This is a genomic window from Streptomyces sp. CB03238, assembly GCF_002099185.1.
GTDB lineage: Bacteria > Actinomycetota > Actinomycetes > Streptomycetales > Streptomycetaceae > Streptomyces.
Genome location: NZ_NBCN01000006.1, coordinates 172,447 through 283,770 on the forward strand (window position 1 = coordinate 172,447; position 111,324 = coordinate 283,770).

Genomic DNA, 111,324 nt, shown 5'->3' on the forward strand with positions numbered 1-111,324 from the left:
CCGCCGGGGTGGGCCGCTCGGCCGGGTCCAGGGCCAGGCAGGGCAGGACGAGCGGCTCCAGCTCGCGCGGCAGCCCCGAGACGTCCAGCTCGCCCATGGCGGCCCGGACGAGCTGCTCCACGGCGGAGCCCGCCCCGCCGTCCCGGTACGGGGCGCGGCCCACCGCGAGGTGGAAGAGCGTGGCGCCCATCGAGAAGACGTCCGACGCCGGCGTGGTCGGCTCGCCTCGCGCCTGCTCGGGCGCCGCGTAGACGATCGTCCCGAGGGCCGTCTGCGTACGGGTCAGGTCACCGGCCTGCGAGATGCCGAAGTCGATGACCCGGGGGCCGTCCACCGGCAGCAGGACGTTGGACGGCTTGACGTCCCGGTGCACCAGGCCGGCCTCGTGAATGCTGACCAGGGCCTCGGCGATACCGGCGGCCACCCAGTACAGCGCGCCGCCCCTGAGCGGGCCGCAGCCGTCCACCAGGTCCCGCAGCGAGGGCGCCGGGACGTACTCGGTCGCCATCCACGGCACCGGCCCCGTCGCGTCGGCGTCGACCACGCTCGCGGTGTACACGCCGCGCACCCGCTGGGCGAGCGCCACCTCGCGGGCGAAGCGGCGCCGGTCCGCCGTGCCCGTCGGGCCGCCCGTGCCATCGGCGAGCAGCGTCTTGACCGCCACGGTCCGGCCGCCCGGCGAACGGGCCAGGTAGATACGGCCCATGCCGCCGCTGGCCAGCTCGGCCAGCACCGTGAACGGTCCCAGCCGGTGCCCCGGCCGCAGCGCGCCCCGAGCGTCCGTCACCCCGTCGCCATGCATGCCCGCCCGCCCCCAGGTCCGCCCGGCCCCGACACTGCGCGCACTGTACCGGTGACGCGCCATGCCGCTCCAGGAAACCGCTCCAGGAAACCGCCCCAGGAAACGGCGGACCGGCCGGCTAGCGCGCCCGCTCCACCCGGCGCTCGTCCCACACCGGCTCCGGCGTCTCCCGTACGACCCCGTCGGAGCCGAACACCAGGTACCGGTCGAAGGAGCGCGCGAACCAGCGGTCGTGCGTGACGGCCAGCACCGTCCCCTCGTACGCCTCCAGCCCCACCTGGAGGGCCTCCGCCGACTCCAGGTCCAGGTTGTCCGTCGGCTCGTCCAGGAGCAGCGCGGTGGTCCCGGCCAGCTCCAGCAGCAGGATCTGGAACCGCGCCTGCTGCCCGCCCGACAGCCGGTCGAAGACCTGGTCGCCCTGCCGCTCCAGCTCGTACCGCCGCAGCACGGACATCGCGCCGCCCCGGTCCTTGGCGTGCTCGGTCCACAGGATGTCGACCAGCGTGCGGCCCACCAGCTCCGGGTGGGCGTGGGTCTGGGCGAAGTGCCCGGGCACCACCCGCGCGCCGAGCTTCCACGTACCCGTGTGGGAGACGTCCTCCCCGGCCAGCAGCCGCAGGAAGTGGGACTTCCCGGACCCGTTCGACCCCAGCACGGCCACCCGATCCCCGTAGAAGACCTCCAGGGAGAAGGGCTTCATCAGGCCGGTCAGCTCCAGGTCCGCGCACGTCACGGCCCGCACCCCCGTACGCCCGCCCCGCAGCCGCATCCGGATGTCCTGCTCGCGCGGCGGCTCCGGCGGCGGACCGGCCTCCTCGAACTTCCGCAGCCGCGTCTGAGCGGCCGCGTACCGCGACGCCATCTCATGGCTGACCGACGCCGCCTGCCGCAGGTTCACCACCAGCCGCTTCAGCTGGGCGTGCTTCTCCTCCCAGCGCCGCTTCAGCTCCTCGAACCGCGCGAACCGCTCCCGCCGCGCCTCGTGGAACGTCCCGAAGCCCCCGCCGTGCACCCACACGTCCGACCCGGCCGGCCCCGGCTCCACCGCCACGATCTTCTCGGCGGCCCGCGCCAGCAGCTCCCGGTCGTGCGACACGAACAGCACGGTCTTACGGGTCTCGGCCAGCCGCTGCTCCAGCCACCGCTTGCCGGGGACGTCCAGATAGTTGTCCGGCTCGTCCAGGAGCAGCACCTCCTCGGGGCCGCGCAGCAGCGCCTCCAGGACCAGCCGCTTCTGCTCGCCCCCGCTCAGCGTGCGTACGTCACGGAACTGCGCCTTGTCGTACGGCACCCCCAGCGCCGCCGTCGTGCACATGTCCCAGACCGTCTCGGCCTCGTACCCGCGCGCCTCCGCCCAGTCGCTCAGCGCCTGCGCGTACGCCATCTGCGCCGCCTCGTCGTCCACGGTCAGGATCCGGTGCTCGGCGGCGTCCACCGCGGCCGCCGCCTCCCGGATCCGCGCCGGCGCGACCGACACCAGCAGGTCCCGCACGCTCCGCTCGTCCCGTACCGACCCGACGAACTGCGGCATCACGCCCAGCCCGCCCGACACGGTCACCGTGCCCCCGTGCGGCTGGAGGTCGCCCGAGATCAGCCGCAGCAACGTCGTCTTACCGGCCCCGTTCGCGCCGACGAGCGCCACCACCGCGCCCTCACCCACCCGGAACGACACATCACCGAGCAGCACCCGCCCGTCCGGCAGGTAGTACTCCAGATGCGCGACCTCTACATGTCCCATGGCCGCATTGTCTCCGGGGGCCGGGCCCCGCCCCAACCGGTTTAGGATGCGCGGCATGAGCTTTGGGGGACCCCAGTGGCCGCAGGAGCCGCACCACAGTCACCAGCAGCATCCGTACGCCCCGCCGCAGACCGGCGCCCCGGACTGGAGCGCCCTCGCCGAGGCCTCCGAGCGGCGTACGCGCCGCAGGCGCCTGCTGATCGCCGGCGGTGCCGTACTCGCCACCGCCCTGGTGGGCACCGTCATCGCGACGGCCATCGTCTCCACCAACAAGGCCGACGACGACGGCGCCAACCTCGCGGACACCACCAGCGGCACCCCGGAGCTGCCCACGGACACGGCCAAGCCGCAGCCGTCGTTCTCCTCGGTGGCGCCCCCACCCCCGCCGAACCCCATGGACTTCATCTCCACCGCCCAGAAGGACAAGGCGCCGCTCAGCGCCGACTCCCTCTTCCCCGGCAAGAAGCTCACCATGGGCGACCGCGTCTACGTCAAGGGCGCCACCGCCTCCACCACCAACTGCGCGGCCGCCGCGGAGGACGGCCTCGGCGCGGTCCTGGAGCGCAACGGCTGCGAGCGCGTGATCCGCGCCACGTACGAGAGGGACGGCGTCGCCGTCACGGTCGGCGTCGCGCTGTTCGAGAACCAGGCGGCCGCGGTCAAGGCCAAGGAGCAGGCGCAGGGCGGCATCGCCCCGCTCGCCGGCTCGGGCGTCAACGGCTTCTGCCAGTCCCAGACGGTCTGCCTGCGCCGCGCGAACTCACTCGGCCGGTACGCCTACTTCACACAGGCCGGTTTCACCAGCGGCAAGAAGGTGACGAAGGCCGACGAGACCGTCTTCAAGGTCAGCGACGACGTCGGCACGTTCACCTTCAACCAGATCTACGCACGAGGCCGCGCCCAGGCCTCAGCAGCAGCCACCGCCCCCGCCACGGGCGGCCAGTGACCGCTTGTTGCGGGCCTCCAGGTTCCTGGCGGCCAGCAACTCGTCGGCCGGGTAACCGACCTCCTCCAGCGTGAGCCCGTGCGGCCGTACGACATGGACGGCCGAGTCCCGCACTCCGGCGGCCAGCACCTTCCCGGGCCACTCCACCGGCCGGTGCCCGTCACCGACGAAGAGCAGCGCGCCGACGAGCGAGCGGACCATGTTGTGGCAGAACGCGTCCGCGCGCACGGTCGCCTCCAGCACTCCGCTGGTCAGCCGCTCCCACCGCAGCTCCTGGAGCGTACGGATGGTCGTCGCGCCGTCCCGCTTCTTGCAGTACGCGGCGAAGTCGTGCTCGCCCACCAGCCGCTCGGCGGCCGCGTTCATCGCGTCGACGTCCAGCGGCCAGTCGTGCCACAGGATGTGCCCGCGCAGCAGCGGGTCGACGCCACCGGGGGTGTCCGTCACCCGGTACGCGTACCGCCGCCAGATCGCGGAGAACCGCGCGTTGAACCCGGGCGGTGCCTCCTCGACCTTCCACACCCGCACGTCGTGCGCCAGCCGCCCGGCCAGCCGCCGCAGGAGCTTGTCCCGGTGCTCGGCCCACACGGCCTCCGGCAGGTCGACGTGGGCGACCTGCCCGCGCGCGTGCACGCCCGCGTCGGTCCGCCCGGCGACGGTCAGCTCGTACGTCTCGGACGACCGCGTCACCGTACGCAGCGCGTCCTCGATGTCGCCCTGCACGGTCCGCTGCCCGCCGGCCTGCTTGGCCCAGCCGTGGAAGTCCTTGCCGTCGTACGAAAGGTCCAGCCGTACCCGTACGAAGCCGGGCTTCACGTCATCGCTCACGCGTCAATCCTCTCAAGCCGAACGGGCCCGCCCCCGAGGGGGCGGACCCGTCCGTCAGCCTTCAGAACGCGGTTCAGGCGTCCTTGGACTCCTCGGCCGGAGCCTCGTCAGCCTTGGTCTCCTCGACCTTGGCCTCCTCGGACTCCTTGACCGCGCGCTTGGTCGCGGCCTCGGCCTCGGCGACGGTCGCCTTCTTCGCGATCTCGCCCTCGACCAGCTCGATCACGGCCATCGGGGCGTTGTCGCCACGACGGTTGCCGATCTTGGTGATGCGGGTGTAGCCACCCGGACGCTCGGCGTAGCGCGGAGCGATCTCGGTGAAGAGCGTGTGGACGATGCCCTTGTCCGTGATCGTCTGCAGCACCAGGCGACGGTTGTGGATGTCGCCCTTCTTCGCCTTGGTGATCAGGCGCTCGGCGACCGGACGCAGGCGGCGGGCCTTGGCCTCGGTCGTGGTGATGCGGCCGTGCTCGAAGAGCGACTTCGCGAGGTTCGCGAGGAGCAGCTTCTCGTGCGCGGCGCTGCCGCCCAGACGGGCACCCTTGGCGGGCTTCGGCATGGTGTTTCTCCTTGTGATCTGCACCGGCCGTATCAGGTACCGGTGTCAGCCTGTGCGAGGGGCGTGACGCCCCTCGCGCACCCCCGGCGGTGCCGGGGAGGTCTCTTTCCGGGCTGCCGCCCGGGCCCGGGACGCGGCCCGGGATCCTGCGCCCGGCGCAAGGCCGGGATCCGGGGCTGGGCCCCACAAGGCCCGCCCCACCGGGCCTCCCGGCCCGGGATCCCCCGCCCGTGGGGCGGGGGCGAACACACGCCCGGCGGGGGCCGGGGCCGCCAGGGCCCGACCCCTCACCGGGAGGTGATCAGTACTGCTCGGTCTCGACGAAGCCCGCGTCCGCGTCGTCATCGGCGCCGAAGGCGTCCGCCGCGGCGGTCGGGTCGAATCCGGGCGGGCTGTCCTTGAGGGCCAGGCCCATGCCGGCCAGCTTCGCCTTGACCTCGTCGATCGACTTCGCACCGAAGTTGCGGATGTCGAGCAGGTCGGCCTCGGAGCGCGCCACGAGCTCACCCACGGAGTGGATGCCCTCGCGCTTGAGGCAGTTGTACGAACGAACGGTGAGCTCGAGCTCCTCGATCGGCAGCGCCAGGTCGGCGGCGAGGGCGGCGTCCGTCGGGGACGGGCCCATGTCGATGCCCTCGGCGTCGATGTTGAGCTCGCGCGCCAGACCGAACAGCTCGACCAGGGTCTTACCGGCCGACGCCATGGCGTCACGCGGACGCATGGCCTGCTTGGTCTCGACGTCGACGATCAGCTTGTCGAAGTCGGTGCGCTGCTCGACACGCGTGGCCTCGACCTTGTACGTGACCTTCAGGACCGGCGAGTAGATCGAGTCGACCGGGATGCGGCCGATCTCCTGACCCACCTGCTTGTTCTGGACGGCCGAGACGTAGCCGCGACCGCGCTCGACGGTCAGCTCCATCTCCAGCTTGCCCTTGCCGTTCAGCGTGGCGAGCACCAGGTCGGGGTTGTGCACCTCGACACCGGCCGGCGGGGCGATGTCGGCCGCGGTCACGAGGCCCGGGCCCTGCTTGCGCAGGTACATCACGACCGGCTCGTCGTGCTCGCTGGACACGACCAGCTGCTTGATGTTGAGGATGAGGTCGGTGACGTCTTCCTTGACGCCCGGCACGGTGGTGAACTCGTGCAGGACACCGTCGATACGGATGGACGTGACGGCCGCACCCGGGATCGAGGAGAGGAGCGTACGGCGAAGCGAGTTGCCGAGCGTGTAGCCGAAGCCCGGCTCCAGCGGCTCGATGACGAACCGCGAGCGGTACTCGTCAACAACCTCTTCGGTCAGCGAGGGACGCTGAGCGATAAGCATGGTGTGTTTCCTTCAGTCGTGGACGCCCGCTATTTGACGTCCTCGGATACTGCAAGGGTACGGGCGGCACGCCCCCGAAGAGCCGTACCGCCCGGAACCTCACAAGACAAGCAGCAGCCGTGCGTCAGACGCGGCGGCGCTTCGGCGGACGGCAGCCGTGCTGCGAATTCCCGGGGGATAACCCCCGGACCCCCAGCAGACCGCCGACCTGTCCGCAGCCGTGCGTCAGACGCGGCGGCGCTTCGGCGGACGGCAGCCGTTGTGCGGCGTGGGGGTGACGTCCTGGATGGAGCCGACCTCGAGACCGGTCGCCTGGAGCGAACGGATGGCCGTCTCACGACCCGAGCCCGGGCCCTTGACGAAGACGTCGACCTTGCGCATGCCGTGCTCCTGCGCGCGGCGGGCGGCCGACTCGGCGGCCATCTGCGCGGCGAAGGGGGTGGACTTGCGCGAGCCCTTGAAGCCGACGTGGCCGGCGGAGGCCCAGGAGATCACGTTGCCCGAGGGGTCGGTGATCGAAACGATGGTGTTGTTGAACGTGCTCTTGATGTGGGCGTGCCCGTGAGCGACGTTCTTCTTTTCCTTGCGGCGCACCTTCTTGGCAGCGCCCTGACGACCCTTGGGGGGCATGTCTTACTCCTACGGGAGGTGGTCGGTCCTACAGCGAAGACCGTGGACAGTCGTCCGCTGCGGACTACTTCTTGCCCGGCTTCTTCTTGCCGGCGATGGCGCGACGCGGGCCCTTGCGGGTACGAGCGTTCGTGCTGGTGCGCTGGCCGTGGACCGGCAGACCGCGACGGTGGCGCAGACCCTGGTAGCAGCCGATCTCGACCTTGCGGCGGATGTCGGCCTGGATCTCGCGACGGAGGTCACCCTCGGTCTTGAGGTTGGCGTCCACGTACTCGCGGATCTTGACCAGGTCCTCTTCGGACAGGTCACGAACGCGGGTGTTCGGGTTCACACCGGTGGAGGCGAGGGTTTCCTTCGCCAGGGTGCGGCCGATACCGAAGACGTAGGTGAGTGCGACCTCCACACGCTTGTCGCGCGGGATGTCAACACCGGAAACGCGTGCCATTCAATGGCTCCTGTGTGTTCGGGGGTCTTCCGCAGTACCGATCCCGGCCGCCGTACGAGGTACGTTCCGGGTCCCCGGCCCCCGCCGGAGGTGTCGCCGGCCCTGTGAGGGCTTGGCGGGCACTGCGTATGTACGAAATTGCTCGCGTCGCGCGAAGAACTGCGGAGGTGCAGGTCGGCGTGCGTCAGCCCTGGCGCTGCTTGTGGCGCAGGTTGTCGCAGATGACCATGACCCGGCCGTGACGGCGGATCACCTTGCACTTGTCGCAGATCTTCTTGACGCTCGGCTTGACCTTCATGGGATGTGAGGTTCTCCGGGTCAGTGCCACCACCCCACGCGTGGGGCGCGACAAGATCTACTTGTATCGGTAGACGATCCGCCCACGCGTCAGGTCGTACGGAGACAGCTCCACGACGACCCGGTCGTCCGGGAGGATACGGATGTAGTGCATCCGCATCTTGCCGGAGATGTGCGCGAGGACCTTGTGACCGTTCTGGAGCTCTACCTTGAACATGGCGTTCGGCAGGGACTCGATCACGGTGCCCTCAATTTCGATGGCACCTTGCTTCTTGGCCACGCTTCGCCCTTCGAATCGGCTACCTTGATCGACTCTCGCCTCCGTGTGCGGACACACGGGTACACGAGAGCCGACGCATCAGTCTACGTCAGGCCCCTGGAAAAGACGAATCCGGAGAGCTTGCCCACCGGCGGAGATCGTTACCCCCGCCCCCGGAAGGCGACCGGCGGCAGGCACGGCCCACTGACCGGCCGCGTGCGCCACATGCCTCGCCGAGCCGAGAGGGGCCACGCCCCACCCACGGTCCTCCGCCGCCATAACGCGCGCCGGCCCGCCTCCGACCGCCCGGACGGTCACCGAGCCGCGCCGGGCCGTGACCGCGCCCGTCAGGCCAACGGGTCCGGGGCCGCCGTCACGCCCAGCTCCGCGAGCTTCGCCTTGCCGCCGACCCATCCCTGACGCCACTCTCGCGGGCTCGGCGCCCGGGGCGCCTCACAAGCGTCGAGCGGCTGCGCCGGCCTCCGACCGGCGGCCGCCGGCGGGCCCGTCAGGCCAACGGGTCCGGGGCCGCCGTCACGCCCAGCTCCGCGAGCTTCGCCTTGCCGCCGTCCGGGGCGGTCAGGACCAGGGGACCCTGCTCGGTGAGGGCCACGGAGTGCTCCCAGTGGGAGGACCAGGTGCCGTCCGTCGTGATGACGGTCCAGTCGTCCTCCAGGACCTCCGTGCGCGGCGTACCGAGCGAGACCATCGGCTCGATCGCGAGACAGAAGCCGGGCACCAGCTTCGGGCCCTTGCCGCGCTTGCGGGCGACGTAGTTCAGCAGGTGCGGGTCCATGTGCATCTCGGTGCCGATGCCGTGGCCGCCGTAGTCCTCGATGATCCCGAACTTGCCCAGGCTGTGCTCACCCGTCGCCGGGCGCGGCTGGCGGCGGATGTAGGACTCGATGGCCCGCGAGATGTCGACCAGCCGGTTGCCGTTCTTCATCGCGGCGATGCCGGCCCACATCGACTCCTCGGTCACCCGCGACAGCTCGATCAGCTCCGGGGCGTGGCCCGACCCCACGAACGCCGTGTACGCGGCGTCACCGTGCCAGCCGTCGACGATCGCGCCGCAGTCGATGGAGATGATGTCGCCGTCCTTCAGGACGACGTCGTCGCTCGGGATGCCGTGGACGACGACCTCGTTCACGGACGTGCAGATCGTCGCGGGGAACCCGCCGTACCCCAGGAAGTTCGACTTCGCCCCGTGGTCGGCGATCACCTTCCGCGCGACCTCGTCGAGGTCCTTCGTCGTCGCCCCGGGCACCGCCGCCTCGCGCGTCGCCGCGTGGATGGCGGCGACGACAAGCCCCGCCTCGCGCATCTTCGCGATCTGCTCGGGAGTCTTGATCTGCACCATGACGGCTGACGCCTTTCCAAACGGAGAACGGGGTGACCTCACCACGATACGGCCGTACGACAGCGGCCGCGGCGCCCCCGAAGGGCACCGCGGCCGAAGCACAGCAGCAACGTGGTACTACGCGGCCTTCTCGCCCCGCAGCGCCGCCATCGCCCGCCCGGTGACCTCGTCGACCTTGCCGAGCGCGGAGATGGTGACCACCAGGCCCTGGGCCTTGTAGTAGTCGATGATCGGCTCGGTCTGCGTGTGGTAGACCTCCAGCCGCTTGCGGACGGTCTCCTCGGAGTCGTCGTCGCGCTGGTACAGCTCACCACCGCAGGCGTCGCAGACGCCCTCGGTCTTCGGCGGCGCGTACGTCACGTGGAAGACGTGGGCGCTGTCGTTGCGGCAGATGCGGCGGCCCGCGATCCGCTTGACGACCTCGTCCTCCTCGACCTCCAGGTCCAGGACGGCGTCCAGCTTCATGCCCTCGCCGACGAGCATGGCGTCCAGCGCCTCGGCCTGGGCCACGTTGCGCGGGAACCCGTCCAGCAGGAAGCCGTTCACGGCGTCCGGCTGCTCCATGCGGTCCTTGGCCATCCCGATGGTGACCTCGTCGGGTACGAGGTTGCCGGCGTCCATGTACGCCTTGGCCTGCTTGCCCAGCTCCGTGCCCTGACTGATGTTGGCGCGGAACAGGTCGCCCGTGGAGATGTGCGGAATCGACAGGTTCTTGGCAAGGAACGCGGCCTGCGTTCCCTTGCCGGCACCGGGCGGTCCGACGAGGACGATTCGCATCAGCGGAGGAACCCTTCGTAATTGCGCTGCTGGAGCTGGCTCTCGATCTGCTTCACGGTCTCCAGCCCCACACCCACGATGATGAGGATGCTCGTCCCGCCGAACGGGAAGTTGGCATTGGCGCCACCGAAGCCTGCCAACGCCATCGTCGGCACAAGAGCGATCAGACCCAGATACAGCGAGCCCGGCCAGGTGATCCGGTTGAGCACGTAGCTCAGATACTCAGCAGTAGGTCGACCAGCCCGGATACCCGGGATGAAGCCACCATACTTCTTCATGTTGTCCGCGACTTCCTCGGGGTTGAACGAGATCGCCACGTAGAAGAAGGCGAAGAACACGATCAGGAGGAAGTACACGGTGATGTAGTACGGGTGGTCACCCTTGACGAAGTGGGCTTCGATCCAGGTTTTCCAGCCTGAGGTGCCGCTCGAGAACTGCGCGATCAAGGCCGGGATGTAGAGCAGCGACGAGGCGAAGATGACAGGAATCACACCTGCCTGGTTCACCTTGAGCGGGATGTAAGTGGACGTACCGCCGTAGGACCTGCGGCCGATCATGCGCTTCGCGTACTGCACCGGGATGCGGCGCTGGGCCTGCTCGACGAAGACCACCAGGGCCACCATCACGAAGCCGATCAGGATGACGGTGCCGAACTCGATCCAGCCCTGGGCGAGCTTGCCGCTCACCTTGATGGCCCACAGGGCGCCGGGGAAGCCGGCGGCGATCGAGATGAACATCAGGATCGACATGCCGTTGCCGATGCCGCGGTCGGTGACGAGCTCACCGAGCCACATCACAACGGCGGTGCCGGCCGTCATGGTGATGACCATCAGGATGGTCACGAAGATCGACCGGTCCGGAACCACCTGGCTCGCCACGGTGCAGCCACTGAACAGCGCGCCGGTACGGGCGGTCGCCACCAGACCGGTGCCCTGCAGGATCGCGAGGGCGATCGTCAGATAACGCGTGTACTGCGTGATCTTGGCGGTGCCCGCCTGTCCCTCCTTCTTGAGGGCCTCGAGGCGCGGGATGACGACGGTCAGCAGCTGCAGGATGATGCTCGCCGTGATGTACGGCATGATGCCGAGCGCGAAGATGGTGATCTGCAGAAGCGCGCCGCCGCTGAACAGGTTCACCAGGCCGAGCAGGCTGTTGCCGCCCTTGCTGGCCTCGTCCACACACTGCTGGACGGACTGGTAGTCGACACCGGGGACCGGGATGTGGGCCCCGAGCCGGTAGATCACGATGATGCCCAGCGTGAAGAGCAGCTTCTTGCGCAGGTCGGGCGTCTTGAACGCCCGGGCGAACGCGGTGAGCACGGTGCCTCCTGCGACCCCCGCGTTACGCGCGTGAGGGTGACGGTTTGGTATGTGAGTAGATACAAACACGGCAGCCTTACGCCACGGAGGCAGACTGCCGGGACACTAACAGCGGCTACCATACCCGGCCGCCACGCCCGCGTGAAACGTCGCTGAGCCACGTCAACTGCGGGTAACCCGAATCGTCCCCGGGTCGGCGGGCGCCTCGGTCCCACACAGGACAACGGCGCAGCGGCGCGTTTGGCGCCCGACTCCGTGCGGACCCGGTGAAGATGTCCGAAAGCCGCCGTGGACCGGCGTGAAGCAGCATGGCCCAGCAGCCGGAGCCGACGGGGCAGGAGCCGGCGCCGAGCCGACACGAAAAGAGCCTGGCCGACGCCCACGAGGGGTGCCGGCCAGGCTCTTTTCCGTCAGTGTCCGTCAGGACAGAGCTCAGACGAGCTCGGTGACGGTGCCGCCCGCGGCGGCAATCTTCTCCTTGGCGGAGCCGGAGACGGCGTCAACCGAAACCTGCAGCGCCACGGAGATCTCGCCCTGGCCCAGGACCTTGACGAGGCTGTTCTTGCGCACCGCGCCCTTGGCGACCAGGTCGGCCACCGTGACCTCGCCACCCTCGGGGTAGAGCGAGGCGAGCTTGTCCAGGTTCACGACCTGGTACTCGGTGCGGAACGGGTTCTTGAAGCCCTTCAGCTTCGGAAGGCGCATGTGGAGGGGCATCTGCCCACCCTCGAAGCGCTCCGGAACCTGGTAGCGGGCCTTCGTACCCTTGGTACCACGACCAGCGGTCTTACCCTTGGACGCCTCACCACGACCCACACGGGTCTTGGCGGTCTTGGCGCCCGGGGCAGGCCGGAGGTTGTGGGCCTTCAGCGGGCTGTTCTCCGCCATGTCAGTCAACCTCCTCAACCGTCACGAGGTGGCGGACGGTGTGCACCATGCCGCGGAACTCGGGGCGGTCCTCCTTGACAACCACGTCGCCCAGGCGCTTGAGGCCCAGGGTACGCAGGGTGTCGCGGTGGTTCTGCTTGCTGCCGATGTACGACTTCGTCTGCGTGACCTTGAGGCGAGCCATTACGCACCCGCCCCTGCACGCGCACGGAGGAGAGCCGCGGGGGCGACGTCCTCGAGGGGCAGACCACGGCGAGCCGCGATCTCCTCGGGACGCTGCAGGCCCTTGAGGGCCGCCACGGTCGCGTGCACGATGTTGATCGCGTTGGACGAGCCGAGCGACTTCGACAGGATGTCGTGAACGCCGGCGCACTCGAGCACCGCACGCACCGGGCCACCGGCGATAACACCGGTACCGGGGGAAGCAGGCTTGAGCAGGACGACGCCCGCGGCCTTCTCGCCCGTGATCGGGTGCGGGATGGTGCCCTGGATACGGGGGACCTTGAAGAAGTGCTTCTTGGCCTCCTCAACACCCTTGGCGATGGCGGCCGGCACCTCCTTGGCCTTGCCGTAACCGACACCCACGGTGCCGTCACCGTCGCCCACCACGACCAGCGCGGTGAAGCTGAAGCGACGACCACCCTTCACAACCTTGGCGACGCGGTTGATCGCGACAACGCGCTCAACGTACGCGGTCTTCTCGGCGGCAGCAGCGCCGCCGTCACGGCCCTTCCGGTCCCGCCGCTCGCCGCCACCGGCACCGCTTCCGCGGCGCTGGGGTCCAGCCATTGGAATTACCTCTCTTCGTTTTCCGCTGAGCTACGGAACCGGCTCAGAACTTGAGCCCGGCTTCGCGGGCGGCGTCCGCCAGGGCGGCAATGCGCCCGGCGTACTGGTTGCCGCCACGGTCGAACACGACAGCCTCGATGCCGGCGGCCTTGGCACGCTCGGCCACGAGCTGGCCGACCTGCTTCGCCTTCGCCGACTTGTCGCCTTCGCCGCCGCGGATGGACGCGTCCAGGGTGGACGCCGACGCGAGGGTGTGACCCGCGATGTCGTCGATGACCTGAGCGGTGATGCCGCGGTTGGAACGCGTGACGACCAGGCGCGGACGCTCGGTCGTACCCGCGATCTTCTTGCGGATGCGGATGTGGCGACGCTTCAGAGCAGCGCCCTTGTAGGCCTTGCCCTTGGCAATCTTCACGCCGTATGCCATGGCTTACTTACCAGCCTTTCCGACCTTGCGGCGGATGACCTCACCCGCGTACTTCACGCCCTTGGCCTTGTAGGGGTCGGGCTTGCGAAGCTTGCGGATGTTCGCGGCGACCTCGCCGACCTTCTGCTTGTCGATGCCCTCGACCGAGAACTTGGTCGGGGACTCGACCTTGAAGGAGATGCCCTCGGGCGCCTCCACCAGGATCGGGTGGCTGTAGCCGAGCTGGAACTCCAGGTTGGAGCCCTTCGCGGCCACGCGGTAACCGACACCGCTGATCTCGAGCGCCTTCGTGTACCCCTGGGTCACACCGGTGATCATGTTGGCCACCAGCGTGCGGGACAGGCCGTGGAGGGCCTTGTTCTGACGCTCGTCGTTCGGACGGGTGACGTTGAGAACGCCGTCCTCGCCCTTAACGATCTCGATCGGCGCGGCGACGGTGTGGCTCAGGGTGCCCTTGGAACCCTTCACCGTGACCGTGCGGCCCTCGATGGTGACGTCCACGCCGGCGGGAACCGTGATGGGGAGCTTGCCAATACGCGACATTAGCTTTTCCTCCGTTCCCGACTACCAGACGTAGGCGAGGACTTCCCCACCCACGCCCTTCTTCTGCGCCTGCTGGCCGGTCAGGAGGCCGTGGGACGTGGAGATGATCGCCACGCCCAGACCGCCGAGGACCTTCGGCAGGTTGGTGGACTTCGCGTAAACCCGCAGGCCGGGCTTCGAGATCCGCTTGATGCCCGCGATGGAGCGCTCACGGTTCGGACCGAACTTGAGCTCGAGGACGAGGTTCTTGCCAACCTCGGCGTCCTCGACGCGCCAGCCCGTGATGAAGCCCTCCTGCTGGAGGATTTCCGCGATGTGAGACTTGATCTTGCTGTGCGGCATCGTCACGGAGTCGTGGTACGCCGAGTTCGCGTTCCGCAGACGCGTAAGCATGTCTGCGATCGGATCAGTCATGGTCATGAATTGGCCTTCGGCCTCTCTCGCCGGGGTTTCCTGTATGCGCCATCCCTCTCCCCGCTCATGGGCGGGACGGGTGCGGTGCGGGGACCTACGGCGTAGTAAGTCGTACGGGCGGCAGGCGCCCAACCCCACAAGCCTACGACATGTGGAGAGGGGCTCCTGCCGACCAGATGCTTACCGAGAGACTCCGGTCATCCCAAGTAAGGGATTACCAGGAGCTCTTGGTCACGCCCGGCAGCTCGCCACGGTGAGCCATCTCACGGAGGCACACGCGGCACAGGCCGAACTTGCGGTAGACGGAGTGCGGACGACCGCAGCGCTGGCAGCGGGTGTACGCGCGCACGCCGAACTTGGGCTTGCGGGCAGCCTTCGCGATGAGAGCCTTCTTCGCCATCTCGCTTACGCCTCCTTGAACGGGAAGCCGAGGTGACGGAGGAGCGCACGGCCCTCTTCGTCGTTGGTCGCCGTGGTCACCACGGTGATGTCCATACCCCGGACACGGTCGATCTTGTCCTGGTCGATCTCGTGGAACATGACCTGCTCCGTGAGACCGAAGGTGTAGTTGCCACGGCCGTCGAACTGCTTGGGGGACAGGCCGCGGAAGTCGCGGATGCGCGGGAGCGCCAGCGACAGGGTGCGGTCCAGGAACTCCCACATGCGGTCGCCACGGAGCGTGACGTGGGCACCGATCGGCTGGCCCTCACGCAGCTTGAACTGCGCGATGGACTTGCGGGCCTTCGTGACGGCCGGCTTCTGACCGGTGATCGTGGTGAGGTCCTTGATGGCACCCTCGATCAGCTTGGAGTCGCGGGCGGCGTCGCCCACACCCATGTTGACCACGATCTTCACGAGGCCGGGAACCTGCATGACGTTCTCGTACGAGAACTCCTCACGCAGCTTGCCCGCGATCTCCTCGCGGTACTTCGTCTTGAGACGCGGAGTGGTGGTGGTAGCCATCAGATGTCCTCACCCGTCCGCTTGGCAACGCGGATCTTGTTGCCCTCGTCGTCGAAGCGGTAACCGACGCGCGTGACGACCTTGTTGCCGTCCTTCTCCACGACGAGCTGAACGTTGCTCACGTGGATCGGGGCCTCGGTCGTGACGATGCCACCGGTCTGGGAACCGCGAGCGGTCTGACCGGCCTTGGTGTGCTTCTTGACCCGGTTGACACCCTCGACCAGGACGCGGTCCTCACGGGGGAAGGCCGCGATGACCTTGCCCTGCTTGCCCTTGTCCTTACCGGTGATGACCTGAACCAGGTCGCCCTTCTTGATCTTCATGCTTACAGCACCTCCGGCGCGAGCGAGATGATCTTCATGAACTTCTTCTCGCGCAGCTCACGGCCCACGGGGCCGAAGATACGGGTGCCGCGAGGGTCGCCGTCGTTCTTCAGAATGACGGCGGCGTTCTCGTCGAAGCGGATGTACGAGCCGTCCTGGCGGCGGCGCTCCTTGACGGTGCGAACGATGACCGCCTTGACGACGTCACCCTTCTTCACGTTGCCACCGGGGATCGCGTCCTTGACGGTGGCGACGATGACGTCACCGATGCCCGCGTAGCGGCGACCGGAACCACCGAGAACACGGATGCAAAGGATCTCCTTGGCACCAGTGTTGTCGGCGACACGCAGTCGCGACTCCTGCTGGATCACGTCTATCTCCTGATTGTCTGCCGGTTCCCGGCAGGGGCGCCTCTTGCGAGGTCAGCCCCTGCCGAGCCTGGCGGAACGAACTCGGGGGAAACCCCCCGAGCGATTACTTGGCCTTCTCGAGGATCTCGACGACGCGCCAGCGCTTGGTCGCGGACAGCGGCCGGGTCTCCATGAGGAGGACACGGTCGCCGACACCCGCGGCGTTCTGCTCGTCGTGCGCCTTGAGCTTGTTCGTACGGCGGATGACCTTGCCGTACAGCGCGTGCTTGACGCGGTCCTCGACGGCGACGACGACGGTCTTGTCCATCTTGTCGCTGACGACCAGACCCTCGCGGGTCTTGCGGAATCCGCGCTCGGTCTTTGCAGTCTCAGTCACGTTGTTCTCGCTCATCAGGCGCTCTCCACCGTCTCGATGCCCAGCTCGCGCTCACGCATCAGGGTGTAGATCCGGGCGATGTCCTTACGGACGGACTTGAGCCGACCGTGGTTCTCGAGCTGGCCCGTCGCCGCCTGGAAGCGGAGGTTGAACAGCTCTTCCTTGGCCTCGCGGAGCTTGTTGAGAAGCTCCTCGTTGCCCAGCTCGCGCAGCTCGGACGCCTTGGTACCGGCCGACATCACAGCTCACCTGCCTCGCGCTTGACGATCTTGCACTTCATCGGCAGCTTGTGGGCGGCACGAGTCAGGGCCTCACGCGCGATCTTCTCGTTCGGGTAGGACAGCTCGAACATCACCCGACCGGGCTTGACGTTCGCGACCCACCACTCCGGCGAACCCTTACCGGAACCCATGCGGGTCTCGGCAGGCTTCTTGGTCAGCGGGCGGTCCGGGTAGATGTTGATCCAGACCTTGCCGCCACGCTTGATGTGGCGGGTCATCGCGATACGGGCCGCCTCGATCTGGCGGTTGGTCACGTACGCCGGAGTGAGGGCCTGGATGCCGTACTCGCCGAACGCAACCTGCGTACCACCCTTGGACATACCGCTGCGCTTCGGGTGGTGCTGCTTGCGGTGCTTGACCCTACGGGGGATCAGCATTTCGGTCAGGCCTCCGTTCCGGTGCTCTCAGCCGGAGCAGCGGCAGCGGCCTCGGCCTTGGGGGCCTCGGCAGCGGAACCGGTCTGCTGCGGCTTGCGACCGCGACCGCCACGCTCGCCACCGCGGCCACCACGGCCGGCGGGGCGGTCAGCGCCACCACGGGCCGGGCGGTTGCCGGCGCGGGCAGCGGCGTTCTCGGCGCGGACCTCGGCGATGTTCTTGACGTCGCCCTTGTAGATCCAGACCTTCACGCCGATGCGGCCGAAGGTGGTCTTGGCCTCGAAGAAGCCGTACTCGACGTTCGCGCGGAGCGTGTGCAGCGGCACACGGCCCTCGCGGTAGAACTCCGAGCGGGACATCTCGGCGCCGCCGAGACGGCCACCACACTGGATCTTGATGCCCTTGGCGCCCGCCTTCATCGCCGACTGCATGCTCTTACGCATGGCGCGGCGGAAGGAGACGCGGGAGGACAGCTGCTCGGCAACGGCCTGGGCGACCAGCTGAGCGTCGACCTCGGGGTTCTTGACCTCGAGGATGTTCAGCTGGACCTGCTTGCCCGTGAGCTTCTCGAGGTCGCCGCGGATGCGGTCGGCCTCGGCGCCACGGCGGCCGATGACGATGCCGGGACGAGCGGTGTGGATGTCCACCCGCACGCGGTCACGGGTGCGCTCGATCTCCACCTTCGAGATGCCGGCGCGCTCCATGCCGGACGTCATCATCCGACGGATGGCGACGTCTTCCTTGACGTAGTCCTTGTACAGCTTGTCGGCGTACCAGCGCGACTTGAAGTCGGTGGTGATGCCGAGCCGGAACCCGTGCGGGTTTACCTTCTGGCCCATTACCGGGTTCCTTCCTTGCTGCTGACGACCACGGTGATGTGGCTGGTCCGCTTGCGGATCCGGTAGGCACGGCCCTGGGCACGCGGACGGAACCGCTTCAGGGTCGGGCCCTCGTCGACGTACGCCTCGCTGATGAACAGCGAAGAGGCGTCCGTGTGGTCGTAGTTGTGCGCGGCGTTGGCAATGGCGCTGTCCAGCACCTTGCCCACCGGCACGCTCGCGGCCTGCGGGGCGAAACGCAGGACCGCCTGAGCCTCCGTGGCGTCCATGCCACGGATGAGGTCCACCACGCGGCGGGCCTTCATGGGCGTGACGCGGATGTACCGCGCCTGGGCCCTGGCTTCCATGGTTGTCCCTTCAGTGTCTGACACGTTCGTCATGGTCTTTCACCCCGCTACTAGCGGCGCTTCGACTTCCGGTCTTCCTTGACGTGACCCCGGAAGGTGCGCGTCGGCGAGAACTCGCCGAGCTTGTGGCCGACCATCGACTCGGTGACGAACACCGGGATGTGGGTCTTGCCGTTGTGCACCGCGATCGTGTGGCCGAGCATGGCCGGGACGATCATCGAGCGACGGGACCAGGTCTTGATGACGTTCTTGGTGCCTGCTTCGTTCTGCGTGTCCACCTTCTTGATCAGGTGGTCGTCGACGAAGGGCCCCTTCTTGAGACTGCGCGGCATCTAAACCCGCTCCTAGCGCTTCTTGTTCGTCTTGCGGCGGCGGACGATGTACTTGTTGCTCGCCTTCTTGGGAGAACGAGTACGACCCTCCTTCTGACCCCAGGGGGAGACCGGGTGGCGACCACCGGAGGTCTTGCCCTCACCACCACCGTGCGGGTGGTCAACCGGGTTCATCGCCACACCGCGGACGGTCGGGCGAACACCCAGCCAGCGCTTACGGCCGGCCTTGCCCCAGTTGATGTTCGACTGCTCGGCGTTGCCGACCTCGCCGATGGTGGCGCGGCAGCGGACGTCGACCAGGCGGATCTCACCGGACGGCATGCGCAGGTGGGCCATCTGGCCCTCCTTCGCGAGCAGCTGCACGGAGGCACCCGCGGAGCGGGCGAACTTGGCGCCACCACCGGGACGGAGCTCGATCGCGTGGATCGTGGTACCGACCGGGATGTTGCGCAGCGCCAGGTTGTTGCCGGGCTTGATGTCGGCGCCGGGGCCGTTCTCGACCCGGTCGCCCTGGTTCAGGCCACGCGGGGCGATGATGTAGCGCTTCTCGCCGTCCACGTAGTGGAGGAGCGCGATGCGCGCGGTGCGGTTCGGGTCGTACTCGATGTGAGCGACCTTGGCCGGCACGCCGTCCTTGTCGTGACGACGGAAGTCGATCACGCGGTAGGCGCGCTTGTGGCCACCGCCCTGGTGACGGACGGTCACACGACCGGTGTTGTTACGGCCGCCCTTGCTGTGCAGGGGGCGGACCAGCGACTTCTCCGGCGTGGACCGCGTGATCTCGACAAAGTCGGCGACGCTGGAGCCACGACGGCCCGGAGTCGTCGGCTTGTACTTGCGGATACCCATTTCTCAGTCCTCGTCCGATATTCGGACCAGGGCGCTCCGTTAGGAGGCCTGGCCGAAGATGTCGATACGGTTGCCCTCAGCAAGGGTCACGATGGCGCGCTTGGTGTTCGCGCGCTTACCGAAACCGGTGCGGGTGCGCTTGCGCTTGCCCTGACGGTTGATCGTGTTCACCGACGCGACCTTGACCGAGAAGACCGCCTCGACGGCCTGCTTGATCTGGGTCTTGTTCGCGGTGGGGGCCACGATGAACGTGTACTTGTTCTCGTCGAGCAGCGCGTAGCTCTTCTCGGAGACAACCGGCTTGACGAGAACGTCGCGCGGGTCGGAGAAGGTCTTGCTGGTGATCTCGGCCATCAGGCCTCGCTCCCCTCGTTGTCATCGGCCTTGGGGCCAGACACGAAGGACTCGAAGGCGGCCTTGGTGAAGACCACGTCGTCGGAGACGATCACGTCGTACGTGTTCAGCTGGCCCGGCTCCAGGATGTGCACCTGGGGCAGGTTGCGGGCGGACAGCCACGCGGCCTCGTCGGCGCGCTCGACGACCAGGAGCAGGTTCTTGCGCTCCGAGATCTTGCCGAACAGCGTCTTGGCGGCCTTGGTGGAGACCTCGCCCTCGACCACGCCGGTGACGACGTGGATACGGGAGTGACGCGCCCGGTCCGAGAGGGCACCGCGCAGGGCGGCGGCCTTCATCTTCTTCGGGGTGCGCTGCGAGTAGTCACGCGGCACGGGGCCGTGGACGACGCCACCGCCGGCGAACTGCGGGGCGCGGGTCGAACCCTGACGGGCGCGGCCGGTGCCCTTCTGGCGGTACGGCTTCTTGCCACCACCGCGGACTTCGCCACGGGTCTTGGTCTTGTGCGTGCCCTGGCGGGCAGCGGCCAGCTGGGCGACGACGACCTGGTGGATCAGCGGAACGCTGGTCTTCGCGTCGAAGATCTCCGCGGGGAGCTCGACGGTACCGGCCTTGTCGCCTGCCGGCGAAAGGATGTCAATGGTGCTCATCGTTACCTCAGGCCCCCTTGGCCGCGGTACGGACCAGGACGAGGCCGCCGTTCGGACCGGGGACCGCGCCCTTGATGAGCAGCAGACCCTTCTCCGCGTCAACGGCGTGGACGGTCAGGTTCTGGGTGGTGACCCGCTCGTTGCCCATGCGGCCCGCCATGCGGAGGCCCTTGAACACACGGCCCGGGGTGGCGCAGCCACCGATGGAACCGGGCGAGCGGTGCTTGCGCTGGGTGCCGTGTCCGGCGCCCAGGCCACGGAAGTTGTGGCGCTTCATGACACCGGCGAAGCCCTTGCCCTTGCTCTTGCCGGTGACGTCGACCTTGATGCCCGCCTCGAAGACCTCAGCGGTGATCTCCTGGCCGAGCGTGTACTCGGAGGCGTCAGCGGTGCGGATCTCCACCAGGTGGCGGCGCGGGGTGACGTCGGCCTTGGCGAAGTGACCCTTGAGGGGCTTGTTCACCTTGCGCGGGTCGATCTCGCCGAAGGCGATCTGGACCGACTCGTAGCCGTCAGTGTCGTTGGTGCGGACCTGGGTGACGACGCAGGGCCCGGCCTTGACGACGGTCACCGGGACGACCCGGTTGTTCTCGTCCCAGACCTGGGTCATGCCGAGCTTCTCGCCCAGGACGCCCTTAATGTTCTTAGCCATCTCGCGCGTCACCTCAGAGCTTGATCTCGATGTCGACGCCGGCCGGCAGGTCGAGACGCATCAGCGAGTCAACCGTCTTCGGCGTGGGGTCGAGGATGTCGATGAGGCGCTTGTGCGTGCGCATCTCGAAGTGCTCGCGCGAGTCCTTGTACTTGTGCGGCGACTTGATGACGCAGTACACGTTCTTCTCAGTGGGCAGCGGCACCGGGCCCGCGACCGACGCACCAGTGCGCGTCACCGTCTCGACGATCTTCTTCGCCGACGAGTCGATGACCTCGTGGTCGTAGGCCTTGAGCCGGATGCGGATCTTCTGTCCCGCCATGGCTACTCAGTAGTCCTGTCTCTCGTAACGCTCTGGAACCTGGTGGGTTCGCGTTCTTTCTCCGACCCACGCGGTCGGGCGTGTCGCATCCCCTCTACGCAGATCTCCCGAAGGATTTCCCAACCAAGGGGGTGCGGGCCCGAGGACCGCGCTGTGCTCAATGAAGAGCGTCGGGGGCAGAACACCCACCGGGTGCCTGGTCGGCGCCCCGCCCACGCTTCCCGAAAGATTCCCGTACGTCCGCCCCTGATCAGGAGCGACGAGTACTGTGGGACTCGCTTCCGGTCCTCCCGGCGGGAGGCGCGCAGCATCGGCACTCAACCGAGCAACCCCGACAGTCTGCCATACGGGTCGCTGCCGACGCCAATCGAGCCGAAGAGATTACCCCGCGGGGTGTGCCTGTCAAACCGCGGCACACCCCCACCCTCAGCGGAACATCCTCTTCCGCACCCGTGCGTCAGGTGCGGGTCACGGTGCCGCACTCCTGGGACAGCTCATCCAGGGGCTTGCTGCGGTCGTAGGGGTCGACCTCCCTGCCGCTGCCCCCGCCGTCCTCCCCGGCCACCAGGTCCGAGAGGAACTGCGGGTGCAGGAAGCCGTCGCCGTCGCGCGAGCAGTCGTCGTTGCCGGCGCTCTCCTCCATGCGCAGGACATACAGCTTGCCCGGCGTCGTACGGATCTTGTCGGGGTCGTACAGGGCGAGGGTCAGCTGCCGGCGCACGACGGTCCGGGCGACCTCGGTGGCGCCGGGGTCCGCCTTCACCACCGGGTAGACGAAGGTGTAGTCGGCGTGCACGAGCACCTGGCCGTCCCGGTCGCCCTTCTCGTACGTCAGCCTGCCCTGGACCTTGACCACGTCGCCCGCCGGACGGACTTCGGACGGGGCGAAGCGGCTGAAGACCCACAGCGGATTCCGGTCCGCGCCCGGGTCGGTGAGGGCCTTCTCCAGCAGGACGCGCCCGTCGGCCTGGAGCGGGTCCAGCAGGTCCAGCGCCGCCCGGGGCCGCTCGCCCCTGAGCGTGGCGGGGTCCAGATTGGCGGCGACGAGCAGCTTCTTGGTGCTGGTGAGCGCGTGGGCGACTTGCTCCTCGGTCATCCCGCCGACGGCCTTCGCACCGGGTACCGCGATCCCCGCGGCGCCGTCCGCCCAGTCGGCCGCGGGCGAGCCCCTGAAGGGCTCCTTGAGCGTGGGCGTGTCGCCATCGGCCCTTCCCGCCGGGGGCGCGGCGGTGTCGGCGTACCCCGTCCCGCGGGTGGTGAACCGGTCGGTGACCAGCTCCGGGCGTACGGCGACGACCACGAGCCCCACCGCCAGCAGCATCCCGAGCGCCCCGGCCAGGCGCCGGCGCCGGGTGGCGCGGCCGTCCAGCTCCCGCCAGGCCGGCCCGGTGCGCCAGCCCTCGGGCTGCGCGGAGCGGGCGACCCGCGCCGCACGCGCGGCGCGCTCATCGGCCGACGGCTCCTTGGGGACGCCCAATGGAATGGGGCGGTGACGGCTGGGCTTGGCGGCTGACCGCCGTCTCTGGGTTGCGGTACAAGACCTCGCTCCGGTGGGTGGTGGGTGCGCGGCAGTGGCATGGGGCATCCGGGCCCGGCTCGGCGACTGCGGGCGGGTGAGGGGTCGGGGTTCAGGCAGGTGGCTGGCGTGGGGTGGTGGCTGGGCCTGGGTGGAGCCGCTGGGACCGGTGTCTCTTGGTTCCCGGGGTGGGGATGGAGGCGGTGGAGACGCGGTCGGGGGTTTGGTGCCTGGCCCGTGCTGGTCTTTTGGGGCTGGGGGTCTGTCACCGGTCCCGCTTCCCTGCAGGGGGACGCCTCACCAGCCTCCTTGGTCACACAGCACCGGGGGCGGGAAGTTGTGTGCGGTGTCGGACACCTTCCCGCCGTGGGTGTCCGGCTCGGGTGTCCTATTGCGCACACAACTCCGGCGAGGCGATACGGCTGGGACTGGAAGGGCCGGAGGGGCCGCCCCTTTCGAGGGCTGACCTGGCCCTGCCCGAGTGGCCGGGAGGCCGTGGCCCTGGGCCCCGGTCGGAGCCAGGGCCGCGCCCCAGCCCTGCTGTCCTGGCCGCCCGGTGCCCGCCGTGCCCTGGCCGCTCGGCTCCACCCGCCCCAACCCCGCACCCACCCCGGCCACCTGCCTGAACCGCAGCCCTCCGCCGGACCGCAGTCGCCGAGCCGGGCCCGGATGCCCCATGGCACTGGGGCGCACCCACCACCCACCGGAGCGAGGTCCTGTACCGCAACCCAGAGACGGCGGCCTGCCGCCAAGCCCACCAGCCACCGCCCCATTCCACTGCCGCGCCTGCCCCGGCCCGGCCGCCTCGGCTACGAACGCCGGCAGAACGGCTGGCCCTCCGGGTGCCTGCTCCCCGGGGCCGCCCTCCGAGAGAAAACGTGCGGGTGGAGGCGGCCTGTCAAGGGTGGGCGAAGCCCATCGGCGAAGCCGACGCGAAGCGCCCTTGACAGGGCGCCGGAGCCCGCGACTCTCGGAAGGGAGGGCGGCCCGGAACGGCAACCATGAACAGAAGGCCCGCCCCCCCGGGGCGCTGGTGAGGAGGCACAGTGGGTGGGGAAGGAGGCATCCGTGCGGACCAGCGAGGAGATCTACCACCGGCTCCTGTGGGATCCCCGGTTCGATCCCGCCCGGTTCATGATCGGCGTACGTCTGCGGGAGGCGGGTCCCGGGCGGGTGCGGCTGACCGACTTCGTACCGGGCGGCGACATCCCGTGGCACCGGGTGCTGTTCTTCGAGGCGGACGGCGAGGTGGTGTGGGACCGGACCACGGGCGTGGACCGGCTCGACGCGACCGACGCCGGGCGGGTACGGACTCTCGATGTGCCGCCCACGCCACGCACGGCGGTGGCATGGCTGCCGCCCGACGAGCTGTGGCCGCCGATCCAGGCCGTCCGCCGGGACCACGACCCCCAGATCCAGCGTTGGCCGCCGCATGTGAACCTGCTCTTCGGCTTCGTGCCCGAGGAGGACTTCCCGCGTTCCGCGCCCCTGCTGGCCTCGGCGGCCGCCGGGATCGCCCCCTTCCCCGCGCGCCTGGCCGGCATCCACACCTTCCGGCACCGGGACAGCTCCACGGTGTGGCTGGACCCGGCGGCTGCGGACGACCGGCCGTGGGCCGACCTGTACCGGGCGCTGTGCCTCCGCTTCCCCTCCTGCACGGGCCGCCACCCGGGCTTCACCCCGCACCTGAGCCTCGGCCGCACCCGCCACCCCGGTGAGGTCACCGCCGCGTGCGCCGAGCGGCTGGGCACCTGGGGTCCCATGACCGCGCGGGTGACCGATGTGGTCGTGCTCTCCCGGCGCGGTGACGAGCCGATGCGGGTGCGGGCGAGGGTCGCGCTGGGCAGCGGCAAGGTGCGGTGGACGGGCGGTGGGGCGCTTTCTTAGAAACCTCTTAGGCGCGGGCCGCACGCTCGCCCGCATGGTCCCTCCCGAAGAGCACTCACCCGTACGTCCTGGACACCGCGACACCGTGGGCGCCGCGCGCAGGCGGCGCAACCGCGTCCTCGGAGTCGCCGCCGCCCTCGTCGTCACCGTGGGCACCGCGTCCGCCGGTTACGCCGCGTTCGCCGGCCCCGATGGGCGGCCCCCGCTCGCCGCGATGCCCCGGGTGCACGGCGGTGCCGTCGACTTCCGTGTGGCGGGCGGCACCATCACGGTCGATACGGCCACGCTGCGGCTGACCGGGCACGCCCGGGGCGGGGCCACCGTCCCCGTCTCCGACGCGGCCGCCGACGACCTGGGCAAGCCCGGCGAGGTCGAGGTGGACGGCTCGCGCGCCTCGTGGTCGTACCCCTCCAAGAGGCTGCGGGTCACCGCCGCGGCCGAACGCGGACGGCTGCGGATGACGGTGCGCGCCCAGGAGGACGGCACTCTGGCATGGCCGGTGACCGGCAAGGACGATGCCAAGCATGCCTCGTTGCAGATCCCGCGGGGCGAGGGGCTGTCCGTGCCCGCCACGGACCGGTTCTGGAACTCCCCCGAGGCAGGCCTCGCGGGCACCGAGGCCGACCTGGCGACCGGTTCCCTGACCCTGCCGCTGTGGGGCTACACCACGGGCGGGCACGGTGTCAGCTACCTCGTCCCGGAGAGCGTCGGGACGTCGCTCGCCTTCGCCTCGACGGGCGGGAAGCTGAACGCGACGGCCAAGCACGAGTTCTCCCAGCGGGAGAAGACCCTCGACTACACCGTCACCTTCTCCCTCACCTCCGCCTCCCCCGTCGCCCCGGCCGCCGACTACCACCGCTGGCTGCGCGAGCACGGCGAGTCGCGCACGCTCAAGCAGAAGATCGCCCAGAACCCGGAGATCAGGAAGCTGCTCGGCGCCCAGCACGCCTACCTGTGGGGCGGCGCCCGCGACACGAAGGCCATCCAGCGGCTGCGCGAGCAGGGCAACACACGGCTGTGGCTCGGTTACGACGCCGACGGCAAGCCCATGAACGAGCAGGCGGTCGCGACCGCCAAACGTCAGGGGTACGTCGTCGGCCCGTACGACACGTACGCCAACGGCCAGGATCCCCGGACCGCCGACACCCCGGTGGCCAAGTGGCCCGGCACCGTCCACCCCGACCACTGCGTACGCACCTGGAAGGGCGAGATCAAGACGGGCTTCGGCAACCGGGGCTGCTACCTCAGCTCGGAGGCGTTCGCCAGGACGGAACCCACCAAGCACTACCTGGCCGAGCACACCCGGGAGCTGACCAAGAACGGCGCCAACAGCGTCTTCCTGGACGTCGACGCGGCCGGTGAGCTGTTCAGCGACTTCTCCACCGACCACCCGATGACCAAGAAGCAGGACCGGGCCAACCGCCTGCACCGCATGCGTACCCTCGCGGACAAGAACCGCCTCGTCCTCGGCTCGGAGTCCGCCGTCTCCTGGTCGGCACCGGTGCTCGCGTTCAACCACGGCTCCCAGACGCCGGTGAACGACCGCCTCTGGCCCTTCCAGAAGGACAAGGCGTGGGGCACCTGGTACCCGGCCGGCGCGCCCGGGGTCTTCTTCAAGCCCGTCGAGCTGCCCGCCGCGCTGGCGAAGTCGATGTACGACCCCACCTACCGCGTTCCGATGTACCAGACCGCGCTGCACGACTCCCTCATCAGCACGGAGCGCTGGGAGATGCCGTACGACAAGTTCCCCGCCCAGAAGACGAACCGCGCGCTGCTGTCCGTGCTCTACAACACCCCGCTCAACTTCGTCCTCGGCGACGAGAACCTGGACACCACCGGCCGGGAAATGGCCCGCCTCCAGCGCTACTTCGCCCCCCTGCACCAGGTGGCCGGCACCGAACGACTGACGGACTTCCGCCACCTGACCAAGGACCACCTGGTCCAGCGCTCGGTCTTCGGCGACGGCGTGCTGACGGTGACAGCCAACTTCGGCTCCAAGGCGTACGCCGGTCTCCCGGCGGGCTGCGTCGATGCCGAGCTGAAGGGCGACGCCAAACCCCGACGCCTCTGCCCCGCGAACGGCTAGGCGCGGGACGCGTACGCCACGAAGTCGGCCCAGGCGGCGGGCGCGAGGGCGAGCCGGGGACCCTCGACGTTCTTGGAGTCGCGGACGTGGACGGTGCGGGGCGTGGTGGCGACCTCGACACACGAGTCGCCCTCGGTGCCGCTGCTGTAACTGCTCTTGAACCAGGCCAGCTCGGAGGCGTCCCCGGCAGAGATCTTATGGATCATGTTTCTCCCAGCACTTGCTCGATGAAGGCCAGCGACTCCCCAGGGGTGAGAGCCTGAGCCCGGATGGTGCCATACCGCAGCTCAAGGATCCGGAGCTGTTTCGGATCAGAAGTTGGGCGCCCATTGAAGGCCCCGTCTGAACGCCCAACAGCGGTGCCGTCTCCGAACTTCAGCACTTCGATCCGCCCGTCCAGTCCGGGGTGTGGCCCGCTATAGGTCGGCATCACCTGGAGTGAGACGTTACGCAAACGGCCCACCTCCAGCAGGCGTTCGAGTTGCTGACGCCAGACCATTGTGCCGCCGACGGGTCGCCGCAACGCAGCCTCTTCCTGGACGAAGCTGAGCGCCGGTGCGGGCGACCGCTCAAAGATCGACTGCCGGCCGACGCGGGCAGCCACCATACGCTCCACCTCGTCCTGCGAATATGCGGGCTGCCGCGCCTCGAACAAGGCACGGGCATGCTCCGGCGTCTGCAACAGGCCGTGAACGCTATTGCTCTCGTAGACCCCGATCTCAACCGCCCGCGCCTCCATCCGCGCCAGGTCCCGGACCTTCTTCGGGTACCGAACCTCCGCCACGTCCTGCTTCATCGCGGCGATGAGCCCACCGGCCCGCAGCACCTCGTCCGCCCTGTCCAGGTACTCGGGCCTCGGGATCCGCTTCCCGGCCTCGACCTTGTAGACCAGGTCCTCCCCGTACCCGATGGCCTCGCCGAACTCCCCCGCCCGCATACCGGCGGCCTCGCGCCGCAGCCGGAGCTGGCGCCCGACCGTCGCGATGACGGCCGCGCCGGACTCGTCGTCGGGGTCGACCTCCCAGCCGGGCTCATCCGTCGTGCCGTCTTCCACGCTCACGCTCATTCGCGCCACCTCCGCCGTACCGCGCAGTACCTGGACGCCCCCTGCCCATACGCCCCTCCGGACAGGCCGGACAGCACCGGACAAGCTCCGGACAGTCACCGTACGCATCCACTGCGTGACTGGTGCTCGAAAGCGACCCGCCGCCAGGCTTTGTGACGTGAACCACAAAACCGACGAACTCCTTGCCCCTGCCCTCCACTTCAGCGTGCAGCTCTCCCCCACACCACGCGGCGCCCGCCTCGCCCGCCTGCTCGGCGCCGAGCGGCTGCGCGCATGGGAGCTGCCGTACGGAGTCGCTGACGCGGCCGAGCACGTCATGGCCGAGCTGGCAGCGAACGCCGCCATCCACGCCCGCGTGCCGGGCCGGGACTTCCGCGTCGCCCTCCGGGTCACGGACGGCGGCCGAACGCTCCGCGTGGAGGTGACCGACACACGGGCGGACCGACTCCCGAGCCGCCGCCCACCCGGCCTCGGACTGGTGATCGTCGAGGCGCTCGCGGGCCGGTGGGGCGTGGCGCTCGGACCGGTGCCGCGCAAGACGGTGTGGGCCGAGTGGGACCTGGTCGCACCGGGACGCGGTTTTCCGGGTTCCGGTGGCCCCGGCGGTCTACCCAAAGAAACGAAAGAGTAGAAAGAACCCCGCCAAACCCCACCCCTCCCTCCCGCCCACCGGACCAGCCCACTCACTCGGGTGAACATCCCCAACTGGACTGGCGCGGCGCCGGGTTGCGTGTTCTACGCTCACCGCGACACACAACCGCACAATGCGACGGCCCCCGCCGGGACTGGCATCCCGGACGAGGGCCTGACCATCCGAGGAAGTCAGGAGCTTCCCGATGGATACGAAGCACCTTAGCGCGCCCGCGCGCAGGCAGCGTGGGAACGTCCGCACCCGGACGCATACCGCTGGAGGCGTCATCCACGACAACGCCCGGCACCGCACCCAGTTCACCGTCATCGGCAACCAGCTCGCCCAGCACGCCGAGTTGTCGCTGACGGCCATTGGGCTCTCGGTGCACATCCAGTCGCTGCCGACCGGCGCCCTGGTGGACATCAGGACCCTGGCCGACCGCTTCCCGGAGGGCGCCGACCGGATCGCCGCCGCCCTGCGGGAACTGGAAGCCCATGGCTATCTGCGGCGGGTCCGTGAGCGAGTGGCCAAGGGCCGGCTCATCACCCGGACGATTTCCTGCAACCAGCCCGGCGCGCGGCGCACGGACGACGAGCCCGACGAGCCCGGCCCGACCCCGGCGCCCCCGCCCCAACGCACCGCCCGGCGCGAGCCGGCGCCCCTCGCCGTACCCCAACCCGCCTACACCGCCCGGCGCGAGCCGGCGCCCCTCGCCGTACCCCAACCCGCCTACCCGGCCCCGTCCCTCCTCCGGACGGCCCTCGACGTACTCGCCGGATTGCATCGCCACGACGCACGCCTCCTGCTCTCCGCCCGGGACGCGGAGCGCCTGGCCCCGGGAGTCGCCGCCTGGCTGGAACGGGACGTCAGCGCCGACGCCGTACGGGACGCCCTGACCACCAACCTGCCCCCGGACCGCCGTCCACCGCCCCGCCGCCCTCCTGGCCCACCGCCTGACGGCCCAGCTCCCTCCCCCACCCCCCTTCCGGGCGCCGTCCCAACGGCTCCCGCTCCAGAACTGCGACCGCTGCGACCGGGCGTTCCGGGCGGCTGAGCCGGGCGAGCGCGGAGACTGTCAACTGTCCTCGACCAGATAATCCGTTCGGATGACGCAGGCGCCTTTGGCATATGCCAAGCAGCCTCGCTCCCTGACGTCCACCCCGTGGTCAGTTCCCCACATGAGGCGATGCACCGCATCTTCCAGGAGTACCCGGGGCTCTTCTCCGGTGTTTCGGAGGTGCTGGGCGTCCCGTTCCCCCCGCCCGTCTCAGTCCAGATCCTGCCCACCGACCTCACCGAGGCCCGCCCCCTCGAACGCCGCGTGGACACGCTGCTGCTCTTCGACACCGAGGACGAGGGCTCCTTCCTCCTGGCCGTCGAGGCTCAAGGCAAGAAGGACCTCTCCAAGCCCGCGAGCTGGGCGTACTACCTGTCGTACCTCAACGCGAAGTACCAGCGGCCGCCCGTGCTGCTGGTCGTCTGCCAGGACCGCTCCACGGCCGAATGGGCCGCCCGGCCGGTCCACATCGGTCCCCGGCAGTCGGCCTCCCTCACCCTTCGCCCCACTGGTGGCGGGCCCCCACAACATGCCCGTGATCCGCAACACCGCCGAGGCCCGCAAAGACCTGGCCCTCACCACCCTGGCCGCCATCACTCACGCCGACAATCCGGACGTCGCTGCCATACTGAAGGCAGTCTCCAGCGCGCTGCGCGAAACACCCGAAGAGCTGTCCCACCCCCTCGCCGAACTCATCGCACAAGGCCTGGGCAAGCGCCCAGCCGCACAACTGTGGAGGCACCCTGATGGCCGTGGACCTGTCGTTCTACAAGTCGCCCGTCTCGGAAGGGATCCGGGCAAAGAGCCGTGCCGAGGACATCCTGATCGTCCTGGAGCAGCGCGGCATCGACGTCCCCGACGCGGCCCGCGAGCGCATCACCGACTGCGACGACCCCGAGCTTCTGCGGGGCTGGCTCACACGCGCGGTCACCGCCACCGCTGCCGCCGACATCTTCGCGGACGAGTAGCGGCCCCCACTCCCCCGTACCGGGCCCGGAATTATGATCAACGGGTTCATCCACAAGGGGGAATCATGCGCAAGACAGTGACCACCGCCGCCCTCGTCCTCACCGCCGCCCTCCTGACGGGCTGCGGCGGCAGCGCCGACGATCCGAAGCCCACCACGAAGCCGTCCGCCGCGAAGCCGTCCGAGGCGGCGAAGGGCGACGGCCCCGTCAGCCACCAGGTCACCCTCGAAGTCCAGGGCACCGGGTCGGCGCTCGTGTACTACAACCTGGACACCAACAAGGGCGAGCAGGTGACCCTGCCCTGGAAGAAGACGGCCACCATCACGTTCACGACCGAGGCCGAGAAGAAGGTCGGCACCGTGGTGTCCGTGGTGCCCGGATCGGTGCAAGCTGCCGACGGCACGCTGAAGGCGGCGCCCTGTGTGATCACGGTGGACGGCAAGAAGGTCGCCGACAACAAGGGCGCCAATGACAAGGACCCCTCGTCCAGCATGTGCAAGTACGCGCTGAAGTAACCGGCGCCTGAACACCGCCCGGCATCCGGGCAACCCCGTCCCCCGGTTTTCCGTCTAACCGACCGCAGAACGCGGGCGGTTACGCACACGGGGGAAGCAGGACGTGGACCACATATGGGGGGCAGGGCCGCGCCCTGCCGTTTTTCGGCGGCGGGGCGTGCTCGCCTCCGCCGCGGCAGTCGCACTGGCCGCCGTGGCCGGGTGTTCCGTGCCCGCGCCGCGGCGCAGTGGGCCGATGGCCGATCCGGCGCCGGGGATCCCGATCACCAGCTCGCGGCGCGCCCAGCTGATGCAGATCGCGGCGCATCCGGACGACGACCTGTACTTCATGAACCCGGACAGCCAGCGGATGGTGGACGCGGGCGTCCCGCTGGTGTCGATATACGTCACCGCCGGCGAGCACGACGGCAAGAACCACATACCCGGGCGCAAGGACACCCCCAGCGACAAGGCCGCCTACTCCTCCGCCCGCCACCAGGGGCTCCGCCAGGCGTACGCGACCATGCTCGGCCTCGACAAGTTCACCAGGTGGCACAAGGGCGTCATCACCCTCCGCGGTGACCGCCGTGCCGAGATCAACACCCTCACCCACGGCAGCCGCCGCGTCGAGCTGATCTTCCTCAACCTCTCCATGCACGCCCCGCGCCGCTGGATGGCGCTGCCGAGCCTGTGGAAGGACCGGGCGCTGGGCCTCAGGACCGTGGTGGCCGACGACTCCCCCGTACGCAAGGCCGATACGTACGACTACGACGCGCTCGTCGATGTCCTGGTCGGGCTCATGGAGCGCTACCAGCCGACCGTGATCCACACGCTGGACCCGGACCCCGACATCCAGGACAGCGACGAGCAGACCCGGAAGAAGGACTCCGAGCAGCGCGGCTACTCGGACCACGCCGACCACACAGCCGTCGCGTCCTTCTCCTGGGCCGCCATGGTCCGCTGGGTGGCCGACGCGACGAAGGACGGCGGTGCGATCCCCGCCTTCGTCACCACCTCCTTCCGCGGCTACTACAACCGCCACTGGCCCAAGAACCTCCCGGAGCCGGTGCTCAAGGAGAAGGCCGCGCACCTCGTCCCGTACGGCGGCGACCCGTCCTGGAGTTGCGGCAACAGCGGCGGCTGCGGCGACTACAACGTCGGCGGGATCCGCCCGCTCACCAACAAGAAGGGCTGGGTACGGGCCACCCACTACCGCTACCCCGGCGCCGGCCCCGTCGTGGCCACCGAGCCGGACGGGCGGCTCGCCGTGTACGGGGTGCTGGGCCTCCGCGCCGTGCGCTGGCGCGAGACGGAACCCGGCAGCGGCCAGTGGGGCGAGCCCGGCGACCTGGGCGGCGGGCCGCTGGCGCCCGGGCTCGGCGGGGTGACCCTGAAGGACGGCCGGCAGTTGCTGTTCGGGCTCCGGTTCGCCGCGCTCGGCGGGCACGGCGGACCGAACAAGCGCGAGATCGTGCTGCTGGAGCAGCGGGAGCCGGGCGGGCCGTTCCTCGCCTGGACGGGGCTGGGCAACCCGGAGCGCGGCGACGACCGGGGGCGCCGGCTGGGCGTTCCGGTGGCGGTGGCCGACCGGGACGGCCGGGTCCACCTCTTCGTACGCGACGCGGACAAGGGCATCAGCGGCCGGATCCGGGAGGCGGACGGGACGTGGGGGCCGTGGCTGGACCTGGGCGGGGCCGAGGTGCAGGACGGGCTGTCGGCGGCGGTGGACGGCACCGGCCGCGTCCACCTGTTCGCGGCCGGCCGCGAGAGCGTCCACCACTGGACGCAGGATGCCCAGGGCGGCCCGGTCATCTCCCGCGCCGGTGACACCATCCCCGTCTCCGGCGGCCCCGTGGCGGTGGCCGCGACCCGCGACGGCGGCCTGGCGCTGTACTACCGCGCGCCCACCGAGAAGGACCTGACGGCGGTACGTCTCGACGGCACCCCGCTACCCAGGGCCGTCCTCGACGGCTACGGCCCCGTCGCCGCGACCACCACCCCCCAGGGCCCGGTCCTCCTCGGCAAGGACCTCCGCGGCCGCATCCAGATCCGCACCCCGGCGGGCCGCCTCGCCACCCGTACGCAGGGCGCCGTGGCCCTGGAGTCGGCCACCCTCCACGCGGGCGGCCGGCACGGCACCCTCGCCATAGGACTGGGCGCGGACGCCCATCCATGGACCTGGACACCGGAGCCCCGTACCGAAGGCTGAGACAACGCGAAGGGCCCCGCACCTCACGGTGCGGGGCCCTTCTTGCAGCTCTGCGGCGAGCTACCAGGTCAGACCAGAATTACTTCGTGATCTTGGTGACCTGGCCGGCGCCGACGGTCCGGCCACCCTCACGGATGGCGAACTTCAGGCCCTCCTCCATGGCGACCGGCTGGATCAGCGAGACCGTCATGGTGGTGTTGTCGCCCGGCATGACCATCTCGGTGCCCTCGGGGAGGGTCACGACGCCGGTCACGTCCGTGGTACGGAAGTAGAACTGCGGGCGGTAGTTGTTGAAGAACGGCGTGTGGCGGCCACCCTCGTCCTTGGACAGGATGTAGGCCTGCGCCTCGAACTCGGTGTGCGGGGTGACCGAGCCCGGCTTGATGATGCACTGGCCGCGCTCGACATCCTCGCGCTTGATGCCACGGAGGAGCAGACCGACGTTCTCACCGGCCTGCCCCTCGTCGAGCAGCTTGCGGAACATCTCGATACCGGTGACCGTGGTGGTGGTCTTCTCGGTCTTGATGCCGATGATGTCGACAGTCTCGTTGACCTTGAGGACACCACGCTCGATACGGCCGGTGACGACCGTACCGCGACCGGTGATCGTGAAGACGTCCTCGATCGGCATCAGGAACGGCTTGTCGACGTCACGCTCGGGCTGCGGGATCGCCTCGTCGACGGCGGCCATGAGCTTGAGGACGGACTCGCCCCACTCGGCGTCGCCCTCGAGCGCCTTGAGCGCCGAGACCTTGACGACCGGAACGTCGTCGCCCGGGAACTCGTACTCGGTGAGGAGCTCACGGACCTCGAGCTCGACGAGCTCCAGGATCTCCTCGTCGTCCACCATGTCGGCCTTGTTCAGGGCGACGACGATGTACGGAACGCCGACCTGGCGGGCCAGGAGCACGTGCTCCTTGGTCTGCGGCATCGGGCCGTCGGTGGCGGCGACCACGAGGATGGCGCCGTCCATCTGGGCCGCACCGGTGATCATGTTCTTGATGTAGTCCGCGTGACCGGGGCAGTCGACGTGGGCGTAGTGACGCGACTCGGTCTGGTACTCGACGTGCGCGATGGAGATGGTGATACCGCGCTGGCGCTCCTCAGGGGCCTTGTCGATCTGGTCGAAGGCCGAGGCCTCGTTCAGGTCCGGGTACGCGTCGTGCAGCACCTTGGTAATGGCGGCCGTGAGGGTCGTCTTACCGTGGTCGATGTGACCGATGGTGCCGATGTTGACGTGCGGCTTAGTCCGCTCGAACTTCGCCTTCGCCACGGGGTTCCTCCTGAGAGTGGTTCTGGTACGCCTTACTCATCGGCGCCAGGTGATCTTTGCTGGGTGGCCACCCGCCGGGACCCTGCCTCGGGTTCGGGGCGGAGCCCCGGCGGATGGTGTCAAGCCTAAAGCGTGTACTCGGGAGAGTTACTCGCCTTTGGCCTTCGCGATGATCTCCTCGGCGACGTTCCGCGGAACCTCGGCGTAGGAGTCGAACTGCATCGAGTAGCTTGCGCGACCCGAGGTCTTGCTGCGGAGGTCGCCGACGTAGCCGAACATCTCCGAGAGCGGCACCAGGCCCTTGACGACCCGGGCGCCGGCCCTCTCCTCCATGGCCTGGATCTGGCCACGGCGGGAGTTGATGTCACCGATGACATCGCCCATGTAGTCCTCGGGCGTGGTGACCTCGACGGCCATCATCGGCTCAAGGAGCACGGGGGACGCCTTGCGCGCGGCCTCCTTGAAGGCCTGCGAACCGGCGATCTTGAAGGCGAGCTCGGAGGAGTCGACCTCGTGGTAGGCACCGTCGAGAAGCGTGACGCGGACGCCCGTCATCTCGTAGCCCGCGAGGATGCCGAACTGCATGGCCTCCTGGCAGCCGGCGTCCACCGAAGGAATGTATTCCTTCGGGATACGGCCACCGGTGACCTTGTTGACGAACTCGTACGAGGCGTCGCCGCCCTCGATCGGCTCGACCGCGATCTGCACCTTGGCGAACTGACCGGTACCACCGGTCTGCTTCTTGTGGGTGTAGTCCACGCGCTCGACGGCCTTGCGGATCGTCTCACGGTACGCGACCTGCGGCTTACCGACGTTGGCCTCGACCTTGAACTCGCGCTTCATGCGGTCGACGAGCACCTCGAGGTGAAGCTCGCCCATACCGCCGATGACGGTCTGGCCGGTCTCCTCGTTGGTGTGCACCTGGAAGGAGGGGTCCTCCTCCGCGAGACGCTGGATGGCGACACCCAGCTTCTCCTGGTCACCCTTGGACTTGGGCTCGATGGCGACCTCGATGACCGGCGCCGGGAAGTCCATGGACTCCAGGATCACCGGCTTCTTCTCGTCGCACAGCGTCTCACCGGTCGTGGTCTGCTTCAGACCCATGACGGCGATGATGTCGCCGGCGCCCACCGACTCGATCTCCTCACGCTTGTTCGCGTGCATACGGTAGATCTTGCCGATGCGCTCCTTCTTGCCCTTGACCGAGTTCAGCACCGAGGTGCCGGACTCCAGGCGACCGGAGTAGATCCGGACGAAGGTGAGCTTGCCGAGGTGCGGGTCGCTCATGATCTTGAACGCCAGCGCCGACAGCGGCTCGTCGTCGGACGGCTTGCGCTTGACGACCGTCTCCGCGTCCTTGACGTCGTGGCCCTCGATGGCCTCGATGTCGACGGGCGACGGCAGGTAGCGCACGACCGCGTCGAGCAGGGGCTGAACGCCCTTGTTCTTGAACGCGGTGCCACAGAACACCGGAGTCACCGTGGTGCCGGTGCCCTTGCCGGAGGCGATGGTGATACGACGGATCGCGGCGTACAACTGCTCCTCGGACGGCTCCTGGCCCTCCAGGTACAGCTCCATGATCTCTTCGTCGTTCTCGGCCACGGCCTCGAGCAGCTTGCCGCGGTACTCCTCGGCAGCCTCGGTGTGGGTGTCCGGGATGTCGACGATGTCGTACATCTCACCCTTGGCCGCCTCGGCGGACCAGACCAGGGCCTTCATACGAACGAGGTCGATGACGCCCTTGAAGTCGGCCTCGGCGCCGATCGGGAGCTGCATGACGATCGGCTGCGCGCCCAGGCGGTCGCTGATCATGTCGACACAACGGTGGAACTCGGCGCCGGTGCGGTCGAGCTTGTTGACGAAGCAGATACGCGGAACGCCGTAGCGGTCCGCCTGACGCCACACGGTCTCGGACTGCGGCTCAACGCCGGCGACGCCGTCGAACACCGTCACCGCACCGTCGAGCACGCGGAGCGAACGCTCCACCTCGACGGTGAAGTCGACGTGGCCCGGGGTGTCGATGATGTTGATGGTGTGGTCAACGTCTTCCAGCGGCCAGTGGCAGGTCGTCGCGGCGGACGTGATCGTGATGCCGCGCTCCTGCTCCTGCTCCATCCAGTCCATGGTGGCAGCGCCGTCGTGGACTTCACCGATCTTGTAAGAGACACCGGTGTAGAACAGGATCCGCTCGGTGGTGGTCGTCTTGCCCGCGTCGATGTGGGCCATGATCCCGATGTTGCGGACCTTGGCCAGGTCAAGCGAAGTGGTAGCCATAAGGCTTCAGTCTTCTCTCGGTCTCGATGTGGGTGCGACTACCAGCGGTAGTGCGCGAAGGCCTTGTTGGACTCGGCCATCTTGTGCGTGTCCTCACGCTTCTTGACCGAAGCACCGAGGCCGTTGGAGGCGTCGAGGAGCTCGTTCATGAGGCGCTCGGTCATGGTCTTCTCGCGACGGGCGCGGGAGTAACCCACGAGCCAGCGCAGCGCGAGCGTGGAGGCGCGACCGGGCTTGACCTCGATCGGCACCTGGTAGGTGGCGCCACCGACGCGGCGGGACTTGACCTCGAGAGACGGCTTGACGTTCTCGAGGGCGCGCTTCAGCGTGATGACCGGGTCGTTGCCGGTCTTCTCGCGGAGGCCTTCCATGGCGCCGTAGACGATCCGCTCGGCGGTGGAGCGCTTGCCGTTCAGCAGGATCTTGTTGATGAGCGAGGTCACCAGAGGAGAGCCGTAGACCGGGTCGATGATGACCGGGCGCTTCGGGGCGGGGCCCTTACGAGGCATTCTTACTTCTCCTTCTTGGCGCCGTAGCGGCTGCGGGCCTGCTTGCGGTTCTTGACACCCTGGGTGTCGAGCGAGCCGCGGATGATCTTGTAGCGAACACCCGGCAGGTCCTTCACACGGCCACCACGCACGAGCACGATGGAGTGCTCCTGCAGGTTGTGTCCCTCACCCGGGATGTAAGCCGTGACCTCGATCCCGCTGGTCAGACGCACACGCGCGACCTTGCGGAGGGCCGAGTTCGGCTTCTTCGGGGTGGTCGTGAACACACGCGTGCAGACGCCGCGGCGCTGAGGGGAACCCTCGAGTGCGGGCGTCTTGTTCTTCTCGACCTTGTCCTGCCGGCCCTTCCGGACCAGCTGCTGGATCGTAGGCACTACTTCTCCGGTTTCTGTGTGCCGTGTAGTAAAACTAACCTGGAACGTCGCCGACCCACGCGGTCGGGTGTGTCGAATACTGCGGACTTCCGCCGCATGGCGGAAAGGGGCGCAGATTGCGGTGGCCGATGCTCGACTCGCCGTGCGGTTGAGGACACGCACAGGAGCCCAGGCACACCCCAGGCACAAGGTCTGAGCGTACCTACCTCACGGACTTCGGTCAAAACAAATGCGGACGGCAGCGACACGCCGGATTCGATCATCCCGGATACGACCGTTCGTGGCTCGATCTGTTCATTCGCGCCCACGCGGGGCCGCGCCTTCCGTTCGTTGATCGGTCGCTCGACGAACCGGGGGACCCATGACGGCGGCGAATTGATCCGGCGGAGGCGGCTGCGCGGGCGGCACGGACGAAGGCGCCGGCGTGGATGGTGGCGGCTGGCGCCATGCCACCGCCCGGCCCGCCGACGGCCACGCCGGCGGACCGGGCGGCGGGCGGGGCGCCGGCTGGGACGGTGGCGGGCCGGGGGCGCGGGCGACGGCGGGCCGGGGCGCGGGCGGCGGTGGCGGCAGCTGGGGCGGGCCCGGGGCCGCTAGCACGGGCGGCGGTGGCCGGGCCGGTGGTCGCGGCCGTGGGCCGGGCGGCGGGCCGGGGGCCGGGCGGCGGGCCGGTGGCGGCCGGCCGAGTATCACTGGTACGTGCGGCGGCTGTGCCGGTGCCGGTGGGCATGGCCGGGCGGCAGGCGGGCCGGTGGCGGCAGCTGGGGCGGGCCCGGGGGTGCTGGCACGGGCGGCGGTGGCCGGGCCTGGACAAGCTGAACCAGGCGGAACAGCAGCAGCCGCAGGCTGCGGCCGGGACCACCACACCCGGCTGCACCGCCTCCAGCCCACCCGCTGAAAACGCGGAAGGGCGGCCACCCCGTGCGAAACGGGGTGGCCGCCCTTCCTGGCAAAGCAGCAACTACTACTGGTTGTACGGACCGTAGTCGTAGTCCTCCAGCGGAACGGCCTGGCCGGAGCCTGTGCCGAACGGCGAGTAGTCGATGTCGTCGTAGCCGACGGCCGAGTACATCGCGGCCTTGGCCTCCTCGGTCGGCTCGACCCGGATGTTGCGGTAGCGGGACAGGCCCGTACCGGCCGGGATGAGCTTACCGATGATGACGTTCTCCTTGAGGCCGATCAGGGAGTCGGACTTGGCGTTGATCGCCGCGTCCGTCAGGACCCTGGTCGTCTCCTGGAAGGAGGCCGCGGACAGCCACGACTCCGTCGCCAGCGACGCCTTGGTGATACCCATCAGCTGCGGACGGCCGGAGGCGGGGTGACCGCCCTCGGTGACCACACGACGGTTCTCGGACTCGAACTTCGACCGCTCGACCAGCTCACCCGGCAGGAGCTCCGCGTCGCCGGACTCGATGATCGTCACACGGCGCAGCATCTGCCGGATGATGATCTCGATGTGCTTGTCGTGGATCGACACGCCCTGCGAGTTGTAGACCTTCTGGACCTCGCCGACCAAGTGGACCTGGACGGCACGCTGGCCGAGGATGCGCAGCACGTCGTGCGGGTTGGTGGCACCCGCGGTGAGCTTCTGGCCCACCTCGACGTGGTCGCCCTCGTGCACCAGGACCTTGGCGCGCTTCGAGATCGGGTAGGCCGTCTCGTCGCTGCCGTCGTCCGGGGTGACGACGATCTTCTTGGTCTTCTCGGTCTCCTCGATCCGTACGCGGCCGGAGGCCTCGGAGATCGGGGCGACACCCTTCGGCGTACGAGCCTCGAAGAGCTCGACGACACGGGGCAGACCCTGGGTGATGTCGTCACCGGCCACACCACCGGTGTGGAAGGTACGCATCGTCAGCTGCGTACCGGGCTCACCGATGGACTGGGCGGCGATGATGCCGACCGCCTCACCGATGTCGACCAGCTTGCCGGTGGCGAGCGAACGGCCGTAGCAGAAGGCACAGGTGCCGACCGCGGACTCGCAGGTCAGGACCGAGCGGGTCTTGACCTCCTCGACACCCGCGTTGACCAGGGCGTCGATGAGCACGTCACCCAGGTCGACGTTGGCCGGCGCGATGACCTTGCCGTCGACGACGACGTCCTCGGCGAGCATCCGCGCGTACACGGACGTCTCGACGTCGTCCGCCTTGCGCAGCACACCGGCGGCGTCACGCTCGGCGATCCGCAGCTTCAGACCGCGCTCGGTGCCGCAGTCCTCCTCGCGGATGATCACGTCCTGCGAGACGTCCACCAGACGACGGGTCAGGTAACCCGAGTCGGCGGTACGCAGGGCGGTGTCCGCGAGACCCTTTCGGGCACCGTGCGTGGAGATGAAGTACTCCAGCACGGACAGACCCTCACGGAACGACGCCTTGATGGGCCGCGGGATGGTCTCGTTCTTCGCGTTCGACACCAGACCACGCATACCGGCAATCTGACGCATCTGCATCATGTTGCCTCGTGCACCCGAGTTCACCATCATGAAGATCGGGTTGGTCTTCGGGAAGTTGTCGTTCATCGCCTCGGCGACCTCGTTGGTCGCCTTGGTCCAGATCGCGATGAGCTCCTGCGTGCGCTCGTCCTTGGTGATCAGACCGCGCTCGTACTGCTTCTGGACCTTCTCGTCCTGAGCCTCGTACGACTTGACGATCTCCTTCTTCGCCTCGGGGACGACGACGTCGGAGATGGCGACGGTGACACCGGAACGGGTGGCCCAGTAGAAGCCGGCCGCCTTCAGGTTGTCGAGCGTCGCCGCCACGATGACCTTGGGGTAGCGCTCGGCGAGGTCGTTGACGATCTCGGAGAGCTGCTTCTTGCCGACCGAGTAGTCGACGAACGGGTAGTCCTCGGGCAGCAGCTCGTTGAAGAGCGCACGGCCCAGGGTCGTCCGCAGACGGAACGAGTCACCCTGCTGCCACTCCGGCTCGCCCTCCTCCGCGACCGGCGGGGTCCAGCCACGCGGCGGGACGGTGCCGATCGGGAAGCGGATGTCGACCTTCGCCTGGAGCGAGAGCTCGCCCATGTCGAACGCCATGATCGCTTCGGCGCTGGAGTTGAAGGCCCGGCCCTCGCCCTTGACCTCGCGCTCCTCCTCGTCCGTGGTGAGGAAGAAGAGGCCCAGCACCATGTCCTGGGTCGGCATGGTGACCGGACGGCCGTCGGCCGGCTTGAGGATGTTGTTCGAGGACAGCATCAGGATGCGGGCCTCGGCCTGCGCCTCCGCGGACAGCGGCAGGTGCACGGCCATCTGGTCACCGTCGAAGTCCGCGTTGAACGCGGTGCAGACGAGCGGGTGGATCTGGATGGCCTTGCCCTCGACCAGCTGCGGCTCGAAGGCCTGGATGCCGAGGCGGTGCAGCGTGGGCGCACGGTTCAGCAGCACCGGGTGCTCGGCGATGACCTCTTCGAGGACGTCGTACACCACGGTGCGGCCGCGCTCGACCATGCGCTTGGCCGACTTGATGTTCTGCGCGTGGTTCAGGTCGACGAGGCGCTTCATCACGAACGGCTTGAAGAGCTCCAGCGCCATGGCCTTGGGCAGACCGCACTGGTGCAGCTTCAGCTGCGGGCCGACGACGATGACGGAACGCGCCGAGTAGTCGACTCGCTTACCGAGCAGGTTCTGACGGAAGCGACCCTGCTTGCCCTTCAGCATGTCGCTGAGGGACTTCAGCGGGCGGTTACCGGGACCGGTGACCGGGCGACCGCGGCGGCCGTTGTCGAACAGCGCGTCGACGGCCTCCTGCAGCATCCGCTTCTCGTTGTTCACGATGATCTCGGGGGCACCGAGGTCAAGGAGACGCTTGAGGCGGTTGTTGCGGTTGATGACACGGCGGTACAGGTCGTTCAGGTCGGAGGTCGCGAAGCGGCCACCGTCCAGCTGCACCATCGGACGCAGGTCCGGCGGGATGACCGGGACGCAGTCCAGGACCATGCCCTTGGGGCTGTTGGAGGTCTGCAGGAACGCGGACACGACCTTCAGCCGCTTCAGCGCACGGGTCTTCTTCTGGCCCTTGCCCGTACGGATGATCTCGCGGAGCTTCTCGGCCTCCTCGTCGAGGTCGAAGGACTCCAGGCGCTTCTGCAGCGCCGCGGCACCCATCGAACCGTCGAAGTAGGTACCGAAGCGGTCGCGCAGCTCGCGGTAGAGCAGCTCGTCGCCCTCCAGGTCCTGGACCTTGAGGTTCTTGAAGCGGTTCCACACCTCGTCGAGACGGTCGATCTCGCGCTGGGCACGGTCGCGCAGCTGCTTCATCTCGCGCTCGGCGCCCTCGCGCACCTTGCGGCGCACGTCGGCCTTGGCGCCCTCGGCCTCCAGCTCGGCCAGGTCGGTCTCGAGCTTCTTGGCGCGGGCCTCGAGGTCGGCGTCGCGGCGGTTCTCGATCTGCTGGCGCTCGACGGAGACGTGGGCCTCCAGCGAGGGCAGGTCGCGCGTGCGGCGCTCCTCGTCGACGTACGTGATCATGTACGCCGCGAAGTAGATGACCTTCTCCAGGTCCTTCGGGGCGAGGTCCAGCAGGTAGCCCAGCCGGGACGGGACGCCCTTGAAGTACCAGATGTGGGTGACGGGAGCGGCCAGCTCGATGTGGCCCATCCGCTCACGGCGCACCTTGGCGCGGGTGACCTCGACGCCACACCGCTCACAGATGATGCCCTTGAAGCGGACGCGCTTGTACTTGCCGCAGTAGCACTCCCAGTCCCGGGTCGGGCCGAAGATCTTCTCGCAGAAGAGTCCGTCCTTTTCGGGCTTCAGGGTGCGGTAGTTGATGGTCTCCGGCTTCTTGACCTCGCCGTGGGACCACTGACGGATGTCGTCCGCGGTGGCCAGGCCGATCCGCAGCTCGTCGAAGAAGTTGACGTCGAGCACTATGCGTCAATCCCTCTCAGGGTTCGTGTCTCAATCATGGTCTGTACGGGTCCGGGGCAGGGCCGGGGCCTCACGAGGAGGCCCCGACCAGACCCGTCAGACCTCTTCGACGCTGCTCGGCTCGCGCCGGGACAGGTCGATGCCGAGCTCCTCCGCAGCGCGGAAGACGTCCTCGTCGGTGTCGCGCATCTCGATGGACATGCCGTCCGAGGACAGCACCTCCACGTTGAGGCACAGGGACTGCATCTCCTTGATGAGCACCTTGAAGGACTCGGGGATGCCGGGCTCGGGGATGTTCTCGCCCTTGACGATGGCCTCGTAGACCTTCACGCGGCCGGTGACGTCGTCGGACTTGATCGTCAGCAGTTCCTGGAGGGCGTACGCGGCGCCGTAAGCCTCCAGCGCCCACACCTCCATCTCACCGAAGCGCTGGCCACCGAACTGAGCCTTACCACCCAGCGGCTGCTGGGTGATCATCGAGTACGGGCCGGTCGAACGCGCGTGCAGCTTGTCGTCGACCAGGTGGTGGAGCTTGAGGATGTACATGTACCCGACCGAGATCGGGTCCGGGAACGGCTCGCCGGAGCGGCCGTCGAACAGCCGGGCCTTACCGGTCGGCAGCACCATCCGGTCCCCGTCGCGGTTCGGGATGGTGTGCTGGAGCAGACCGGCCAGCTCGTCCTCACGCGCACCGTCGAAGACGGGGGTGGCGACGTTGGTACCGGGCTCCACCTTGTCGGCGCCGATCGCCTGGAGGCGCTGCGCCCACTCGTCGGCGAGGCCGGAGACGTCCCAGCCGCGGCTGGCGAGCCAGCCGAGGTGGATCTCCAGGACCTGTCCCGGGTTCATTCGGGACGGGACACCCAGCGGGTTCAGGATGATGTCGACCGGAGTTCCGTCCTCGAGGAACGGCATGTCCTCGATGGGAAGGATCTTCGAGATAACACCCTTGTTGCCGTGACGGCCGGCGAGCTTGTCACCGTCGGTGATCTTGCGCTTCTGCGCGACGTACACGCGCACCAGCTGGTTCACACCGGGGGGAAGCTCGTCGCCCTCCTCGCGGTCGAAGACGCGTACGCCGATGACCTTGCCGGTCTCGCCGTGCGGCACCTTCAGCGAGGTGTCACGGACCTCACGGGCCTTCTCACCGAAGATCGCGCGGAGCAGGCGCTCCTCCGGCGTCAGCTCGGTCTCACCCTTGGGCGTGACCTTGCCGACGAGGATGTCGCCGGCGACGACCTCGGCACCGATACGGATGATGCCGCGCTCGTCGAGGTCGGCGAGGACCTCCTCGGAGACGTTCGGGATGTCCCGGGTGATCTCCTCGGGGCCGAGCTTGGTGTCACGGGCGTCGACCTCGTGCTCCTCGATGTGGATCGAGGAGAGGACGTCGTCCTGCACGAGGCGCTGCGACAGGATGATCGCGTCCTCGTAGTTGTGACCCTCCCACGGCATGAACGCGACCAGCAGGTTCTTGCCGAGCGCCATCTCACCGTTCTCGGTGGCCGGCCCGTCGGCGAGGACCTGGCCCTCGATCACCCGGTCGCCCTCGGAGACGACGACCTTCTGGTTGACCGAGGTGCCCTGGTTGGAGCGGGAGAACTTGGCGATGCGGTACGTGGTGTACGTGCCGTCGTCGTTGGCGACGGTGATGTAGTCGGCCGAAACCTCCTGGATCACACCGTCCTTCTCGGCCTTGATGACGTCGCCGGCGTCGGTGGCACAGCGGTACTCCATGCCGGTACCGACCAGCGGCGCCTCCGCCTTGATGAGCGGAACGGCCTGGCGCATCATGTTCGCGCCCATGAGGGCACGGTTGGCGTCGTCGTGCTCGAGGAACGGGATCATGGCGGTCGCGACCGACACCATCTGGCGCGGCGAGACGTCCATGTAGTCCACGTCGTCGGGCGCGACGTAGTCGACCTCACCACCGCGACGGCGGACCAGGACGCGGTTCTCGGCGAACCGGAGCTCCTCGGTCAGCGGCGCGTTGGCCTGGGCGATGACGAAGCGGTCCTCTTCGTCGGCGGTCAGGTAGTCGACCTCGTCGGTGACCTGGCCCTCGACGACCTTGCGGTACGGCGTCTCGACGAAACCGAACGCGTTGACGCGTCCGTACGAGGCGAGCGAACCGATCAGACCGATGTTCGGGCCTTCGGGCGTCTCGATCGGGCACATACGGCCGTAGTGGGACGGGTGCACGTCACGGACCTCGAAGCCGGCCCGCTCACGGGACAGACCACCCGGGCCAAGAGCCGACAGGCGGCGCTTGTGGGTGAGACCCGACAGCGGGTTGTTCTGGTCCATGAACTGCGACAGCTGGCTGGTGCCGAAGAACTCCTTGATGGAGGCGACGACCGGCCGGATGTTGATCAGGGTCTGCGGCGTGATCGCCTCGACGTCCTGCGTCGTCATGCGCTCACGCACGACGCGCTCCATCCTCGCCAGACCCGTACGGACCTGGTTCTGGATGAGCTCGCCCACGTTGCGCAGACGGCGGTTGCCGAAGTGGTCGATGTCGTCGGTCTCGACGACGATCTGCGTGCCGTTCTCGCCCACCGTCTCGGTCTCGCCCGCGTGGAGCTTCACCAGGTACTTGATGGTGGCGATGATGTCGTCGGTGGTGAGCACACCGGCGTCCAGCGGCTCGTCGGCGCCGAGCTTCTTGTTCACCTTGTAGCGGCCGACCTTGGCGAGGTCGTAGCGCTTGGGGTTGAAGTAGAGGTTCTCGAGCAGCGTCTGAGCGGCCTCACGCGTCGGCGGCTCGCCCGGACGCAGCTTGCGGTAGATGTCGAGCAGCGCGTCGTCCTGGCCCTGGGTGTGGTCCTTCTCCAGGGTGGCGCGCATGGACTCGTACTCACCGAACTCCTGCAGGATCTGCTCGGTGGTCCAGCCGAGAGCCTTGAGGAGGACGGTCACGGACTGCTTGCGCTTGCGGTCGATGCGGACACCGACCATGTCGCGCTTGTCGATCTCCATCTCCAGCCAGGCACCCCGGGACGGGATGATCTTGGCGGAGAAGATGTCCTTGTCGGACGTCTTGTCGATGGAGGAGTCGAAGTAGACACCCGGCGAGCGGACGAGCTGCGACACCACGACACGCTCGGTGCCGTTGATGACGAAGGTGCCCTTGTTGGTCATGAGCGGGAAGTCGCCCATGAAGACCGTCTGGGACTTGATCTCGCCGGTCTCGTTGTTGGTGAACTCGGCCGTGACGAAGAGCGGCGCGGCGTACGTGAAGTCGCGCTCCTTGCACTCGTCGATCGAGTTCTTCGGGGGCTCGAAGCGGTGGTCGCGGAAGGTCAGCGACATCGACCCGGAGAAGTCCTCGATCGGCGAGATCTCCTCGAAGATCTCCTCCAGACCGGACTTGGTGGGGACGTCCTGTCCGGACTCCAGAGCCGCCTCGACACGAGCCTTCCACGCGGCATTGCCGAGCAGCCAGTCAAAGCTCTCGGTCTGCAGCGCGAGGAGGTTCGGAACCTCGAGGGGCTCCTTGATCTTTGCAAAGGAGATGCGCAGCGGGGCGGTGCTTGCGCCGTTGTTCGTATTCGCGGTCGAGGCGTTGCGCGAGGCGGCCAAGAGGGGGTCCTTCCGAGGGCTCGGACTCACTACGCGCGTACCGGTCCCTCGCCGGACACGGAGACAGACTTCCTGATTTCGGCCAAAAGACCAGGTCAGGAGAGTCGGTCAACTGTGCTCTTGCGAGGGGATGCCCCTGGTGACGGGCAGGGGGCAGCTAACAGGCAGCGCAAAGGGTCAGTGTAGCCACTTGGCCCACTGATGTCCAGGGCGAGTAATTCGCTTCCCTCGTTGCTCTCAACTCCGCGGCACCTCGCGCCGTTGGCGCACATCGATACTGCCCGTTCGGCCGTCGATCCATGCCTCGGATCCGGATCGTTGTGACGGCGCGTCCTGAGAATTGCGCGCGGCGTGCGGTTCGTCAAGGCCCCCAGCCGTGTGTGGCCATGTGGGGCGCACGGCGAAGATCACCATACTCCGCGTGGGGCTCGACGCAAGGCAGGCGTCCCGGCAACGCCGAAGGGCGACCACCCGGATGGGTGATCGCCCTTCGAAACGCCCTGTGAGGGGCGCTGAGCGAGTCAGGAGACTCGCGAGGTGTTACTTGACCTCGACGGAGGCGCCGGCAGCCTTGAGGGACTCGGCAGCCTTCTCCGCGGCCTCCTTGGCGACCTTCTCGAGGACCGGCTTCGGGGTGCCGTCGACGAGGTCCTTGGCCTCCTTCAGGCCCAGGGAGGTCAGCTCACGCACGACCTTGATGACCTGGATCTTCTTGTCACCGGCGCCGGTGAGGATGACGTCGAACTCGTCCTTCTCCTCAGCGGCCTCGGCCGGGGCGCCCGGGGCACCGGCGGCGGCAACGGCGACCGGAGCGGCGGCGGTGACGTCGAACTTCTCCTCGAACGCCGAAACGAACGCGGCGAGCTCGATGAGGGTCATCTCCTCGAACTGCGCGAGCAGGTCTTCCTGAGACAGCTTCGCCATGATGGCGGTCCTTCCACTAAATCGGCTGGTGCCGGGTGTACATGTGAGGCGGGCGTACGTTGGGCCCGCTGCGACCCACGCCTAGGCGGCGCGGATCAATGCGCGAGCCGAATTACTCGGCACCGCCCTGCTCGGCCTGCTTGGCACGGAGCGCGTCCACGGTGCGGACGAGCTTCGAGGGAAGCGCCTGGAAGAGCGCGGCAGCCTGGGACTGCTTGCCCTTCATGGCGCCCGCCAGCTTGGCGAGCAGAACCTCGCGGGACTCGAGGTCCGCAAGCTTCTTGATCTCATCGGCGGAGAGTGCCTTGCCATCAAGGACACCGCCCTTGATGATCAGGTTGGGGTTCTCCTTGGCGAAGTCACGAAGACCCTTCGCCGACTCCACCGGGTCACCGGTGATGAAGGCGACAGCCGTCGGACCAGCGAACTGGTCGTCCAGCGTCGTGATCCCGGCCTCGTTGGCCGCAATCTTGGTCAGCGTGTTCTTCACCACGGCGTACTGGGCGTTCTCACCGAGCGAACGGCGCAGCTGCTTGAGCTGTGCCACGGTGAGACCGCGGTACTCGGTCAGCACGGCGGCGTTCGAGCTGCGGAACTTGTCCGTCAGCTCGGCAACCGCAGCAGACTTGTCGGGCCTCGCCATGAGCCTCGGCCTCCTTCCGGGTGATTCGGACCGCATGGGCTGAAGGAAGGAGACTGGGCAAAACGAAACGCCCCGGCGCAGGCGCACGGGGCGTGACTCAACCGACTGCGCTCTTTCACGAGCACGTCCAGGAGTACATCCCACGGTCACCTGCGCGGGTCGTCCGCAGCTAGCGGATCCTTCGGCCGCCGCGACTCTGACGAGCGCAGCAACGACCAGCGGTCTTTGGCTTCTGTGGAAGAGTACGGGACCGCCCCGACGTCAGGCAAATCGGGCCACCCGCCCACCCCCGCCACAGCTCCCCGCATAGCCCGGCGGACCGACCACTGCCGATCGCGAAGGCCCAGGACACAGGCCCCCGGCCCAGCGGCGGCCCCCTACCGATGAGCCGAGGCAGGCCCCGGGGGCCGGCGCAGACGGGCCCGGATCAGCCGGACGGCGCAGGGCCAGGGGCGGCGCGAGGCTGGGCAAGACCTGGCCCTCGGCCCGGCCGCGGCAGGCCGACGGCCCGATGGCGACGGCCCGGTAGAGGTGGGGGGCGTGGGAGGCCGGGGCGGCTCACGGCCCCGGGGAAACAAGCCGGCCCCCGCCGCTCCGGAGAGCTGCGGGGGCCGGCCTCAGTACGCGAGACCCGCGACTGCCGTCAGATTCAGACGGCGGCCGGGTCCTCCTCGACGAGGAGGTTGCGGGTGCGGTTGGCGTCCAGCGGGATGCCGGGGCCCATCGTGGTGCTGAGGGTCGCCTTCTTGATGTAGCGGCCCTTCGCGGCGGACGGCTTCAGACGGAGGATCTCCTCCAGCGCCGCCGCGTAGTTCTCGACCAGCTTCGTCTCGTCGAAGGAAACCTTGCCGATGATGAAGTGGAGGTTCGAGTGCTTGTCGACACGGAACTCGATCTTGCCGCCCTTGATGTCGTTGACAGCCTTGGCGACATCCATCGTGACGGTGCCGGTCTTCGGGTTCGGCATCAGACCACGCGGACCGAGCACGCGGCCGAGGCGGCCGACCTTGCCCATGAGGTCCGGGGTGGCGACGACCGCGTCGAACTCGTTCAGGCGGTTGCCCTTGGAGATCTCGTCGATCAGTTCGTCGGAGCCGACGATGTCGGCGCCCGCGGCTTCCGCGGCCGCAGCACGGTCACCGGTCGCGAAGACCAGGACCCGGGCGGTCTTACCGGTGCCGTGCGGAAGGTTCACGGTGCCACGGACCATCTGGTCGGCCTTGCGCGGGTCAACGCCCAGGCGGAAGGCGACCTCGACGGTGCCGTCGAACTTGGTGGCGGCGGTGTCCTTGGCGAGACGGACGGCCTCGAGGGGGGCGTAGTTACGCTCCCGGTCGACCTTGGCGTCCGCGCCGCGGAGTGCCTTGCTGCGCTTCACTGCTTCTCCTGGTGTGGTTCAGGTGTGGAGTTGTGGTCCGGGCCAGCGCGTGGCCCTCCCACAGGTCAGACGGGGCTGCTCAGCCCTCGACCGTGATGCCCATGGAACGGGCGGTGCCGGCGATGATCTTCTCGGCGGCGTCCAGGTCGTTGGCGTTCAGGTCGGGCAGCTTGACCGAGGCGATCTCGCGGACCTGGGCGCTCGTGAGCTTGGCGACCTTGGTCTTGTGCGGCTCGCCGGAGCCCTTGTCCACACCCGCGGCCTTGAGGATCAGCTTGGCGGCCGGCGGAGTCTTGGTGATGAAGGTGAAGGAACGGTCCTCGTAGACCGTGATCTCCACCGGCACGACCATGCCACGCTGCGACTCGGTCGCGGCGTTGTAGGCCTTGCAGAACTCCATGATGTTGACGCCGTGCTGACCCAGGGCGGGGCCGACCGGCGGAGCCGGGTTGGCCGCGCCGGCCTGGATCTGGAGCTTGATAAGCCCCGTGACCTTCTTCTTCTTGGGAGGCATTGCTCTCTCCGGGTCCTAGTGAGAGTTTTCCAGCCGCCGTCCGGATCATCCGGATGGAGGCATACCGCACAACGATAACGGGTATCCATGCGCGGCCAAAAACCGAGCAGGTCAGAACGGGCGCGAAGCCCGGTCTGACCTGGTCGGAAACCTTGCGAACCTTGCGTCCCGAAGGAGCTAGTTCTTCTGGATCTGGTCGAAGCTGAGCTCGACCGGGGTCTCGCGGCCGAAGATCTCGACGAGGCCCTTGACCTTCTTCGAGTCGGCGTTGATCTCGTTGATCGTGGCCTGCAGCGTGGCGAACGGGCCGTCGGTGACGGTGACCGAGTCGCCGACCTCGAAGTCCAGCACCTGGACCTCGACCTTGCGGGCCGGAGCCGGCTTGCCTTCGGCCTCGGCGGCCTCGCGGGCGGCCTTCTCCTCGGCCTCGGGGGCGAGCATCTTGACGATCTCGTCCAGGGTCAGCGGGTACGGGTCGTAGGCGTTGCCCACGAAGCCGGTGACACCGGGGGTGTTGCGGACGACACCCCAGGACTCGTTCGTCAGATCCATGCGGACCAGAACGTAACCGGGCAGCTTGTTCTGCCGGACGTTCTTGCGCTCGCCGTTCTTGATCTGGACGATCTCTTCCTCGGGCACCTCGGCCTGGTAGATGAAGTCCTCGACGTTCAGCGAGACGGCGCGCTGCTCCAGGTTGGCCTTCACGCGCTTCTCGTAGCCCGCGTAGGTGTGGATGACGTACCACTCGCCGGGAAGACCGCGCAGTTCGTCGCGGAGCGCAGCGATCGGGTCGACCGGAGCCGCGGGCTCCTCCTCGGCCTCGGCCTCGGCGGGCTCGTCGACCTCGGCAGCGGCCTCGGCGGTCTCGTCGTCGGCGCCCTCGGCCTCGACGGCCTCCTCGTCCGCGCCCTCGTCCTCGACGTGGAGCGCGGCGTCCTCGGCGGCCTCGCCGACAGCGGCGTCCGCAGCTTCCGCCTGGTCCTCGTCGGCCGCCTCGACGACGTCGAGCTCGTCCTGGGCGGACTCGTTCAGGTTCGGGTCAGACACGGTGGCTGCTTCTTCCTGGATACAGATGGGGTGGAACATGCGAAAAGGGGCGCCGGGGTGGGCGCCCTCCGCGGGAATCAGCCGAAGACGTACTTGACTGCTTCCTGGAAGCCGAGGTCAATCACGGTAACCAGACCGATCATGATGACGACGAAGACGATAACGACGGTCGTATACGTCGTCAGCTGGCTGCGAGTCGGCCAGACGACCTTGCGCAGCTCGGCAACGATCTGACGGTAGAAGAGCGCGAGACGGCCCAGCGGGCCCTTCTTTCCGCGCTTGCCGCCCTTGCGGCCCTTCTTCTTCGACTCCTGTGCTTCGTCCTCGGCATCAGGCATGTCGATGGAGCCTACGGCATCCGTCACGTCTCTCACCTGATTCCGGGTCGGCCGTGCCGCGCCCGGGTGGAGCCGCACGGCGGTGCAATGAAGTACATACCTGCGCACACAACCTGGCGGTGTGTGTAGCAGGGCCGGAGGGACTTGAACCCCCAACCGCCGGTTTTGGAGACCGGTGCTCTACCAATTGAGCTACGACCCTTTGTCGTTCTCCCCCAACCTACCGCATCCATGGAGGTGGTCGGTGAGGGCCAACGAGCAGAGAGTGTACGTGGTCAGCGGCGCCGCGTCGAACAGATAGCTCCTGACACGTCCCGCGCACCCCATTGGCCACCCGCTGTCCGTACAGCGAAACCTGTGTGCCGCGCCTCTTCGGGGTCTGGGACGATGGGCCGCATGAGCGCTGCAACCCCTCCCACCGAGCGCCGGGTCTCCGCCCGAGTCGGCGCGATCTCCGAGTCCGCGACCCTCGCCGTCGACGCCAAGGCCAAGGCCCTCAAGGCCGCCGGGCGTCCGGTGATCGGCTTCGGCGCGGGTGAGCCCGACTTCCCGACGCCCGACTACATCGTCGAGGCGGCGATCGAGGCCTGCCGTAACCCCAAGTACCACCGCTACACGCCGGCCGGCGGTCTTCCCGAGCTGAAGGCCGCGATCGCCGCGAAGACGCTGCGGGACTCCGGTTACGAGGTCGACGCCTCGCAGGTGCTGGTGACCAACGGCGGCAAGCAGGCGATCTACGAGGCGTTCGCCGCGATCCTGGACCCGGGCGACGAGGTCATCGTCCCGGCCCCGTACTGGACGACGTACCCCGAGTCGATCCGCCTCGCCGGCGGTGTCCCGGTGGAGGTCGTCGCCGACGAGACCACCGGCTACCGCGTCTCCGTGGAGCAGCTGGAGGCGGCCCGTACGGAGCGGACCAAGGTCGTCCTGTTCGTCTCCCCGTCCAACCCGACCGGCGCCGTCTACAGCCAGGCCGATGCCGAGGCGATCGGCCGCTGGGCCGTCGAGCACGGCCTGTGGGTGCTGACGGACGAGATCTACGAGCACCTGGTGTACGGCGACGCGACGTTCACCTCCCTGCCGGCGCTGCTGCCCGAGCTGCGCGACAAGTGCATCGTCGTCAACGGTGTCGCCAAGACGTACGCCATGACCGGCTGGCGCGTGGGGTGGATCATCGGCCCGAAGGACGTGGTGAAGGCCGCGACGAACCTCCAGTCGCACGCCACGTCCAACGTGTCGAACGTCGCGCAGGTCGCCGCGCTGGCCGCCGTGTCCGGCAGCCTGGACGCGGTCGCGGAGATGCGCGCCGCGTTCGACCGCCGCCGCCAGACCATGGTGCGGATGCTCAATGAGATCGAGGGCGTCTACTGCCCGACGCCGGAGGGCGCGTTCTACGCGTACCCGTCGGTCAAGGGGCTGCTGGGCAAGGAGGTCCGCGGCAAGCGCCCGCAGACGTCGGTGGAGCTGGCGGCGCTGATCCTGGACGAGGCCGAGGTGGCGGTCGTCCCGGGTGAGGCGTTCGGTACGCCGGGCTACCTGCGGCTGTCGTACGCGCTGGGTGACGAGGACCTGGTGGAGGGTGTGTCGCGGATGCAGAAGCTGCTGGCGGAAGCGCGCGACTGAGCAGTTACTGGAAAAGCAACTGAGCGGGCCCCTGATCCGGGGGCCCGCTTTTCCGTTCCCGCGAGCACCCGATCGGTGAAAGGCGGCCGAAAGGGGCTCCCGCGCGGGCGGCCGGTTTGGCAAGATCCCCAGATGGAGCACCTTCGAGATCTGCGGCTGTTGCCCAAGGCCCATCTGCACCTGCACTTCACCGGGTCGATGCGGCCCGCGACGCTGCTGGAGCTCGCCGACAAGTACGGCGTCCATCTGCCCGAGGCGCTGACCGGTGGTGAGCCTCCGAAGCTGCGGGCGACCGACGAGCGGGGCTGGTTCCGCTTCCAGCGGCTGTACGACATCGCCCGGTCCTGCCTGCGCACGCCCGAGGACATCCAGCGGCTGGTGCGCGAGGCGGCCGAGGAGGACGTCAGGGACGGCTCCGGGTGGCTGGAGATCCAGGTGGACCCGACCTCGTACGCACCTCGTCTGGGCGGGCTGATCCCGGCACTGGAGATCATCCTGGACGCCGTGGACACGGCGTCGCGCGAGACCGGCCTGGGGATGCGGGTCCTGGTGGCGGCGAACCGTATGAAGCACCCTTTGGACGCCCGTACGCTGGCGCGCCTCGCCGTGCGGTACGCGGACCGGGGGGTGGTCGGGTTCGGGCTGTCGAACGACGAGCGGCGCGGCATGGCGCGCGATTTCGACCGGGCGTTCGCGATCGCGCGCGAGGGCGGCCTGCTGGCGGTGCCGCACGGGGGCGAGCTGACCGGCCCCGCCTCCGTACGGGACTGCCTGGACGACCTGCGGGCGGCGCGCATCGGGCACGGGGTGCGGGCGGCGGAGGACCCGCGGCTGCTGCGGCGGCTGGCCGAGAAGGGCGTGACGTGCGAGGTGTGTCCCGCGTCGAACGTCGCGCTGGGCGTGTACGAGAAGCCCGGGCAGGTCCCGCTGCGGACGCTGTACGAGGCGGGCGTCCCGATGGCCCTCGGAGCCGACGACCCCCTGCTCTTCGGTTCCCGGCTGGCGGCGCAGTACGAGATCGCCCGCGTCCACCACGGCTTCACGGACGAGGAGCTGGCGGAGCTGGCCCGCCAGTCGGTGCGCGGTTCGGCGGCGCCCGAGGAGGTCAGGGCGAAGCTGCTGGCGGGCATCGACGACTGGCTGGCCGGTTAGCCGATCCCCGCCAGCAGCGTGCGGGCGAGGCCGGCGGCGAAGGCGTCCACGTCCTGCGGAGGTTCCTTGCCGACCGTCGCGTCGTACGCGAAGGCGCGCTGCGCGCACGCGCCGAGGAGCAGGGAGGCGGCCGCGAAGGTGTCGGCGTCCGCGCGGATACGTCCGGCGGCGCGCTCGGCGCGCAGGTAGGCGTCCAGGGCCTCGATGGGCAGGTGCGGCCCCGTGCCGAGGTCGCGCATGGCGGCGTCGTGGCGGGCCTTCAGTCTGGTCTCGGCGTACAGGGAGGCGGCGATCGGGAAGCTCTGGGCGTAGAAGTACGCGGCCTGGCGGGCGATCTCGGTGAGGTTCTCCTCGATGCCGCGGTCGCCGGGGTCGGCGGCGAGGCTGTGGAGCAGCGGGGCGAGGCGGGGCAGGCGCTCGCGCAGGACGCCGATGAAGAGCTCTTCCTTGCTGCCGTAGTACTTGTACAGCGCCGCCTCGGAGCACTGTGCCGCCTTGGCGATCTCCTTCGTGGTCGTACGGGCGAGCCCGACGTCGAGCCAGAGGGCGTGGGCGGCGTCGAGGATCCGTTCCCGGGCGGGCTTGGCGCTTGACGGGTGAGTGGTCACCCACCCACTCTAGGGGTGAGTGAGCACTCACCCACCTGTGGAGGGGGACCATGAAGCTGACCGTGTTCGGAGCGACCGGCGGCATAGGGCAGGAGATCGTCCGCCAGGGCCTGGCGGCGGGCCATCACGTCACGGCGGTGGTGCGCGACCCGGCGCGGCTGTCGGTGACCGGCGAGCGCCTGGAGGTCGTCACGGCGGCCCGGTTCGACGACCCGGAGGCGCTGCGCCCGGCGGTCGCGGGGCGGGACGCGGTGCTGTCGGGGCTCGGCCCGCGCACCCGCAAGCAGGTCGGCGTCGCGTCTGCGCTGACGCGCCCGATCCTGCGGGCGCTGGAGGCGGAGGGCACCCGTCGGTTCCTGGCAGTGAGCGCGGCGCCGCTCGGCCCGGTGCCGGAGAACGAGACGCTCTTCCTGCGGATCGCGACCCCGGTCGTCTCGCGCGTGCTGCGCGACCACTACGACGACCTCCGGGTCATGGAGGACGACATGCGGCGCAGCGCGACGGACTGGACGTCGGTGCGTCCGCCGCAACTGCTCGACAAGCCGCTGACCGGCCGCTATCGCACAGCGGTGGGCACCGCCCTGCGGGGCGGCGCGAAGATCTCCCGCGCGGACGTGGCCCACGCGATGCTGGCGATGACCGCCGATCCGGCGACCGTGAAGCAGCCGGTGGCGGTCGCGTACTGATCTCTCAGAGGCTGACGCCGACCGTCACCGGTTCGTTGACCAGCGTGACGCCGAAGGCGTCCTGTACGCCGGCGACGACCTCGCGGGCGAGGGCCAGCAGGTCCTCGGTGGTGGCCTCGCCGCGGTTGGTGAGCGCCAGGGTGTGCTTGGTGGAGATACGGGCGGGACCGGTGCCGTACCCCTTGGTGAAGCCGGCCTTGTCGATCAGCCAGGCCGCGGAGGTCTTGACCCGGCCGTTGTCGCCGACCGGGAAGGCGGGCGGGGTGACGTCTGGACCGAGGCGGTCACGGACGCGGCCGAGGAACTCCTCGTACTGCTCCCGCTCCAGGATCGGGTTGGTGAAGAACGAGCCGGCCGACCAGGTGTCGTGGTCCTCCGGGTCCAGGACCATGCCCTTGCCCGCGCGGAGCCCCAGCACCGTCTCGCGGGCGGTGGCGGCCGGGACGCGGTCGCCGGGCTCGACGCCGAGCGCGCGGGCCGTCTCGGCGTACTTGATGGGCGCGCTCATCCCCCGCGCGTCCTCCAGCTCGAAGCGGACGCGCAGCACGACGAACCGGTCGGGGTCGGCCTTGAAGCGGCTGTGGCGGTACGAGAAGTCGCACGCGGCGTTCGGGATGGTCACCGTCTCGCCCGCGCGGCGGTCGTACGCCACGACCTCCGTGATGGTGGCCGAGACCTCCTGGCCGTACGCCCCCACGTTCTGGATCGGTGTGGCGCCCGCCGACCCGGGGATACCGGCCAGGCACTCGATACCGGCCAGCCCGGCCTCCACCGTGCGGGCCACGGCGTCCGTCCACACCTCGCCCGCCGCCAGCTCCAGCCGCGTACCGTCCAGGGCGAAGCCCCGGGTGGCGATGCGCAGGGCGGTGCCGTCGAAGCCCTTGTCGCCGATGACCAGGTTGGACCCGCCGCCGATGACCAGCAGCGGGGTCCCGGTCTCGTCCGCCTCACGCACGACGGCGACGACCTCGTCGTCGGTCGTGGCCGTGACGAGCCGGGCGGCGGGCCCGCCGAGCCGGAAGGTGGTCAGCGGGGCGAGGGGAGCGTCATGAAGTTCCTGCACGCGCCCAAGACTACGGGGCGGCTGTGACACGGCCCTGGGGCCGGTCGGGTGCAGGGCCGGCCCCGCAGAGGATGGGCACCTTCAGGAGCGGGACACACCGTCCGACGAACGACGGCCGGGGTGGGGCCGTGCAGGGTCGTTTCCCCGCAGAGGTGGGCGGCAAGGGGCGGGCGCCCTTTCCCGTACCCAAGGCCGCCGACCTGGAGGAGCCGAGCCCAAAGGGGCCACGCCCCCCGCGCACCGGCCCGACCCGACCGGCCGGGTCACACAGCCAGGAAGCCGAGCCCGCGGGGCGCCACGGGACCGCCCGCGGCGCCCCACCACCGGCCGTCAGGCCAGTTGGACCACCGCGCGGGACATGCCCAGGACCTTCTGCCCCGCGCTCATGGCGGTCAGGTCCACCCGCACCCGGTTGTCGTCCAGCTTCGCGGCTACCTTGCCGCTGACCTCGATCAGCGCGCCCGTCTCGTCGTTCGGCACGACGACCGGCTTGGTGAACCGCACGCCGTACTCGACCACCGCACCGGGGTCGCCCGTCCAGTCGGTCACCACCCGGATCGCCTCGGCCATGGTGAACATGCCGTGCGCGATGACGTCAGGCAGCCCGACCTCCTTGGCGAACTTCTCGTTCCAGTGGATCGGGTTGAAGTCCCCCGAGGCGCCCGCGTACTGCACCAGCGTGGCGCGCGTCACGGGAAAACTCTGTGCCGGCAGCTCGGTGCCGACCTCGACCTCGTCGAATGCGATCTTCGCGGTCATCGCCTCACGCCTCCTCTGCCACCGCACGGGCCACGAGCTTCGTCCACGCCGTCACCACGTGCTCACCGGCCTCGTCGTGGACCTCGCCGCGGACGTCGAGAATGTCGTTCCCGGCGAGCGATTTGATCGCCTCGATGGTCGAGGTGACCGTCAGCCGGTCCCCCGCCCGTACCGGACGGCTGTACGCGAATTTCTGGTCGCCGTGCACCACACGGCTGTAGTCCAGGCCCAGCTGCGGGTCCGCGATCACCTGCCTCGCCGCCTTGAACGTGATGGCGAACACAAAGGTCGGCGGCGCGATCACATCGGGGTGACCGAGCGCCTTGGCGGCCTCCGTATCGGTGTACGCGGGATTCGTGTCCCGGACCGCCTCGGCGAATTCGCGGATCTTTTCACGGCCGACCTCGTACGGCGCGGTGGGCGGATACGTCCGCCCCACGAAGGACTGATCGAGCGCCATGGACTCGCTACCTCCTGGGTGTGTCTTCGAACAAACGACACGAGGCCGCCCCCTACCGGGGACGGCCTCGTGTACGAGCCTGATTCAGCGCGTTTCGCGGTGCGCAGTGTGCGCGTTGCAGCGCGGGCAGTGCTTCTTCATCTCAAGACGGTCCGGGTTGTTACGCCGGTTCTTCTTGGTGATGTAGTTCCGCTCCTTGCACTCCACGCAGGCCAGCGTGATCTTCGGGCGGACGTCGGTGGCAGCCACGTGAGTGCTCCTTGGACGGATGGACGGATGAACGCAGAAAAGAGTAGCCGATCGAAGGACCGACCCCACAATCGGCTACTGTGTGTAGCGGTGACCGGACTTGAACCGGTGACACAGCGATTATGAGCCGCTTGCTCTACCGACTGAGCTACACCGCTTTGATACGGAGTCCCTCACCCGAAGGTGAGGGCTACCGCACCAGAGCCCCAATACGGAATCGAACCGTAGACCTTCTCCTTACCATGGAGACGCTCTGCCGACTGAGCTATTGGGGCGAGCGATGAAGACATTACACGGTCGGCCGCCGTTCGCCCAAATCCGATTCCCGTCGGCCATCCCGCCCGCTCCCGGGGGCGCCCACGCCCGCTCACAGGAGGCTCACGGCCCGCTCCGCCGACGCCCGACCCTCCCGCCCCGTACGCCACTCGTGCCCCACGCCAGTACGACTATTCCGCTCCTCCTCGATGCCCAGTCGGACGGCCCCTAGGCTCGGCTCACGCTGCGTGATCGTGCCCGTACGTCCACACAAGCCACCGCCCGAGCCACCGCCCGACCCACCGAGCCACCGAGCCACCGAGCCCGCCAGGAGCCCGATGTCCTCCGACAGCCAGCAACCGCAGCCGCCCGAGGGCGCCACCGCCGACACCACCGCACTGCTGCTGTGCGGCGCCCGCCTCACCGACGGCCGGACCGTCGACGTACGGCTCAGCGGCGGGCGCATCGAGGCGGTGGGCACCGCGGGCAGCCTGCCCACCCACGGCGCCCGCGTCGACCTCGCCGGCTACCTGCTGCTGCCCGCCCCCGCCGAACCGCACGGCCACGCCGACACCGCGCTCAGCGCCGACTGCCCCGGCCCCGTCTCGTACGCCACGGAGGACGTCCAGCGCCGCGCCACCGAGGCCGCCCTGCTCCAGCTCGGGCACGGCGCGACCGCGCTGCGCGCCCACGTACGCATCGACGACGTCCAGGGGCTCGGCCCGCTGGAGGCGGTCCTCCAGGCGCGGCGCTCGCTGCGCGGGCTGGCTGACCTGACGGCGGTCGCCGTGCCGCGGCTGCTGACCGGCGTGGCGGGGGCGGACGGGCTCGCGATGCTGCGCGACGCGGTGAAGATGGGCGCCGGTGTGGTGGGCGGGTGCCCGGACCTGGATCCGGACCCGGCCGGGTACACGGAGGCGGTGCTGGAGGTGGCGGCCGAGCACGGCTGCCCGGTGGACCTGCACACCGACGGCGACGACTCGGCGCGGCTCGGGCGGCTGGCCGCCATGGCGGGCGGGCTGCGGCCGGGGGTCACCATCGGGCCCTGTGGGGCGCTGGGGCGGCTCCCCGGGGACCTGGTGGGGCGGGCGGCCGACCAGCTCGCGGCGGCCGGTGTGACGGTCGTGTGCCTGCCGCAGGGCGGCTGTGGCGGTACGGAGGTACGGGGCGTCGCGCCCGTGCGGCTGCTGCGGGCGGCGGGGGTGCGGGTGGCGGCCGGGAGCGGGGCGCTGCGGGACGTGGCCAACCCGGTGGGCCGGGCGGATCCGCTGGAGGCGGCGTACCTGCTGGCCTCGCAGGGCGGGCTGCGGCCGACGGAGGCGTACGGGGCGGTGAGCGGGGCCGCGCGGGAGGCGATGGGGCTGCCCGCCGTGCGGGTGGAGGCGGGGTTTCCGGCGGAGCTGCTGGCGGTGCGCGGGGAGCGGCTGTCGGGCGTGTTGTCACTGGCGTACAGCAGAATCGTGGTGCACCGCGGCCGGGTGGTGGCGCGGACGAGCGCGGTGCGGGAGTACTGCGACTCGGCGGCCGCACTCGAACTGCCGCGCCAGGGGCGGCCGGACGCCCGTCCGTGACCGGTTCCTGAGCGCTTTCCGCTTCGACGTCGTACGGTCGAGAGCATGCGCATTGTCATCGCTGGTGGACACGGTCAGATCGCCCTGCGGCTGGAGCGGCTGCTCTCGGCGGGCGGGCACGAGGTCGCGGGCATCATCCGGAACCCGGAACAGGCGGACGCCCTGCGCGAGGCGGGGGCCGAACCGGTCGTGATGGACCTGGAGTCGGCCACGGTGGAGATGGTCGCGGCCGCGCTGACGGGAGCGGACGTGGTGGTCTTCGCGGCGGGCGCCGGCCCGGGCAGCGGCGCCGAGCGGAAGGCCACCGTGGACCGGGGCGCGGCGGTGCTCTGCGCGGACGCGGCGGAGCGGGCGGGCGTACGGCGCTACCTCGTCGTGTCGTCGATGGGCGCCGATCCGGACCGCCCGGGGGACGAGGTCTTCGACGCGTACCTGCGGGCGAAGGGCGCGGCGGACGACTACGTACGGGCCAAGCGCGGGCTGGACTGGACGATCCTCAAGCCCGGCATGCTGACGAACGACGCCGGCACCGGCCTCGTACGGCTGGAGGCGTCGACCGGGCGCGGGCCGGTGCCGCGCGACGACGTGGCGGCGGTGCTGGCGGAGCTGGTGGAGACGCCGGCGACGGCTGGGCTGACGCTGGAGCTGGTCAGCGGCTCGGTGCCGGTGGCGGTCGCGGTGAAGGCCGTGGCGGGCGAGTGATGTTGCCTTCCGCGTCGCCCTTCCCCGAACCGGTCGTGGTGGAGCGGGCCGAGCAGCCGTACGTCTTCATGCGGCGCTCGGTGACGTGGGACGGTTTCGCCGACATCGCCGACCGGCTGCCGGAGCTGGTGGGGTGGCTGGCGGCGCGGGGTATCGAGGTCGCGGACGCGCCGTTCTTCCGCTTCAACACCGTGGCCATGGCGGGCGAGTCGGAGGTGGAGGCGGGCGTTCCGGTCGCCTCGCCGCTTCCTGAGCCGGAGGGCGACATCGGCGTGGCGCTGCTGCCGGCCGGCCGCTACGCGACGCTGACGCATGTCGGCCACCCCGAGCGGCTGTTGGCGGCGGCCGCCGCGCTGCGGGAGTGGGCGGACGAGCGGGGCCTGGAGTGGGACATGCGGGAGGTGGACGGCGTCGAGCGGTGGGGCTGCCGCATCGAGGCGTACCGCACGGATCCGCGCGTGGAGCCGGACCCGTCCCGGTGGGAGACGGAGCTGGCCTTCCGCCTCTCGGACTGAACCGGTCCCCGCCTCTTCACGCGAATGGCCCCTGGTCCGCGTTTCCGCAGATCAGGGGCCATTCATCACGTGGCGGCGCCAGGATTGGCCTCCGGTGTTCAAAGTGACATGCACGGCTGGACCTGCGGGAATGTCACCCCATGCGATGAAGTCCCCTCCCGCTGTCCACGAGTCGTCCACGGAGCGCCTCGGGTGTGTTGGTCGGTCTCCCTAGCAACCTGGCCCACGGCGCCCCAAAGCCTCCAGGCGTAGGTCAGTGCCACTGACGGAGGTCAACTAATCCTCCGGCGCGGGCGTCGCGTCGATTGACTTGATTGCCCTCTGCGAGCGCGGTTTACGCTTTGGATAATCAGACCACATCTCTGCATACGGGGAAGATACCTCAGATACGAAACGCAGAACGTGATTCGGAGGCGAGAACACAGCCGCATTCATGACATGAACCGCGTCACCTACGCCGGGAAGACCCAGCCAATCGTACCGTGTCGGATTAAAGATGGAAAACTCGAAGTCCCTTGCGCTTGCCAGCGTAGCAACGCTTCTTCCGTACCCATCCGAAGTGCGACTACTGACAGCATAAGGGATCCGAGCGAACCCTGCGTCCTCGATAGCCTGCACAGCGGATCCAATAGCGTGCAGGCTGGACCTCACTCTGTCAGGTGGCGCCACTTCCCGCCTTCCGTGGAGCCAGTCGTTTCTTGCACTGTACACCTGGTTACTGACTAGGGTTCGGCTGATTTTGTGCAAGTTTTCGACGATTGCCTCTCGGGCCCTATCAGTTAGATCCAGGAAAGGCGCGGTACGCATAAAAGGAAATTTCTGAAGATGCTGCTGTCGGGACCAGTCCGGGATTTCATGACGTGGACGCACGTAATCTTCCCTCACGCCTGCCATCCGCACAAGCTCGGCAGCCAGCGTCTGAAATCCGCGACACAATCCGTACAGAGAGACATGATCACCGTATTCAAGCGCATTGTCTCCGGATCGAGTGGCCGCCTCCTGTAGCCACGCGTGTGCTGCGCCAATCTCCTCGTCGGGCCTATAAGTAAATGGGCGCTTGCTCGTCATATGATCATTCGTCAAGGCCCATACGGTAAATGACAGGCTGTCGTCAAGCACCGTCTCTAGTTCGACGAAGTAATTGGCAACCGCTCCTCTAAATTGTTCGAGAGTGGGACCGAGAGGACTCCCTGGGTTCCCCCTCACCATCCGCTCCATGTCTTCATGGAGTCGCCAGAACTGCTTGTGTGGGTCCCGGTTTAGATTCGACCCGAACCCCAGCTTCCAAAGAATTACCGGGATGAAGTCCGGACTATCTGCGGCACCCTCTCGAAGCCTTAGCACTTCACACGCCGTTACTGCGTTGCTTTTTCTAGCCAGAACCAGCGCCTGCAGAACCTCACGCGGGGACCTGTTCTGCAGGTAGATATCCAGCTTTGCTTCGAGCGAGTCTGCTTCCTCAGACCGGAGTTGCCAGTCCAACTCCTCTCGATCATCAACGCGATCGAGTCTGTACATGCTCTCGATGAGATGCCGCAGCCGGAGAGGGGCCGCGTTCATGGCTCGCGCCTGCAGGCGTACACCGCGAGATCCCAGCTCGGCCGTCAAACCGAACTTGCCAAAGGAAGTTTCATTCACGATGGGCGTGCGGACTTCATCTTTCGGTACGCGAATCACACCGGAATGAACCAGCGAGTCAAGGCAGTTGATCAGATCTCTGTCACCGAGCGTCAGAGCGAGCTGCATCATCTCTGCTCTATTTAGATGCGCCGTGATGTCCTCTGCCTTACCGCGCACCCCCAGGCCTTCCATCAGCGCTCTAAGACGGCCGCTGGTTTTGTCAAGCAACCACTCAATACATCGCTTGAGCTCATCTTCGGTAAGCGCGTCTCCGATCAGAGGAATCAAGGCGTCCCCAACATCGTCACGCGCGGGTTTTACGATGCTGTTGAAGAGGTCTGAAAGGAAGGAACCCCAGGCGCTTGGAGTTTCACTCTCTCTACGCAGGGTTCGCGTTACTTCCCTCCGGTGCTTGTTGATCAAAGCGGTCTGCGAAGTGGCGAAATGAACCTGATGCAATCTATTGCAGTTTACATCACTACAATGCATCAGCTCCGGATGCCTGTCAGGGGAATAGAAGCGGATTTGCTCGCTGTCCAACAAGCCGTACGGCCCAGTCACCATGTTGTGAGCCTGGAAAACACCCTGCGGAGTATCATCGAGAAACTCTAGAGTCTCACTAAGGCTGGGGTGCGCCGTTTCATCCTTTAGCGTGAGTTTTTCGAACGCGCGATCATAGAGTTCCCTACCGAACACGAAGGGATAATTCATATCCCTATTCTTGATGTGATCACCGATAGCACGCTGAAGCACTGCATCGTCCGTCGCCTCGACGTCCACCAGAAGGTCAACCCAAGAGAACTCAAGGAAGCAGCTCAGACGGGCTTCCTGATAGGGAATCTTTTTGCGCAGGAATTGCTGTACCTTCTCCTCGCCGTAGCTCGTTAGCCTGATCGCCTCGTAGAATTCTTTGGAAGGGCGGAAGTTATTTGCAATCAGGCATGCACCAACAAGCTCGCCCATAGAGGTTAGACGAAACAACTTACCCTGAAATTCCGGGTCCTCATACTTCGCCGCCAACTCGTCTTTGGACATCGGCTCCATGAAGCCACCCCCAAGCGCACTAGTTAGCTCATCAGACTACGCCGATGATCCCCGCCCTGCCCGAGGTTCATGCAACAGCGTGGTCACGGAAGGCGGGTCATTTGATTACCGCTCGGTAACCTGGCTCAGCATTCCTGCTTCAACGAGCAGCTCGGACACAAGTTCGCAACAGGCCAGGGGGTATCCACGCCGCCAAATCGCGGTGTCAGCACTTGGCGAAGGACTCAGCTGGGCACTCGGGGCCTGGGGAGGGGAGTGCAAGGATAGACCGCTAGGGACCACCATGCCGGACTTAGAAGGGAGGCGGGGTGCCGAGACAGGCTCACCCGCGGGGAACGTTCCTGCACATCGCTGACGGTCTCAAGGCGAAGATTGATGCGGACTCTGCGATGACAGAGCTTCCGTCGGCCGCTGAGCTGATGGTTGCTCACGGCGTCTCGCGCGGCGTCGTGCTCCGGGCCTTCGGGATCCTCCGGGCAGAAGGCCGAGCGGAGCCCGTTCCAGGTGGTCGCTGGCGCGTCGTCCGGGACGGCGAACAGGGCGACCGCCGGCCCCTGGCCGAGCAAATCGCAGACATCTTCAGAGCTGACGAGCTCAACGTGGGTGACCCCTTCCCCAGTGCTTCGGCACTGGCCTCGCGCTTCGGAGTCTCGCGGCCGACCGTCGCCAAGGCCCTGGACAAGCTGGAAGCCAATGGGCTGCTCTCGGAGAGCCGCCAGGGGAAGCCCCGGACCGTGCTGGCCCTGCCGGGCCGAGAGGAGCGTTCATAGCGTGACGACCGCCGGACTGACTGAGTGGGCTTACCTGCTCGCCGAGTCACTGTTGGCCGATTCCTTGCCGCGCCGGTGGGCGCACTCGCACGGCGTCGCCGAGCGGGCACGGATCATTGCCCCCGTCCTCGGCGACGACGCCGAGCTGCTGGAGGCAGCGGCGGTACTCCATGACATCGGCTACTCCCCTGACCTCGCCAAGACCGGATTCCACCCGCTGGACGGCGCCCGGTACCTCCGGGACGTCGCCAATGCCGACGAGCGGGTTGTCCGATTGGTCGCGCACCACTCATGCGCCTGGATGGAAGCAGAGGCGCGCGGCCTTCGAGAGGAGCTGGAGAGCGAGTTCCCCAGAGACCAAGCCCACCTGAATGACGCGCTGTGCTTCTGCGACATGAACACCACCCCGGATGGGACGCCCACGAATCCCGTGGACCGCGTGAACGAGATCGCCGGGCGGTACGGCGTCGACAGCCTGATCGGTACCTTCATCCGGCGTGCTGAGCCGGAGATCTTGGCATGCACGGCGCGCGTCCTGGAGCGCCTCGCCGCCGTCAAGCGTCAGCCGATGTAGGGCGCCGTGCGCGTACGGTCCATCGCGTGCTCGATGCGCAGTCGCATCGTCGGGTGGATGTCGAGTTCGGCCAGGTCCGCCGGGGCGACCCAGCGGACCTGTGTCGTCTCGTTGCTCGTACGCACCTCGCCGCCGACCGGCCGGGCCCGGAAGCAGATGGAGAACTGCTGCCTTGCCTCGCCGTCGTCGTACAGCATCACGTGCCCTGGATCGGTGTAGATCCCGGACATGTCGATGACCTCGGCCTTAATGCCGGTCTCTTCCCAGACCTCACGCACCACGGTGTCACTGATGGACTCGCCAACATCGTGCCCGCCGCCGGGAAGCGCCCAACGGCCATTGTCGGACCGCTGGATCATCAGTACCCGCCCCTGCTCGTCCTGGACGAACGCCACCACGGACGGCACCACAGAGTTGGCCGGCGGGGCGTCAGGGGCATGCAGGTAGTCGATGCGTCCCATGTTCAGTCTCCCGTGATGTCGTGGTCCGTGACCTGACGCGCGCCTCCCCAGGTCTGCTCGATGCTATTCGCGTACGTATCGAAGAGGCCCCCACCCGGCAGTCGGCGCAGGTGGAAGACTGGGGCCAAGTAGGCGCCGATGCCGTACACGTGGGTGTTCACCAGCATCTCGTCGTCTGCCCGGAACAGCGAGTTGTACAGCGTCGAGTCGTGGATCCTGAACCCGATGTCGGGGTGGGTATCAAAGAGGGGCCGATAGTTCGTCAGCGCGTTCCGGATCTTTCCATCCATGATCCGGTGACCTTCATCTATTCCGCGCTGCTTCACCGCTGGGCAAGCCGGGTCTCCCAGCAGGATGCGAACTTGGATGCTGGCGGACTTGGCCTTGAGAATGTCGAGGAACATGAGGTCTTCCGACAGCCACAGCCCCGAGTACACGAGTACGTCGAGACGCCGTTCCGCCCGCGCGAACATCTCGCGCCACAACCCCGCGGGCACCGTGTGCCGGTGCGGGTAGACGGTCAGAATCTCCGCCTTGCTCAAGTCAGCCGCGCTCTCCACTGCACGCGAGTCGTCCCAGAGCGTCGTCACGTCCACGTTCAGGAAGGCCGCCGCCGCGTACTGGTGTCGCCGGTACGGCGCCTTGCCCTGCGTGATCCAGCGCTCCACGGTCTTCGGGTTGACCTGGATGGCCTCAGCCAGATCCTGAATCGTCGCGCCACGCGCCAACAAGGCTGACCTCAAACGCTCGTTGGACATCTCCACTCCCGATGGGACGTCTAGGGAGCTCTTGAGGGTAGCCAGATGACCTCGAGCTGTCCATCGGTGGGGTAACCAACGCCCCTGACCAAAGGCGATTCTGATGGTGCGCCAGTAAATCCCGGCGCGGAAACAGGAGCTTCCGTCAGCAAGCTTGACGGGAGTCGATGCAGTACCTGTAATAGAGATACTGCATCGGTCACGGCCTCGGAGGCTGCGAATCCGACCGGTCGGGAGTGCCCGCATGGGCTGCTCCCATCGCCCGGAGGGCTCCGCGTAGGCGGGTCGGCTCGAAGGAAGCGAAGGCTCTTTGAAAACTCAACAGTGCGCAAAGCGACGGGGGTGGCGCCCCGTCCCCGTGACGGCCGGGTGATGACCGTCGCGACCGCACTCCGTGCTGGTGCCGGAGCCCTCGTGGCGCTGGCTCCTGATCGGTTGCGGTCACCCCGCCCCGATGGTCGTAGGCCGGGTTCGACTCCCGGCCGGGGCTCTGCGGCAACAAGGCCGCGATGGAAGGAGAACGCCATGCAGCGTATGCCGCACATCGACGCGCACCTGCTCGGCACCGATGTTCGCTACCAGGGCCACATGTACCGCGTCATCAAGCTCCAGGGCCGCTGGGCGGTCCTGGCCCGGCTTGTCGACGGCTTCCAGCGGACCGTCGCCATCTGTGAACTCGTCGACTGAGAGCCGCACGAGCAACCGCCCCGACGGTCGCAGGCCGGGTTCGACTCCCGACCGGGGCACTCACCCGGCCGCACCGCGCCACCGGGTCTACCTGCCGGGGCTGGTCGCCTCTCACCAAAGCACCGCGACCGCCTGGGCTTCCGTGTCCCTCCAACGTCAGGAGAGCACCATGCGTACGTATATCGGCGGCTATCAGGTCGTCTCTGCCACCGACTTCGTGGAACTCGCCCTCGGTACACCGGTTGAACTGTGACTGGGGGTGGAGGGTGAGAGTGAAGAAGAGCGGGCGGCGCGGCTGGACGCGGCCCGCGACATCCTCGCCGACAACCCGAACCTGCCGGACGACGTGAGCCGGGTCGCCGCTGAGGCGATCGAGGCGTACGCGCCGGAGCTGTTCAACGTCACCCCGCTTCACCGCACGGCCCGCCGCTCGCGGCCCCGAAAGGCGGCAGCGGCATGAGCACCACGACACAAGTCATGGAGCGGCCGGCGGTGCCGCCGCTGACGCGCCCGGAGATGGGTCTGGCCGGTGTTGCCGCGCTCGCCGCGGCCGGTGTCGGGGCTCTCGGTCTGGCGTCGTCCTTCGATGCGGTGTCCGCTGCTGCCGCCCGGTGGGGATTTGGCGAGCCGTGGATGCTCCCTGTCGGCATCGACATCGCGATCCCGGTGTTCACCGTGGCGAACCTGCTGCTGATCCGGATGGACATGGCGCTCGCCTGGGTCCGGTACGTTCCGTGGGCGCTGACGCTGGTCACGTGCGGCCTGAACGTCGCCGCCGGGCACGGTCTGTGGGCCAGGGTCGCGCACGGGACGATGCCGCTGCTGTGGGTGGTGTTCTCCGAGATCGGAGCCCACATCTACGCCGTACGGATCGGCGCGGTGACCGGCCGCCGGATGGACAAGATCCGCGCTTCCCGCTGGCTGCTGGCCTTCCCTTCCACGTTTTCGCTGTGGCGCCGGATGACGCTGTGGGAGATCACCTCCTACGCCGAAGCGCTTCAGCGGGAGAAGGAGCGGCAACTTGCCCGCGCGGAGCTGCGGGAACGGCACGGCCGGCGGTGGCGCTCGCGCACCCCGCGCCGGGAGCGCGTCCTGCTGAAGCTGGGCGAGCTTGCCCCCGCGAACGAGGATCAGCCGCCGGGCGAACCGGAGCCGCCCCTCCCGCCGGACGCCCCAGCCGATGAGGCGCCGAAGCCGCCGCGCAAGCGGTTCCGTAAGGCCAAGGCGCCGAAGGGGCAGCGGACGGCTGCGGAGCTGCTCGCCGAAGCCCGTCAGGTCACTGCCGGGTGGACGGACAGCGAGATCAACGCGGAAGCGATCCGCACGACGCTGCACTGCTCGGCCGCCAACTCCCGTGCTCTTCGGGACGCGCTGCTCGCTGAACGCGAAAACGGCCGCGGTCTGCACCCCGTCGACACCAACGAGCCTGAGGTGTCCGAGGGGGTGGCGGCATGAGCACGCTGTTAACCACCCTCGCCACCACCACGCCACTCGCGGCCGGATGGTCCGCGCACGTGCTCTGGCTGCGACGGCGCCTGCACACCGCCCGCCGGGACCCCCTGACCGGGCTGCGCACCCGCGAGGGCTTCACCCGACGCGCAACCGCGCTGCTGAAGGACCCAAGGGCCGTTGTCGTGCTGGCGGACGTGGACCACTTCAAGCAGATCAACGACCAGTACGGGCACGCCGCCGGGGATGCGCTGCTGAAGGCCACCGCCGACCGGCTCGCCCACTACGTCGGCACATCCGGCGTCGCGGGGCGGCTCGGTGGGGATGAGTTCTTCTCTGAACTACCGAGGGTGCCCCATGCTCAGGTGAGGGGACGATCAGTCCTGAGAGGAGGGACCGGGAGGGGTTGCGAACTGCCAGGGTGTTAATTTCCTTCCCGTGTTAAGACACCAGGACGAGACCAGGGCGGCCTATGACGGGGTCGTCGACCTGTACGCGTCGATGTTCGCTAATCGGCTGGAGACGCAGCCATTCGCGCGGAACATGATCGGCACCTTCGCCGAGCTCGTGCGTGCTTCGGGGAACCTGCGGGCAGCCGACGTCGGGTGCGGCCCCGGTCATCTGACGGCCATGCTGCACAACTTGGGGCTGGACGCCTTCGGACTCGACCTCTCCCCGGCGATGGTCGCCCACGCCCGGCGAGCCCATCCGGCGCTGCGATTCGACGAAGCGCGAATGGAAGCCCTGCCTGCCGAGGACGGCGCACTCGGCGGAGTGCTGGCCCACTACTCGATGATCCATACCCCACCTGGAGAATTGCCCGCGCTACTCGCCGAGCAGGTGCGTGTCCTGGCACCAGGGGGCCTGCTCCTGGTGTCCTTCTTCGGGACCGAGGGACCGGAGCCGGTCCGCTTCGACCACAAGGTGACGCCCGCCTATAGCTGGCCGGCGGACCAGTTCGCCGAGCTGCTCGCCGAGGCCGGACTCGTCACGTTCGCCCGGCTGCTCCACGACCCAGCGTCCGAGCGGGGCTTCCTCGACACCCATTTGCTGGCCCGCCGCCCGTAGGGCGTGGCTCGTGGCCTGGATCGGGGTGGTATAGATCATCCGCGTGGATGAGGCTCGACTAACTTGAAGATCCTCATGCCGTACTGATTCGTGTCGCGATCTGGCTGAAGCGCGGCATGCCGAGATCGATCACTTGGCGTTGACGGACATGCTCTGCATCGAGCTGGGTGAGCTTCTCCTCTGCGCTGGCGAGGCTGACTTGGAGTCCTTCGATCTCACCGAGCCATCCCTCCTGTTCGGCTTCGGTGATTCGGGCGATCAGGTTGTCGCGAATCTCGACGAGGCGGTGTCTCTGAGCCGGATCCGCTCGGAGCATGGAGCATCGAATACAAGCGTGTTCGTGGATGCATGGAGTGCCGAATGCGCGAGCGCAGATCCCGATGGACAGTTTGCGTCGCTCGAAATGCCCGAGGAAGGCGTCCCACTCCTCGTTGGTTGGGGTTCGGTACTCCTCGCTGGGACGCAGCGCTCGGCGCCGCGCGATGAACGCGCGATGCGCCTCGATCGCCTCGCTGGGGTAGATGGCGTTGTACCCCATGGTCGTGTTGATGTTGGTGTGCCCGGCGATGACCTGCGCGATGTGCGGGGGAAGGCCGCTGCGGATGGCGTCGGTGATGAAGATCCGCCGGAAGTCATGGGGCGAGAAATCCAAGGGCTGTCCGGCCGAGTCGGTGAGGTTCGTGGACGCCAGTACTTCTTGGAGCGCTTCGCGCAAGAACTTCGGGGAGAGGCGGGAGCTCTCGCCGCTGCGGCGCCACTGGAAGAGCAGTGGCATCTGCGGGTTCCAGGTCTTCTCAGCCATGTCATAGCTGGAGACGTAGGGGACGGCACCGGTGCGCGGGTCGCGAATACGGGCGATGATCGCGCTCAGTACGTCGGCGAGTTCTGGGCTGACCAGGATGACTCGTTCCTCGTCGGTTTTGGAGGGCGCGATCTGCAGGAGGGGGACGATCTCGCCGGTCGTGGGCAGCCTGTATTGGATCAGGCTGTGATGGCTGGCCTCCAGCATTTCCTCGATGCGGACCCCGGTGTGCTGAAGAAACTCGACCATTGCCCAGGCCCAGAACGCGCGGCTTTCCGCGAGGGCCAGGTCGATGCGCCGGCCGGTGGCCATGTTCACCGCCCAGGTCGTTCCGTCCTTCGCTGCTCGCGCGAAGGTGTCGCCCGCGAAGGTGAAATGGTCGCCGGGTGGGGTGTCCATCAGCGCCTGGAGTCGGGCTTTGGCCTCGTTCAGGCATGATGAAGCCGCTCGGGCGACGGCAGGCAGAGCAGGAAGCCGTTCCCGCGTCCGGTGGTCCATCCGGGCTTTGCGCCGCTTGTTGTCCTTCACGACGGCAACATCCGCGTCCTTGATCGGACTCGGCACAGCCCAAGGCCCCCAGCGCGCCGGCTCGTCAATGGCCCACTGGCCAATGTCGAGATAGAACGCCCGCACAGAGATCATGATGCTGGCGACGTTGACGCGCGCGGTCACCACTTCACGCACTGTGCCGTCGGGCTGGCGGCGCCGTTCGATGCGGGTCCGGCATCTCTGCTTCCAGGCCGCGCTCACCTCGGGTGCCAGGTGGAGAGAGTCGATTCCCGGATGATGCTGTTCCAGGTCGCCCCAGAAGTTGCTGGCCAAGTGCCGGGACAAATTGTTCAGGGACGTGTAGTCGAGACCGGGCTGCCGCTCTTTGAGGTAGTCCACCAAAAGATCTCTGATGGGGCGGCAGCGGACGCCGAACCGGTCGATGAGCTGTTCCATCGATACCTGCCCGCTGGTGTTGGCCAGGTAGCGCAGCGAGCTGGGTGCTTCTGCAGGGAGGGTGCCCAACTCCCTCAACCAGGCATAGAAGAGGGTGTAGCCGCGGGATTTGTCGTTCGCTGCTTTGAGCGCGGCGAGATACTCCACGGCGTCGCCGACGGTGATGTCGGCCAAGGTGCCGCCCTTGGCGGCAACGATCTTGACCAGCGCGTGCAGGGCATGGCGCCCGACGGTGGAGGACCACGTAGCAGGTTCGATCATCGCTTCAAGCTGGGAGAATCCTTCCGGGTCACGGGTAGGGATGAGCCCGATCCGCAGGCTGGTCATGTTGGCCGAGGTTCGCGAAAGCAGCCAGGGGAGGGCTGGCCTGATGACGTCTGCACAGATCAAACTCAGTAGCCCGCCGGACAAGGTCTGCCGTTGCGAGGGGCCCGCGGCGGTTCCGATCCAGCCGGGTGCCAACCGCGCCCAGTCGTTGCCAGGACGTGTGCTGGCGGGGCTGGCGTTCCACCGCTGCTGCCAGGTGGCCCCGGGGAAGGTGTCCAGCCACTGCAAGATTTGGCGAGCCCCACGGATGCGGGCTCGGTGGTGCCTCACGTCCGCCGGCCGCAAGGGAGGCTGCTGCAGACGAGCCAGGATGTCGGCCTGCGTGCCTGCCGTGGCCGCCCAGTCGTCCTCGGCAGGTCTGGGCGGGGAGCGCAGGGCGACGGCCCTCAATGCTTCTCCGGCCAGGCTCAGGGACGTGGGAGGTGCGACATGCGTCGCGACGGACATCGTCTCTGCAGGTGTCACCAGGCAGTCCCGAAGAGGTTGTTGAGGGATTCAGCGTTGTAACCGGCCGCCGGTGGCGGTGGAACCCGCTCGGCGGACTTGGCCCGTCGGGCATGGTGTGCCCGAACGTGTTCGATCACCTCGTCCCGGTCGGCCGGAAGATAGAGCTGTGTCGTCGACAGGTGTGCATGGCCGAGCACCCACTGCACGTCGGTCAGCGGCATCTTCGGATCCCTCGCCAGCCGATAGGCGGCGGTGTGTCGAAGATCGTGGAGAGTCCAGTTTGTACCGAGCAAGCTGTTGGCCCGGTTGAACATCGCACGGGCCGCCGGATAGTTCAGGGGACGCCATGGGCGGCGTAGCGTCCACCACAGCCCCTCGTTCTGTCCGCGGGGGACCCCAGCCCGCCAGACGCTCTCCTGATAGAGCCGTAGCCAGACGAAAGCGTCCGCTGAGCAGGGAAGTTGTTGATAGGCCCGGCTCCCCTTGCGGACCACCCCCAGGACCTGTTGGCCGGGCAGCGCGTCGCGTTGCCGACTGGTGAGCAGTTCCTCAGCACGAGCCCCGTTGGAAACCCAGAAGGCCAGCAGAGCTCGATCACGGTCGTGCTTCAGCGCGGCGAAGAGCGCGTTGAACATCGCGTCGGGGATCCGCCGAGGCGCTCGCTTGGGGATGGCCGGCCGGTAGCGGCCCTGTCGTTCGTGGCGAAACCGCTCGTCCGGGTTGTGGTGAGCGTGTGCCCTGCCATGGCGCCGGGAGCGATCCAGTGGAAACGGGTTCAGGATCGGGCCGGTTCCCTCGGAGAGGTGGAAGTCGTAGAAGGCCCGCAGGACGGTCTCGCAGTGCGCTCGCGTTGTCGGCGCGTATCTCGGCCCTGGGGACGACTTCCCTGTGATCGGATTAGGGGCTCCGGGCGGCAGATGCTCTCGTACTGGCTTTGGTGTTGTCTCCGTCTGGATGGCCCGTCGATGGCGCCAGTGCAGCGGTGCGGACTTGTTCGCGATCTGCATCCAGCGGGCGAAGTCCCGAGCGTCCGACCGGGCTGCACGATCCCAGGCAATCCCCCAGCCCCACAGGAAGCGCCACCAACGCAGCAGATCCATTCCGTATGACCGGATCGTGGCTGCTGACTTGTCACAAGCCAGCAGCTCCGCGAAGAAGGCGGCCACGGGTTCGATCTCGACACCGTCCGCGTCCAGGAGGACAAACGGTCTCCATCGATCTCCTGTCTCCGCCAGCTGTCCGGCCTCGGGCAGCACGAAGCTTGCTAACTCCCTCTCGGGTTCACGTCCAAGCATCCACGGAAGCTAGCAGAAAGGCTATCTGACCTGCGAAAATGTTGGAGTTAGTTCAGTCAACGGTTCGCCGCCGTCGTCATCGACGACCACGGCGCGGCCGGTGACCTGCTCGCCGTCCTGCACGGGGTGCTCGCCCGCCCCGCCAACGACAGCAACCCGGCCGTGCAGACAACCGTGTCGCTGGGCTGGGTGCGCGCTGCTGACTTCCCCGGCGAGGACCTGTCCAGCCTGCTCGGCAGGGCGGATGAGGCCATGTATGCGGCCAAACAGGCCCGCGCCGGCATCCGCCGGGCCGGACTGGGCCGACTGTTCGCCACCATCACCGGCCGCCGCTCCGGCCGCCGTGGCGCCCGAACCGACAGCCCGACGGTCGGGGCAGTTGCCTGATGTCCCCGGCGTTCGGCAAGTGCTACGACCCGAACGGCACCCGCTGGGGGATACCGACCTACCCCTGGAAATACGCCCCCGACGGCTACGCCACCCGCCGCCAACTCCGCGCCCAAGGCCTACGGCCCGGCGGCCAACCGGTCGCCGCACAGGTAATGCGCCGCTCCCGCCATCGAGCTGGCGGTGTCCAAGTCGCCTACCTCTACCGCATCGACCGCGCCAAGCCCGTCCGGCCGATGACCTCCCGCAAATGGGGCGCCCTCGCCCTGGCGATGCTCGCCCGCCGCACCTGCCCCGCCTGCCAACGCGACGCCAGATACGTCATCCCCACCCAACTCGGCACGTGCGTGCCCTGCGCCTACCCCCACGACTGACCCCCTGATTCCGGCGGGGTCCGGCCGCTCACCTCCTACAGCGACGAACCGGACCCCGCCCTCTCCTCCCGATGGAAGGGACCTTCAGTGAAGCACTCCGACGACGACGAACTGTTCAACCGACTCGAAGCCGAGATGGCTGCCACCGGGTCGCCCGACTCGGGTGCCGACGTGGTCGACCTCGACAAGGCCCGTACGGCACGTGCCGAGTCGGCCGACTCCCACACCGCCCCGACCCCCGACGGATCGGCCGGCCCCCTGCCCGGGGAGTCGGGTGGCGAGTCGGGCGGCCCGACCAAGGCCGTCATGGTCGACCGTCCCGCCCCGACCGGACCCGACTATCTCGGTCGGCTGGCGACCGCGAAACGGCGGGCGATCATCCCCGCGTGGCTGCGGTCGGTGGCCGAGCTGAAGACCGCAGCCGCGTGGGTGGCCGGGCACTACTCCCACCTCGCCGGGTACCACGCCCTGCGCTCCCCGGTCTACGCCGGACGTCTCGCGCTCCAGGCGCCGCGCGGTGCCGCCAAGTTCGTGGGCGGCATGCTGCGGTGGGTCGCCGACCGCGAGGGTGAACCGGTCCGGCTGGCCGCCGTGCGGCGCGAGGACGCAGGCGAGTACCTCAAGCTGTCTCGGCAGCGCGACGGACGGGTACGGCTGCGCACGCTGGTCGGCACCCTCGCCCTGTTCGTCGGCATGGGCGCCGCGCTCGCCATCTACGTCCTCGCCCCCGGCTGGCTCCAGGCCCTGTCCGTCGGCGCGCTCGTGATGGCGCTGGGCGCGGCCGGCACCCGTGAGGACGCGCCCGTCGTCACCCGCGCGGTGGAGGTCACCAAGGCTCCGAAGCTCACCAGCGACATCGTCCTGCGGGCGCTCGGGGCACTGGGTATCCCGGCGATCAACCAGGCGCAGTCCAAGGGCAGGGACGGGTTCTCCTTCACCGCCCCGATCACCCGCGACGGTCCCGGCTGGCGAGCCGAAGGGGATCTGCCCTACGGCGTGACGGTCACCGACGTGATCGAGCGGCGCGACAAGCTCGCCTCAGGACTTCGCCGCCCGCTGGGGTGCGTGTGGCCGGAGGCGGTGCCTGAGGAGCACACCGGGCACCTGGTGCTGTGGGTCGGGGACCAGGACATGTCCAAGGCCAAGCAGCCCAAGTGGCCGCTCATGACCAGCGGCAGCGTGGACCTGTTCAAGCCGGTCGCGTTCGGCACCGACCAGCGCGGCCGGTGGGTGAACGTCACGCTGATGTACATCGCAGGGATCATCGGCGCCATCCCCCGCATGGGCAAGACGTTCCTGCTGCGCCTGCTGCTGCTCATCGCCGCCCTGGACCCGAGGGCGGAGCTGCACACCTACGACATGAAGGGCACCGGCGACCTGGACCCGGTCGGCGACCGCGTCTCCCACCGCCACGGCGCCGGTGACGATGACGAGGTCATCGACTACGCGATCCGCGACTTCCGCGCGCTGCGCGAGGAGCTGCGGCGCCGCACGAAGGTGATCCGCTCCCTCCCGCGCGACGTCTGCCCGGAGTCCAAGGTCACCTCCGAGCTGGCGGACAAGCGGTCGCTGGGACTGCACCCGATCGTGATCGGGGTGGATGAGTGCCAGGTCCTGTTCGAGCACCCCAAGTACAAGGACGAGTTCGAGGAGATCTGCACCGACCTGGTCAAGCGAGGCCCCGCGACCGGGATCGTGCTGCTGCTGGCCACGCAGCGCCCGGACGCCAAGGCCCTGCCCACCGGTATCTCCGCGAACGCCTCCGCCCGCTGGTGCCTGAAGGTCATGGGCCAGCTGGAAAACGACATGGTGCTGGGCACCTCCGCCTACAAGCGCGGCGTGCGCGCCACCATGTTCTCCTGGGCTGACAAGGGCATTCACTACTTCGTCGGCGAGGGCTCGGACGCCCGGATCGTGCGGGCGGTGTTCGCCGACGCGGTCGCCGCCGACCGCATCGCCCTTCGGGCCCGCAAGCCGCGCGAGGACGCCGGCACTCTCTCCGGCCACGCCCTGGGCGAGGTCCCGGAGGACGACGCCAGCAGCGCGTATGACCTGCTGCGCGACATCCTCGCCATCGTCCCCGCAAGCGAGCCCAAGACCTGGTCGGAAACCGTGGTCGCGCGGCTGGCGGAGCTGCGGCCGGACGTCTACGCCGGATGGGACCCCGACGCCCTCGCCGCAGCACTCAAGCCGCACGGCATCTCCACCATCCAGGTAGGGCGGCGCGTGGACGGCAAGGTCGTCAACCGGCGCGGCATCGACCGCTCCCACATCACCACCGCGATTGCGGAGCGTGACGGAAACCGGGACACGGGCTGACCACCCGGGGCCGCTAACGCTAGCAGCAGTCCCCGCTAACGTTAGCGGCCCCGCTAGCGCCTCCAACCGCTTCTGATCAGGCCGCTAGCGGATAGCGGCCCACCTGCGGAAACCCCTGGAAACCGCCTGGAAGGGCCCGTCATGACCCCTGCCCTGCTCGCTATCACCCTCATCCTCGACATCACTCTCTGTTACGTCGGAGTGTGTGCCGTTTCGCCGTTCGGCCGCTGCCGCAAGTGCGACGGACTCGGCTTCGCCCTCACCCACACCCGCAAAGGCAAGCCCAAGCGCGGCAAGCACTGCCGCCGCTGCGACGGCAACGGCATCCGCATACGCACCGGCCGCTGGCTCTACAACCGCGCCATCCGCATCCACCGCGACGGCACGCGCTGAACAGTCGGCCGCTTACTGCGACCCGAATTCGGCCTCCATGCGCGCACGCCAGTCCGCTTCGGCGAAGCCCGTGGCCATCAGCACGTCACGGAAGTCGGCATAAGCGCACTCGACAAGAGCCAACAGCCTGTCCACATCGCCCGCCGCGCCGAGCACGATCGCCGCCTGTACGCGGTCCACCTCCGCGGCTGCCCAGGCGCCACCCCACTCCTCAAGCAGCTCAATCACCACTGCTCCGACGCCTCCGTGCGCTCAACCGCACTGGCTTCCCCATGGGCGCCCCCTCCCTAATCCCTCACTGCCCTCCCCGGGCAGGTCCGTCTCGCCTGAAGGAGAGCCTTCCATGGCCGTGACCGTCTCGCTGGTCCTGCTGTTCGGACTGGTCCTGTTCTTCCTGCTGCGCTCCAAGTCCCTTGGCTACGGCTCCGCGTTCGTCGCCGTGATGTTCGGGTTCTTCCTCGCTTCCACGGGCGCCTCCGGGCCGATCAACGAACTCGCCGTCGCCGTCGTCAACGCCATCCCGGACTTCTGAAGGAGGCCCGTCGTGAACGAACCGATCGTCGCCCGGCACTGGCTCGCCCTCGCCGCTCCCAAAGCGGCCCCCGCCCTGGCCACCTCAACCGTGCTGATCCTGGGGCGGATTTGGAACGCCAACGGCGCCGAACACTCCACCGGCAACGCCGCATTGATAATCGTGCTCGCCGCCGGGGCCGCGACCGCCGGCGCTTTCGCATCGGCCGGACGCGCCGGTGACCCAGTCATCGCCGGGACCGCGTTCGCCACCTCCGGCGCCCTGGCCCTGGCGGGCGTCGCCGGGTACGCCGACGGCCTCTCGCTGCCGCTGCTGCTGTGGGTCCTGGCCACCGCCGTCGCCTACGGCCTGGCCGCCCGCTACTGGCGCACCGACCGCCGCGACACCCTCGCCCACCAGCGGCACACCGCCACCCGGCGGGCGGAACACGCCCATGTTGAACGCGTCGAAGCCCTCCGCGCCGGAGTACAGATCCAGGTCGCCCGCGAGGGCGCCGCCTACGCCGAAGCCCTCGCCGCCGCACTCACCGCACGCGCCGCACTCCCCGGCTTCGACCCCGCCCAGCTCACCCGCGCCGGGTTGCCCGAGCTCCCCGCTACCGAGATCACCAAGGAGGTCTGAGCATGCTGCCCAACCACGAAAAGAGCCTCCAGCCGGATGAGGCGTATGCCAAGGCGCCCAGCATCATCAGCGAGATCGGATGGACCGCCCAGAAGGCCGCCGACAGGCCGTTCGGGACCACGCTCGGACGCGAATTCTGGCTCCGCAAAGCCGCCGTCCTCGACCGCATCGCCCTCGCCGACGAAGCCGACGGCTTACACAGCGACGCCGGCGAGGTGGCCATGGAAGCGGCTCGGTACCTGGTCGAGACCGACAAAGCCGGCCAGGCGACTACCACGGCACGCCGTACTGGCCCGAACACCCGTCGACCACCTCCGACCCGCGCGCCTACGTCCGCCAGGAGTACGCCCACTGGGCCAAGAACCGCTAACTGCGCCCGGGGCGGCGCCTCTCACCACAAGACCGCGCCGCCCCGGCTCTCCGTGTCCCTCCAACAGAACAGGAGACGACCAGCATGACAGCCGGGAGCAAGACCCCGCGCCCACACACCGCAACCCGCCGGGACAAAAACCACCTGCAAACTGCGCTCGAACTGGCCACGGCCGGTGTGCCGGTGCTGCCCCTGCGGCAAGGCAAGGTGCCGTTCGGTAACTGCGACGCGTGTGCGGACGGCGCGTGTGGTGGACGACCGCACATGAAGACCGCGGGCCCCTGCCAGTGCCCCGCCGTCTGCCACGGATGGGCAGCCGCCACGACCGATATCCGCGTCATCACCTCCACCGCATGGGCCCGGGCATGGAGGCAGGCCGTATCCGTCGCCTACCACCCCGGCGGCGCTGGGGTCACGGTCGTAGACCTCGACAGCGCCGACGCGGTCGCTTGGGCCCGCCGCATGCTGCCGCCGACCCGGGCCGTGGAGACGACGCGCGGGGAGCACTGGATCTACCAGGGCGCGATGCGATCGGCCAACCACGTACGACCCGGTGTGGACATCAAGCCTCTGATGGCCTACGCCCGCTGGCTCGGTCCCGGCACCGGCACCATGACCCATCTGCCGTCGGTTGTCCGCACGCTGACGGAGAGGGAAGAGACCACGCCGCCCCGCGCGGGGGTGGCCTCTTCGTCTCTCAGGCGCGCCACGTGGGACCGGGCTGTGGCCACCGGGTGCCGCCACACCGAGACCCACGTCCGCACCGGCCTGGGGCGCGGCTTGGCCATGGTCCGAAGCCACGCGGAATCCGGCGCCGGTTCCCAAGCACTCGGGGTGGCCCGGTTCATCGCAGCGCAGCACGCCAACTGCCCCGGGCCCTGTGGCCTGGACGCGATCGGTGAGCAGATCGTGGCTGCGGCCGTCTTGGTGGGTGTCCCTGAGCCCTACGCTCGCCGCGCCGTCACCAACGGCCTTGGCATGGCTGAGGCGAGGGTGTCGTGACCACACGCCGACACCGGCCTGACATCGCCCGACAGACGCTGCACCTCCGGGCCCTGGGCGCCTCGAAAGGCGTCGCCGAAGGCGTCCCTTCAAGTCCTGGCCTACACGCGACCACCCAGCCCCGCATGGTCGGGATGCTGCGGCTGATCGCCTCCGCGCGGAAGGGCGGGATCTCGGCTGCTGAGTCCTTCTGCTCCTGCGGGCGGTACGAGACCGCTCGCAGCAACGCCCGGGTGCTCGCGCTGATCGCCGCCCACCACGCCCACCGGGCCCAGTGTCCGCTCCAGACCGAAGGGAGGAATGCCGCATGACCAGCACGGAGGAACTGCCCTCGCCGTCGAACCCTCTCGCCGTCGCCCGGCGACTCGTCCCCGACTGGCACACCGAGGATGGATCGCTGTGTCTCCGCCGCTGGCGTGGGTCATGGATGTGGTGGAACGGCACCTGCTGGCGGGAGTTCGACGAGCAGCAAATGCGCGCGGGCCTCTACAAGCGGCTGGAGCACGCCACCTTCACCGCCGGCACGGACAAGGACGGCACGCCGGAGGTGCGGGACTGGGCGCCCACAAAGACAAAGATCAGCAATCTCCTCGACGCGCTGGGAGCCATCACCCTGCTCCCCACCGAGGTGGACGCCCCCTCGTGGATCGACCAGGAGCGCGGGCGGCATGACTCCAGCCCCATCGTCGCGTGCCAGAACGGACTCCTGCGCATCCGGGACCGCGAGCTGCTGCCCCACGGCCCCGGCTTCTTCAACCTCGTCTCGGTGCCCTACGACTACGACCCCGACGCCACCGCGCTCCACTGGGAGACCTTTCTACGGCAGATCTGGCCCGACGATCCTGCCTCCATCGCTGCGTTGCAGGAGTGGTTCGGTTACATCCTGTCCGGCCGCACCGACCAACAGAAGATCTTGCTCATGAAGGGCCCTTCCCGCTCCGGGAAGGGCACCATCGCGCGGGTCCTGAAGGAACTGGTGGGCAAGGAGAACCTAGCTGGCCCGACCCTCGCCGGGCTGGGCTCGAACTTCGGCTTGTCGACGCTTCTCGGCAAGCCGCTCGCGGTCATCTCCGACGCGCGCCTGTCCGGCAAGGATGGCGGCCAGGTGGTCGAGCGGCTGCTCACTATCTCCGGCGAGGACACCATCGACATCGACCGGAAGTACCGGGAGCCGTGGACGGGCAAGCTGCCCACGCGACTGATGATCCTGACCAACGAGCTGCCGAACTTCGGTGACAGCAGTGGCGTCATCGCCCGCCGGTTCGTGGTGCTCAACATGACCGTCTCCTGGCTCGGCAGGGAGGACACCGGCCTGACCGGCAAGCTCGCCGCCGAGATGCCCGGCATCCTCAATTGGGCCCTGGACGGATTGGCCCGACTGGAGCGCACGGGCCGGATCACCGAACCGCCCTCCTCCCAGGAAGCGGTCATCACCATGCAGGACACCGCCTCGCCCACGAGCGCGTTCGTCCGGGAGCGCTGTATCACCGGGCCCACTTGCGAGGTCCCCGTGGACACTCTGTGGGCGGTCTGGCGGGAGTGGGCTGAGGACAACGGGGTCAAGGCCACCGGCACCAAGCAGATGTTCGGCCGCAACCTGCTCTCCGTCGTACCGCAGCTCCGCCGCACTCGCCCTCGCGACGCGTACGGGCGGCAGGTCGCCACGTACACCGGAATCACCCTCAACCTCTCGACCCGCATTAGCCCGTGACGCGACTCATCGCGGCTCAAGCCCTCTCTCACCGGCTCTGAGTCGCGAGGAGTCGCGACCCAGTGCAATGCGAGCCGAACTCCCCCGTCACAGAAGGAGACGAGCTGATGAGCTCGACCGCCCGGCGGCGCCGCGCTCCCGCAGACGAGTGGCTGCCGCTGAACGAGGCCCTCGAAGAGATCGGCATAACCCGCGCCACTTACTACCGCTGGCGCAACCGTGGCTATGGCCCGGAGGTCCGGCGCTTGCCGAACGGCCACCTCCGCGTCCGCCGGAGCGTCCTGGACGCGTTCATGAACGAGCTGGAGGCCGCGTGACCGAGTGGAGCTACACCGTTCGGATCTGGGGCATACGTAAGCGCCCCTACCGCAAGCCTTATCAGCTCCGCTGGCAGGTGGGTACCCGGCCCCACTCCGAGTCGTTCCTGACGTCCGGGCTCGCCGAGAGCCGCCGGGCGCAGTTCATCACGGCGGCCCGCGCGGGCGAGCCGTGGGACGTCGACAGCGGGCTGCCAAGGTCGATGGTCCAGAAGGTGAAGGACATCTCCTGGTACCAGCACGCCAGGAACTACGTCGAGATGAAGTGGGACCACTCCCCCGCCTCCACGCGCCGGAATCTCGCCGAGGCCATGGCCACGGTGACTCTCGCCCTGGTGAAAGACACCAAGGGCATGGGCGACCACAAGGCGGTCCGGCGAGCGCTCTACACCTGGGCTTTCAATGTGAACCAGTGGAAGGAGGAGCCGCCGGCCGACATCAAGGAGTTGCTTGGTTGGGTGGAACGGAAGTCCGTCGCCACCTCCGCGCTCTCCGATCGGATGCTCGTCGGGAAGGCTTTGGACGCCTGCGCGCGACGCCTGGACGGCAAGACGTCGTCCGGGTCGGTGATCGCCCGGAAGCGGGCCATCTTCCACCAGTCGCTCAGCTACGCCGTGGACGCTGAGCTGCTCACGGAGAACCCACTCCCGGCGGTGCGCTGGAAGGCCCCGGAGAAGGTGGAGGAAGAGGTGGACCCCGAAGCCGTTCCGGACCCCGTCCAGGCCGCCGCGCTCCTGGCGTCCGTCCGGAGGCAGGAGGATCGTGGGCGGCACCTCGAAGCCTTCTTCGGGTGCATCTACTACTCGGCAGCTCGCCCCGGCGAGCTGGTGGGGCTACGGCTCCAGGACTGCGACCTTCCCCGGCGCGGCTGGGGCCTCCTGCGGCTTCGGGAGAGCCGGGCCCGCTCCGGCTCCTCGTAGACGGACACCGGTGAGGCGCACGACCGCCGGGGGCTCAAGCACCGGACTCGGAAGACAGTCCGCTACGTGCCGATCCCTCCCGAGCTGGTGGCCATGCTCCGGTGGCACGTCACCTTGTACGGCACCCACGCCGACGGCCGGCTGTTCCGTACCGCCCGCGGCGGCATGGTCCAGGAGAGCGGGTACGGGGAGGTCTGGGCTCGGGCCCGGGAGGACGTCCGCTCCCCCGCCGAGCATGAAACCAAGCTGGCCAAGCGCCCGTATGACCTTCGTCACGCGGCTGTTTCCACCTGGCTCAGCTCGGGCGTCGAGCCCCAGCTCGTCGCCCAGCGGGCCGGTCACAGCACGGGCGTCCTCTTCCGGGTGTACGCGAAGTTCCTGAAGGGCGGCGACGAAGCAGCCAACGCCAAGATCTCCGCCCGGCTCAGGCAGCCCACAAAACCATAAGACGACCAGCGCCCCGAGATGCGGGCGCTGGTCGTTTAGACCGCAAGCGGTCGGCCCTGAGACCAGGGGTGGCGCCACTTCGCTGCATACAGAGAACGGCTCGGCTCACTCAGCCGCTAGTTGCGGCGCGAGCGCCGCGCACTGAGCAGGACATAGGCCAAAGGCATAAGAGCCAGCAGGAGAGCCAGTCCTCCCGCAGCCTGCCAGGGCAGATCGATGGCACTGGCGACCTTCAGCAGAGCAACCGGCCCAATCGTCGTTGCCGCGGTGGCGCCCAAGTAAACGAGCGTCCGCAGCAGGTGGTCGCTGTCCTTCCCCGGCACGGAAACCGAGACTCCGGGCCCCTCCGGAACGAGGAAGAGGGTGACCGTAGCGAGTCCGGTGGGCTCGCTCAGCGGCTCTCCCTCAGCCTGAGCAGGCTGGGCGGCAACAGCGGCACTGACAACGGGGACGGACGCGTCCAGGTTCTTCGACACGATTTCCTTCCGGGTGTCCCGGCTGCGAACTCCGTTAGATCGCGACAGTTCCGGGACTCAGCTCCCCGGCCGCTAAGTAGCGGCGGCCGGTGGAATCAATGCGTCCATAGGACTCCTCTCCAAGGGATGCCCTCGAGGTTTCGAAGGCCTCACCACCGTAGCGCACAAAGCACCGACTACGCACCAAAAACGCACCACCTAGGCGCAACGACCGATGCTTTCTGGATGTATCTGTGCGACGATGAGGGTGCGGTCTCGCCAGCCAGCGGACCGGACACCAAGACGAGAGGTTGCATATGGGCAGGGCACTGCGGACCGTGGAGCCTGCTGAGAGTGAGCGTTATTCGGTCACGTTCGTACCGGCAGCCGTACAAGCCATCCAGGCGCTGACGGAGCTGTCGGGCGTGTCCAAATCTGATGCGATCAACAGGGCTGTCCAGGTCTACGCCTTCCTCGCGCGCGAGATGGCGGACGGCCGGCAGGTGCTTCTACGGAATGAGGACGGCTCGCTTGAACGCGTGCACATTGTCTGAGCGGGGCAGCCTGGTCTTATTTGCCTCGCGCTCACCTACACGAACAGCCCGGACGCCATACGCCACGGCGTCCGGGCTGTCTCTTGCACTTGCAGAGGCCGCGCCCTAGCTACCCCTAGGCGGCGAGGAAAGCACGGCCATCGGTCCAGCCGCTCGCCCGCACACCCAACACCCGAGTCGGGCAGGCGCGTGTCCTTCGCCACCTCATCACGCCGCTCTCCCCGTTCCACCTTGAGATGTGCCCAGCTCGCAAGTAGGGAGACTGATGGGACAGGAGGCGGGCAGCGCTCCCCTGAGGTTCCAAGACCCGTCCACGCTCCGTCCAGACACGCTGATAGAGAGGGTGACGGAGCGAGATACGGCGAGACAGTCCAGCCCTGAGTGCACGCACAGCAGAACGGCCCCTGATCAACGTTTCCGCTGATCAGGGGCCGTTCCATCCATGTGGCGGCGCCAGGATTCGAACCTGGGTAGGCTAAGCCGACGGATTTACAGTCCGCTCCCATTGGCCACTCGGGCACACCGCCATGGGGTGTCGCCGTGGGGGTGACCGCTTTTCGGCGGTGCTCCCCGGCAACGACGTAAACGATACCTGATGTCCGGGGGTGCTTCGCCACCGGATTGATCAGCGCTCGTGGTGGGCGGGATGGCTAGGCTTTGGGTTTGCGGTCCGGGGAGCTGGGCCGTACCTCTAGGCAACCTCTACGCACGCGACCCAAGGAGCCACAGGACATGGCCGACTCCAGTTTCGACATCGTCTCGAAGGTCGAGCGGCAGGAGGTCGACAACGCCCTCAACCAGGCGGCGAAGGAGATCTCGCAGCGCTACGACTTCAAGAACGTCGGGGCCTCCATCGCCTGGTCCGGCGAGAAGATCCTGATGCAGGCGAACTCCGAGGAGCGGGTCAAGGCCATCCTCGACGTCTTCGAGTCCAAGCTGATCAAGCGCGGCATCTCGCTGAAGGCGCTCGACGCCGGTGAGCCGCAGCTGTCCGGCAAGGAGTACAAGATCTTCGCCTCCATCGAGGAGGGCATCTCCCAGGAGAACGCCAAGAAGGTGGCGAAGATCATCCGCGACCAGGGCCCGAAGGGCGTCAAGGCGCAGGTGCAGGGCGACGAGCTGCGGGTCAGCTCCAAGAGCCGTGACGACCTCCAGGCCGTGATCGCGCTGCTGAAGGGGCAGGACTTCGACTTCGCGCTCCAGTTCGTGAACTACCGGTAGACCACTGGACCGCCTGCCAGCGGACGAGGCGGATCGGGCGGATCGGGCGGATCGGGGGCGGACACGGCTGTGGCCGGTCCGCCCCCCGCCCTGTGTGCTGAGGCCCGTTGTGGCCCGTCGTGGACCGTCGTGTCCGAAAACCGCCAGCCTGCGGGGTGGGTACCGACACAGACTGGTGGGGACGCGAGGAAGGGAACGGATCATGACGGTGTACGCGTACGTCGACGGCCCGCTGGGTGAGATGCTGCTGGTCGGCGAGGAGTCCGCCGCCACCGGGCACGGCGGCCCGACCGCGCTCGCCTCGCTCTCCCTGCCGGGGCAGAAGGGGGCGGCGGTCGTCCAGGACGGGTGGCGGCACGCCCCCGAGGCGTTCGAGGGCATCGCGGCGCAGCTGCAAGCGTACTTCGCGGGGGAGCTCACCCGCTTCGAGCTTCCGCCGTACACCGGCGCCGGCACGGACTTCCAGCGGTGTGTGTGGCGGGCGCTGGAGGACATCCCGTACGGCACGACCGTGACGTACGGGGAGATCGCGGCGCGGGTCGGTGCGGCCGGTGCCGGGGTACGGGCGGTGGGAACCGCGATCGGGCGCAACCCGCTGCTGGTGGTGCGGCCCTGTCACCGGGTGATCGGGGCGGACGGGGCGCTGCGGGGGTACGCGGGCGGGCTGGATCGCAAGGAACGGTTGCTGGGGCTGGAAGGCGCGCTCGTACGGTGACGGACGGGCTCTTTCCGGTGCGGCGTGAGCGGGCGGAGGTCGCGCCCGGCGCGGTGCATGTGCCGGGGTGGCTGTCGGTGGAGCGGCAGCGGGAGTTGGTCGAGGCGTGCCGGGAGTGGGCGCGGGGGCCGGTGCCGATGCGGCACACGGTGCTGCCGGGCGGCGGGGTGATGTCGGTGCGGACGGTGTGCCTCGGGTGGCACTGGCAGCCGTACCGGTACTCGCGGACGGCCGGTGACGTGAACGGTGCCCGGGTGGCCCCTTTCCCCGGCTGGCTGGCCGACCTGGGGCGGGCGGCGCTGGTGGCGGCGTACGGGGAGGGGGACGGGGACGGGTACGACGGGGCTTACGCGCCGGACACGGCGCTGATCAACTTCTACGAGGCGGGTGCGCGGATGGGCATGCACCAGGACAAGGAGGAGCGGTCCGGTGCCCCGGTGGTGTCGTTGAGCATCGGGGACAGCTGCGTCTTCCGGTTCGGGAACACCGGGACGCGGGGCCGTCCGTACACGGACGTGGAGCTGGTGTCGGGGGACCTGTTCGTCTTCCGCGGCGCGTCGCGCTTCGCGTACCACGGCGTGCCGAAGGTCCGTCCGGGGACGGCCGATCCGGCGGTGGGGATGGCCTCGGGCCGGCTGAACATCACGCTGCGGGAGACGGGGCTTCCCGGCTAGGCCGTGTTTTAGATCGGGTTCCGATCCACGCCTCATGCCGTGATGATCAAGATGTGGGGCGTGGGGATCTTTCTGATGAGCAGTGGTCGGTATTGGAGTCGTTGTTGCCTGCGGCGGGTGTGAGCCGCAGGCTGGCGAGTCGTCGGCGGTTGATCGACGGGGTGCGTTGGCGGGTCCGGACTGGTGTCCCGTGGCGCGATCTGCCGTGTGAGTACGGGCCCTGGCAGACCGTTTATGGACTCTTCCGCCGCTGGCAGCGCGAGGGTGTCTGGGCCGGGCTCCTGACCTTGTTGCAGGCGCGGGCGGACGCTGCCGGGTTGATCACGTGGGAGGTCAATGTCGACTCCACCGTCTGCCGGGCCCATCAGCATGCCGCCGGCGCCCGCCGGGACGGGGCCGGGCAGAAAGAGCCGCCCGGCGGGGTCGGCACCGAGCCGGACGATCACGGGCTGGGCCGGTCAAGGGGTGGGTTCACCACGAAGATTCATCTGGCCTGCGAACAGGGCCAGAAACCGTTGTCACTGCTGGTCACGGCGGGGCAGCGGGGTGACAGCCCGCAGTTCGAGCCGGTCCTCGAAGCGATCCAGGTTCCCAAGCCGGGCGGTGGACGCCCCAGGCGCAAGCCGCTGCGGGTGCGGGGCGACAAGGCGTACTCCTCGCGCGCCAACCGCGTTTACCTGCGCAGACGCGGAATCCAGTGCACCATCGCCGAGCCGGCTGATCAGATCCGCAACCGCAAGCGCCGCGGCCGTGCGGGGGGCCGTCCGCCGGCCTTCGACCGGGAGGACTACAAGGCCCGCCACGCGGTCGAGTGCGGGATCAGCCGGCTCAAGCAGCACCGGGCGGTGGCGACTCGATACGACAAGCTCGCCGTCCGCTTCGAGGCCACCGTCCAGCTGGCGGCGATCCATCAGTGGCTGTGAACCACCGGCCGCCGGCCTGGCCATGCCATGCTGACCACCGGCATTCAGCAGCTCATTCAGGGGAGAACAGTGGCCGCCCAGTACTACTGCGCCGACAGCGAGAACGGCGACCACATCGACGACCCGTCCGAGGACGCCCTGTTCGTGCTGATCAGCGACCTGAACGACAGCGACAACACCTTCGTCGTCATCCAGCCCGACGAGGACGATCCCGCCTGGTTCGCCTCCGTCGCCGTCCTTGACGAGGGCGGATACGAGATCGTCCGCCGTGACACCACCCGCCGCGAGCACGACGTCACCATCGAGAGCAGCAGCGACCGCATCGCGGGCGACCTCACCAAATGGCTGGCCACCCGCGCTACCTAAAACACGGCCTAGCGGTTTCCCGGTCGGCGCCGCTCAGCGGGAGCGGGAGTGGCCGAACAGGATGCGGTAGGCGACCAGCAGCACGAGCGAGCCGCCGATGGCCGCGAGCCAGGTGGGGCCGTCGTAGAACTGGTTGCTGATCGTCCGGTCCAGGAAGCGTGCCGATATCCAGCCGCCGACGAACGCGCCCGCGATGCCGATGAGCGTCGTGCCGATCAGGCCGCCGGGGTCACGGCCCGGAAGGAGCACCTTGGCGATGACGCCGGCCAGCAGCCCCAGGATGATCCAGCTGAGGATGTCCATGCCGTGAACCTGCCTTTCGTGCGGTGTTGTCCGGGAGGACGCCCGGGATGCGGAGGGTGGTTGCGTGGATCAGTAGGGTGCGGCGCATGACACAGGAGCTGCGGCGGTCGCTGGGCGTCTTCGACGCGGTCGTCATCGGGCTGGGCTCGATGGTCGGAGCCGGGATCTTCGTGGCGCTCGGGCCGGCGGCCGGGGCGGCCGGGAGTGGACTGCTGCTGGGGCTGGCGCTGGCCGGGGCCGTCGCGTACTGCAACGCGATGGCGTCGGCGCGGCTGGCCGCCCGCTGTCCGGCGTCCGGCGGGACGTATGTGTACGGGCGCGAACGGCTGGGTCCTTTCTGGGGTTACCTCGCGGGCTGGGGTTTCGTGGTCGGCAAGACCGCCTCGTGCGCGGCGATGGCGCTCGCGGTCGGGTCGTACGTGTGGCCGGAGCAGGCGCACGCGGTGGCGGTCGCGGCGGTGGTGGCGCTGACTGCCGTGAACTACGGGGGCGTTCAGAAGTCGGCACTGCTCACGCGCGTCATCGTGGCCGGGGTGCTGGCGGTCCTGGTGGCGGTGGTCGTCTCCTGTCTCGGGTCGGGTGCGGTGGAGTTCGGGCGGCTGGAACCGGCCGGGGACGTGTCGGCGGGCCGGGTGTTGCAGGCGGCGGGGCTGCTGTTCTTCGCGTTCGCCGGGTACGCGCGGATCGCCACGCTGGGCGAGGAGGTACGGGATCCGGCGCGGACCATCCCCCGGGCGGTCCCGCTGGCACTGGGCATCGCGCTGGTCGTGTACGTGGGTGTGGCGGTCTCCGTCCTGTCGGTGCTGGGAGCCCGGGAGTTGGGCGACTCGGTCGCTCCGCTCGCGGACGCGGCGCGAGCGGCGGGTGCCGGCTGGCTGGTACCGGTGGTGCGGGTGGGCGCGGCGGTGGCCGCGCTGGGTTCACTGCTGGCGCTGATCCTCGGGGTGTCCCGTACGACGCTGGCGATGGCGCGCGACGGTCACCTGCCGCGCACGCTCGCCGCCGTGCACCCGCGCTTCCAGGTGCCGCACCACGCGGAGCTGGCGGTGGGGCTGGTCGTCGCGGTGGTGGCGGCGACGGCGGACGTGCGTGGGGCGATCGGCTTCTCGTCGTTCGGGGTGCTGGCGTACTACGCGATCGCCAACGCTTCGGCGTGGACGCTCGGCTCGGGGCGCGTCCTCGCGGCGACCGGGCTGGCGGGCTGCCTGGTGCTCGCGTTCTCCCTGCCCCTGTCGTCGGTCCTGGCAGGCACGGCGGTGCTGGCGGCGGGCGCGGTGATGTACGCGGTGCGGCGCGGCTAGCGCGCCGCACGCGTCATATTCGGGTGCGGGCCTCGGCTCGGGTACGGGCCGCGGCCGCGAACCGGCCCGGCAACTGCTCGTCCTCGGTCATGTGTTCATGGTGCACCACGGCACTGACAATCACGCGAGGACCACCTCGACGCCCTGTTCGACGAGCAGGTCGACGAGCTCCTCGAACGTCGGCCGGGCGCGTACCAGCGGGCTTTGGCCCAGGCATCGCCGGGCCACGTGGGCGTCGTGCCAGACGAGAGTGAAGGGCGCCTTCGCACCGGGACCGTTCACGGCTTCCCCGAGGGCGCAGGAGAAGTCGGTCTCGTCGGTGACGTCGCGGCCGTCGAGGTGGTACGTGCCGCCGGCCGGGGCGCCCTGGGCGCGGCCGGTGTGGTTGTCCAAGGCCAGGCGCAGCCATTCCCGGCGCCCGTCGGCACCGAGTTCCGTCCAGAGGTTCTTGTCCCTGGGCGGCCCGTCGGCCCACAGGTCGTAGACCCGCCGAGCCGCGAGCGGTGGCCTGTCGTCCTCGTCACAGTCCACCGTGAGGTTCACAAGGCCGTGGCCGTGCGACGACGGCTCCCACGAGGTGACGTACCAGTTGGTCAGCGTGCTCCGCATGGGCCGGCCGGTGCGGTCGAACAGCTCGAGCCAGCCGCGCACCTCGAAGTCGTCGTCCCTCTCCATGCCCTTGAGCAACGCCGCGCCGGGCACCCCGCCGAGCAGGCGCATCGGCACGGCCTCTTCCGCCTCGTGCACCCGTACGGGAGGGGGCGGATCGGCGAACAGGCCGTCGGCTGTAGGGCCTTCCGCGATGACGGAGTCGTCATCGTCGTCGACCAGGCGCCAGGCGAAGGTGGGGCCATGGCTCACCGGGTGGCGAAGGGGCGGTCGCTCGGGACGATCTCCTTGCCCAGCGGCAGCAGGGAGACCGGGATGAGCTTGAAGTTCGCGACGCCCAGCGGGATGCCGATGATGGTGACGCACAGGGCGATGCCGGTGAGGATGTGCCCGAGCGCCAGCCACCAGCCGGCGAGGACCAGCCACAGCACGTTGCCGAGGCAGGACGCGGCGCCCGCGTCACGGCGGTCGACGACGGTCTGGCCGAAGGGCCACAGGGCGTACAGGCCGATACGGAAGGCGGCCAGGCCGAAGGGGATGCCGATGACGGTGATGCAGAGCAGCAGACCCGCGACCATGTAACCGAGGAACAACCAGAAGCCGCCGAAGATCAGCCATATGAGGTTGAGGATTGCTTTCATGGGCGGCGACCTGCCATCTGTTCGAGTCGGGCGATGCGTTCCGCCATCGGCGGGTGTGTCGAGAACATCTTGGCGAACCCCTGGCCGGGGCGGAACGGGTTCGCGATCATCATGTGGCTGGCCGTCTCGATCCTGGGCTCGGGCGGCAGTGGGAGCCTCTTGGTGCCCGCCTCCAGCTTCCGCAGCGCGCTGGCCAGGGCCAGCGGGTCGCCGGTGAGCTGCGCCCCGGAGGCGTCCGCCTCGTACTCCCGGGAGCGGCTGACGGCCAGCTGGATCACCGATGCGGCCAGCGGGCCCAGCAGCATGATCAGCAGCATGCCGACCAGGCCCGGACCGTCGTCGTCATCGGAGCGGCCGACCGGGATGAGCCAGGCGAAGTTCACCAGGAACATGATCACCGAGGCGAGGGCCCCGGCGACCGACGAGATCAGGATGTCCCGGTTGTAGACGTGGCTCAGCTCGTGGCCGATGACGCCGCGCAGCTCGCGCTCGTCGAGGAGCTGGAGGATCCCCTCGGTGCAGCACACCGCGGCGTTGCGCGGGTTGCGGCCGGTCGCGAAGGCGTTGGGGGCCTGGGTCGGCGAGATGTAGAGGCGGGGCATCGGCTGGCGGGCCTGGGTGGACAGCTCCCTGACCATCCGGTACAGCTGCGGCGCCTGGAACTCGCTGACGGGTCGTGCCCGCATGGCGCGCAGCGCGAGCTTGTCGCTGTTCCAGTACGCGTAGGCGTTGGTGCCGAGGGCCACGAGGAGCGCCACGACGAGACCCGTACGGCCGAAGAAGCTGCCGATCAGGATGATGAGTGCGGACAGTCCCCCGAGGAGTACGGCGGTCTTCAGCCCGTTGTGCCGGCGGTGCACGGTACGCCCTCCAAATGGTGCGGCAGGGGAACCCTTTGCCGGGTGCTGGTCCACTGTTCAGTGGACCCTCCCGTACTGGTCAACGCCAGGCGGGCATGGCGGGTTCCCTTGTGCGCCGGGGGCGGGGTGTGGGCCGTCCGGGTGACTCGGGTGACTCAGCGCGGCGCGGGCAGTCCGGCCTTCCGCAGGGCCTCCTGGACCGGTTCCACCTCGCTGGTGCAGTGGGCGCAGCGGCTGGCGACGGCCGGGATCTCGGTGAAGCAGCGCGGGCAGTCCCGTACGGCGGCCTTGATGTCGAAGGGCTCGTCGCGCTTGAAGCGGGTCTGGATCTTCATCATCGGGACGACGACGCAGAAGTAGAGCACGGCGGCGGTGATCATGAACGCGAGGGCGGCGCCGATGAACAGGCCGTAGGGGAACTTGGTGCCGCTGACCTTGAAATAGGAGTGGCTGAAGTCTCCGACGGTGCCCGTCGCGAGGCCGATGAGCGGGGTGATGAAGGCGTTGCTGAAGGCGGTGACGACCGCCGTGAAGGCCGCGCCGACGGCCAGGCCGATCGCCATGGAGATGACGTTTCCACGGAGGATGAAGTCCTTGAAACCGTTCAGCATGGCCGTGCTCCTAGAAAGTGCGTGGGGACTGCAGGGGGATCAGAAGAGGGTGTCGGTGGCGAAGCGCAGCACCAGCTCGGGGTAGCCCGACAGCACCACGCCGGCGGCGGCCGTCACGCCGATGGCCACCGTGATGGGCGCGCCGACGGGGGCTGGGGCGAGCGCCGGGACGGGCTGCTTCGCGGGGGCGCCCCCGGGCGCGCGGAACAGTACCGCCGTCCACTGCAGGTAGTAGTAGAGGGCGATGACGACGTTGACGCCCATGACGACGGCGAGCCAGCCCAGGCCGGCGTCGACCGCCGCCGAGAAGACCGTGACCTTCGCGAAGAGGCCGATGATGCCCGGCGGCAGGCCGGCCAGGCACAGCAGGAAGAAGCCCATGACCAGCGCGGCCGCCGGCCGGGTGGCGTACAGGCCCCGGTAGTCGGAGATCCGGTTCAGCGGGTGCGCACGGGCGACCAGGGCGGCGACCGCGAAGGCGCCGAGGTTCACGACGGCGTACATCAGGGCGTACGCGACCGTGGCGCCGATCTGGTCGTCGCCGGAGTAGGCGGCCGCCGCGATCGGCACCAGGAGGTAGCCCGCCTGGGCCACTGAGGACCACGCCAGCAGCCGTACCGCGCTCCACGCGCGCGTGGGGACCTGCCGGAGGGCGGCGACGTTGCCGACGGTCATGGTGAGCGCGGCGAGCACCGCGAGGGCCGGGCCCCACACGTCCGCGTACGTCGGGAAGGCGATGACGGTCACCAGGATGAGGCCGGTGAAGCCGACGGCCTTGCCGACGACCGAGAGGTAGGCGGCGATGGGCAGCGGCGCCCCGACGTAGGTGTCGGGGACCCAGAAGTGGAACGGCACGGCGGCCGTCTTGAAGGCGAATCCGACGAGGGTGAGGGCGACGCCCGCCTTGGCGAGGTTCTCCAGCCGCGCCGGGACGTCGTCCAGGTTCTGGGCGATCTCGGTGAGGTGCAGGGTGCCGGTCGTGGCGTACACGAAACTGACGCCGAGGAGCATCACGGCGGTGGCGGTGACGGAGGAGAGGAAGAACTTCAGCGCCGCCTCCCCCGACATGCGGTCGCCGCGCTTGAGACCGACGAGCGCGAAGGCGGGCAGCGAGGCGACCTCCAGGGCGACGACCAGCGTCGCCAAATCCCGGGAGGCGGGCAGCAGCGCGGCACCGGCGGCCGAGGACAGCAGCAGGAACCAGAACTCTCCCGCCGGAAGCCTCTCCTTGGTGTCGTGCAGCGACAGCAGGGCCGTCAGGAGCGCGCCTCCGAGCACCAGGAACTGGATGACCAGGGTGAAGTGGTCGGCGGTGTAGCTGCACGCGTCGGCGTCGGTGGTCAGGCAGAAGGTGTTGCGGTCGCCCTTGCGCAGCGGCAGGAGGGTGAGGATCGCGGCGACGAGGCCGGCGATCGCGCCCCAGCCGAGGAGCTGCTTGCGCCCTTTCGGTACGAAGAGGTCGGCGACGAGCACGAGCAGACCGACGACGGCGGCGATGGTGGGCGGCGCGATGGCGGCCCAGTCGACCGACTGGACGAGGTTGGCCGCGCTCGGGGCGCTCGTGGCGCTCGTGGCTGCGAGGGTCACGACTTGCCTCCTGCGAGGAGCTTCTGCACGGCCGGGTCGGTGAGGCCGAGGAGGACCGCGGGCCAGAGGCCGGCGACGACCGTGAGGACGGCCAGCGGCGACCAGGCGGCGACTTCGTACGTCTGGATGTCGGCGAGCGGCGGCTGGTCGGTGGCGGGCCTGGCGCCCATGCAGACGCGGCGTACGACGACGAGGAGGTACGCGGCGGTGAGCAGCGTGCCGAACGCGCCGACGGCCATGAAGGTGAGGAAGGCGGGGCGGCTGAGGCCCTCGGCCGGCTGGAACGCGCCGAACAGCGCGAGCATCTCGCCCCAGAATCCGGCGAGTCCCGGCAGTCCGAGCGAGGCGACGGCGGCAAACGCGAGGAGGCCGCCGAGGCGGGGCGCGCGGCCGTAGAGGGCGGCGCCGGTGGTTCCGGCGAGGGTGTCGAGGTCGGCCGTGCCGTACCGGTCCTTGATGGCGCCGACCAGGAAGAACAGCAGGCCGGTGATGAGGCCGTGGGCGATGTTCGCGAAGAGCGCGCCGTTGACGCCGGTGGGCGTCATGGTCGCGATGCCGAGCAGGACGAAGCCCATGTGGCCCACGGAGGAGTACGCGATCAGGCGCTTGAGGTCGCCCTTCGCGCCGGTGCGGGCGAGGGAGAGGCAGGCGAGCGATCCGTAGATGATGCCGGCGGTGGCGAACGCGGCGAGGTAGGGCGCGAGGATGTGCATGCCGTCGGGGGTGATCGGCAGGACGATCCGGACGAATCCGTACGTACCCATCTTCAGCAGGACACCGGCGAGGAGCACCGAGCCGACGGTCGGCGCGGCGGTGTGGGCGTCCGGCAGCCAGCTGTGCAGCGGCCACATCGGGGTCTTCACGGCGAGGCCGATCCCGATCGCGAGAACCGCGATGACCTGCACGGATGTGGTGATGTCGCGGCCGTTGTCAGTGGCGAGTGCCACCATGTCGAAGGTGCCGGCCTTCAGCCCGACGAGCAGCAGGCCGAGCAGCATGACGACCGAACCGAGCAGCGTGTAGAGGATGAACCGCCAGGCGGCCGGCTGGCGTCCCTCGCCGCCCCAGCGGGCGATGAGGAAGTACATCGGGATGAGCACCATCTCGAAGGCCAGGAAGAACAGCAGCAGATCGAGGACGGCGAAGGTCGCCAGCGTGCCGGACTCGAGGACCAGCAGCAGGGCGACGAATGCCTTCGGGGACGGGCCCGCGGGCATCTTGAAGTAGGTGTAGAGCGCGCAGAGGAAGGTCAGCAGCGCGGTCAGGACCAGGAGGGGGAGGGAAATGCCGTCGATGCCGAGGTGGATCCGCACGTCGAGTGCCGGGATCCAGCTGATGTCCGTCGTGGCCTGCATCTTCGACGGCTGGTCGTGGTCGAAGCCGAGCGTGAGGACGACAGCGGCGGCGAGGATCGCGCCGGTGACGGTCACACCGTGGCGGAGCACGGCCTGGTCCGGGGACTTCCCCTTCAGCCCGGGAGGCGCCGGGAGGAGGGCCGCCGCGGCGCCGATGAGCGGGCCGACGACGATGAACGCGAGGAGGAACTGCATCACGGATTCGCTGATATCGATCACGGCTCACGCTCCGGCGGCGACGAGGACAGCGGCGATCGCCAGGACGACGGAGCCGGCGAGCAGGGCGCTGAGGTAGGTCTGCACGTTTCCGGTCTGGGCGCGCCGCACGGCCCACCCGAGCAGGTTCGTGCCGCTGCCCGCTCCGCGTACGTAGGTCTCGACGACCTCGCGGTCGAGGAAGCTGACCAGTGAGGCCGCCGCCCGTACGGGGCGTACGAAGAGGGCGGAGTAGACGGCGTCCACGTGGAAGCCGGCGGCGGCATGGCGGTGCAGCGGGCCGAGCAGCAGGCGTCCGGGATCGGCGGGGTCAGGGGCCGCGGCGATATCGCCGTAGGCGGGGGTGTGCGTGGCGATCGCCTCGGCCTCGGAGACGGCGGGCTCGGCCTCGGGGTGGGCGGCGACCGCGCCGAGCGGCGTACGGTCCGCCAGGGCCGTGGTGTGCCGCCAGGCGCCGTACGTGACGAGCCCGCCGACGAGGGCGATGCCCGTGCCGAGCACGGCCGTGGTGACGGTCGGGGTCAGCGCGTGGCCGTCGAACCAGTCGCCGAGCACTCCGACGGTCAGGCCGAAGGCGAGGGAGGGGATCGCGAGCACCCACAGGACGGCGTTCATGGCGATCGGCTGCCTGCCGTGGCTGGGGGCTTCGGCGCCCCGGCCGCGGAAGGCCAGCAGCCACAGACGTGTCGCGTACGCGGCGGTGAGGAGGGCGGTGAGCAGACCGGACACGAGGACGATCCAGCCGGCCCCGGCCGGGGCGACCGTCCGGTCGCCGAGGGCGGTGTGCTCGGCGGCCACGAGGACGGCTTCCTTGGAGAAGAAGCCGGCGAACGGCGGGATCGCGGCGAGCGCGAGCAGGGCGACCGTCATCGTCCAGTACGCGTCGGGGATGCGCGCGGCCAGGCCCCGCATCCGGGACATGGCGGCCAGCGAGTTCGTACCGGCGGCGTGGATGATCACGCCGGCGGCGAGGAACAGCAGCGCCTTGAAGGCGCCGTGCGACAGGAGGTGGAAGACGGCCGCGCCCCGGTCACCGACGGCAAGGGCGCCCGACATGTAGCCGAGCTGGCCGATGGTCGAGTAGGCGAGCACCCGCTTGATGTCGTCCTGCGCGAGGGCGGCCAGTCCGGAGCCGACCATCGTGACCGCGGCCATCACGGCGAGCACGGTCATTGCGGCCGCCGAGGCGGCGAAGACGGGAAGGAGGCGGGCCACGAAGTAGACGCCGGCGGCGACCATCGTCGCGGCGTGGATCAGCGCGGAGACCGGCGTCGGGCCGGCCATGGCGTCCGGGAGCCAGGTGTGCAGCGGGAACTGCGCGGACTTGCCGGCCACGCCCGCGAGCAGGAGCAGCGCGATCAGGGTGGGGTGGTCGATGCCGCCGGCGGCGACGGCACCGAGGATCCCGGTGATCCGGAACGTGCCGGCGTCGGCGGCCAGCGCGAACAGACCGATCAGGAAGGGGACGTCGCCGAGCTTGGTGACAAGGAACGCCTTGAGGGAGGCGGCGCGCGCCTCGGGCGTCTCCCAGTAGTGGCCGACGAGGAAGTACGAGCAGATGCCCATGATCTCCCAGCCGACCAGGAGCACCATCAGGTCGCCGGAGTAGACGACGAGCAGCATCGCGGAGGTGAACAGGGAGACCAGCGCCGCGTACGAGGGGTAGCGCGGGTCGTCGCGGAGGTAGCCGGTCGAGTAGATCTGCACGCACGAGGCGACGACGCCCACCAGGACGGCGGTCAGGGCGGCGAAGCCGTCCAGGTGCAGGGCGAGGTCGATCGGCACCGAGCCGGTCGGGGTGAGCTGGGTCGCCGCGTCGATCGCCTTGCCGCCGCCCTGGCGTACGGCGACGAGCACGGCGAGCACGAGGGCGGCCAGCGTCGGAAGGACGGCCAGCGGGCGCACGAACCCGGGGGCGGTGCGGCCGAGGAGCAGTCCGGCGAGGGCGCCGAGGAACGGAAGGAGGGGGACGAGGACGGCGAGGGTCGTGGTGGTCACGCGGTGGCCTCAGCCTTCTCGTCGGGGCCCGCGGTCTCGTCGGTGCCTGCGGTTTCGTCGGCGGTCGCGGTCTCGGCGTTGTCGCGGAGCTTGTCGATGTCCGAGGTGCCGCGGTTGCGGTAGACCATCAGGACGATCGCCAGACCGATGCCGATCTCGGCGGCGGCGATGGCGATGGTGAAGAGGGTCAGCGCCTGGCCGGCGTGCAGGGCGTCGCGCAGCCACACGTCGAAGGCGACGAGGTTGAGGTTGACGGCGTTGAGCATCAGCTCGACGGACATCAGGACCAGGATCGCGTTGCGGCGGGCGAGCACCCCGTACAGGCCGGTGCAGAAGAGCAGGACGGCGAGGACCGCCGGATAGGCGAGGTGCATCAGTTGTTGCCCTCCCGCTCGCGGTCCCTGCGGGACAGGACGATCGCGCCGACGAGCGCGGCCAGGAGGAGGACGGAGAGCGCTTCGAAGGGCAGCACCCAGTGCCGGAAGAGGATCGAGCCCGACACCTTGGTGGAGCCCTGGGCCGGTCCGTCGAGGTCGATCCAGGTGGTGCGGAACGCGTCCACGACCACCCAGATGAGCGCGGCCGCGGCGGCGACCGCGACCGCGAGGGCGGCCGGGCGGTTGCCGGAGTCGGCGTCGGGTGAGCGGCCGATGGGTGCCTTGGTCAGCATCAGACCGAAGAGGAGGAGGACGACGACGGAACCGACGTAGATCAGGACCTGGACCCAGGCGATGAACTCCGCCGTGAGGAGGAGGTACTCGACGGCGATCCCGCCGAGCGCCACGACCAGCCACAGGGCGGCGTGCACCAGCTGCTTGGTGGTGACCGTGACGACGGCGGCGCCGAGGGTGACGATGCCGACGAGGAGGAAGGCGATCTCGACGCCGGTGGGAGACAGGAAGCCGTTGGTGGCGGCGAGCGTCACGCGGTTCCTCCCTCGGCCGGGCGCTGCGGCTGGTCGGCGTCGGCGGTGTGCGCCGCGTCCGCCGCGTCCACCTCGGCGGCCGGGGCGGCTTCGACGGCCGGGGCGGCTTGGGCGGCGGCGAGCTTCTCCGCGGCCTTGCGGGCGGCGGCGATCTCCTTGGGCTCCTCGGCACCGGGGTCGAGGGCGGGTGGTTCGGGGACGGTCCACATCCACTCGCGGAGCTTGTCCCGCTCGTGGGTGAGGTCGTGGATGTCCGTCTCCGCGTACTCGAACTCCGGGGACCAGAACAGCGCGTCGAAAGGGCACACCTCGATGCAGATACCGCAGTACATGCACAGGGCGAAGTCGATGGCGAACCGGTCCAGGACGTTGCGGCTGCGCTCGCGGCCACCGGGGGTCGCGGCGGGGATCGTCTCCTTGTGGGAGTCGATGTAGATGCACCAGTCGGGGCACTCGCGGGCGCAGAGCATGCAGACCGTGCAGTTCTCCTCGAACAGTCCGATCACGCCGCGCGTGCGGGGCGGGAGTTCGGGCTGGGCGTCGGGGTACTGCGCGGTGTGGCTCTTCTTCGTCATCGTGCGGAGGGTGACGGCCAAGCCCTTGGCGAGGCCGGATCCGGGGAATGAGCGGGGCCGCCCGGAGGGCGTCGTTGAGGGGTGGTGGTCGGGCGACGGGCGGGACATTACTGGTTCACCACCTTGACGATGCCGGTGAGGGCGATCTGGGCGAGGGCGAGCGGGACGAGGGTGGTCCAGGCGAGCTTCTGCAGCTGGTCCTCACGCAGCCGCGGGTAGCTCACGCGCAGCCAGATCACGATGAAGGCGAGCACGGCCGTCTTGAGCAGGGTCCACACCCAGCCGAGGCCCTCGGCCCCGAAGGGGCCGTGCCAGCCACCGAGGAACAGGACGGTGGTCAGACCGCACAGGACGACGATGCCGGCGTACTCGGCGAGCAGGAACAGCGCGAAGCGCAGCCCGGTGTACTCGGTGTACGCACCGAAGATGATCTCCGAGTCGGCGACCGGCATGTCGAACGGCGGGCGCTGGAGTTCGGCGAGGCCGGCGATGAAGAAGACGAGTGCGCCGACGATCTGCCAGGGCAGCCACCACCACTCGAAGGCGTTGACGATGCCGGGGAGGGAGACCGTCCCGGCCGCCATCGCGACGGACGCGGCGGCGAGCAGCATGGGGAGCTCGTACGCGAGGAGCTGAGCGGCGGTGCGCAAGCCCCCGAGGAGGGAGAACTTGTTGGCGGACGCCCAGCCGGCCATCAGCGAGCCGAGCACGCCGACGCCCATGACGGCGAGCACGAAGAAGATGCCCGCGTCGACGACCTCGCCGACGGCTCCTTCGCTCGGGCCGATCGGGATGGCGACCAGGACGAGGAGGTACGGGAGGAGGGCGACGGCGGGGGCGAGCTGGAAGATGCGGCGGTCGGCGTTGGCCGGGACCACGTCCTCCTTCTGCGCGAACTTCACGCCGTCGGCGACGAGCTGGGCCCAGCCGTGGAACCCACCGGCGTACATGGGGCCGAGGCGGCCCTGCATGTGCGCCATGACCTTGTGCTCGGTCTGGCCGATCACCAGGGGCAGGACCAGGAATACGGCGAAGACGACGAGCAGCCGGAAGGCGACGTCGAGTACGTCGTTCACGCGTCTCCTTCGTTGTTCGTTCGTCGTGGTTCGGTGCTGTCGGTCTCGGACGCGGCCTCCGGGGCGGGGGCCACCTCCGGGGCGGGGGCCGCCTCCGAGGCGGGGGCCACCTCCGGCTCGCGGGGTGCCTCCGGTGTCGGGGCGGAGGTGTCGTCGAAGGCGGGGCGCGGGTTGTTCCAGGGGGCGTCCGTGCTGCGGGTACGGGGCGGTGGCGTCGGGGACGTCTCCGTCGCGGGTTCCGTGCCGCGCTGACTCGCCGAGCCCGCGCTCGCGCTGCGCGTGCGGCGCGGCGGGGCCGCCTCCGTCGCGGCCGCCTCCGTCGCGGCGGCTTCCGTCGCGGCCGGTTCCGGTGCCGCCTGGCTGGCGGAGCCCTCGCCCGCCGTGCGCGTGCGGCGGACCGGGCGGTCACCGGCGGGACGCGCGGCGCGGGCGGGGCGGGCCGGAGCAGGGGGGAGCTGGCCCTTCAGGGGGCCCCAGTCGTTGGGGTCGGGGACGCCCGGCGGCAGCATCTGGCGCCGCTTGGGCCCGCCGTGTTCGGACTCGCCCGGCTCCTTGGCGCCCGGCCACGCCTTGGCCACGCGGGCGGCCAGGACGAAGTCCTTGCGCAGCGGGTTGCCCTCGAAGTTCTCGGGGAGCAGGAGGTGGACCAGGTTCGGGTGGTCCTCGAAGCGGATGCCGAACATCTCGTACGTCTCGCGCTCGTGCCAGCCGGCGCCCGCGTAGACGCCGATGGCGCTCGGCAGGGCGGGCGCGTCGTGCGGCACGGTCGTACGCAGCAGGAGCCGCCGCACCCGGCCGCCGTCCAGGGCGACGACATGGGCGCAGACCCGGAAGCCGGTGCCGGGCTCGTCGACCGCGCTCAGCCAGTCGAAGTACGTGCAGCCCAGCTCGTCCCGGGCGGTCTCCAGCGCGGTGATCCAGGAGGCGACGGGGACGTCGACCGTCAGCAGTTCGTACGCCTGCTCGGCCGTGGCGCCCTCGCCGAAGATCTCGGTGACGGATTCGGGGAGTCGGTCGTACGCGGTCACGCCGTACCTCCCGGAGGGGGCACCAGGCCGCTGCGCAGCTGGCCGACCGACGGCGAGCGCCCGTGGCCGTACCGCTCACCCAGCGACTCGCGGGCGATCTTCTCCTGGAGCTTGAGGATGCCCTGGAGCAGCGCCTCCGGCCGCGGCGGGCAGCCGGGTACGTACACGTCGACCGGGATGATCTGGTCGACGCCCTTGGTCACGGAGTACGAGTCCCAGTACGGGCCGCCGCAGTTGGAGCAGGCGCCGAAGGAGATGACGTACTTGGGCTCCGGCATCTGCTCGTACAGCCGCTTCACCGCGGGCGCCATCTTGTCCGTGACCGTGCCCGACACGACCATGAGGTCGGCCTGACGCGGTCCCGGCGCGAACGGGATCACGCCGAGCCGGATGAAGTCGTGCCGGGCCATCGACGCGGCGATGAACTCGATCGCGCAGCAGGCGAGCCCGAAGTTGAAGACCCACAGGCTGTAGCGGCGGCCCCAGTTCAGGACCACCTTCATCGGCTCGGGCGCGAGCCGGGCGAGGGCTCCGAGCCGCTTCGGCTCGGGAAGATCGACAGGGGTCACGTCCATGTCAGGACGCCCTTCTTGTACGCGTAGAGCAGTCCTACGGCCAGGAAGCCGAGGAAGATGAACATCTCGACCAGCGTCGTGGCGCCGTAACCAGGTGCGGCGAAGACGGTCGCCCAGGGGAAGAGGAAGATCGAGTCCACCGCGAAGATGACGTACAGAAAAGCGTAGACGTAGTAGCGGACCTGCGTGTGGGCCCAGCCCTCGCCCACCGGGTCGACGCCGCACTCGTACGTCAGCAGCTTCTCCGGCGTCGGCACGACGGGCCGCAGCAGCCGCCCGGCCGCGAAGGCCACCGCGACGAACAGCACGCCGATCAGGGCGAGCAGGCCGACGACCGAATAGCTCTGGAAATAGTCGACGGCGAGTACGGTCGGTACGGTGCGTACGGTCGGTTCCGGCACGTCCGTGTCCCTCGCTCCCTGCCCTCGCGGCGATACTTATGCGATCTGTACGCACGGGAGTCTAGGCCCTGGCAAAGCGCGGGTAATCAGCCGTGCCGCACTTCAGGTGGGGTTAGCCCTACTTCCCCTCCTCCCACGAGCCCCATGGCGTGCGCCTGCCGGGCCCGGCAGGCTGGTCCGCATGACCGCACGCATCGCATTCGACCGGCATGTATGGAAGGAAGTCGCCCACCTTCTGGCCAATCTTCCGATCGCCCTGATCGGTTTCGTCTACGTGGTGATCATGGTGTCCGTGGGCGCGGGGCTGTCGGTGACCGTCGTCGGTCTGCCGCTGCTCACGGCGGGTCTGGTCGGGGCGCGGTGGCTGGGCCGGACGGAGCGGGCGAGGGCGAGGGCGCTGCTCGGCATACGCATCGATGAGCCGAGCGCGCTGCCGCACAGGCCGGGCGGCGGTTTCTTCCCCTGGCTGTGGACGGTGCTGAAGGACCCGGTGGCGTGGCGGACGGTGTTGTACGGGTTCATACGGCTGCCGTGGGGGGTGCTGACGTTCGCCGTGGCCCTGGTGGGCCTGGTGGTGCTGTGGCCGGCGCTCCCGTACCTCGCCCGGGGGCTGGCCAACGCCGACCGGGCGATGGTGCGGGGTCTGCTGTCGCCGTCCGACGAACTGGAGCGGCGGATCGCGGAGCTGGAGTCGGACCGGGGCGTGGTCGTCGACACGGCCGCGGCGGACCTGCGCCGGATCGAACGGGACCTGCACGACGGCGCCCAGGCCCGGCTGGTCGCCCTCGCCATGGGGCTCGGTCTGGCGAAGGAGAAGTTGCTGGAGGACCCGGAGGCGGCCGCGGCCATGGTCGACGAGGCACACGGCGAGGTGAAGCTCGCCCTGCAGGAGCTACGGGACCTGGCGCGCGGCATCCACCCGGCCGTCCTGACCGACCGGGGACTGGACGCCGCCCTGTCCGCCGTCGCCTCCCGCTGCACCGTCCCGGTCACGGTGAGCGTCGACCTGGCGGAGCGGCCGGCCGAGGCAATAGAGGGGATCGCCTACTTCACGGTCTCGGAGCTGCTCCAGAACGTCTCGAAGCACTCGCGGGCGCGCACCGCCGCGGTGGATGTGTGGCGGTCGGACGACCGGTTGCTGATCCAGGTGACCGACGACGGGCGCGGGGGCGCCCGGCTCGACGGGGGCACGGGCATGGCGGGCCTGGCGGAGCGGCTGGGGGCGGTGGACGGCCTGTTCGTCCTGGAGTCGCCGGCCGGCGGGCCGACGACGGTCACCGCCGAGCTGCCCTGGCGCCGCCGGGCCGCAGCGCACCCCCGCCAGGTAGGGATAACCCCCGGTTGAAGACGGATACGGGCCTCATGGTGCGCGGCCGCCCGGGCCAGCAGTCTTGAGGCAGCGCGCACGCAGTGACCACGCGGCCGGCGCGTAGACGGCACGCGGCGACGACGAGAAATGGACGGACGACCGATGGCCCTGGCTTATGGACCGGAGACCCGGCACCACCGCCTTCCCGCGGCGCTGCGGGCACCCTTCGAGGCCCGCACGTGGCGCGAGTTCGGCTACCTGCTGATCGGCCTTCCGCTGAGCGTCTTCTACTTCGCCTTGTCCATAGCCGTGGTGTCGCTCGGCGCCGGTCTGGTCGTCACCTTCCTCGGCATTCCGGTGCTCGCCGCCGCCCTCGCCATGTGCCGCGGTTTCGGCATGGTGGAGCGGGCGCGGGCGCGCGGCCTGCTGGGGGTGGAGATCGCCGATCCCACGCCGGTGCGGAGCCGGTCCGGGGGCGGGCTGATGGGCTGGGTGGGCGGCGTCCTGAAGAGCGGCGAGTCCTGGCGGCACTTCCTCTACTCGGTGCTGCACATGCCGTGGGCCGTCTTCGCCTTCACCGTCGCGGTGGTCTTCTGGACCTACGGCTGGGGCCTGCTGACCTATCCGCTGTGGCGGTGGGTGTTCCCGGTGTACGCGGGGGCGGACGGTCTTCAGCTGTACGGGGACCGGACGCACGACTTCTACCTGGACTCGCCCGTGGAGATCGCCGTCACCAGCCTGTTCGGCCTGTTCTTCGTGCTCGTCACGCCGTGGGTCGTCCGGGCTCTGGCGGCAGTGGACCGGCTGCTGGTGACCGGCCTGCTGAGCCCGTCCCGGCTGGCGACCCGGGTGTCGGAGCTGGAGTCGGACCGCGGCGTGGTCGTCGACACGGCCGCGGCGGACCTGCGCCGGATCGAACGGGACCTGCACGACGGCGCCCAGGCCCGGCTGGTCGCCCTCGCCATGGACCTGGGACTGGCGAAGGAGAAGATGACCGAGGACCCGCGGGCCGCGGCGCGCATGGTCGACGAGGCGCACGGCGAGGTGAAGACCGCGCTGCAGGAGCTGCGGGACCTGGCGCGCGGCATCCACCCGGCCGTCCTGACCGACCGGGGACTGGACGCCGCCCTGTCCGCCGTCGCCTCCCGCTGCACCGTCCCTGTCGAGGTGGATGTGGACCTGCCCACGCGGCCCGCCCCGGCGATAGAGGGCATCGCCTACTTCACCGTCTCGGAGCTGCTCCAGAACGTCTCCAAGCACTCCCGAGCGAGCCGTGCCACGGTCGACGTATGGCGAGTGGAGGACAGGCTGATGCTCCAGGTGACGGACAACGGTCGCGGCGGGGCCGACATATCGGCCGGCAGCGGCCTGGCGGGGCTGACCGAGCGGCTGGACGCGGTGGACGGCATCCTCGCCGTGCATTCGCCGGCCGGTGGCCCGACGACGATCACCGCCGAGCTGCCCTGGCGGGGCTGACCCCGCGTTCCTCCGGCAGTTCCTGCCGCACCTCCCCCACCCGTCCGGCCCGATCGGCCGCGGCGGTCCCTCGTCCGCGAGTTGTCCACAGACCAGCCCGAGCGGATCCGGATGCTGGGATGCTGGACGCAGACGCGGGAATCGCGTGGTGCTCATCGATTCATGGGGGATGCGGGCTCGTGGTGAACGACAGGGTGCGAGTGGTCATCGCGGAGGATTCCGTACTCCTTCGGGAGGGCCTGACCCGGCTGCTGACCGACCGGGGGCACGACGTCGTCGCCGGCGTCGGGGACGGTGAGGCGCTGGTCAAGACGGTGGGCGAGCTGGCGGACGAGGGGCAGCTGCCCGATGTGGTGGTCGCGGACGTACGGATGCCGCCGACCCACACCGACGAGGGCGTGCGGGCAGCGGTCCAGCTGCGCAAGCGGCACCCCGGCCTCGGGGTGCTGGTGCTGTCGCAGTACGTGGAGGAGCGGTATGCCACCGAGCTGCTGGCCGGCAACAGCCGTGGGGTGGGATACCTGCTGAAGGACCGGGTCGCCGAGGTCCGGGAGTTCGTGGAGGCGGTTGTGGGGGTCTCCCGGGGCGGCACCGCGCTGGACCCGGAGGTCGTGGCCCAGTTGCTGGGCCGCAGCCGCAAGCAGGACGTGCTGGCGGGGCTGACGCCGCGCGAGCGGGAGGTCCTAGGTCTGATGGCCGAGGGCAGGACCAATTCGGCGATCGCGCGCCGGCTGATGGTGAGCGAAGGTGCGGTGGAGAAGCACGTCAGCAACATCTTCCTGAAGCTCGGACTGTCGCCGAGCGACGGGGATCATCGACGGGTACTCGCCGTGCTGACCTACCTGAACAGCTGACGTGCGGGGCCCTCGGGGCCGGCACGGCCCACCGCGGGACCTGCTGCACGGCCTAGAACCAAAGGATGAGTCGGGAGCGTCGTTACCGGAGTACATGGGGGGAGACAAAGCATGATGAGTCCGGGCGTACGGACGTCTCAGAAGGGCGTCCACATGGTGAGCGGTCCAGGGAAGGCGACCCTTACGGACGTAGGGTGGGCCTTGAGGCGGCCGGTGGGCCGGCTGTCTCCCGAGCGTTCCCCCGCCGACGGCGGGGAGGCCCCTTGTCTCGAGGGAGGTCCAGTTCAGTGACCAGCCAGGTCAGTAGCCCAGCCGATCAGGCCGACGGGTCCGATGAGACCAACAAGGCCGGCGAGGCTGTCGTCGGGGAGCAGCGTGGCGGCCCCGGACAGCGTGGTGTGGAGAAGGAAGTACGCCGCCTGGACCGTGTGATCATCCGTTTCGCGGGTGACTCGGGCGACGGTATGCAGCTGACGGGTGACCGTTTCACGTCGGAGACGGCGTCGTTCGGGAACGACCTGTCGACCCTGCCGAACTTCCCGGCCGAGATCCGGGCCCCCGCCGGCACCCTGCCGGGTGTCTCGTCGTTCCAGCTGCACTTCGCCGACCACGACATCCTCACGCCGGGCGACGCGCCCAACGTGCTGGTCGCGATGAACCCCGCCGCGCTGAAGGCCAACATCGGTGATGTGCCGCGCGGCAGCGAGGTCATCGTCAACACCGACGAGTTCGCCAAGCGGGCCATGGCGAAGGTCGGCTACGAGACCTCGCCCCTGGAGGACGGCTCGCTGGACGGGTACCGGGTCCACCCGGTACCGCTGACGACGCTGACGATCGAGGCGCTCAAGGACTTCGGCCTGTCCCGCAAGGAGGCCGAGCGTTCCAAGAACATGTTCGCGCTCGGGCTGCTGAGCTGGATGTACCACCGGCCCACCGAGGGCACGGAGACGTTCCTGCGGCAGAAGTTCGCCAAGAAGCCGCAGATCGCCGAGGCGAATGTGGCCGCGTTCCGCGCGGGCTGGAACTTCGGCGAGACCACCGAGGACTTCGCCGTCTCCTACGAGGTCGCCCCGGCCACGAAGGCGTTCCCGGCCGGCACCTACCGCAACATCTCCGGGAACCTCGCCCTGTCCTACGGTCTGATCGCCGCGTCCCGGCAGGCGGACCTGCCGCTGTATCTGGGCTCGTACCCGATCACCCCGGCGTCCGACATCCTGCACGAGCTGTCCAAGCACAAGAACTTCGGCGTGCGGACGTTCCAGGCGGAGGACGAGATCGCCGGTATCGGTGCCGCGCTGGGCGCCGCCTTCGGCGGGTCCCTGGCCGTCACCACCACCTCCGGACCGGGTGTGGCGCTCAAGTCCGAGACGATCGGGCTCGCGGTCTCGCTGGAGCTGCCGCTGCTGATCGTCGACATCCAGCGCGGCGGCCCGTCGACCGGCCTACCGACCAAGACCGAGCAGGCGGACCTCCTCCAGGCGATGTACGGGCGCAATGGCGAGGCCCCGGTGCCCGTGGTGGCGCCGAGGACGCCGGCGGACTGCTTCGACGCGGCGCTGGAGGCGGCGCGTATCGCGCTCACCTACCGCACCCCGGTCTTCCTGCTCTCCGACGGCTACCTGGCCAACGGCTCCGAGCCGTGGCGCATCCCGGATCTGGACGAGCTGCCCGACCTGGGGGTGCGGTTCGCCACCGGGCCGAACCACACCCTGGACGACGGCACCGAGGTCTTCTGGCCGTACAAGCGCGACCCCAGGACCCTGGCTCGCCCATGGGCCCTGCCCGGCACGCCGGGGCTCGAGCACCGCATCGGCGGCATCGAGAAGCAGGACGGCACGGGCAACATCTCCTACGACCCGGCCAACCACGACTTCATGGTCCGCACCCGCCAGGCCAAGGTCGACGGCATCGACGTCCCCGACCTCGAGGTCGACGACCCGAGCGCCGCCGCCCGCACCCTGGTGCTGGGCTGGGGCTCGACGTACGGGCCGATCACGGCGGCCGTGCGGCGGCTGCGCACGGCAGGCGAGTCCATCGCCCAGGCCCATCTGCGCCACCTCAATCCCTTCCCCAGGAACCTCGGGGATGTGCTGAAGCGGTACGACAAGGTCGTCGTGCCGGAGATGAACCTGGGCCAGCTCGCCACTCTCATCCGGGCGAAATATCTGGTGGACGCGCACAGCTACAACCAGGTGAACGGCATGCCGTTCAAGGCCGAGCAGCTCGCAGAGGCTCTCAAGGAGGCCATCCATGAATGAGGCGCTGAAGCTGGTGCCCAAGGCCGAGGCCAAGCAGTCCATGAAGGACTTCAAGTCCGACCAGGAAGTGCGCTGGTGCCCCGGTTGCGGTGACTATGCGATCCTCGCCGCCGTGCAGGGGTTCATGCCCGAGCTTGGCCTGGCGAAGGAGAACATCGTCTTCGTCTCCGGTATCGGCTGCTCCTCCCGTTTCCCGTACTACATGAACACCTACGGGATGCATTCGATCCACGGCCGCGCCCCCGCGATCGCGACCGGCCTGGCCTCCTCCCGCACGGACCTGTCCGTCTGGGTCGTCACCGGTGACGGCGACGCGCTGTCCATCGGCGGCAACCACCTGATCCACGCCCTGCGGCGCAACGTCAACCTCAAGATCCTGCTGTTCAACAACCGGATCTACGGTCTGACCAAGGGGCAGTACTCGCCGACCTCCGAGGTCGGCAAGATCACCAAGTCGACGCCGATGGGCTCGCTCGACGCGCCGTTCAACCCGGTCTCTCTCGCCATCGGCGCGGAGGCGTCCTTCGTAGCGCGGACCGTCGACTCCGACCGCAAGCACCTCACCGAGGTACTGCGGCAGGCGGCCGACCACCCCGGCACGGCACTGGTGGAGATCTACCAGAACTGCAACATCTTCAACGACGGAGCCTTCGACGTACTGAAGGACAAGGAGAAGGCGCAAGAGGCGGTGATCCGCCTGGAGCACGGGCAGCCGATCCGCTTCGGCCCGGACGGCGGCAAGGGTGTCGTCAGGGATGCGGCCACCGGCGACCTGAAGGTCGTCACGGTCACGCCCGAGAACGAAAGCCAGGTCATCGTCCACGACGCGCACAGCGCGAGCCCCACCACGGCGTTCGCCCTGTCCCGGCTCGCCGACCCGGACACGCTGCACCACACGCCCATCGGTGTTTTCCGGGCCGTCGAACGACCCGTCTACGACACGCAGATGGCCGACCAGCTCGACACGGCGGTAGAGCAGTACGGCAAGGGTGACCTCGCCGCCCTGCTGGCGGGCAACGACACCTGGACGGTCATCGGCTGACGTCCACCACGCCGCCGGCCGGCAACCGAAGGCCCGGGTCTCCCTGACATCAGGAGGCCCGGGCCTCGTGCTGCCGGCCCTCGGCTCCGGCGCCGCTCGCCGACACGGTGGCCGAGGCGCTCCACCGGCTGTGACGTATGCGTCATGACCGTATGGCAGTACGGACATGACATGCCGCCTCGTCCGGCGCTACCTTCGTCCGCAGGGCATGTGCAGAACAGGGCAGGGCGGCGGAAGGGCGGCGGCCAGTGGCGGCGAAGAGCGGCGGCGAGCAGCGGGCAGGACTCCTGTGCGGCATGGGCGCCTACGGCATGTGGGGGCTCGTGCCTCTCTTCTGGCCGCTGCTGAAGCCGGCCGGGGCCGTCGAGATCCTGGCCCACCGCATGGTGTGGTCCCTGGCCGTCGTCGGTGTCGCGCTCCTCGTGCTGCGCCGCTGGGGCTGGATACGTGAGCTGCTGGGGCAGCCGCGCAAGCTCGGCCTGATCACGGTCGCCGCCGCCGTGATCACGATCAACTGGGGCCTGTACATCTGGGCCGTGAACTCCGGCCAGGTGGTGGAAGCCTCCCTCGGCTACTTCATCAACCCGCTGGTCACCATCGCCATGGGCGTCCTGCTGCTGAAGGAGCGGCTGCGCCCCGCGCAGTGGGCGGCGGTCGGCACCGGCTTCGCGGCGGTGGTGGTCCTGGCCGTGGGGTACGGGCGGCCGCCGTGGATCTCCCTGACCCTCGCCTTCTCCTTCGCCATCTACGGCCTGGTCAAGAAGAAGGTCAACATCGGAGGCCTGGAGTCGCTGGCGGCGGAGACGGCCGTCCAGTTCCTGCCGGCGCTCGCGTTCCTGCTGTGGCTGGGCTCCCAGGGCTCGGGCCACTTCGGAACGGAGGGTGCGGGCCACGCTGCGCTGCTCGCCGCGACCGGCGTGGTCACCGCCGTGCCGCTGGTCTGCTTCGGCGCGGCGGCGATCCGGGTGCCGCTGTCCACGCTGGGGCTGCTGCAGTACCTGGCGCCGGTGTTCCAGTTCCTGCTCGGTGTCGTCTACTTCCACGAGGCGATGCCGCCCGAGCGGTGGGCGGGCTTCTCGCTGGTCTGGCTGGCCCTGACGGTCCTGACCTGGGACGCGCTGCGGACGTCGCGGCGTACGAGGGCGAAGGCGGCGGCACTGCGCCTGGCGGCGGAGGCGGCCGGGGCGACGGGAACGGCCGGGGCGGCGGAACCCGCCGGGGCGGCCGGTGGTGTCGCGCGGCCGGTGGACCAGCCCCTGGACCAGCCGCGCGCGGACGCGCCCAGGGTCTAGGCCCGCGGCGCGTCGGGCACCAGCGCCTCGACCACCCGGCGCATGACGCCCTGCCAGTGCGTACGGCGCTGCTCGCGTTCCTCCGCGCTCGCGAGGCGTTCCTGGTGGAAGTGGAGGACGGCCTTTCCGGGGCCGGCCGCCGAAACGGCGACCTGGACCGTCGTACCGCCGTGGGTGAGGCGCACGCGGTCGCCGGGCCGGTAGCCGCGCACCTCGCCCGTGACGCCGTCGACCGTCTCGTACGCCGCGCCCTTCTCCGTCGGGAGCCCGCCCTTCACGCCGCCGAGCCAGAGCGCGACACCTTCCGGGCTCGCGATGAAGTCCCAGACGGTGTCGGCCGGCAGCGGCAGGGTCTTCGAGACGCCGATCTCCCAGCCCGCGTCGCGGGTCAGTCCCGTCGGTCCTGTGGACATCACGTTTCTCCTTCGCTCTGGGTACGGGCGCGGTGGGTGCGGACCTTGTGGCGGTTGCCGCACCGTTCCATCGCGCACCAGCGGCGCCGACCGGGGCGGGAGGTGTCGACGAAGAGCAGGGCGCAGTTGTGGGCGCCGCACTCGCGGATCCGGCCGGCCGCCGCGTAGGGGCCGGTGAACAGGTCGATCGCGTCCCGGGCGATCGTCGACAGCAGCCCGGCCACGCTCGCGCCGGACGCCCACTCGCGCCGCCCGGCCGCCGTCATGCGCACGGCCAGCGGCGGTCCGGCCGCCGCCGCGTTCACCACGGCCAGATCGGCGGCCGCGAGGGCGCGGTCGTGCGCCCGGGCGGCGGTGAGCCCGTGCAGGGCGTCACGCACCTCCCGTACCGCGGCGAGGTCCGCCTCGCCGACGGGCGGCAGCCTGAGGCCGGGCGGCGCGAGGCGGCTGGCCGCCACCCAGTCGAGGAGCCCGGCGGGCGTGTCCAGCACCTCGAACCGGGCGAGCGGGCCGGGACCGCCGGTGAGCAGCAGCTCCAGGCACAGCGCCCCCGGATCGAAGCGGAACGATCCGCCATCCGGCGGGTGCAGGGTCAACCCTGTTGCGGAATCACGCACGTAACCAATATAAGGGGTTACATGACACCGCTCCACTGGAAGCTCGTGATCGACGCGAACGACCCGCACCCCCAGGCCGACTTCTGGGCCGATGCCCTGGGCTACGTGGTCGAGGACAACAGCGCCCACATCGACCGGCTGATGGCACTCGGGTACGTGACGGACGCGATGACCGTCGACGCGCACGGCCGACGCGCGTTCCGGGATCTGATCGCCGTCCGGCATCCGGACGACCCGTACGACGAGGAGACCGGCACCGGACTCGGCAGGCGGCTGCTCTTCCAGCGCGTACCGGAGCCGAAGACCGTGAAGAACCGCCTCCACCTCGACCTGCACCCCGGACCCGGCCGGCGGGAGGCGGAGGTGGCACGGCTGGAGGCGCTGGGCGCGACGGTGCTGCGCCAGGTCAAGGAGCCGGGCGGTGAATGGACGCTCATGGCGGACCCGGAGGGCAACGAGTTCTGCGTGCAGTAAACGTGTAGCCCTACGGCTCGTCGTCCTCGTCCCAGCGGAAGCCGCTCAGGCCGACGTCCTCGGCCTCGTCGTCGGGGTGCGTCGGCCGGACCCTCCGCGTCCAGTACGTGAGGGCGCAGATCACCAACGCGCACAGACACAGCATCACGAAGGCGAAGTTCACCGCGATGTGCGCGAAGTACACCAGCAGCCCGTCGAGCACGAGGAACGGGTCGAGGTTCACGGCCGCTCACCATCGCCCGGACCCCTGCGGGGCCGGCGCGTCCGGCGCGAGCCGAGGAAGACTACGAAGGCCAGGACGGCGAACAGCACGAGCATCGCC

The 111,324-nt window shown here is 69.1% G+C and carries 121 protein-coding genes, 4 tRNA genes and 5 pseudogenes (2 of these 130 cut by a window edge); 47 read left to right on the plus strand and 83 right to left on the minus strand.

The genetic code is table 11. The features are described 5' to 3' along the window. Both BKD26_RS12055 and BKD26_RS12060 read right to left on the minus strand, forming a co-directional pair. Positions 1-787, minus strand: partial view of a serine/threonine-protein kinase gene (locus BKD26_RS12055; RefSeq protein WP_179166512.1) — the 5' portion only. The gene continues 782 nt to the left of window position 1, outside the view; 787 of the gene's 1,569 nt are visible here — the first part of the coding sequence; the start codon lies at positions 785-787; its stop codon lies beyond the left edge, outside the window. Between the two features lie 133 nt (positions 788-920). Further along, positions 921-2,540 carry an ATP-binding cassette domain-containing protein gene (locus tag BKD26_RS12060; protein ID WP_084897846.1) on the minus strand — a complete coding sequence of 540 codons (1,620 nt, stop codon included), beginning with the start codon at positions 2,538-2,540 and terminating at the stop codon, positions 921-923. A 55-nt stretch (positions 2,541-2,595) separates the two neighbouring features. Here BKD26_RS12060 and BKD26_RS12065 point away from each other — a divergent pair, with 55 nt between their 5' ends. Beyond that, on the plus strand, positions 2,596-3,486 hold the full coding sequence (locus BKD26_RS12065) for a hypothetical protein (protein ID WP_084897847.1): 891 nt from the start codon (positions 2,596-2,598) through the stop codon (positions 3,484-3,486). On the opposite strand, the gene truA is transcribed toward BKD26_RS12065, so the two are convergent. The 32 genes from truA to BKD26_RS12230 form a co-directional block, all read right to left on the minus strand. Continuing rightward, positions 3,448-4,314 carry a tRNA pseudouridine(38-40) synthase TruA gene (gene truA / locus BKD26_RS12070; protein ID WP_084897848.1) on the minus strand — a complete coding sequence of 289 codons (867 nt, stop codon included), beginning with the start codon at positions 4,312-4,314 and terminating at the stop codon, positions 3,448-3,450. The genes BKD26_RS12065 and truA overlap by 39 nt on opposite strands. Positions 4,315-4,387: 73 nt before the next feature. Further along, the gene (rplQ, locus tag BKD26_RS12075; RefSeq protein WP_084897849.1) at positions 4,388-4,873 is read right to left on the minus strand and encodes a 50S ribosomal protein L17; all 486 of its coding nucleotides are present in this window, start codon (positions 4,871-4,873) and stop codon (positions 4,388-4,390) included. A gap of 301 nt (positions 4,874-5,174) precedes the next feature. Continuing rightward, entirely contained in the window at positions 5,175-6,197 is a 1,023-nt protein-coding gene (locus BKD26_RS12080; RefSeq protein WP_003956430.1) for a DNA-directed RNA polymerase subunit alpha, read from the minus strand. A gap of 225 nt (positions 6,198-6,422) precedes the next feature. Continuing rightward, on the minus strand, positions 6,423-6,827 hold the full coding sequence (gene rpsK / locus BKD26_RS12085) for a 30S ribosomal protein S11 (protein ID WP_003956432.1): 405 nt from the start codon (positions 6,825-6,827) through the stop codon (positions 6,423-6,425). A gap of 64 nt (positions 6,828-6,891) precedes the next feature. Then, a complete protein-coding gene (rpsM, locus tag BKD26_RS12090) occupies positions 6,892-7,272 on the minus strand; it encodes a 30S ribosomal protein S13 (RefSeq protein ID WP_064069941.1) in 381 nt (126 codons plus the stop codon). 184 nt (positions 7,273-7,456) lie between these two features. Next, a complete protein-coding gene (gene rpmJ, locus BKD26_RS12095) occupies positions 7,457-7,570 on the minus strand; it encodes a 50S ribosomal protein L36 (protein WP_003956441.1) in 114 nt (37 codons plus the stop codon). A gap of 57 nt (positions 7,571-7,627) precedes the next feature. Continuing rightward, entirely contained in the window at positions 7,628-7,849 is a 222-nt protein-coding gene (gene infA, locus BKD26_RS12100; RefSeq protein ID WP_003956442.1) for a translation initiation factor IF-1, read from the minus strand. Between the two features lie 487 nt (positions 7,850-8,336). After that, a complete protein-coding gene (gene map, locus BKD26_RS12105; protein WP_084897850.1) occupies positions 8,337-9,188 on the minus strand; it encodes a type I methionyl aminopeptidase in 852 nt (283 codons plus the stop codon). 117 nt (positions 9,189-9,305) lie between these two features. After that, entirely contained in the window at positions 9,306-9,965 is a 660-nt protein-coding gene (locus BKD26_RS12110) for an adenylate kinase (protein WP_084897851.1), read from the minus strand. Continuing rightward, entirely contained in the window at positions 9,965-11,284 is a 1,320-nt protein-coding gene (gene secY, locus BKD26_RS12115) for a preprotein translocase subunit SecY (RefSeq protein WP_084897852.1), read from the minus strand. Before secY ends, BKD26_RS12110 begins: the two co-directional genes overlap by 1 nt. Positions 11,285-11,716: 432 nt before the next feature. Beyond that, positions 11,717-12,172 (minus strand): 50S ribosomal protein L15, encoded by a 456-nt coding sequence (gene rplO / locus BKD26_RS12120; RefSeq protein WP_073753492.1) that lies wholly within the window; start codon positions 12,170-12,172, stop codon positions 11,717-11,719. A 1-nt stretch (position 12,173) separates the two neighbouring features. Next, the gene (gene rpmD / locus BKD26_RS12125; protein WP_073753490.1) at positions 12,174-12,356 is read right to left on the minus strand and encodes a 50S ribosomal protein L30; all 183 of its coding nucleotides are present in this window, start codon (positions 12,354-12,356) and stop codon (positions 12,174-12,176) included. After that, positions 12,356-12,961, minus strand: coding sequence for a 30S ribosomal protein S5 (rpsE, locus tag BKD26_RS12130; RefSeq protein WP_006376045.1), 606 nt, complete (start codon positions 12,959-12,961; stop codon positions 12,356-12,358). Before rpsE ends, rpmD begins: the two co-directional genes overlap by 1 nt. A 43-nt stretch (positions 12,962-13,004) precedes the next feature. After that, positions 13,005-13,388: a 50S ribosomal protein L18 gene (gene rplR, locus BKD26_RS12135; RefSeq protein ID WP_031076680.1), complete on the minus strand. Its 384-nt coding sequence runs from the start codon at positions 13,386-13,388 to the stop codon at positions 13,005-13,007. Positions 13,389-13,391: 3 nt separating this feature from the next. Next, a complete protein-coding gene (rplF, locus tag BKD26_RS12140; RefSeq protein WP_064069946.1) occupies positions 13,392-13,931 on the minus strand; it encodes a 50S ribosomal protein L6 in 540 nt (179 codons plus the stop codon). Positions 13,932-13,952: 21 nt separating this feature from the next. Then, on the minus strand, positions 13,953-14,351 hold the full coding sequence (rpsH, locus tag BKD26_RS12145; RefSeq protein WP_084897853.1) for a 30S ribosomal protein S8: 399 nt from the start codon (positions 14,349-14,351) through the stop codon (positions 13,953-13,955). A gap of 208 nt (positions 14,352-14,559) precedes the next feature. Then, on the minus strand, positions 14,560-14,745 hold the full coding sequence (locus tag BKD26_RS12155) for a type Z 30S ribosomal protein S14 (protein ID WP_003956452.1): 186 nt from the start codon (positions 14,743-14,745) through the stop codon (positions 14,560-14,562). Between the two features lie 5 nt (positions 14,746-14,750). Beyond that, complete coding sequence (gene rplE, locus BKD26_RS12160) at positions 14,751-15,308, minus strand: 50S ribosomal protein L5 (protein WP_073753487.1); 558 nt, start codon at positions 15,306-15,308, stop codon at positions 14,751-14,753. Then, the gene (gene rplX / locus BKD26_RS12165; protein WP_019888758.1) at positions 15,308-15,631 is read right to left on the minus strand and encodes a 50S ribosomal protein L24; all 324 of its coding nucleotides are present in this window, start codon (positions 15,629-15,631) and stop codon (positions 15,308-15,310) included. The genes rplE and rplX overlap by 1 nt, the downstream gene beginning before the upstream one ends. Before the next feature lie 2 nt (positions 15,632-15,633). Next, positions 15,634-16,002: a 50S ribosomal protein L14 gene (rplN, locus tag BKD26_RS12170; protein ID WP_003956455.1), complete on the minus strand. Its 369-nt coding sequence runs from the start codon at positions 16,000-16,002 to the stop codon at positions 15,634-15,636. 103 nt (positions 16,003-16,105) lie between these two features. Further along, positions 16,106-16,393 (minus strand): 30S ribosomal protein S17, encoded by a 288-nt coding sequence (gene rpsQ, locus BKD26_RS12175; protein ID WP_031076673.1) that lies wholly within the window; start codon positions 16,391-16,393, stop codon positions 16,106-16,108. After that, positions 16,393-16,617 carry a 50S ribosomal protein L29 gene (gene rpmC / locus BKD26_RS12180; protein WP_015035581.1) on the minus strand — a complete coding sequence of 75 codons (225 nt, stop codon included), beginning with the start codon at positions 16,615-16,617 and terminating at the stop codon, positions 16,393-16,395. The genes rpsQ and rpmC overlap by 1 nt, the downstream gene beginning before the upstream one ends. Further along, complete coding sequence (rplP, locus tag BKD26_RS12185) at positions 16,617-17,036, minus strand: 50S ribosomal protein L16 (RefSeq protein ID WP_073753483.1); 420 nt, start codon at positions 17,034-17,036, stop codon at positions 16,617-16,619. The genes rpmC and rplP overlap by 1 nt, the downstream gene beginning before the upstream one ends. Before the next feature lie 5 nt (positions 17,037-17,041). Next, on the minus strand, positions 17,042-17,875 hold the full coding sequence (gene rpsC, locus BKD26_RS12190; protein ID WP_084897854.1) for a 30S ribosomal protein S3: 834 nt from the start codon (positions 17,873-17,875) through the stop codon (positions 17,042-17,044). After that, positions 17,875-18,222, minus strand: a complete 348-nt coding sequence (gene rplV, locus BKD26_RS12195; protein WP_009327087.1) for a 50S ribosomal protein L22 — start codon at positions 18,220-18,222, stop codon at positions 17,875-17,877. Before rplV ends, rpsC begins: the two co-directional genes overlap by 1 nt. A gap of 50 nt (positions 18,223-18,272) precedes the next feature. Beyond that, the gene (rpsS, locus tag BKD26_RS12200) at positions 18,273-18,554 is read right to left on the minus strand and encodes a 30S ribosomal protein S19 (RefSeq protein ID WP_073753479.1); all 282 of its coding nucleotides are present in this window, start codon (positions 18,552-18,554) and stop codon (positions 18,273-18,275) included. Between the two features lie 12 nt (positions 18,555-18,566). Beyond that, positions 18,567-19,403: a 50S ribosomal protein L2 gene (rplB, locus tag BKD26_RS12205; protein WP_018847502.1), complete on the minus strand. Its 837-nt coding sequence runs from the start codon at positions 19,401-19,403 to the stop codon at positions 18,567-18,569. 39 nt (positions 19,404-19,442) lie between these two features. Beyond that, on the minus strand, positions 19,443-19,757 hold the full coding sequence (rplW, locus tag BKD26_RS12210; RefSeq protein ID WP_073753477.1) for a 50S ribosomal protein L23: 315 nt from the start codon (positions 19,755-19,757) through the stop codon (positions 19,443-19,445). After that, positions 19,757-20,407 (minus strand): 50S ribosomal protein L4, encoded by a 651-nt coding sequence (gene rplD / locus BKD26_RS12215; protein ID WP_064069951.1) that lies wholly within the window; start codon positions 20,405-20,407, stop codon positions 19,757-19,759. Before rplD ends, rplW begins: the two co-directional genes overlap by 1 nt. Before the next feature lie 7 nt (positions 20,408-20,414). Beyond that, on the minus strand, positions 20,415-21,059 hold the full coding sequence (gene rplC / locus BKD26_RS12220) for a 50S ribosomal protein L3 (RefSeq protein ID WP_031076660.1): 645 nt from the start codon (positions 21,057-21,059) through the stop codon (positions 20,415-20,417). 13 nt (positions 21,060-21,072) lie between these two features. Next, entirely contained in the window at positions 21,073-21,381 is a 309-nt protein-coding gene (gene rpsJ / locus BKD26_RS12225; RefSeq protein ID WP_003948644.1) for a 30S ribosomal protein S10, read from the minus strand. Between the two features lie 457 nt (positions 21,382-21,838). Beyond that, positions 21,839-22,858 carry a hypothetical protein gene (locus BKD26_RS12230; protein ID WP_241518612.1) on the minus strand — a complete coding sequence of 340 codons (1,020 nt, stop codon included), beginning with the start codon at positions 22,856-22,858 and terminating at the stop codon, positions 21,839-21,841. 1,107 nt (positions 22,859-23,965) lie between these two features. Here BKD26_RS12230 and BKD26_RS12235 point away from each other — a divergent pair. Together BKD26_RS12235 and BKD26_RS12240 are read left to right on the plus strand one after the other, a co-directional pair. Beyond that, positions 23,966-24,760 (plus strand): annotated as a pseudogene (locus BKD26_RS12235) (RNA repair domain-containing protein); the annotation flags it as partial. 58 nt (positions 24,761-24,818) lie between these two features. Further along, a complete protein-coding gene (locus tag BKD26_RS12240) occupies positions 24,819-26,870 on the plus strand; it encodes a glycoside hydrolase (protein ID WP_084897857.1) in 2,052 nt (683 codons plus the stop codon). Here BKD26_RS12240 and BKD26_RS12245 read toward each other — a convergent pair. Continuing rightward, entirely contained in the window at positions 26,867-27,076 is a 210-nt protein-coding gene (locus tag BKD26_RS12245; protein WP_084897858.1) for a DUF397 domain-containing protein, read from the minus strand. The two genes, BKD26_RS12240 and BKD26_RS12245, sit on opposite strands and share 4 nt — an antisense overlap. Next, positions 27,073-27,936, minus strand: coding sequence for a helix-turn-helix transcriptional regulator (locus BKD26_RS12250; RefSeq protein WP_084897859.1), 864 nt, complete (start codon positions 27,934-27,936; stop codon positions 27,073-27,075). Before BKD26_RS12250 ends, BKD26_RS12245 begins: the two co-directional genes overlap by 4 nt. A 157-nt stretch (positions 27,937-28,093) precedes the next feature. Here BKD26_RS12250 and BKD26_RS12255 point away from each other — a divergent pair, with 157 nt between their 5' ends. The 5 genes and pseudogenes from BKD26_RS12255 (at position 28,094) to BKD26_RS12275 (ending at position 33,295) form a co-directional block, all read left to right on the plus strand. Next, positions 28,094-28,567: an ATP-binding protein gene (locus tag BKD26_RS12255; protein ID WP_084897860.1), complete on the plus strand. Its 474-nt coding sequence runs from the start codon at positions 28,094-28,096 to the stop codon at positions 28,565-28,567. Positions 28,568-28,772: 205 nt separating this feature from the next. Then, a pseudogene (locus tag BKD26_RS12260) lies at positions 28,773-29,664 on the plus strand (helix-turn-helix domain-containing protein). A 272-nt stretch (positions 29,665-29,936) separates the two neighbouring features. Further along, positions 29,937-30,592 (plus strand): annotated as a pseudogene (locus tag BKD26_RS12265) (hypothetical protein). 65 nt (positions 30,593-30,657) lie between these two features. Continuing rightward, on the plus strand, positions 30,658-31,107 hold the full coding sequence (locus BKD26_RS12270) for a hypothetical protein (protein ID WP_084897861.1): 450 nt from the start codon (positions 30,658-30,660) through the stop codon (positions 31,105-31,107). Between the two features lie 157 nt (positions 31,108-31,264). Next, the gene (locus BKD26_RS12275) at positions 31,265-33,295 is read left to right on the plus strand and encodes a PIG-L family deacetylase (RefSeq protein ID WP_241518613.1); all 2,031 of its coding nucleotides are present in this window, start codon (positions 31,265-31,267) and stop codon (positions 33,293-33,295) included. Between the two features lie 79 nt (positions 33,296-33,374). On the opposite strand, the gene tuf is transcribed toward BKD26_RS12275, so the two are convergent. From tuf to BKD26_RS12345, 13 genes are all read right to left on the minus strand, one after another. Beyond that, the gene (gene tuf / locus BKD26_RS12280; RefSeq protein ID WP_084897863.1) at positions 33,375-34,568 is read right to left on the minus strand and encodes an elongation factor Tu; all 1,194 of its coding nucleotides are present in this window, start codon (positions 34,566-34,568) and stop codon (positions 33,375-33,377) included. Positions 34,569-34,715: 147 nt separating this feature from the next. Continuing rightward, complete coding sequence (fusA, locus tag BKD26_RS12285; protein ID WP_084897864.1) at positions 34,716-36,842, minus strand: elongation factor G; 2,127 nt, start codon at positions 36,840-36,842, stop codon at positions 34,716-34,718. 38 nt (positions 36,843-36,880) lie between these two features. Continuing rightward, on the minus strand, positions 36,881-37,351 hold the full coding sequence (gene rpsG, locus BKD26_RS12290) for a 30S ribosomal protein S7 (protein WP_031076642.1): 471 nt from the start codon (positions 37,349-37,351) through the stop codon (positions 36,881-36,883). A 2-nt stretch (positions 37,352-37,353) separates the two neighbouring features. Continuing rightward, positions 37,354-37,725 carry a 30S ribosomal protein S12 gene (rpsL, locus tag BKD26_RS12295; RefSeq protein WP_003948652.1) on the minus strand — a complete coding sequence of 124 codons (372 nt, stop codon included), beginning with the start codon at positions 37,723-37,725 and terminating at the stop codon, positions 37,354-37,356. A gap of 964 nt (positions 37,726-38,689) precedes the next feature. After that, positions 38,690-42,589, minus strand: a complete 3,900-nt coding sequence (locus tag BKD26_RS12300) for a DNA-directed RNA polymerase subunit beta' (protein WP_084897865.1) — start codon at positions 42,587-42,589, stop codon at positions 38,690-38,692. A gap of 96 nt (positions 42,590-42,685) precedes the next feature. Beyond that, positions 42,686-46,171 (minus strand): DNA-directed RNA polymerase subunit beta, encoded by a 3,486-nt coding sequence (gene rpoB / locus BKD26_RS12305; protein ID WP_084897866.1) that lies wholly within the window; start codon positions 46,169-46,171, stop codon positions 42,686-42,688. 540 nt (positions 46,172-46,711) lie between these two features. Beyond that, positions 46,712-47,095 (minus strand): 50S ribosomal protein L7/L12, encoded by a 384-nt coding sequence (gene rplL, locus BKD26_RS12315; protein WP_084897867.1) that lies wholly within the window; start codon positions 47,093-47,095, stop codon positions 46,712-46,714. A gap of 112 nt (positions 47,096-47,207) precedes the next feature. Next, entirely contained in the window at positions 47,208-47,738 is a 531-nt protein-coding gene (gene rplJ / locus BKD26_RS12320; protein WP_073753442.1) for a 50S ribosomal protein L10, read from the minus strand. A 649-nt stretch (positions 47,739-48,387) separates the two neighbouring features. Further along, positions 48,388-49,116, minus strand: coding sequence for a 50S ribosomal protein L1 (gene rplA / locus BKD26_RS12325; RefSeq protein ID WP_084897868.1), 729 nt, complete (start codon positions 49,114-49,116; stop codon positions 48,388-48,390). Positions 49,117-49,195: 79 nt separating this feature from the next. Then, complete coding sequence (rplK, locus tag BKD26_RS12330) at positions 49,196-49,630, minus strand: 50S ribosomal protein L11 (RefSeq protein ID WP_064069966.1); 435 nt, start codon at positions 49,628-49,630, stop codon at positions 49,196-49,198. A gap of 177 nt (positions 49,631-49,807) precedes the next feature. Next, positions 49,808-50,716, minus strand: coding sequence for a transcription termination/antitermination protein NusG (gene nusG / locus BKD26_RS12335; RefSeq protein WP_179166514.1), 909 nt, complete (start codon positions 50,714-50,716; stop codon positions 49,808-49,810). Positions 50,717-50,754: 38 nt separating this feature from the next. Beyond that, the gene (secE, locus tag BKD26_RS12340) at positions 50,755-51,042 is read right to left on the minus strand and encodes a preprotein translocase subunit SecE (protein WP_064069968.1); all 288 of its coding nucleotides are present in this window, start codon (positions 51,040-51,042) and stop codon (positions 50,755-50,757) included. A gap of 102 nt (positions 51,043-51,144) precedes the next feature. After that, positions 51,145-51,217, minus strand: a tRNA-Trp gene (locus BKD26_RS12345). Positions 51,218-51,411: 194 nt separating this feature from the next. Between BKD26_RS12345 and BKD26_RS12350 the strand changes: the two genes are divergently transcribed. Then, positions 51,412-52,638 carry a pyridoxal phosphate-dependent aminotransferase gene (locus tag BKD26_RS12350; protein WP_179166515.1) on the plus strand — a complete coding sequence of 409 codons (1,227 nt, stop codon included), beginning with the start codon at positions 51,412-51,414 and terminating at the stop codon, positions 52,636-52,638. A 132-nt stretch (positions 52,639-52,770) separates the two neighbouring features. After that, a complete protein-coding gene (locus BKD26_RS12355; protein ID WP_084897870.1) occupies positions 52,771-53,790 on the plus strand; it encodes an adenosine deaminase in 1,020 nt (339 codons plus the stop codon). Here BKD26_RS12355 and BKD26_RS12360 read toward each other — a convergent pair. Further along, positions 53,787-54,398 carry a TetR/AcrR family transcriptional regulator gene (locus BKD26_RS12360; protein ID WP_084897871.1) on the minus strand — a complete coding sequence of 204 codons (612 nt, stop codon included), beginning with the start codon at positions 54,396-54,398 and terminating at the stop codon, positions 53,787-53,789. The two genes, BKD26_RS12355 and BKD26_RS12360, sit on opposite strands and share 4 nt — an antisense overlap. A gap of 50 nt (positions 54,399-54,448) precedes the next feature. Between BKD26_RS12360 and BKD26_RS12365 the strand changes: the two genes are divergently transcribed. Continuing rightward, positions 54,449-55,084, plus strand: a complete 636-nt coding sequence (locus tag BKD26_RS12365; protein WP_084897872.1) for an NAD(P)H-binding protein — start codon at positions 54,449-54,451, stop codon at positions 55,082-55,084. A 4-nt stretch (positions 55,085-55,088) separates the two neighbouring features. Here the strand turns inward: BKD26_RS12365 and BKD26_RS12370 are convergent, their stop codons facing one another. The 6 genes from BKD26_RS12370 to BKD26_RS12395 all read right to left on the minus strand — a co-directional run bounded on the left by BKD26_RS12370 (position 55,089) and on the right by BKD26_RS12395 (position 57,890). Beyond that, the gene (locus BKD26_RS12370; RefSeq protein ID WP_084897873.1) at positions 55,089-56,147 is read right to left on the minus strand and encodes a UDP-N-acetylmuramate dehydrogenase; all 1,059 of its coding nucleotides are present in this window, start codon (positions 56,145-56,147) and stop codon (positions 55,089-55,091) included. A 330-nt stretch (positions 56,148-56,477) separates the two neighbouring features. Beyond that, positions 56,478-56,906, minus strand: coding sequence for a MaoC family dehydratase (locus BKD26_RS12375; RefSeq protein WP_084897874.1), 429 nt, complete (start codon positions 56,904-56,906; stop codon positions 56,478-56,480). 4 nt (positions 56,907-56,910) lie between these two features. Next, positions 56,911-57,366 carry a MaoC family dehydratase N-terminal domain-containing protein gene (locus BKD26_RS12380; protein WP_084897875.1) on the minus strand — a complete coding sequence of 152 codons (456 nt, stop codon included), beginning with the start codon at positions 57,364-57,366 and terminating at the stop codon, positions 56,911-56,913. Between the two features lie 84 nt (positions 57,367-57,450). Continuing rightward, positions 57,451-57,615 carry a 50S ribosomal protein L33 gene (gene rpmG / locus BKD26_RS12385; protein ID WP_003948671.1) on the minus strand — a complete coding sequence of 55 codons (165 nt, stop codon included), beginning with the start codon at positions 57,613-57,615 and terminating at the stop codon, positions 57,451-57,453. A gap of 85 nt (positions 57,616-57,700) precedes the next feature. Continuing rightward, positions 57,701-57,773 (minus strand) — tRNA-Met (locus tag BKD26_RS12390). A 44-nt stretch (positions 57,774-57,817) separates the two neighbouring features. Further along, positions 57,818-57,890, minus strand: a tRNA-Thr gene (locus BKD26_RS12395). Positions 57,891-58,208: 318 nt separating this feature from the next. Between BKD26_RS12395 and BKD26_RS12400 the strand changes: the two genes are divergently transcribed. Genes BKD26_RS12400 through BKD26_RS12410 form a run of 3 tightly spaced genes read left to right on the plus strand, consistent with a single transcriptional unit; the run spans position 58,209 to position 60,658 of the window. Further along, on the plus strand, positions 58,209-59,441 hold the full coding sequence (locus BKD26_RS12400; protein ID WP_073753424.1) for an amidohydrolase family protein: 1,233 nt from the start codon (positions 58,209-58,211) through the stop codon (positions 59,439-59,441). A 45-nt stretch (positions 59,442-59,486) separates the two neighbouring features. After that, on the plus strand, positions 59,487-60,143 hold the full coding sequence (locus tag BKD26_RS12405) for an SDR family oxidoreductase (RefSeq protein ID WP_084897876.1): 657 nt from the start codon (positions 59,487-59,489) through the stop codon (positions 60,141-60,143). After that, positions 60,143-60,658, plus strand: a complete 516-nt coding sequence (locus tag BKD26_RS12410) for a GyrI-like domain-containing protein (RefSeq protein WP_084897877.1) — start codon at positions 60,143-60,145, stop codon at positions 60,656-60,658. Before BKD26_RS12405 ends, BKD26_RS12410 begins: the two co-directional genes overlap by 1 nt. 276 nt (positions 60,659-60,934) lie before the next feature. Here BKD26_RS12410 and BKD26_RS39755 read toward each other — a convergent pair whose 3' ends face one another. Next, complete coding sequence (locus tag BKD26_RS39755; RefSeq protein WP_143662641.1) at positions 60,935-63,322, minus strand: hypothetical protein; 2,388 nt, start codon at positions 63,320-63,322, stop codon at positions 60,935-60,937. Between the two features lie 308 nt (positions 63,323-63,630). Here BKD26_RS39755 and BKD26_RS12415 point away from each other — a divergent pair, with 308 nt between their 5' ends. After that, positions 63,631-64,092 carry a GntR family transcriptional regulator gene (locus BKD26_RS12415; RefSeq protein WP_084897878.1) on the plus strand — a complete coding sequence of 154 codons (462 nt, stop codon included), beginning with the start codon at positions 63,631-63,633 and terminating at the stop codon, positions 64,090-64,092. 1 nt (position 64,093) lies between these two features. Further along, the gene (locus tag BKD26_RS12420; protein WP_084897879.1) at positions 64,094-64,666 is read left to right on the plus strand and encodes an HD domain-containing protein; all 573 of its coding nucleotides are present in this window, start codon (positions 64,094-64,096) and stop codon (positions 64,664-64,666) included. On the opposite strand, the gene BKD26_RS12425 is transcribed toward BKD26_RS12420, so the two are convergent. Continuing rightward, complete coding sequence (locus tag BKD26_RS12425) at positions 64,654-65,127, minus strand: NUDIX domain-containing protein (protein WP_084897880.1); 474 nt, start codon at positions 65,125-65,127, stop codon at positions 64,654-64,656. The genes BKD26_RS12420 and BKD26_RS12425 overlap by 13 nt on opposite strands. A 2-nt stretch (positions 65,128-65,129) precedes the next feature. Beyond that, positions 65,130-65,885, minus strand: a complete 756-nt coding sequence (locus BKD26_RS12430; protein ID WP_084897881.1) for a helix-turn-helix transcriptional regulator — start codon at positions 65,883-65,885, stop codon at positions 65,130-65,132. Positions 65,886-66,410: 525 nt separating this feature from the next. Between BKD26_RS12430 and BKD26_RS40195 the strand changes: the two genes are divergently transcribed. From BKD26_RS40195 to BKD26_RS12450, 5 genes are all read left to right on the plus strand, one after another. Then, positions 66,411-66,572: a hypothetical protein gene (locus tag BKD26_RS40195; protein ID WP_179166516.1), complete on the plus strand. Its 162-nt coding sequence runs from the start codon at positions 66,411-66,413 to the stop codon at positions 66,570-66,572. Between the two features lie 259 nt (positions 66,573-66,831). Next, the gene (locus BKD26_RS12435; protein WP_347104758.1) at positions 66,832-67,032 is read left to right on the plus strand and encodes a hypothetical protein; all 201 of its coding nucleotides are present in this window, start codon (positions 66,832-66,834) and stop codon (positions 67,030-67,032) included. Then, positions 67,029-68,027 (plus strand): DUF2637 domain-containing protein, encoded by a 999-nt coding sequence (locus BKD26_RS12440; protein WP_084897882.1) that lies wholly within the window; start codon positions 67,029-67,031, stop codon positions 68,025-68,027. The genes BKD26_RS12435 and BKD26_RS12440 overlap by 4 nt, the downstream gene beginning before the upstream one ends. Beyond that, on the plus strand, positions 68,024-68,449 hold the full coding sequence (locus BKD26_RS12445; RefSeq protein WP_241518614.1) for a GGDEF domain-containing protein: 426 nt from the start codon (positions 68,024-68,026) through the stop codon (positions 68,447-68,449). The genes BKD26_RS12440 and BKD26_RS12445 overlap by 4 nt, the downstream gene beginning before the upstream one ends. A gap of 10 nt (positions 68,450-68,459) precedes the next feature. Next, positions 68,460-69,089 (plus strand): class I SAM-dependent methyltransferase, encoded by a 630-nt coding sequence (locus tag BKD26_RS12450; RefSeq protein WP_084897883.1) that lies wholly within the window; start codon positions 68,460-68,462, stop codon positions 69,087-69,089. A gap of 73 nt (positions 69,090-69,162) precedes the next feature. Here BKD26_RS12450 and BKD26_RS12455 read toward each other — a convergent pair whose 3' ends face one another. Next, positions 69,163-71,163 (minus strand): site-specific integrase, encoded by a 2,001-nt coding sequence (locus tag BKD26_RS12455; protein ID WP_241518615.1) that lies wholly within the window; start codon positions 71,161-71,163, stop codon positions 69,163-69,165. 461 nt (positions 71,164-71,624) lie between these two features. Beyond that, positions 71,625-72,905: a site-specific integrase gene (locus tag BKD26_RS12460; protein WP_084897885.1), complete on the minus strand. Its 1,281-nt coding sequence runs from the start codon at positions 72,903-72,905 to the stop codon at positions 71,625-71,627. A 63-nt stretch (positions 72,906-72,968) separates the two neighbouring features. Between BKD26_RS12460 and BKD26_RS12465 the strand changes: the two are divergent. From BKD26_RS12465 to BKD26_RS12480, 4 genes and pseudogenes are all read left to right on the plus strand, one after another. Continuing rightward, positions 72,969-73,292 (plus strand): annotated as a pseudogene (locus tag BKD26_RS12465) (diguanylate cyclase); the annotation flags it as partial. Further along, entirely contained in the window at positions 73,292-73,666 is a 375-nt protein-coding gene (locus BKD26_RS12470) for an RRQRL motif-containing zinc-binding protein (protein ID WP_084897886.1), read from the plus strand. The pseudogene BKD26_RS12465 and the gene BKD26_RS12470, both read left to right, overlap by 1 nt. A gap of 87 nt (positions 73,667-73,753) precedes the next feature. Continuing rightward, entirely contained in the window at positions 73,754-75,985 is a 2,232-nt protein-coding gene (locus BKD26_RS12475; protein ID WP_084897887.1) for a cell division protein FtsK, read from the plus strand. Between the two features lie 141 nt (positions 75,986-76,126). Next, on the plus strand, positions 76,127-76,378 hold the full coding sequence (locus tag BKD26_RS12480; RefSeq protein ID WP_084897888.1) for a hypothetical protein: 252 nt from the start codon (positions 76,127-76,129) through the stop codon (positions 76,376-76,378). Positions 76,379-76,390: 12 nt separating this feature from the next. Here BKD26_RS12480 and BKD26_RS12485 read toward each other — a convergent pair whose 3' ends face one another. Further along, complete coding sequence (locus tag BKD26_RS12485; protein ID WP_084897889.1) at positions 76,391-76,609, minus strand: hypothetical protein; 219 nt, start codon at positions 76,607-76,609, stop codon at positions 76,391-76,393. Between the two features lie 112 nt (positions 76,610-76,721). Between BKD26_RS12485 and BKD26_RS12490 the strand changes: the two genes are divergently transcribed. The 8 genes and pseudogenes from BKD26_RS12490 to BKD26_RS12520 all read left to right on the plus strand — a co-directional run bounded on the left by BKD26_RS12490 (position 76,722) and on the right by BKD26_RS12520 (position 82,298). Continuing rightward, positions 76,722-76,910 carry a hypothetical protein gene (locus BKD26_RS12490; protein WP_084897890.1) on the plus strand — a complete coding sequence of 63 codons (189 nt, stop codon included), beginning with the start codon at positions 76,722-76,724 and terminating at the stop codon, positions 76,908-76,910. A gap of 12 nt (positions 76,911-76,922) precedes the next feature. After that, the gene (locus tag BKD26_RS12495) at positions 76,923-77,531 is read left to right on the plus strand and encodes a hypothetical protein (protein WP_084897891.1); all 609 of its coding nucleotides are present in this window, start codon (positions 76,923-76,925) and stop codon (positions 77,529-77,531) included. A gap of 2 nt (positions 77,532-77,533) precedes the next feature. Further along, positions 77,534-77,989, plus strand: coding sequence for a hypothetical protein (locus BKD26_RS12500; protein WP_241518616.1), 456 nt, complete (start codon positions 77,534-77,536; stop codon positions 77,987-77,989). Continuing rightward, entirely contained in the window at positions 77,986-78,903 is a 918-nt protein-coding gene (locus tag BKD26_RS12505) for a bifunctional DNA primase/polymerase (RefSeq protein ID WP_084897892.1), read from the plus strand. The genes BKD26_RS12500 and BKD26_RS12505 overlap by 4 nt, the downstream gene beginning before the upstream one ends. Before the next feature lie 125 nt (positions 78,904-79,028). Then, positions 79,029-79,214: a hypothetical protein gene (locus BKD26_RS40200; protein ID WP_179166504.1), complete on the plus strand. Its 186-nt coding sequence runs from the start codon at positions 79,029-79,031 to the stop codon at positions 79,212-79,214. Continuing rightward, positions 79,211-80,614, plus strand: coding sequence for a phage/plasmid primase, P4 family (locus BKD26_RS12510; protein ID WP_179166517.1), 1,404 nt, complete (start codon positions 79,211-79,213; stop codon positions 80,612-80,614). The genes BKD26_RS40200 and BKD26_RS12510 overlap by 4 nt, the downstream gene beginning before the upstream one ends. 107 nt (positions 80,615-80,721) lie before the next feature. Further along, positions 80,722-80,931, plus strand: coding sequence for a helix-turn-helix domain-containing protein (locus BKD26_RS12515; protein ID WP_084897893.1), 210 nt, complete (start codon positions 80,722-80,724; stop codon positions 80,929-80,931). After that, positions 80,928-82,298 (plus strand): annotated as a pseudogene (locus BKD26_RS12520) (tyrosine-type recombinase/integrase). Before BKD26_RS12515 ends, BKD26_RS12520 begins: the two are co-directional and overlap by 4 nt. Before the next feature lie 116 nt (positions 82,299-82,414). Here the strand turns inward: BKD26_RS12520 and BKD26_RS12525 are convergent. After that, positions 82,415-82,774: a hypothetical protein gene (locus tag BKD26_RS12525; protein WP_084897894.1), complete on the minus strand. Its 360-nt coding sequence runs from the start codon at positions 82,772-82,774 to the stop codon at positions 82,415-82,417. 317 nt (positions 82,775-83,091) lie between these two features. Here BKD26_RS12525 and BKD26_RS12530 point away from each other — a divergent pair, with 317 nt between their 5' ends. Further along, positions 83,092-83,307 (plus strand): hypothetical protein, encoded by a 216-nt coding sequence (locus BKD26_RS12530; protein WP_241518617.1) that lies wholly within the window; start codon positions 83,092-83,094, stop codon positions 83,305-83,307. Between the two features lie 445 nt (positions 83,308-83,752). Here the strand turns inward: BKD26_RS12530 and BKD26_RS12535 are convergent. Beyond that, a tRNA-Tyr gene (locus BKD26_RS12535) sits at positions 83,753-83,834 on the minus strand. A gap of 205 nt (positions 83,835-84,039) precedes the next feature. On the opposite strand from BKD26_RS12535, the gene BKD26_RS12540 reads away from it, so the two are divergent. The 5 genes from BKD26_RS12540 to BKD26_RS12560 all read left to right on the plus strand — a co-directional run bounded on the left by BKD26_RS12540 (position 84,040) and on the right by BKD26_RS12560 (position 87,206). After that, a complete protein-coding gene (locus BKD26_RS12540; RefSeq protein ID WP_084897896.1) occupies positions 84,040-84,528 on the plus strand; it encodes a YajQ family cyclic di-GMP-binding protein in 489 nt (162 codons plus the stop codon). Positions 84,529-84,730: 202 nt separating this feature from the next. Continuing rightward, the gene (locus BKD26_RS12545) at positions 84,731-85,243 is read left to right on the plus strand and encodes a methylated-DNA--[protein]-cysteine S-methyltransferase (protein ID WP_084897897.1); all 513 of its coding nucleotides are present in this window, start codon (positions 84,731-84,733) and stop codon (positions 85,241-85,243) included. Then, complete coding sequence (locus BKD26_RS12550; RefSeq protein ID WP_084897898.1) at positions 85,240-85,917, plus strand: alpha-ketoglutarate-dependent dioxygenase AlkB; 678 nt, start codon at positions 85,240-85,242, stop codon at positions 85,915-85,917. The genes BKD26_RS12545 and BKD26_RS12550 overlap by 4 nt, the downstream gene beginning before the upstream one ends. A 53-nt stretch (positions 85,918-85,970) precedes the next feature. Beyond that, positions 85,971-86,840, plus strand: a complete 870-nt coding sequence (locus BKD26_RS12555; RefSeq protein ID WP_084897899.1) for an IS5 family transposase — start codon at positions 85,971-85,973, stop codon at positions 86,838-86,840. Between the two features lie 27 nt (positions 86,841-86,867). Next, positions 86,868-87,206 carry a hypothetical protein gene (locus BKD26_RS12560; RefSeq protein ID WP_084897900.1) on the plus strand — a complete coding sequence of 113 codons (339 nt, stop codon included), beginning with the start codon at positions 86,868-86,870 and terminating at the stop codon, positions 87,204-87,206. Between the two features lie 33 nt (positions 87,207-87,239). Here the strand turns inward: BKD26_RS12560 and BKD26_RS12565 are convergent, their stop codons facing one another. After that, positions 87,240-87,509, minus strand: coding sequence for a GlsB/YeaQ/YmgE family stress response membrane protein (locus tag BKD26_RS12565; RefSeq protein ID WP_084897901.1), 270 nt, complete (start codon positions 87,507-87,509; stop codon positions 87,240-87,242). Between the two features lie 86 nt (positions 87,510-87,595). Here BKD26_RS12565 and BKD26_RS12570 point away from each other — a divergent pair, with 86 nt between their 5' ends. Further along, positions 87,596-88,810 carry an amino acid permease gene (locus BKD26_RS12570; protein WP_084897902.1) on the plus strand — a complete coding sequence of 405 codons (1,215 nt, stop codon included), beginning with the start codon at positions 87,596-87,598 and terminating at the stop codon, positions 88,808-88,810. 120 nt (positions 88,811-88,930) lie between these two features. Here the strand turns inward: BKD26_RS12570 and BKD26_RS12575 are convergent, their stop codons facing one another. From BKD26_RS12575 to BKD26_RS12640, 14 genes are all read right to left on the minus strand, one after another. After that, on the minus strand, positions 88,931-89,671 hold the full coding sequence (locus BKD26_RS12575) for a hypothetical protein (RefSeq protein WP_084897903.1): 741 nt from the start codon (positions 89,669-89,671) through the stop codon (positions 88,931-88,933). Further along, positions 89,668-90,060 (minus strand): YccF domain-containing protein, encoded by a 393-nt coding sequence (locus BKD26_RS12580; protein WP_084897904.1) that lies wholly within the window; start codon positions 90,058-90,060, stop codon positions 89,668-89,670. The genes BKD26_RS12575 and BKD26_RS12580 overlap by 4 nt, the downstream gene beginning before the upstream one ends. Then, positions 90,057-90,920 carry a zinc metalloprotease HtpX gene (gene htpX / locus BKD26_RS12585; protein WP_084897905.1) on the minus strand — a complete coding sequence of 288 codons (864 nt, stop codon included), beginning with the start codon at positions 90,918-90,920 and terminating at the stop codon, positions 90,057-90,059. The genes BKD26_RS12580 and htpX overlap by 4 nt, the downstream gene beginning before the upstream one ends. 155 nt (positions 90,921-91,075) lie before the next feature. Further along, complete coding sequence (locus BKD26_RS12590; RefSeq protein WP_084897906.1) at positions 91,076-91,531, minus strand: MscL family protein; 456 nt, start codon at positions 91,529-91,531, stop codon at positions 91,076-91,078. A gap of 39 nt (positions 91,532-91,570) precedes the next feature. Beyond that, positions 91,571-93,118, minus strand: a complete 1,548-nt coding sequence (locus tag BKD26_RS12595) for an NADH-quinone oxidoreductase subunit N (protein WP_084897907.1) — start codon at positions 93,116-93,118, stop codon at positions 91,571-91,573. Beyond that, positions 93,115-94,668, minus strand: a complete 1,554-nt coding sequence (locus tag BKD26_RS12600; protein ID WP_084898014.1) for an NADH-quinone oxidoreductase subunit M — start codon at positions 94,666-94,668, stop codon at positions 93,115-93,117. The genes BKD26_RS12595 and BKD26_RS12600 overlap by 4 nt, the downstream gene beginning before the upstream one ends. A 27-nt stretch (positions 94,669-94,695) precedes the next feature. Then, positions 94,696-96,687, minus strand: a complete 1,992-nt coding sequence (locus tag BKD26_RS12605; RefSeq protein WP_084897908.1) for an NADH-quinone oxidoreductase subunit L — start codon at positions 96,685-96,687, stop codon at positions 94,696-94,698. After that, positions 96,684-97,061: an NADH-quinone oxidoreductase subunit NuoK gene (nuoK, locus tag BKD26_RS12610; RefSeq protein ID WP_084897909.1), complete on the minus strand. Its 378-nt coding sequence runs from the start codon at positions 97,059-97,061 to the stop codon at positions 96,684-96,686. The genes BKD26_RS12605 and nuoK overlap by 4 nt, the downstream gene beginning before the upstream one ends. Then, on the minus strand, positions 97,061-97,612 hold the full coding sequence (locus BKD26_RS12615; protein ID WP_084897910.1) for an NADH-quinone oxidoreductase subunit J: 552 nt from the start codon (positions 97,610-97,612) through the stop codon (positions 97,061-97,063). Before BKD26_RS12615 ends, nuoK begins: the two co-directional genes overlap by 1 nt. Further along, on the minus strand, positions 97,609-98,187 hold the full coding sequence (locus BKD26_RS12620) for a 4Fe-4S binding protein (protein ID WP_084898015.1): 579 nt from the start codon (positions 98,185-98,187) through the stop codon (positions 97,609-97,611). Before BKD26_RS12620 ends, BKD26_RS12615 begins: the two co-directional genes overlap by 4 nt. Positions 98,188-98,294: 107 nt before the next feature. Next, positions 98,295-99,263, minus strand: a complete 969-nt coding sequence (locus BKD26_RS12625) for a complex I subunit 1 family protein (RefSeq protein ID WP_084897911.1) — start codon at positions 99,261-99,263, stop codon at positions 98,295-98,297. Further along, entirely contained in the window at positions 99,260-100,291 is a 1,032-nt protein-coding gene (locus tag BKD26_RS12630; protein ID WP_084897912.1) for an NADH-quinone oxidoreductase subunit C, read from the minus strand. The genes BKD26_RS12625 and BKD26_RS12630 overlap by 4 nt, the downstream gene beginning before the upstream one ends. Then, on the minus strand, positions 100,288-100,866 hold the full coding sequence (locus tag BKD26_RS12635; RefSeq protein ID WP_084897913.1) for an NADH-quinone oxidoreductase subunit B: 579 nt from the start codon (positions 100,864-100,866) through the stop codon (positions 100,288-100,290). Before BKD26_RS12635 ends, BKD26_RS12630 begins: the two co-directional genes overlap by 4 nt. Next, entirely contained in the window at positions 100,857-101,267 is a 411-nt protein-coding gene (locus BKD26_RS12640) for an NADH-quinone oxidoreductase subunit A (protein ID WP_073753384.1), read from the minus strand. Before BKD26_RS12640 ends, BKD26_RS12635 begins: the two co-directional genes overlap by 10 nt. Before the next feature lie 181 nt (positions 101,268-101,448). Here BKD26_RS12640 and BKD26_RS12645 point away from each other — a divergent pair, with 181 nt between their 5' ends. The 6 genes from BKD26_RS12645 (at position 101,449) to rarD (ending at position 109,498) form a co-directional block, all read left to right on the plus strand. After that, a complete protein-coding gene (locus tag BKD26_RS12645) occupies positions 101,449-102,612 on the plus strand; it encodes a sensor domain-containing protein (protein ID WP_084897914.1) in 1,164 nt (387 codons plus the stop codon). Between the two features lie 126 nt (positions 102,613-102,738). Further along, positions 102,739-104,052: a sensor histidine kinase gene (locus BKD26_RS12650; protein ID WP_084897915.1), complete on the plus strand. Its 1,314-nt coding sequence runs from the start codon at positions 102,739-102,741 to the stop codon at positions 104,050-104,052. Positions 104,053-104,246: 194 nt separating this feature from the next. Next, positions 104,247-104,906, plus strand: a complete 660-nt coding sequence (locus BKD26_RS12655) for a response regulator transcription factor (protein ID WP_277622380.1) — start codon at positions 104,247-104,249, stop codon at positions 104,904-104,906. 287 nt (positions 104,907-105,193) lie between these two features. Continuing rightward, positions 105,194-107,164, plus strand: a complete 1,971-nt coding sequence (locus BKD26_RS12660; protein WP_084897916.1) for a 2-oxoacid:acceptor oxidoreductase subunit alpha — start codon at positions 105,194-105,196, stop codon at positions 107,162-107,164. After that, a complete protein-coding gene (locus BKD26_RS12665; RefSeq protein ID WP_084897917.1) occupies positions 107,157-108,206 on the plus strand; it encodes a 2-oxoacid:ferredoxin oxidoreductase subunit beta in 1,050 nt (349 codons plus the stop codon). Before BKD26_RS12660 ends, BKD26_RS12665 begins: the two co-directional genes overlap by 8 nt. Before the next feature lie 296 nt (positions 108,207-108,502). Next, positions 108,503-109,498 carry an EamA family transporter RarD gene (rarD, locus tag BKD26_RS12670; protein WP_084897918.1) on the plus strand — a complete coding sequence of 332 codons (996 nt, stop codon included), beginning with the start codon at positions 108,503-108,505 and terminating at the stop codon, positions 109,496-109,498. On the opposite strand, the gene BKD26_RS12675 is transcribed toward rarD, so the two are convergent. Then, a complete protein-coding gene (locus tag BKD26_RS12675) occupies positions 109,495-109,911 on the minus strand; it encodes an activator of HSP90 ATPase 1 family protein (RefSeq protein ID WP_084897919.1) in 417 nt (138 codons plus the stop codon). The genes rarD and BKD26_RS12675 overlap by 4 nt on opposite strands. Continuing rightward, entirely contained in the window at positions 109,911-110,528 is a 618-nt protein-coding gene (locus BKD26_RS12680; RefSeq protein WP_084897920.1) for a CGNR zinc finger domain-containing protein, read from the minus strand. Before BKD26_RS12680 ends, BKD26_RS12675 begins: the two co-directional genes overlap by 1 nt. A 21-nt stretch (positions 110,529-110,549) precedes the next feature. Here BKD26_RS12680 and BKD26_RS12685 point away from each other — a divergent pair, with 21 nt between their 5' ends. Then, positions 110,550-111,002 carry a VOC family protein gene (locus BKD26_RS12685; protein WP_084897921.1) on the plus strand — a complete coding sequence of 151 codons (453 nt, stop codon included), beginning with the start codon at positions 110,550-110,552 and terminating at the stop codon, positions 111,000-111,002. Positions 111,003-111,012: 10 nt separating this feature from the next. Here the strand turns inward: BKD26_RS12685 and BKD26_RS12690 are convergent, their stop codons facing one another. Continuing rightward, positions 111,013-111,225, minus strand: coding sequence for a hypothetical protein (locus tag BKD26_RS12690; protein ID WP_084897922.1), 213 nt, complete (start codon positions 111,223-111,225; stop codon positions 111,013-111,015). Then, a protein-coding gene (locus tag BKD26_RS12695) for a hypothetical protein (RefSeq protein WP_143662642.1) crosses the window boundary here: on the minus strand, positions 111,222-111,324 show its 3' portion. Its footprint extends 83 nt past the window's final position; only the last 103 of its 186 coding nucleotides appear in the window; the start codon falls outside the window, past its right edge; it ends in the stop codon at positions 111,222-111,224. Before BKD26_RS12695 ends, BKD26_RS12690 begins: the two co-directional genes overlap by 4 nt.

Coding starts and splice junctions, on each gene's coding strand:
- BKD26_RS12060 (WP_084897846.1), bottom strand. CDS start 2,540: ATGGGACATGTAGAGGTCGCGCATCTGGAGTACTACCTGCCGGACGGG.
- BKD26_RS12065 (WP_084897847.1), top strand. CDS start 2,596: ATGAGCTTTGGGGGACCCCAGTGGCCGCAGGAGCCGCACCACAGTCAC.
- rplQ (WP_084897849.1), bottom strand. CDS start 4,873: ATGCCGAAGCCCGCCAAGGGTGCCCGTCTGGGCGGCAGCGCCGCGCAC.
- BKD26_RS12080 (WP_003956430.1), bottom strand. CDS start 6,197: ATGCTTATCGCTCAGCGTCCCTCGCTGACCGAAGAGGTTGTTGACGAG.
- rpsK (WP_003956432.1), bottom strand. CDS start 6,827: ATGCCCCCCAAGGGTCGTCAGGGCGCTGCCAAGAAGGTGCGCCGCAAG.
- rpsM (WP_064069941.1), bottom strand. CDS start 7,272: ATGGCACGCGTTTCCGGTGTTGACATCCCGCGCGACAAGCGTGTGGAG.
- rpmJ (WP_003956441.1), bottom strand. CDS start 7,570: ATGAAGGTCAAGCCGAGCGTCAAGAAGATCTGCGACAAGTGCAAGGTG.
- map (WP_084897850.1), bottom strand. CDS start 9,188: ATGGTGCAGATCAAGACTCCCGAGCAGATCGCGAAGATGCGCGAGGCG.
- BKD26_RS12110 (WP_084897851.1), bottom strand. CDS start 9,965: ATGCGAATCGTCCTCGTCGGACCGCCCGGTGCCGGCAAGGGAACGCAG.
- rplO (WP_073753492.1), bottom strand. CDS start 12,172: ATGGCGGAGAACAGCCCGCTGAAGGCCCACAACCTCCGGCCTGCCCCG.
- rpmD (WP_073753490.1), bottom strand. CDS start 12,356: ATGGCTCGCCTCAAGGTCACGCAGACGAAGTCGTACATCGGCAGCAAG.
- rpsE (WP_006376045.1), bottom strand. CDS start 12,961: ATGGCTGGACCCCAGCGCCGCGGAAGCGGTGCCGGTGGCGGCGAGCGG.
- rplR (WP_031076680.1), bottom strand. CDS start 13,388: ATGGCATACGGCGTGAAGATTGCCAAGGGCAAGGCCTACAAGGGCGCT.
- rplF (WP_064069946.1), bottom strand. CDS start 13,931: ATGTCGCGTATTGGCAAGCTCCCCATCACGGTTCCCGCCGGCGTGGAC.
- rpsH (WP_084897853.1), bottom strand. CDS start 14,351: ATGACCATGACTGATCCGATCGCAGACATGCTTACGCGTCTGCGGAAC.
- BKD26_RS12155 (WP_003956452.1), bottom strand. CDS start 14,745: ATGGCGAAGAAGGCTCTCATCGCGAAGGCTGCCCGCAAGCCCAAGTTC.
- rplE (WP_073753487.1), bottom strand. CDS start 15,308: ATGGCTACCACCACCACTCCGCGTCTCAAGACGAAGTACCGCGAGGAG.
- rplX (WP_019888758.1), bottom strand. CDS start 15,631: ATGAAGATCAAGAAGGGCGACCTGGTTCAGGTCATCACCGGTAAGGAC.
- rpsQ (WP_031076673.1), bottom strand. CDS start 16,393: ATGAGCGAGAACAACGTGACTGAGACTGCAAAGACCGAGCGCGGATTC.
- rpmC (WP_015035581.1), bottom strand. CDS start 16,617: ATGTCGGCCGGTACCAAGGCGTCCGAGCTGCGCGAGCTGGGCAACGAG.
- rplP (WP_073753483.1), bottom strand. CDS start 17,036: ATGCTGATCCCCCGTAGGGTCAAGCACCGCAAGCAGCACCACCCGAAG.
- rpsC (WP_084897854.1), bottom strand. CDS start 17,875: ATGGGCCAGAAGGTAAACCCGCACGGGTTCCGGCTCGGCATCACCACC.
- rplV (WP_009327087.1), bottom strand. CDS start 18,222: ATGGAAGCCAGGGCCCAGGCGCGGTACATCCGCGTCACGCCCATGAAG.
- rpsS (WP_073753479.1), bottom strand. CDS start 18,554: ATGCCGCGCAGTCTCAAGAAGGGGCCCTTCGTCGACGACCACCTGATC.
- rplB (WP_018847502.1), bottom strand. CDS start 19,403: ATGGGTATCCGCAAGTACAAGCCGACGACTCCGGGCCGTCGTGGCTCC.
- rplW (WP_073753477.1), bottom strand. CDS start 19,757: ATGGCCGAGATCACCAGCAAGACCTTCTCCGACCCGCGCGACGTTCTC.
- rplD (WP_064069951.1), bottom strand. CDS start 20,407: ATGAGCACCATTGACATCCTTTCGCCGGCAGGCGACAAGGCCGGTACC.
- rplC (WP_031076660.1), bottom strand. CDS start 21,059: ATGGCTAAGAACATTAAGGGCGTCCTGGGCGAGAAGCTCGGCATGACC.
- rpsJ (WP_003948644.1), bottom strand. CDS start 21,381: ATGGCGGGACAGAAGATCCGCATCCGGCTCAAGGCCTACGACCACGAG.
- BKD26_RS12240 (WP_084897857.1), top strand. CDS start 24,819: ATGGTCCCTCCCGAAGAGCACTCACCCGTACGTCCTGGACACCGCGAC.
- BKD26_RS12245 (WP_084897858.1), bottom strand. CDS start 27,076: ATGATCCATAAGATCTCTGCCGGGGACGCCTCCGAGCTGGCCTGGTTC.
- BKD26_RS12250 (WP_084897859.1), bottom strand. CDS start 27,936: ATGAGCGTGAGCGTGGAAGACGGCACGACGGATGAGCCCGGCTGGGAG.
- BKD26_RS12270 (WP_084897861.1), top strand. CDS start 30,658: ATGCGCAAGACAGTGACCACCGCCGCCCTCGTCCTCACCGCCGCCCTC.
- fusA (WP_084897864.1), bottom strand. CDS start 36,842: ATGGCTACCACTTCGCTTGACCTGGCCAAGGTCCGCAACATCGGGATC.
- rpsG (WP_031076642.1), bottom strand. CDS start 37,351: ATGCCTCGTAAGGGCCCCGCCCCGAAGCGCCCGGTCATCATCGACCCG.
- rplL (WP_084897867.1), bottom strand. CDS start 47,095: ATGGCGAAGCTGTCTCAGGAAGACCTGCTCGCGCAGTTCGAGGAGATG.
- rplJ (WP_073753442.1), bottom strand. CDS start 47,738: ATGGCGAGGCCCGACAAGTCTGCTGCGGTTGCCGAGCTGACGGACAAG.
- rplK (WP_064069966.1), bottom strand. CDS start 49,630: ATGCCTCCCAAGAAGAAGAAGGTCACGGGGCTTATCAAGCTCCAGATC.
- nusG (WP_179166514.1), bottom strand. CDS start 50,716: ATGTTCCACCCCATCTGTATCCAGGAAGAAGCAGCCACCGTGTCTGAC.
- BKD26_RS12350 (WP_179166515.1), top strand. CDS start 51,412: ATGAGCGCTGCAACCCCTCCCACCGAGCGCCGGGTCTCCGCCCGAGTC.
- BKD26_RS12355 (WP_084897870.1), top strand. CDS start 52,771: ATGGAGCACCTTCGAGATCTGCGGCTGTTGCCCAAGGCCCATCTGCAC.
- BKD26_RS12365 (WP_084897872.1), top strand. CDS start 54,449: ATGAAGCTGACCGTGTTCGGAGCGACCGGCGGCATAGGGCAGGAGATC.
- BKD26_RS12375 (WP_084897874.1), bottom strand. CDS start 56,906: ATGACCGCGAAGATCGCATTCGACGAGGTCGAGGTCGGCACCGAGCTG.
- BKD26_RS12380 (WP_084897875.1), bottom strand. CDS start 57,366: ATGGCGCTCGATCAGTCCTTCGTGGGGCGGACGTATCCGCCCACCGCG.
- BKD26_RS12400 (WP_073753424.1), top strand. CDS start 58,209: ATGTCCTCCGACAGCCAGCAACCGCAGCCGCCCGAGGGCGCCACCGCC.
- BKD26_RS12405 (WP_084897876.1), top strand. CDS start 59,487: ATGCGCATTGTCATCGCTGGTGGACACGGTCAGATCGCCCTGCGGCTG.
- BKD26_RS12410 (WP_084897877.1), top strand. CDS start 60,143: ATGTTGCCTTCCGCGTCGCCCTTCCCCGAACCGGTCGTGGTGGAGCGG.
- BKD26_RS39755 (WP_143662641.1), bottom strand. CDS start 63,322: ATGGAGCCGATGTCCAAAGACGAGTTGGCGGCGAAGTATGAGGACCCG.
- BKD26_RS12425 (WP_084897880.1), bottom strand. CDS start 65,127: ATGGGACGCATCGACTACCTGCATGCCCCTGACGCCCCGCCGGCCAAC.
- BKD26_RS12430 (WP_084897881.1), bottom strand. CDS start 65,885: ATGTCCAACGAGCGTTTGAGGTCAGCCTTGTTGGCGCGTGGCGCGACG.
- BKD26_RS40195 (WP_179166516.1), top strand. CDS start 66,411: ATGCAGCGTATGCCGCACATCGACGCGCACCTGCTCGGCACCGATGTT.
- BKD26_RS12440 (WP_084897882.1), top strand. CDS start 67,029: ATGAGCACCACGACACAAGTCATGGAGCGGCCGGCGGTGCCGCCGCTG.
- BKD26_RS12445 (WP_241518614.1), top strand. CDS start 68,024: ATGAGCACGCTGTTAACCACCCTCGCCACCACCACGCCACTCGCGGCC.
- BKD26_RS12455 (WP_241518615.1), bottom strand. CDS start 71,163: ATGACCAGCCTGCGGATCGGGCTCATCCCTACCCGTGACCCGGAAGGA.
- BKD26_RS12460 (WP_084897885.1), bottom strand. CDS start 72,905: ATGCTTGGACGTGAACCCGAGAGGGAGTTAGCAAGCTTCGTGCTGCCC.
- BKD26_RS12470 (WP_084897886.1), top strand. CDS start 73,292: ATGTCCCCGGCGTTCGGCAAGTGCTACGACCCGAACGGCACCCGCTGG.
- BKD26_RS12480 (WP_084897888.1), top strand. CDS start 76,127: ATGACCCCTGCCCTGCTCGCTATCACCCTCATCCTCGACATCACTCTC.
- BKD26_RS12490 (WP_084897890.1), top strand. CDS start 76,722: ATGGCCGTGACCGTCTCGCTGGTCCTGCTGTTCGGACTGGTCCTGTTC.
- BKD26_RS12500 (WP_241518616.1), top strand. CDS start 77,534: ATGCTGCCCAACCACGAAAAGAGCCTCCAGCCGGATGAGGCGTATGCC.
- BKD26_RS12505 (WP_084897892.1), top strand. CDS start 77,986: ATGACAGCCGGGAGCAAGACCCCGCGCCCACACACCGCAACCCGCCGG.
- BKD26_RS40200 (WP_179166504.1), top strand. CDS start 79,029: ATGGTCGGGATGCTGCGGCTGATCGCCTCCGCGCGGAAGGGCGGGATC.
- BKD26_RS12510 (WP_179166517.1), top strand. CDS start 79,211: ATGACCAGCACGGAGGAACTGCCCTCGCCGTCGAACCCTCTCGCCGTC.
- BKD26_RS12515 (WP_084897893.1), top strand. CDS start 80,722: ATGAGCTCGACCGCCCGGCGGCGCCGCGCTCCCGCAGACGAGTGGCTG.
- BKD26_RS12540 (WP_084897896.1), top strand. CDS start 84,040: ATGGCCGACTCCAGTTTCGACATCGTCTCGAAGGTCGAGCGGCAGGAG.
- BKD26_RS12545 (WP_084897897.1), top strand. CDS start 84,731: ATGACGGTGTACGCGTACGTCGACGGCCCGCTGGGTGAGATGCTGCTG.
- BKD26_RS12560 (WP_084897900.1), top strand. CDS start 86,868: ATGCTGACCACCGGCATTCAGCAGCTCATTCAGGGGAGAACAGTGGCC.
- BKD26_RS12565 (WP_084897901.1), bottom strand. CDS start 87,509: ATGGACATCCTCAGCTGGATCATCCTGGGGCTGCTGGCCGGCGTCATC.
- BKD26_RS12570 (WP_084897902.1), top strand. CDS start 87,596: ATGACACAGGAGCTGCGGCGGTCGCTGGGCGTCTTCGACGCGGTCGTC.
- BKD26_RS12580 (WP_084897904.1), bottom strand. CDS start 90,060: ATGAAAGCAATCCTCAACCTCATATGGCTGATCTTCGGCGGCTTCTGG.
- BKD26_RS12590 (WP_084897906.1), bottom strand. CDS start 91,531: ATGCTGAACGGTTTCAAGGACTTCATCCTCCGTGGAAACGTCATCTCC.
- BKD26_RS12600 (WP_084898014.1), bottom strand. CDS start 94,668: ATGCAGTTCCTCCTCGCGTTCATCGTCGTCGGCCCGCTCATCGGCGCC.
- nuoK (WP_084897909.1), bottom strand. CDS start 97,061: ATGCACCTCGCCTATCCGGCGGTCCTCGCCGTCCTGCTCTTCTGCACC.
- BKD26_RS12620 (WP_084898015.1), bottom strand. CDS start 98,187: ATGACGAAGAAGAGCCACACCGCGCAGTACCCCGACGCCCAGCCCGAA.
- BKD26_RS12635 (WP_084897913.1), bottom strand. CDS start 100,866: ATGGACGTGACCCCTGTCGATCTTCCCGAGCCGAAGCGGCTCGGAGCC.
- BKD26_RS12645 (WP_084897914.1), top strand. CDS start 101,449: ATGACCGCACGCATCGCATTCGACCGGCATGTATGGAAGGAAGTCGCC.
- BKD26_RS12650 (WP_084897915.1), top strand. CDS start 102,739: ATGGCCCTGGCTTATGGACCGGAGACCCGGCACCACCGCCTTCCCGCG.
- BKD26_RS12665 (WP_084897917.1), top strand. CDS start 107,157: ATGAATGAGGCGCTGAAGCTGGTGCCCAAGGCCGAGGCCAAGCAGTCC.
- rarD (WP_084897918.1), top strand. CDS start 108,503: ATGGGCGCCTACGGCATGTGGGGGCTCGTGCCTCTCTTCTGGCCGCTG.
- BKD26_RS12675 (WP_084897919.1), bottom strand. CDS start 109,911: ATGTCCACAGGACCGACGGGACTGACCCGCGACGCGGGCTGGGAGATC.
- BKD26_RS12685 (WP_084897921.1), top strand. CDS start 110,550: ATGACACCGCTCCACTGGAAGCTCGTGATCGACGCGAACGACCCGCAC.